The sequence below is a fragment of the Magnetovibrio sp. PR-2 genome (genome assembly GCF_036689815.1).
GTDB lineage: Bacteria > Pseudomonadota > Alphaproteobacteria > Rhodospirillales > Magnetovibrionaceae > Magnetovibrio.
In genome coordinates this window covers 229,426-342,391 of the sequence record NZ_JBAHUR010000003.1, presented here as the reverse complement: position 1 = coordinate 342,391, position 112,966 = coordinate 229,426, and the positions used below count along the sequence as shown (strand labels likewise).

At 54.5% G+C, this 112,966-nt stretch carries 117 protein-coding genes, 5 tRNA genes and 1 riboswitch (2 of these 123 running past the window's edge); of the genes, 46 read left to right on the top strand and 76 right to left on the bottom strand.

Annotation, left to right across the window (positions count from 1 at the left end):
* Nucleotides 1-764, bottom strand: partial view of a nitrite/sulfite reductase gene (locus V5T82_RS06525; protein WP_332894804.1) — the start only. It extends 1,315 nt beyond the left edge of the window; 764 of the gene's 2,079 nt are visible here — the first part of the coding sequence; it begins with the start codon at nt 762-764; the stop codon falls past the left edge of the window.
* Nucleotides 765-1,001: 237 nt separating this feature from the next.
* A riboswitch (SAM riboswitch) is annotated at nt 1,002-1,081 on the bottom strand.
* A gap of 128 nt (nt 1,082-1,209) precedes the next feature.
* Complete coding sequence (locus V5T82_RS06520) at nt 1,210-1,524, bottom strand: hypothetical protein (RefSeq protein ID WP_332894803.1); 315 nt, start codon at nt 1,522-1,524, stop codon at nt 1,210-1,212.
* Nucleotides 1,525-1,728: 204 nt separating this feature from the next.
* Between V5T82_RS06520 and V5T82_RS06515 the strand changes: the two genes are divergently transcribed.
* Nucleotides 1,729-1,902: a hypothetical protein gene (locus V5T82_RS06515; RefSeq protein ID WP_332894802.1), complete on the top strand. Its 174-nt coding sequence runs from the start codon at nt 1,729-1,731 to the stop codon at nt 1,900-1,902.
* Here V5T82_RS06515 and mobB read toward each other — a convergent pair.
* On the bottom strand, nt 1,899-2,414 hold the full coding sequence (gene mobB / locus V5T82_RS06510; protein ID WP_332894801.1) for a molybdopterin-guanine dinucleotide biosynthesis protein B: 516 nt from the start codon (nt 2,412-2,414) through the stop codon (nt 1,899-1,901). The two genes, V5T82_RS06515 and mobB, sit on opposite strands and share 4 nt — an antisense overlap.
* Before the next feature lie 60 nt (nt 2,415-2,474).
* Between mobB and V5T82_RS06505 the strand changes: the two genes are divergently transcribed.
* The 7 genes from V5T82_RS06505 to V5T82_RS06475 all read left to right on the top strand — a co-directional run bounded on the left by V5T82_RS06505 (nt 2,475) and on the right by V5T82_RS06475 (nt 10,000).
* Complete coding sequence (locus V5T82_RS06505; RefSeq protein WP_332894800.1) at nt 2,475-2,972, top strand: HyaD/HybD family hydrogenase maturation endopeptidase; 498 nt, start codon at nt 2,475-2,477, stop codon at nt 2,970-2,972.
* A 141-nt stretch (nt 2,973-3,113) separates the two neighbouring features.
* Nucleotides 3,114-3,548, top strand: a complete 435-nt coding sequence (locus tag V5T82_RS06500) for a hydrogenase expression/formation C-terminal domain-containing protein (protein WP_332894799.1) — start codon at nt 3,114-3,116, stop codon at nt 3,546-3,548.
* A gap of 16 nt (nt 3,549-3,564) precedes the next feature.
* Nucleotides 3,565-4,653 carry a hydrogenase small subunit gene (locus V5T82_RS06495; protein WP_332894798.1) on the top strand — a complete coding sequence of 363 codons (1,089 nt, stop codon included), beginning with the start codon at nt 3,565-3,567 and terminating at the stop codon, nt 4,651-4,653.
* The gene (locus tag V5T82_RS06490; protein WP_332894797.1) at nt 4,650-5,315 is read left to right on the top strand and encodes a hypothetical protein; all 666 of its coding nucleotides are present in this window, start codon (nt 4,650-4,652) and stop codon (nt 5,313-5,315) included. The genes V5T82_RS06495 and V5T82_RS06490 overlap by 4 nt, the downstream gene beginning before the upstream one ends.
* On the top strand, nt 5,312-6,577 hold the full coding sequence (locus V5T82_RS06485; RefSeq protein ID WP_332894796.1) for a (Fe-S)-binding protein: 1,266 nt from the start codon (nt 5,312-5,314) through the stop codon (nt 6,575-6,577). Before V5T82_RS06490 ends, V5T82_RS06485 begins: the two co-directional genes overlap by 4 nt.
* 18 nt (nt 6,578-6,595) lie before the next feature.
* Nucleotides 6,596-8,320, top strand: coding sequence for a nickel-dependent hydrogenase large subunit (locus V5T82_RS06480; protein WP_332894795.1), 1,725 nt, complete (start codon nt 6,596-6,598; stop codon nt 8,318-8,320).
* Nucleotides 8,321-8,434: 114 nt separating this feature from the next.
* Nucleotides 8,435-10,000: a sensor histidine kinase gene (locus tag V5T82_RS06475; protein WP_332894794.1), complete on the top strand. Its 1,566-nt coding sequence runs from the start codon at nt 8,435-8,437 to the stop codon at nt 9,998-10,000.
* A gap of 37 nt (nt 10,001-10,037) precedes the next feature.
* Here V5T82_RS06475 and V5T82_RS06470 read toward each other — a convergent pair whose 3' ends face one another.
* Entirely contained in the window at nt 10,038-10,913 is an 876-nt protein-coding gene (locus V5T82_RS06470; RefSeq protein ID WP_332894793.1) for a diguanylate cyclase domain-containing protein, read from the bottom strand.
* A 51-nt stretch (nt 10,914-10,964) separates the two neighbouring features.
* Nucleotides 10,965-11,597 (bottom strand): molybdenum cofactor guanylyltransferase MobA, encoded by a 633-nt coding sequence (mobA, locus tag V5T82_RS06465; RefSeq protein ID WP_332894792.1) that lies wholly within the window; start codon nt 11,595-11,597, stop codon nt 10,965-10,967.
* Nucleotides 11,598-11,829: 232 nt separating this feature from the next.
* Here mobA and V5T82_RS06460 point away from each other — a divergent pair, with 232 nt between their 5' ends.
* Nucleotides 11,830-12,705: an AsmA family protein gene (locus tag V5T82_RS06460; protein WP_332894791.1), complete on the top strand. Its 876-nt coding sequence runs from the start codon at nt 11,830-11,832 to the stop codon at nt 12,703-12,705.
* A gap of 78 nt (nt 12,706-12,783) precedes the next feature.
* On the opposite strand, the gene V5T82_RS06455 is transcribed toward V5T82_RS06460, so the two are convergent.
* The 3 genes from V5T82_RS06455 to V5T82_RS06445 form a co-directional block, all read right to left on the bottom strand.
* Nucleotides 12,784-13,071 carry a hypothetical protein gene (locus V5T82_RS06455; protein ID WP_332894790.1) on the bottom strand — a complete coding sequence of 96 codons (288 nt, stop codon included), beginning with the start codon at nt 13,069-13,071 and terminating at the stop codon, nt 12,784-12,786.
* Nucleotides 13,072-13,175: 104 nt separating this feature from the next.
* Nucleotides 13,176-14,357: an MFS transporter gene (locus tag V5T82_RS06450; protein WP_332894789.1), complete on the bottom strand. Its 1,182-nt coding sequence runs from the start codon at nt 14,355-14,357 to the stop codon at nt 13,176-13,178.
* A 4-nt stretch (nt 14,358-14,361) separates the two neighbouring features.
* On the bottom strand, nt 14,362-15,303 hold the full coding sequence (locus V5T82_RS06445) for a DMT family transporter (protein WP_332894788.1): 942 nt from the start codon (nt 15,301-15,303) through the stop codon (nt 14,362-14,364).
* Between the two features lie 238 nt (nt 15,304-15,541).
* Here V5T82_RS06445 and V5T82_RS06440 point away from each other — a divergent pair, with 238 nt between their 5' ends.
* The gene (locus V5T82_RS06440) at nt 15,542-15,742 is read left to right on the top strand and encodes a hypothetical protein (protein ID WP_332894787.1); all 201 of its coding nucleotides are present in this window, start codon (nt 15,542-15,544) and stop codon (nt 15,740-15,742) included.
* Here the strand turns inward: V5T82_RS06440 and V5T82_RS06435 are convergent.
* Together V5T82_RS06435 and V5T82_RS06430 are read right to left on the bottom strand one after the other, a co-directional pair.
* On the bottom strand, nt 15,739-16,167 hold the full coding sequence (locus tag V5T82_RS06435; protein WP_332894786.1) for a VOC family protein: 429 nt from the start codon (nt 16,165-16,167) through the stop codon (nt 15,739-15,741). The two genes, V5T82_RS06440 and V5T82_RS06435, sit on opposite strands and share 4 nt — an antisense overlap.
* A gap of 15 nt (nt 16,168-16,182) precedes the next feature.
* Nucleotides 16,183-16,590 carry an acyl-CoA thioesterase gene (locus V5T82_RS06430; RefSeq protein WP_332894785.1) on the bottom strand — a complete coding sequence of 136 codons (408 nt, stop codon included), beginning with the start codon at nt 16,588-16,590 and terminating at the stop codon, nt 16,183-16,185.
* Nucleotides 16,591-16,756: 166 nt separating this feature from the next.
* Here V5T82_RS06430 and parE point away from each other — a divergent pair, with 166 nt between their 5' ends.
* Complete coding sequence (gene parE / locus V5T82_RS06425; protein ID WP_332894784.1) at nt 16,757-18,826, top strand: DNA topoisomerase IV subunit B; 2,070 nt, start codon at nt 16,757-16,759, stop codon at nt 18,824-18,826.
* A gap of 19 nt (nt 18,827-18,845) precedes the next feature.
* Complete coding sequence (locus V5T82_RS06420; RefSeq protein ID WP_332894783.1) at nt 18,846-19,406, top strand: DUF502 domain-containing protein; 561 nt, start codon at nt 18,846-18,848, stop codon at nt 19,404-19,406.
* On the opposite strand, the gene V5T82_RS06415 is transcribed toward V5T82_RS06420, so the two are convergent.
* Both V5T82_RS06415 and V5T82_RS06410 read right to left on the bottom strand, forming a co-directional pair.
* A complete protein-coding gene (locus tag V5T82_RS06415) occupies nt 19,403-20,338 on the bottom strand; it encodes a DMT family transporter (protein ID WP_332894782.1) in 936 nt (311 codons plus the stop codon). The two genes, V5T82_RS06420 and V5T82_RS06415, sit on opposite strands and share 4 nt — an antisense overlap.
* On the bottom strand, nt 20,305-21,483 hold the full coding sequence (locus V5T82_RS06410) for a sensor histidine kinase (RefSeq protein ID WP_332894781.1): 1,179 nt from the start codon (nt 21,481-21,483) through the stop codon (nt 20,305-20,307). The genes V5T82_RS06415 and V5T82_RS06410 overlap by 34 nt, the downstream gene beginning before the upstream one ends.
* A gap of 97 nt (nt 21,484-21,580) precedes the next feature.
* On the opposite strand from V5T82_RS06410, the gene V5T82_RS06405 reads away from it, so the two are divergent.
* Entirely contained in the window at nt 21,581-21,907 is a 327-nt protein-coding gene (locus V5T82_RS06405; RefSeq protein WP_332894780.1) for an ArsR/SmtB family transcription factor, read from the top strand.
* On the opposite strand, the gene argC is transcribed toward V5T82_RS06405, so the two are convergent.
* The gene (gene argC / locus V5T82_RS06400; RefSeq protein ID WP_332894779.1) at nt 21,904-22,851 is read right to left on the bottom strand and encodes an N-acetyl-gamma-glutamyl-phosphate reductase; all 948 of its coding nucleotides are present in this window, start codon (nt 22,849-22,851) and stop codon (nt 21,904-21,906) included. The genes V5T82_RS06405 and argC overlap by 4 nt on opposite strands.
* Nucleotides 22,852-23,119: 268 nt before the next feature.
* On the opposite strand from argC, the gene V5T82_RS06395 reads away from it, so the two are divergent.
* Both V5T82_RS06395 and V5T82_RS06390 read left to right on the top strand, forming a co-directional pair.
* Nucleotides 23,120-24,151, top strand: coding sequence for a substrate-binding domain-containing protein (locus tag V5T82_RS06395; RefSeq protein ID WP_332894778.1), 1,032 nt, complete (start codon nt 23,120-23,122; stop codon nt 24,149-24,151).
* Between the two features lie 17 nt (nt 24,152-24,168).
* Nucleotides 24,169-27,186, top strand: a complete 3,018-nt coding sequence (locus V5T82_RS06390) for an ATP-binding protein (RefSeq protein WP_332894777.1) — start codon at nt 24,169-24,171, stop codon at nt 27,184-27,186.
* 22 nt (nt 27,187-27,208) lie between these two features.
* Here the strand turns inward: V5T82_RS06390 and dnaE are convergent, their stop codons facing one another.
* Nucleotides 27,209-30,682: a DNA polymerase III subunit alpha gene (gene dnaE / locus V5T82_RS06385; protein ID WP_332894776.1), complete on the bottom strand. Its 3,474-nt coding sequence runs from the start codon at nt 30,680-30,682 to the stop codon at nt 27,209-27,211.
* Between the two features lie 299 nt (nt 30,683-30,981).
* Between dnaE and V5T82_RS06380 the strand changes: the two genes are divergently transcribed.
* Entirely contained in the window at nt 30,982-32,208 is a 1,227-nt protein-coding gene (locus tag V5T82_RS06380) for a hypothetical protein (RefSeq protein WP_332894775.1), read from the top strand.
* Here the strand turns inward: V5T82_RS06380 and V5T82_RS06375 are convergent.
* From V5T82_RS06375 to V5T82_RS06230, 30 genes are all read right to left on the bottom strand, one after another.
* Complete coding sequence (locus tag V5T82_RS06375; protein ID WP_332894774.1) at nt 32,205-33,209, bottom strand: aryl-sulfate sulfotransferase; 1,005 nt, start codon at nt 33,207-33,209, stop codon at nt 32,205-32,207. The genes V5T82_RS06380 and V5T82_RS06375 overlap by 4 nt on opposite strands.
* Nucleotides 33,210-33,222: 13 nt before the next feature.
* The gene (gene bluB, locus V5T82_RS06370; RefSeq protein ID WP_332894773.1) at nt 33,223-33,963 is read right to left on the bottom strand and encodes a 5,6-dimethylbenzimidazole synthase; all 741 of its coding nucleotides are present in this window, start codon (nt 33,961-33,963) and stop codon (nt 33,223-33,225) included.
* Nucleotides 33,964-34,053: 90 nt separating this feature from the next.
* On the bottom strand, nt 34,054-35,043 hold the full coding sequence (locus tag V5T82_RS06365) for an SLAC1 anion channel family protein (protein WP_332894772.1): 990 nt from the start codon (nt 35,041-35,043) through the stop codon (nt 34,054-34,056).
* A 115-nt stretch (nt 35,044-35,158) separates the two neighbouring features.
* On the bottom strand, nt 35,159-35,845 hold the full coding sequence (locus tag V5T82_RS06360; protein ID WP_332894771.1) for an ABC transporter ATP-binding protein: 687 nt from the start codon (nt 35,843-35,845) through the stop codon (nt 35,159-35,161).
* On the bottom strand, nt 35,838-37,082 hold the full coding sequence (locus V5T82_RS06355; RefSeq protein ID WP_332894770.1) for a lipoprotein-releasing ABC transporter permease subunit: 1,245 nt from the start codon (nt 37,080-37,082) through the stop codon (nt 35,838-35,840). The genes V5T82_RS06360 and V5T82_RS06355 overlap by 8 nt, the downstream gene beginning before the upstream one ends.
* A gap of 107 nt (nt 37,083-37,189) precedes the next feature.
* Nucleotides 37,190-37,600 (bottom strand): hypothetical protein, encoded by a 411-nt coding sequence (locus V5T82_RS06350; protein ID WP_332894769.1) that lies wholly within the window; start codon nt 37,598-37,600, stop codon nt 37,190-37,192.
* A 10-nt stretch (nt 37,601-37,610) separates the two neighbouring features.
* Nucleotides 37,611-38,150 (bottom strand): DNA-3-methyladenine glycosylase I, encoded by a 540-nt coding sequence (locus V5T82_RS06345; protein WP_332894768.1) that lies wholly within the window; start codon nt 38,148-38,150, stop codon nt 37,611-37,613.
* Nucleotides 38,151-38,311: 161 nt separating this feature from the next.
* The gene (locus V5T82_RS06340) at nt 38,312-38,482 is read right to left on the bottom strand and encodes a hypothetical protein (protein WP_332894767.1); all 171 of its coding nucleotides are present in this window, start codon (nt 38,480-38,482) and stop codon (nt 38,312-38,314) included.
* A gap of 169 nt (nt 38,483-38,651) precedes the next feature.
* A complete protein-coding gene (mce, locus tag V5T82_RS06335; RefSeq protein WP_332894766.1) occupies nt 38,652-39,056 on the bottom strand; it encodes a methylmalonyl-CoA epimerase in 405 nt (134 codons plus the stop codon).
* A gap of 27 nt (nt 39,057-39,083) precedes the next feature.
* Nucleotides 39,084-40,742: a ribonuclease J gene (locus tag V5T82_RS06330; protein WP_332894765.1), complete on the bottom strand. Its 1,659-nt coding sequence runs from the start codon at nt 40,740-40,742 to the stop codon at nt 39,084-39,086.
* Nucleotides 40,743-40,745: 3 nt separating this feature from the next.
* On the bottom strand, nt 40,746-41,543 hold the full coding sequence (locus V5T82_RS06325; protein WP_332894764.1) for a type III pantothenate kinase: 798 nt from the start codon (nt 41,541-41,543) through the stop codon (nt 40,746-40,748).
* A gap of 58 nt (nt 41,544-41,601) precedes the next feature.
* Complete coding sequence (locus V5T82_RS06320; protein ID WP_332894763.1) at nt 41,602-42,699, bottom strand: HD domain-containing phosphohydrolase; 1,098 nt, start codon at nt 42,697-42,699, stop codon at nt 41,602-41,604.
* A gap of 194 nt (nt 42,700-42,893) precedes the next feature.
* Entirely contained in the window at nt 42,894-43,625 is a 732-nt protein-coding gene (locus V5T82_RS06315) for an HD-GYP domain-containing protein (RefSeq protein ID WP_332894762.1), read from the bottom strand.
* Complete coding sequence (locus V5T82_RS06310) at nt 43,622-43,753, bottom strand: hypothetical protein (protein ID WP_332894761.1); 132 nt, start codon at nt 43,751-43,753, stop codon at nt 43,622-43,624. The genes V5T82_RS06315 and V5T82_RS06310 overlap by 4 nt, the downstream gene beginning before the upstream one ends.
* 154 nt (nt 43,754-43,907) lie before the next feature.
* The gene (locus V5T82_RS06305; protein WP_332894760.1) at nt 43,908-44,675 is read right to left on the bottom strand and encodes a biotin--[acetyl-CoA-carboxylase] ligase; all 768 of its coding nucleotides are present in this window, start codon (nt 44,673-44,675) and stop codon (nt 43,908-43,910) included.
* Between the two features lie 13 nt (nt 44,676-44,688).
* Nucleotides 44,689-46,149, bottom strand: a complete 1,461-nt coding sequence (gene nuoN, locus V5T82_RS06300) for an NADH-quinone oxidoreductase subunit NuoN (protein WP_332894759.1) — start codon at nt 46,147-46,149, stop codon at nt 44,689-44,691.
* Nucleotides 46,150-46,162: 13 nt separating this feature from the next.
* The gene (locus V5T82_RS06295) at nt 46,163-47,677 is read right to left on the bottom strand and encodes an NADH-quinone oxidoreductase subunit M (protein ID WP_332894758.1); all 1,515 of its coding nucleotides are present in this window, start codon (nt 47,675-47,677) and stop codon (nt 46,163-46,165) included.
* A 7-nt stretch (nt 47,678-47,684) separates the two neighbouring features.
* The gene (nuoL, locus tag V5T82_RS06290) at nt 47,685-49,643 is read right to left on the bottom strand and encodes an NADH-quinone oxidoreductase subunit L (RefSeq protein WP_332894844.1); all 1,959 of its coding nucleotides are present in this window, start codon (nt 49,641-49,643) and stop codon (nt 47,685-47,687) included.
* Nucleotides 49,644-49,663: 20 nt separating this feature from the next.
* The gene (gene nuoK, locus V5T82_RS06285) at nt 49,664-49,972 is read right to left on the bottom strand and encodes an NADH-quinone oxidoreductase subunit NuoK (protein WP_332894757.1); all 309 of its coding nucleotides are present in this window, start codon (nt 49,970-49,972) and stop codon (nt 49,664-49,666) included.
* Nucleotides 49,972-50,577, bottom strand: a complete 606-nt coding sequence (locus V5T82_RS06280) for an NADH-quinone oxidoreductase subunit J (RefSeq protein ID WP_332894756.1) — start codon at nt 50,575-50,577, stop codon at nt 49,972-49,974. The genes nuoK and V5T82_RS06280 overlap by 1 nt, the downstream gene beginning before the upstream one ends.
* 13 nt (nt 50,578-50,590) lie before the next feature.
* A complete protein-coding gene (gene nuoI, locus V5T82_RS06275; protein ID WP_332894755.1) occupies nt 50,591-51,079 on the bottom strand; it encodes an NADH-quinone oxidoreductase subunit NuoI in 489 nt (162 codons plus the stop codon).
* A 16-nt stretch (nt 51,080-51,095) separates the two neighbouring features.
* Nucleotides 51,096-52,112, bottom strand: coding sequence for an NADH-quinone oxidoreductase subunit NuoH (gene nuoH / locus V5T82_RS06270; protein ID WP_332894754.1), 1,017 nt, complete (start codon nt 52,110-52,112; stop codon nt 51,096-51,098).
* A complete protein-coding gene (nuoG, locus tag V5T82_RS06265) occupies nt 52,105-54,174 on the bottom strand; it encodes an NADH-quinone oxidoreductase subunit NuoG (protein WP_332894753.1) in 2,070 nt (689 codons plus the stop codon). Before nuoG ends, nuoH begins: the two co-directional genes overlap by 8 nt.
* A gap of 72 nt (nt 54,175-54,246) precedes the next feature.
* Nucleotides 54,247-55,494 carry an NADH-quinone oxidoreductase subunit NuoF gene (gene nuoF / locus V5T82_RS06260; protein ID WP_332894752.1) on the bottom strand — a complete coding sequence of 416 codons (1,248 nt, stop codon included), beginning with the start codon at nt 55,492-55,494 and terminating at the stop codon, nt 54,247-54,249.
* Between the two features lie 3 nt (nt 55,495-55,497).
* Nucleotides 55,498-56,100, bottom strand: a complete 603-nt coding sequence (nuoE, locus tag V5T82_RS06255; RefSeq protein WP_332894751.1) for an NADH-quinone oxidoreductase subunit NuoE — start codon at nt 56,098-56,100, stop codon at nt 55,498-55,500.
* Entirely contained in the window at nt 56,097-57,275 is a 1,179-nt protein-coding gene (locus tag V5T82_RS06250) for an NADH-quinone oxidoreductase subunit D (protein ID WP_332894750.1), read from the bottom strand. Before V5T82_RS06250 ends, nuoE begins: the two co-directional genes overlap by 4 nt.
* Nucleotides 57,276-57,278: 3 nt before the next feature.
* On the bottom strand, nt 57,279-57,899 hold the full coding sequence (locus V5T82_RS06245; protein ID WP_332894749.1) for an NADH-quinone oxidoreductase subunit C: 621 nt from the start codon (nt 57,897-57,899) through the stop codon (nt 57,279-57,281).
* Nucleotides 57,900-57,939: 40 nt separating this feature from the next.
* Nucleotides 57,940-58,503, bottom strand: coding sequence for a NuoB/complex I 20 kDa subunit family protein (locus V5T82_RS06240; protein WP_332894748.1), 564 nt, complete (start codon nt 58,501-58,503; stop codon nt 57,940-57,942).
* Nucleotides 58,494-58,862, bottom strand: coding sequence for an NADH-quinone oxidoreductase subunit A (locus tag V5T82_RS06235; RefSeq protein WP_332894747.1), 369 nt, complete (start codon nt 58,860-58,862; stop codon nt 58,494-58,496). Before V5T82_RS06235 ends, V5T82_RS06240 begins: the two co-directional genes overlap by 10 nt.
* A 435-nt stretch (nt 58,863-59,297) precedes the next feature.
* Nucleotides 59,298-59,374, bottom strand: a tRNA-Asp gene (locus tag V5T82_RS06230).
* Nucleotides 59,375-59,604: 230 nt separating this feature from the next.
* Here V5T82_RS06230 and V5T82_RS06225 point away from each other — a divergent pair.
* Entirely contained in the window at nt 59,605-60,216 is a 612-nt protein-coding gene (locus V5T82_RS06225) for a D-sedoheptulose-7-phosphate isomerase (protein ID WP_332894746.1), read from the top strand.
* Here the strand turns inward: V5T82_RS06225 and V5T82_RS06220 are convergent.
* The 12 genes from V5T82_RS06220 to V5T82_RS06165 form a co-directional block, all read right to left on the bottom strand.
* Nucleotides 60,213-62,411 (bottom strand): ATP-binding protein, encoded by a 2,199-nt coding sequence (locus V5T82_RS06220; RefSeq protein WP_332894745.1) that lies wholly within the window; start codon nt 62,409-62,411, stop codon nt 60,213-60,215. The two genes, V5T82_RS06225 and V5T82_RS06220, sit on opposite strands and share 4 nt — an antisense overlap.
* Before the next feature lie 106 nt (nt 62,412-62,517).
* Nucleotides 62,518-63,918: an L-serine ammonia-lyase gene (locus V5T82_RS06215; RefSeq protein WP_332894744.1), complete on the bottom strand. Its 1,401-nt coding sequence runs from the start codon at nt 63,916-63,918 to the stop codon at nt 62,518-62,520.
* A gap of 9 nt (nt 63,919-63,927) precedes the next feature.
* Complete coding sequence (locus tag V5T82_RS06210; protein ID WP_332894743.1) at nt 63,928-64,641, bottom strand: sensor histidine kinase; 714 nt, start codon at nt 64,639-64,641, stop codon at nt 63,928-63,930.
* A 104-nt stretch (nt 64,642-64,745) separates the two neighbouring features.
* Nucleotides 64,746-65,585, bottom strand: coding sequence for a hypothetical protein (locus tag V5T82_RS06205; RefSeq protein WP_332894742.1), 840 nt, complete (start codon nt 65,583-65,585; stop codon nt 64,746-64,748).
* A gap of 149 nt (nt 65,586-65,734) precedes the next feature.
* Nucleotides 65,735-65,810: transfer RNA gene (locus tag V5T82_RS06200), tRNA-Val, on the bottom strand.
* Nucleotides 65,811-65,932: 122 nt separating this feature from the next.
* A complete protein-coding gene (hbs, locus tag V5T82_RS06195) occupies nt 65,933-66,205 on the bottom strand; it encodes a non-specific DNA-binding protein Hbs (protein ID WP_332894741.1) in 273 nt (90 codons plus the stop codon).
* A gap of 278 nt (nt 66,206-66,483) precedes the next feature.
* A complete protein-coding gene (lon, locus tag V5T82_RS06190) occupies nt 66,484-68,898 on the bottom strand; it encodes an endopeptidase La (RefSeq protein ID WP_332894740.1) in 2,415 nt (804 codons plus the stop codon).
* Nucleotides 68,899-69,184: 286 nt separating this feature from the next.
* The gene (gene clpX, locus V5T82_RS06185; RefSeq protein WP_332894739.1) at nt 69,185-70,450 is read right to left on the bottom strand and encodes an ATP-dependent Clp protease ATP-binding subunit ClpX; all 1,266 of its coding nucleotides are present in this window, start codon (nt 70,448-70,450) and stop codon (nt 69,185-69,187) included.
* A gap of 400 nt (nt 70,451-70,850) precedes the next feature.
* Nucleotides 70,851-71,510 carry an ATP-dependent Clp endopeptidase proteolytic subunit ClpP gene (clpP, locus tag V5T82_RS06180; protein WP_332894738.1) on the bottom strand — a complete coding sequence of 220 codons (660 nt, stop codon included), beginning with the start codon at nt 71,508-71,510 and terminating at the stop codon, nt 70,851-70,853.
* 199 nt (nt 71,511-71,709) lie between these two features.
* Nucleotides 71,710-73,140: a trigger factor gene (tig, locus tag V5T82_RS06175; RefSeq protein ID WP_332894737.1), complete on the bottom strand. Its 1,431-nt coding sequence runs from the start codon at nt 73,138-73,140 to the stop codon at nt 71,710-71,712.
* Between the two features lie 155 nt (nt 73,141-73,295).
* Nucleotides 73,296-73,380 (bottom strand) — tRNA-Leu (locus V5T82_RS06170).
* A gap of 63 nt (nt 73,381-73,443) precedes the next feature.
* Nucleotides 73,444-75,033 carry an NAD(P)H-hydrate dehydratase gene (locus V5T82_RS06165; RefSeq protein ID WP_332894736.1) on the bottom strand — a complete coding sequence of 530 codons (1,590 nt, stop codon included), beginning with the start codon at nt 75,031-75,033 and terminating at the stop codon, nt 73,444-73,446.
* Between the two features lie 152 nt (nt 75,034-75,185).
* Between V5T82_RS06165 and V5T82_RS06160 the strand changes: the two genes are divergently transcribed.
* The 6 genes from V5T82_RS06160 (at nt 75,186) to sseA (ending at nt 80,758) form a co-directional block, all read left to right on the top strand.
* Nucleotides 75,186-76,436, top strand: coding sequence for a D-amino acid dehydrogenase (locus V5T82_RS06160; RefSeq protein ID WP_332894735.1), 1,251 nt, complete (start codon nt 75,186-75,188; stop codon nt 76,434-76,436).
* A 41-nt stretch (nt 76,437-76,477) separates the two neighbouring features.
* A complete protein-coding gene (locus V5T82_RS06155) occupies nt 76,478-76,954 on the top strand; it encodes a CopD family protein (protein WP_332894734.1) in 477 nt (158 codons plus the stop codon).
* Nucleotides 76,955-76,956: 2 nt separating this feature from the next.
* Nucleotides 76,957-78,060, top strand: a complete 1,104-nt coding sequence (locus V5T82_RS06150; RefSeq protein ID WP_332894733.1) for a peptidoglycan DD-metalloendopeptidase family protein — start codon at nt 76,957-76,959, stop codon at nt 78,058-78,060.
* Nucleotides 78,061-78,068: 8 nt separating this feature from the next.
* Nucleotides 78,069-78,722, top strand: a complete 654-nt coding sequence (locus V5T82_RS06145) for an NUDIX domain-containing protein (RefSeq protein WP_332894732.1) — start codon at nt 78,069-78,071, stop codon at nt 78,720-78,722.
* A 101-nt stretch (nt 78,723-78,823) separates the two neighbouring features.
* Nucleotides 78,824-79,825, top strand: coding sequence for a cysteine synthase A (locus V5T82_RS06140; protein WP_332894731.1), 1,002 nt, complete (start codon nt 78,824-78,826; stop codon nt 79,823-79,825).
* 75 nt (nt 79,826-79,900) lie between these two features.
* Nucleotides 79,901-80,758 (top strand): 3-mercaptopyruvate sulfurtransferase, encoded by an 858-nt coding sequence (sseA, locus tag V5T82_RS06135; RefSeq protein ID WP_332894730.1) that lies wholly within the window; start codon nt 79,901-79,903, stop codon nt 80,756-80,758.
* Between the two features lie 82 nt (nt 80,759-80,840).
* Here the strand turns inward: sseA and V5T82_RS06130 are convergent, their stop codons facing one another.
* The 6 genes from V5T82_RS06130 to V5T82_RS06105 form a co-directional block, all read right to left on the bottom strand.
* Nucleotides 80,841-81,029: a hypothetical protein gene (locus tag V5T82_RS06130; RefSeq protein WP_332894729.1), complete on the bottom strand. Its 189-nt coding sequence runs from the start codon at nt 81,027-81,029 to the stop codon at nt 80,841-80,843.
* A gap of 76 nt (nt 81,030-81,105) precedes the next feature.
* Nucleotides 81,106-81,381: a hypothetical protein gene (locus V5T82_RS06125; protein ID WP_332894728.1), complete on the bottom strand. Its 276-nt coding sequence runs from the start codon at nt 81,379-81,381 to the stop codon at nt 81,106-81,108.
* 16 nt (nt 81,382-81,397) lie between these two features.
* Nucleotides 81,398-82,153, bottom strand: coding sequence for an amino acid ABC transporter ATP-binding protein (locus tag V5T82_RS06120; RefSeq protein ID WP_332894727.1), 756 nt, complete (start codon nt 82,151-82,153; stop codon nt 81,398-81,400).
* Between the two features lie 18 nt (nt 82,154-82,171).
* On the bottom strand, nt 82,172-83,269 hold the full coding sequence (locus V5T82_RS06115) for an amino acid ABC transporter permease (protein WP_332894726.1): 1,098 nt from the start codon (nt 83,267-83,269) through the stop codon (nt 82,172-82,174).
* 15 nt (nt 83,270-83,284) lie between these two features.
* Nucleotides 83,285-84,472, bottom strand: a complete 1,188-nt coding sequence (locus tag V5T82_RS06110; RefSeq protein ID WP_332894725.1) for an amino acid ABC transporter permease — start codon at nt 84,470-84,472, stop codon at nt 83,285-83,287.
* A gap of 126 nt (nt 84,473-84,598) precedes the next feature.
* Complete coding sequence (locus V5T82_RS06105; RefSeq protein WP_332894724.1) at nt 84,599-85,615, bottom strand: amino acid ABC transporter substrate-binding protein; 1,017 nt, start codon at nt 85,613-85,615, stop codon at nt 84,599-84,601.
* Nucleotides 85,616-85,994: 379 nt separating this feature from the next.
* On the opposite strand from V5T82_RS06105, the gene metC reads away from it, so the two are divergent.
* Nucleotides 85,995-87,185 carry a cystathionine beta-lyase gene (gene metC / locus V5T82_RS06100; protein WP_332894723.1) on the top strand — a complete coding sequence of 397 codons (1,191 nt, stop codon included), beginning with the start codon at nt 85,995-85,997 and terminating at the stop codon, nt 87,183-87,185.
* Nucleotides 87,186-87,283: 98 nt separating this feature from the next.
* The gene (locus V5T82_RS06095; RefSeq protein ID WP_332894722.1) at nt 87,284-87,595 is read left to right on the top strand and encodes a hypothetical protein; all 312 of its coding nucleotides are present in this window, start codon (nt 87,284-87,286) and stop codon (nt 87,593-87,595) included.
* Here the strand turns inward: V5T82_RS06095 and V5T82_RS06090 are convergent.
* Genes V5T82_RS06090 through V5T82_RS06080 form a run of 3 tightly spaced genes read right to left on the bottom strand, consistent with a single transcriptional unit; the run spans nt 87,576 to nt 89,624 of the window.
* A complete protein-coding gene (locus V5T82_RS06090) occupies nt 87,576-88,376 on the bottom strand; it encodes a metal ABC transporter permease (protein ID WP_332894721.1) in 801 nt (266 codons plus the stop codon). The two genes, V5T82_RS06095 and V5T82_RS06090, sit on opposite strands and share 20 nt — an antisense overlap.
* A complete protein-coding gene (znuC, locus tag V5T82_RS06085; protein WP_332894720.1) occupies nt 88,369-89,133 on the bottom strand; it encodes a zinc ABC transporter ATP-binding protein ZnuC in 765 nt (254 codons plus the stop codon). The genes V5T82_RS06090 and znuC overlap by 8 nt, the downstream gene beginning before the upstream one ends.
* Nucleotides 89,130-89,624: a Fur family transcriptional regulator gene (locus V5T82_RS06080; protein ID WP_332894719.1), complete on the bottom strand. Its 495-nt coding sequence runs from the start codon at nt 89,622-89,624 to the stop codon at nt 89,130-89,132. The genes znuC and V5T82_RS06080 overlap by 4 nt, the downstream gene beginning before the upstream one ends.
* Nucleotides 89,625-89,714: 90 nt before the next feature.
* Here V5T82_RS06080 and V5T82_RS06075 point away from each other — a divergent pair, with 90 nt between their 5' ends.
* From V5T82_RS06075 to V5T82_RS06065, 3 genes are read left to right on the top strand one after another with little or no spacing between them, the layout of a single operon-like run.
* The gene (locus V5T82_RS06075; protein WP_332894718.1) at nt 89,715-90,689 is read left to right on the top strand and encodes a zinc ABC transporter substrate-binding protein; all 975 of its coding nucleotides are present in this window, start codon (nt 89,715-89,717) and stop codon (nt 90,687-90,689) included.
* Between the two features lie 9 nt (nt 90,690-90,698).
* A complete protein-coding gene (gene hisI / locus V5T82_RS06070; RefSeq protein WP_332894717.1) occupies nt 90,699-91,133 on the top strand; it encodes a phosphoribosyl-AMP cyclohydrolase in 435 nt (144 codons plus the stop codon).
* The gene (locus V5T82_RS06065; RefSeq protein WP_332894716.1) at nt 91,123-92,145 is read left to right on the top strand and encodes a CobW family GTP-binding protein; all 1,023 of its coding nucleotides are present in this window, start codon (nt 91,123-91,125) and stop codon (nt 92,143-92,145) included. The genes hisI and V5T82_RS06065 overlap by 11 nt, the downstream gene beginning before the upstream one ends.
* A 53-nt stretch (nt 92,146-92,198) precedes the next feature.
* On the opposite strand, the gene V5T82_RS06060 is transcribed toward V5T82_RS06065, so the two are convergent.
* Nucleotides 92,199-92,543 carry a hypothetical protein gene (locus V5T82_RS06060; protein ID WP_332894847.1) on the bottom strand — a complete coding sequence of 115 codons (345 nt, stop codon included), beginning with the start codon at nt 92,541-92,543 and terminating at the stop codon, nt 92,199-92,201.
* Here V5T82_RS06060 and modA point away from each other — a divergent pair.
* The 4 genes from modA (at nt 92,491) to V5T82_RS06040 (ending at nt 96,828) form a co-directional block, all read left to right on the top strand.
* On the top strand, nt 92,491-93,474 hold the full coding sequence (gene modA / locus V5T82_RS06055; RefSeq protein ID WP_332894715.1) for a molybdate ABC transporter substrate-binding protein: 984 nt from the start codon (nt 92,491-92,493) through the stop codon (nt 93,472-93,474). The genes V5T82_RS06060 and modA overlap by 53 nt on opposite strands.
* Nucleotides 93,471-94,172, top strand: a complete 702-nt coding sequence (gene modB, locus V5T82_RS06050; protein ID WP_332894714.1) for a molybdate ABC transporter permease subunit — start codon at nt 93,471-93,473, stop codon at nt 94,170-94,172. Before modA ends, modB begins: the two co-directional genes overlap by 4 nt.
* The gene (gene modC / locus V5T82_RS06045; protein WP_332894713.1) at nt 94,169-95,314 is read left to right on the top strand and encodes a molybdenum ABC transporter ATP-binding protein; all 1,146 of its coding nucleotides are present in this window, start codon (nt 94,169-94,171) and stop codon (nt 95,312-95,314) included. Before modB ends, modC begins: the two co-directional genes overlap by 4 nt.
* A gap of 167 nt (nt 95,315-95,481) precedes the next feature.
* On the top strand, nt 95,482-96,828 hold the full coding sequence (locus tag V5T82_RS06040) for a S8 family serine peptidase (RefSeq protein WP_332894712.1): 1,347 nt from the start codon (nt 95,482-95,484) through the stop codon (nt 96,826-96,828).
* A gap of 31 nt (nt 96,829-96,859) precedes the next feature.
* Here V5T82_RS06040 and V5T82_RS06035 read toward each other — a convergent pair whose 3' ends face one another.
* From V5T82_RS06035 to V5T82_RS06015, 5 genes are all read right to left on the bottom strand, one after another.
* Nucleotides 96,860-97,252 carry a response regulator gene (locus V5T82_RS06035; protein ID WP_332894711.1) on the bottom strand — a complete coding sequence of 131 codons (393 nt, stop codon included), beginning with the start codon at nt 97,250-97,252 and terminating at the stop codon, nt 96,860-96,862.
* A 181-nt stretch (nt 97,253-97,433) separates the two neighbouring features.
* Nucleotides 97,434-97,511, bottom strand: a tRNA-Arg gene (locus V5T82_RS06030).
* Between the two features lie 38 nt (nt 97,512-97,549).
* Entirely contained in the window at nt 97,550-97,846 is a 297-nt protein-coding gene (locus tag V5T82_RS06025) for an ETC complex I subunit (RefSeq protein ID WP_332894710.1), read from the bottom strand.
* Between the two features lie 30 nt (nt 97,847-97,876).
* Nucleotides 97,877-97,953, bottom strand: a tRNA-Pro gene (locus V5T82_RS06020).
* A gap of 42 nt (nt 97,954-97,995) precedes the next feature.
* Complete coding sequence (locus V5T82_RS06015) at nt 97,996-98,445, bottom strand: DUF192 domain-containing protein (RefSeq protein ID WP_332894709.1); 450 nt, start codon at nt 98,443-98,445, stop codon at nt 97,996-97,998.
* A gap of 215 nt (nt 98,446-98,660) precedes the next feature.
* Between V5T82_RS06015 and V5T82_RS06010 the strand changes: the two genes are divergently transcribed.
* From V5T82_RS06010 to V5T82_RS05955, 12 genes are read left to right on the top strand one after another with little or no spacing between them, the layout of a single operon-like run.
* Nucleotides 98,661-99,218, top strand: a complete 558-nt coding sequence (locus V5T82_RS06010; RefSeq protein ID WP_332894708.1) for a Na+/H+ antiporter subunit E — start codon at nt 98,661-98,663, stop codon at nt 99,216-99,218.
* The gene (locus V5T82_RS06005; RefSeq protein WP_332894707.1) at nt 99,215-99,514 is read left to right on the top strand and encodes an MrpF/PhaF family protein; all 300 of its coding nucleotides are present in this window, start codon (nt 99,215-99,217) and stop codon (nt 99,512-99,514) included. Before V5T82_RS06010 ends, V5T82_RS06005 begins: the two co-directional genes overlap by 4 nt.
* Nucleotides 99,514-99,909: a monovalent cation/H(+) antiporter subunit G gene (gene mnhG, locus V5T82_RS06000; RefSeq protein ID WP_332894706.1), complete on the top strand. Its 396-nt coding sequence runs from the start codon at nt 99,514-99,516 to the stop codon at nt 99,907-99,909. Before V5T82_RS06005 ends, mnhG begins: the two co-directional genes overlap by 1 nt.
* 23 nt (nt 99,910-99,932) lie before the next feature.
* Nucleotides 99,933-100,514, top strand: coding sequence for a DUF4040 domain-containing protein (locus V5T82_RS05995; protein ID WP_332894705.1), 582 nt, complete (start codon nt 99,933-99,935; stop codon nt 100,512-100,514).
* Complete coding sequence (locus tag V5T82_RS05990) at nt 100,511-101,008, top strand: Na(+)/H(+) antiporter subunit B (protein ID WP_332894704.1); 498 nt, start codon at nt 100,511-100,513, stop codon at nt 101,006-101,008. The genes V5T82_RS05995 and V5T82_RS05990 overlap by 4 nt, the downstream gene beginning before the upstream one ends.
* Entirely contained in the window at nt 101,008-101,391 is a 384-nt protein-coding gene (locus tag V5T82_RS05985; protein ID WP_332894703.1) for a cation:proton antiporter subunit C, read from the top strand. Before V5T82_RS05990 ends, V5T82_RS05985 begins: the two co-directional genes overlap by 1 nt.
* Nucleotides 101,388-102,875 (top strand): monovalent cation/H+ antiporter subunit D family protein, encoded by a 1,488-nt coding sequence (locus tag V5T82_RS05980; RefSeq protein ID WP_332894702.1) that lies wholly within the window; start codon nt 101,388-101,390, stop codon nt 102,873-102,875. The genes V5T82_RS05985 and V5T82_RS05980 overlap by 4 nt, the downstream gene beginning before the upstream one ends.
* A complete protein-coding gene (locus V5T82_RS05975) occupies nt 102,875-104,377 on the top strand; it encodes a monovalent cation/H+ antiporter subunit D family protein (protein ID WP_332894701.1) in 1,503 nt (500 codons plus the stop codon). The genes V5T82_RS05980 and V5T82_RS05975 overlap by 1 nt, the downstream gene beginning before the upstream one ends.
* Nucleotide 104,378: 1 nt before the next feature.
* A complete protein-coding gene (locus V5T82_RS05970) occupies nt 104,379-104,735 on the top strand; it encodes a hypothetical protein (protein ID WP_332894700.1) in 357 nt (118 codons plus the stop codon).
* Nucleotides 104,725-106,419, top strand: coding sequence for a Na(+)/H(+) antiporter subunit D (locus V5T82_RS05965; protein WP_332894699.1), 1,695 nt, complete (start codon nt 104,725-104,727; stop codon nt 106,417-106,419). The genes V5T82_RS05970 and V5T82_RS05965 overlap by 11 nt, the downstream gene beginning before the upstream one ends.
* Before the next feature lie 60 nt (nt 106,420-106,479).
* On the top strand, nt 106,480-106,884 hold the full coding sequence (locus tag V5T82_RS05960) for a hypothetical protein (protein WP_332894698.1): 405 nt from the start codon (nt 106,480-106,482) through the stop codon (nt 106,882-106,884).
* A 3-nt stretch (nt 106,885-106,887) separates the two neighbouring features.
* Nucleotides 106,888-107,106 carry a superinfection immunity protein gene (locus V5T82_RS05955; protein WP_332894697.1) on the top strand — a complete coding sequence of 73 codons (219 nt, stop codon included), beginning with the start codon at nt 106,888-106,890 and terminating at the stop codon, nt 107,104-107,106.
* On the opposite strand, the gene V5T82_RS05950 is transcribed toward V5T82_RS05955, so the two are convergent.
* The 5 genes from V5T82_RS05950 to V5T82_RS05930 form a co-directional block, all read right to left on the bottom strand.
* Nucleotides 107,091-108,662: a calcium-binding protein gene (locus tag V5T82_RS05950; RefSeq protein ID WP_332894696.1), complete on the bottom strand. Its 1,572-nt coding sequence runs from the start codon at nt 108,660-108,662 to the stop codon at nt 107,091-107,093. The genes V5T82_RS05955 and V5T82_RS05950 overlap by 16 nt on opposite strands.
* Before the next feature lie 186 nt (nt 108,663-108,848).
* Complete coding sequence (locus tag V5T82_RS05945) at nt 108,849-109,397, bottom strand: Panacea domain-containing protein (protein WP_332894695.1); 549 nt, start codon at nt 109,395-109,397, stop codon at nt 108,849-108,851.
* 72 nt (nt 109,398-109,469) lie between these two features.
* Nucleotides 109,470-110,276, bottom strand: coding sequence for a flagellar hook basal-body protein (locus V5T82_RS05940; RefSeq protein ID WP_332894694.1), 807 nt, complete (start codon nt 110,274-110,276; stop codon nt 109,470-109,472).
* Between the two features lie 91 nt (nt 110,277-110,367).
* The gene (locus V5T82_RS05935; protein WP_332894693.1) at nt 110,368-110,799 is read right to left on the bottom strand and encodes a hypothetical protein; all 432 of its coding nucleotides are present in this window, start codon (nt 110,797-110,799) and stop codon (nt 110,368-110,370) included.
* Between the two features lie 367 nt (nt 110,800-111,166).
* A complete protein-coding gene (locus V5T82_RS05930; RefSeq protein ID WP_332894692.1) occupies nt 111,167-111,988 on the bottom strand; it encodes an alpha/beta hydrolase in 822 nt (273 codons plus the stop codon).
* A gap of 110 nt (nt 111,989-112,098) precedes the next feature.
* Here V5T82_RS05930 and V5T82_RS05925 point away from each other — a divergent pair, with 110 nt between their 5' ends.
* Both V5T82_RS05925 and V5T82_RS05920 read left to right on the top strand, forming a co-directional pair.
* A complete protein-coding gene (locus tag V5T82_RS05925) occupies nt 112,099-112,680 on the top strand; it encodes a UbiX family flavin prenyltransferase (RefSeq protein ID WP_332894691.1) in 582 nt (193 codons plus the stop codon).
* A gap of 35 nt (nt 112,681-112,715) precedes the next feature.
* A protein-coding gene (locus V5T82_RS05920; RefSeq protein ID WP_332894690.1) for a bacteriohemerythrin crosses the window boundary here: on the top strand, nt 112,716-112,966 show its 5' portion. Its footprint extends 145 nt past the window's final position; 251 of the gene's 396 nt are visible here — the first part of the coding sequence; its start codon is at nt 112,716-112,718; its stop codon lies off the right edge, out of view.

Sequence of the window (112,966 nt, the reverse complement as noted above, 5' to 3'; positions counted from 1 at the left end):
CTGGAATGGGCCACATGCACGCGCGCCACGGCTTCTTGAACCGCAGGCAGTGCGTCTTCGGTGACGAAGTCGAACACGTCTATAGACTTGGTTGGATGGGTGCCCAACCCGCCGCCGACGGTGACACGGAAACCTTGTTCACTGTCCCTATCCGTCGCAATAAAACCCAAATCGTCAATGGTGCTGAGACCGCAATCTTGCTCGCAGCCCGAAACCGTCGTTTTGAACTTGCGCGGCATGTGCTGGGTCAATGGATGGCGCAACCAGGCACGCGCCAACTGATCGGCCGCAGTTGCAGCGTCGGTTAACTCTGCCCCGCAAAACCCGGCTTTGGGGCAGGCCGTGACGGCGCGGAACGTATTGCCGGACGCTTCACGTGTGCTGACACCGCCTAAGTTGAGCCCCTCAATCAGCGGGGTCAGATTCTTCAACGCAATGAAATACAGCTGGATACCTTGGCGCGTGGTGATGTGCACGTCGCCACCCCCATGGGCTGCGTTGGCCCGGGCAATGGTGCGCGCTTGGGCAAAGCTTAAGCGTCCACCCGGCTGCTTGATGCGCATCATATGCTCACCCGCTTGGCGCTGCTCATAAATGCCAAAGCGCAGACGGAACGTCTTCCACCGGTCGTCATGCCAATCGCCTGCAATGTAGCTGGAAATGCCTTTGCGAAACTCTGAAATATCGTCGACGGAGGACAGGGTTTGTTCCGAGAAATCCGCCCAATCCGTGCTCTGGGCTGTATTGGCGCGTTGGTGTGTCATGGTCTTACATCCTTGATTTAAGGGCACAGAAACCCTTCTCGTCAGGCCTTGAAGCCTGCGAAATGCTGTGAATTTGTGATTGGTCGCGATTTAAAGCGTGCGGTTACGCTGCGCTGCACATCGACGGTAAGGATGAAGACAGAAAGTTCATCGGATGCTCCTTGATGTCCCCCTGGGGCATTTGGAAAGGTGTACGTGTGTTCAACATCTCAACCGCCTTTGATCATTTTGGACCCGCGGTGCCTTTCCGCGGCGCTTTAGCTTTGATTTGTTCACGCGGTCGCAAGCTGCCCCCTCAAATCACCGCGGATCAATTCGACACATATAAATGCACCCAGGGATGATCATCCTGTGACACCCATAAAACACACAAGAAGTATGGCTGTCAATTTATAAAAACACATTTTTTTGTTATTTAAATATAATACACACAAACTTAAGTGTGTTAATAACTTTTAGCCCGCACCCTCTCCATCGCCGGACCCATTGCGCGATAGCGTAAGATGGCACCGGTCACGATTAAAATGACACCGAAGATACCCCAAAAAAAAGGATGCACGGCGATTTCGAAGGGGGTGACAAAAAAGCCTCTTGGAGGTTCAAGAACATTGTAAAGAACAAGATAGGCAGCCGTAAACAAAGCCAGATATATCCCCGCCTTAAGCAATAGATTGAAGAGGACAAATGCATTTGGGTCGGTGTTGCGCATCTCGCGTTCAACGCGATTCCAAAATTCTGGGCTGTCTGTATCCAACTTCATGACCACGCTCCTTTCCGTGCGAATGAAGAGTATGAAGGCCTAAGCGTAAAGAATTTGTATGTGATGACCGTCACTGCAGATTCGCTCAGACCGTCTAGACTTGAGATATTGAAGATAACCTTAATAACCTGGAAAGGTTTGACTGTTAACATATGCCCGTATCGATCAAGAATGATCGGGGCACTGGACGAAGGAGACCTGAGAATGAGGTACTACCTGAAACATGTGGACGATGTCGCCAATCAGCTAACCGCTCTGGCCGACAACTTGGTTCAACACTTAGGCGTCGATGGCGCGTTGGAGGCCTGCCGCGAAAATTCGTGGTATGGCGTTCTCAACGAAATCGAAAATCGCCTGAATATGGGTGTTTGGAGCTAAGCGTCCAAAGAAATGTGCGCGATGATGAAGTCGGCCACCTGCCCGACGTCATTTAAATCGATTTGCGGTGTGGCCAACCCATCAATCTGCTCATCCGTCGCAACGCCGATGATCGTGTCGTCTTTGGACGCCAAGAGCGCTTTGCCTGTAGAAGGCCTGTGAACTTCCAGCTTGGCATAAGGATGTGACTTGAACCCCTCGATCAACAAGATATCCACCGATGACATCTTGGCGATCAACGTTTCCATATCAAATGCAGGGTCTTCACGCAGTTCATGCAACAATACCCAACGGTTGTTTGAGGTCAGCAGAACTTCCTTCGCCCCGGCCTCTCTGTGGCGATAACTGTCCTTGCCTGGTTTATCCATGTCAAATTTATGATGCGTGTGCTTCATCGTCGACACCGTCTTTCCGCGCTTAATCAGCTCGGGAATCAGATTGCTCAGCAGTGTGGTTTTGCCGTTTCCGCTAAAACCAATCACGCCGAGGATATGTTTGGGACCTGAAGTCATCGTTTGGGTGTCACATCGTTTTCACTGGTTTTGGAGATCGAACTATGTATGCTTCGCCATATGGATACAAGTCACGACTCCACCAATTCAGAAATTTTGGTCTTAGGCCTGGGCAACATCTTGTTGACGGATGAAGCCGTCGGTGTGCGGGCGCTCGAAACCCTCAAAACCCACCCTGAATTCCCGACCCAAGACGTCAAGCTTATGGACGGTGGCACCATGGGTATGACCTTGATGGTGGATATGGAAGACGCAGGCGCTCTGATCATCATCGACGCCGCACAGCTTCAACAGCCCGTTGGCACCGTGCAAGTCTTTGAAGGCAACGAAATGGATCATTTCCTGCGCACCCGTGGGCGTAGCCCGCATGACATCGGCTTGGACGACATCATGGACGGGCTGCGCTTGCGCTCTGCTGTGCCACAAAAACGTGCCCTGATTGGCATCCAGCCCAAAGACCTGCGGGTCGGCGAAACCCTGACCCCAGCTGTGGAAGCTGCCCTTCCCCAAGTGGCGGACTCTATTATTTCACTTATAAGTCGCTGGAATAAAAAATAAATTAGCATATTAGTGTTGTACTAATTTGTGCAACGCGGTATAATTTACGTTACAAAATTGTTAAACCTTGTAACATTAGATAGCTTCGTTTATCGTGTTATAAATTTGAAGGTTTCTAATCGGTTGAGGGGGAATTCGCCGATGGATTGCAAAATACCGCAATCAAATACGTCTGCTGAGATGGATGAGATCCTATCGTTTGTAGAAACGGGGAACGCTCCGCCTCTTTTAAATGAAATTCTACACGCTTTAACCGCGCTGATCGAAACGGGGCAAGAAACCACCATCGATCTGGGCGCGATGCCGTTTGCGACGGGTGACGAGCGCATCTTTAACGACATTCTGGGCACGGGCGAAGTCAGCTGTGTGCTCACTGTTTTGGGCGAAAGCCGCATTCACGAAACCGCCATACCGGGTGTGTGGCGGATCGAACATTTTGATGAAAACGGCGAATATCAATCCCGTTTCATCGAAATCACGTTTATTCCGCAGATTTTGAAAACGCAGCCCGAAGACGCCGAACGTGGCGTTCGCGAGTTGGCGGAACGCATTTCTGAATTGAACACAAAAGACTGAAGGGAGAACCCGACTAATGGAGACCACCCCTAAGTTGGCAGACATGATGAAGACCCACGGCATCAGCCGTCGCGCATTTATGAAGTACTGCGCGTCACTGACGTCTTTAATGGCTTTATCCCCTGCCCTGGCCCCGCGCGTTGCAGAAGCACTGGAAAGTGCAGCGCGCCCGTCCGTCATCTGGCTTTCCTTTCAAGAATGTACCGGGTGTACGGAATCCATCACCCGCTCTCATTCTCCCAGCATTGAAGATCTCATCTTCAATGCGGTATCGCTGGACTACCACCACACCTTGCAAGCCGCATCCGGCCATGCTGCCGAAGAGGCACGCGAGCATGCGATGAAAGAGCACTGGGGCAAGTACCTGGTCGTGGTCGACGGGTCGATCCCGATCAAAGATCCCGGGTTTTCGTGTATCGCAGGCATCTCGAACTTAGACATGCTCAAGCAAACCGCTGAAGGTGCTGCCGCCATCGTGTCCATGGGCACGTGCGCGGCCTACGGCGGTGTCGGCCATGCCAAACCGAACCCCACGGGTGCGGTTGCTGTCACCGACATTATTAAGGACAAGCCGATCATCAACGTGCCCGGCTGCCCGCCTATCCCGGTGGTCATGACTGGTGTGTTGGCGCACTTCTTGTCCTTCGGTATTCCTGAACTCGATGAATTGGGCCGTCCCAAAGCGTTCTTCGGCAATGCCATCCACGATCGCTGCTATCGCCGACCGTTTTACGACAAAGGTCTGTTCGCAGAAGGCTTTGACGACGAAGGTGCCAAAGAAGGCTGGTGCTTGTACAAGCTCGGCTGCAAAGGCCCGACCACCAAAAGTGCGTGTGCAACGGTCAAGTGGAACAACGGCGTCAGCTTCCCCATCGAAGCCGGCCACCCGTGTTTGGGCTGCACAGAGCCGGACTTTTGGGACAACGGCGGCTTCTACAAACCGCTGTCCGTTCCGTCAGGCGATTATCGCAAAGCCGGTGTCGCTGCCGTCGCAGGTGGTGCGGCTCTTGGTGCGGCAAGCGCCATGCTGGCCAAATCCGGCAAGGCCAAAGCAGCCAAAGCCCACGAAACTGTGGATGCTCATGATCTGGAGAAATCGTCATGAACAACGAAGCATTTGATCTCTTGATGTGGGCGCGCGGACCTGGGTTCGACATCGCGCTTATCATCTTCCTCGGTGGCGTTGTGTTGCGCCTTGTGGAAATCATTATCTTGGGCCGCAAAAAAGATTTGGCTGCACCAAAAGGCCAGCCCGTCGCCCAAGGTATCAAAACCATCTTCACCCGCACCTTCCCACGTGAAGGCTTGGTGAAGTATGCGCCGATCACATACATCGGCGGCTACATTTTCCACTTGGGATTTTTCATCGCGTTCTTCTTCTTCGCCCCGCACATCGCTCTATTTACGGATGCGTTCGGCATCTCTTGGCCGGGCGCAGGTCGTGTGATCGTGGAAAGCTCGACGGCTTTAGCCTTGCTAGCCATCATCGCGCTGTTTTATTCACGCATGACCGATCCTGTGCGCAAAGCCATCACCACGTTCGATGACTATGTTGTGCTGATCTTGAGCGCCCTGCCCTTGATCACGGGATATGTGGCCGTCAACAAACTGTTCGGCGATCCGACCTTGATGATGGCGCTGCACGTTCTCAGTGTTGATCTTCTGCTGGTCGCCTTCCCGTTTACCAAGTTGATGCATGCCTTCACGTTCGTGATGGCACGGTATTACAACGGCACCATCCAAGGCCGCAAAGGAGCTGAATCATGACCGCAACATTGACCCGCGGCCTCAATGCGCTGCGCGAACAAATCGATGCCCCGGTTGCCAGCTTCTTTTCCAGCTGTGTGAGCTGTGGCTTGTGCGCGGAATCGTGCATCTTCTACCGCGCCACCGAAGATCCGAAATACACGCCGATCAAAAAGCTCGACTTGATGCGCCGCATCTGGTCGCGTGAATTCACCCTGCTGGGCCGCTTGGCCGGTATGGTGGGCTTGGTCAAACCGGTGACGGATGATGATCTGAAAGGCTGGGAAACCTTGGTCTATGACAGCTGCACCATGTGCGGACGCTGTTCCATGGTTTGTCCGGTCGGCAACGACATCACCATGATGATCCGCAAAATGCGCGAAGGCATGTCGGCTGCAGGCCACGCCCCGGTCGAACTGATCGGTGCGGCGGAACGTCATACCGACGGCAACAGCCCCATGGGTGATTTGTCGAAAGCCTTGGAAGCTCAAGTCAAAGCCGCTGTGGCCGAAACGGGCATTCCCATTGAATTCGACAAAGAAGGTGCGGACTACATGGCGATCTTCTCGGCCCAAGAAATTGCCGAGTTCCCGGAAGTCATCGGCTCCATGGCGCGCATTTTCAAAAAAGCGGGGGTGACTTGGACCATTTCCATGTCTGCCTTCGAAGCCACAAACGTCGGCATCCAACTGGGCAACCGCGACGTGGCACGTAACTTGGTCTTGCGTGTGGTCGAAGCTGCCGAACGCCTGAAAGTCAAAGGCGTCATCAGCCCCGAATGCGGCCATGCCTATCAAGCTTTGCGTTGGGAAGGTCCGAACCTGATCGGTCGCACCTATGGTTTCGAGGTGATCCACATCATCGAGCTGTTGGACAACCTGCGTGCCCAAGGCAAGCTGAAAACCAAGGGCAAGGACGATCGCCGTCTCACCTTCCACGATCCGTGTCAGATCAACCGTCGTGGCGGCATCAATAAAGAGCCGCGCAACCTGATGAACATGGTCACAAGCAACTTCGTCGAATGCGAAGACGCAGGCACCATGAACTGGTGTTGTGGCGGTGGCGGCGGTGTCGGTTCGAACGAACGTGCCGAACAGCTTCGCCACGCGGCGTTCAAGTTCAAGAAGGCGCAGTTCGACAAGGTCGAGCCCGACGCCATCGTGACCATGTGCGCCTATTGCCACCACACATTGGACAACGTGTTCGAAGAATTCGACATCGAAGAAGAGGTCATTCAACTGACCGACTTGGTTGCCGAATATCTCGATGACGCAGATGCTTAGAGCTAGGGGAATTGAACAATGAATAAACGACTGGTCGTTGACCCGATTACCCGCATCGAAGGGCACTTGCGTATCGAGGCCCAGATGCAGGACAACACAATCGCCGAAGCGTACTCTTCGGGCACCATGGTGCGCGGGATCGAACTGATCTTGCAAGGCCGTGACCCGCGTGATGCTTGGGCCTTTGCGCAACGTATCTGTGGTGTGTGCACCCTGGTGCACGGCATGGCGTCCGTGCGCGCGGTTGAAGATGCGTTGGGCTATAAAATCCCGCCCAATGCACAGCTGATCCGCAACCTGATGATCGCGGCTCAATACGTGCACGATCACGTGATGCACTTCTATCACTTGCATGCGCTGGACTGGGTGGACGTGGTGTCTGCGCTGAGCGCTGATCCCAAAGCCACCGCGGACTTGGCGTCGAGCTTGTCCAACTATCCAAAATCATCGCCGGGGTATTTCTCGGATGTGAAGAAAAAGCTCAAAACCTTCGTTGAACAGGGTCAGCTGGGTATCTTCGCCAACGGATATTGGGGACACCCTGAATACAAGCTTCCGCCCGAAGCTAACTTAATGGCGGTGGCCCACTATCTCGATGCACTTGAATGGCAGCGTGATGTGGTGCAACTGCACACCATCTTCGGCGGCAAAAACCCACACCCGAACTTCCTCGTCGGTGGTGTGGCCAGCCCGCTGGATCCGAACTCCGACAGTGCCATCAACATGGAACAGCTGGCGAAGATTTCGGACGTCATCTCCAAAATGGAAGCCTTCGTCGATCAGGCCTACCTGCCCGACACGCTTGCCATCGCCAGCTTCTATAAAGACTGGGGTGCCAAAGGTGAAGGTGTCGGCAACTTCATGACCTATGGTGACTACCCGACTGGGGACACGTTCGATCCGTCCACATTCAAGGTGCCACGCGGTGTCATCTTGAACCGCGACCTGTCCACTATCCATGACGTGGATTTGGACAATGAAAGCGAAATCCAGGAATACGTCGATCACGCTTGGTACGATTATTCCGGCAAGGCTGAAGGCATCGGTCTTCACCCCTACAAAGGTGAAACCAACCTGAACTTCACCGGCCCCAACCCGCCCTACGATCAGCTGAATGTGGAGCAGAAATATTCCTGGCTGAAGTCTCCGCGTTGGAACGGCAAGCCCATGGAAGTGGGGCCCCTGTCACGCATGCTGATGATGTACGGAACCGGTAATGCACACGCCAAGGAACTGGTGGACATGACGCTCAACAAACTGGACGTTCCAGTGACGGCCTTGTTCTCGACCTTGGGTCGTACGGCCGCACGCACATTGGAAACCAAGATCTACTTGGACTTCATGCGCGGTTGGTACAAGGAACTGCTCGCCAACATTCAAAGTGGCGACACCAAAACCCACAACGAAGAACTGTGGGATCCCAAAACCTGGCCGAAAAAATGCCAAGGTGCGGGTTACATGGAAGCTCCGCGTGGGGCCTTGGGTCACTGGATTGTTATCGAAGACCAAAAGATCGCCAACTACCAAGCCATCGTTCCCACCACCTGGAACGCCGGTCCGCGCGATCACCACGGTCAATCCGGCCCTTACGAAGCCGCCCTGCAAGGCCACAACTTGGCGGTTCCGGATCAACCCTTGGAAATCCTGCGCACCATTCACAGTTTCGATCCGTGCATCGCGTGTGCTGTACACTTGAGCGGTGAAGACGGCGAAGAAATGTTGAAAATCAACATCGATCGCTAAGCGGTCGAGCAAAAACGGCAAAGGGCGGCTCTTGAGGCCGCCCTTTTTGCTTTCCGTTCATTATGATCGTATACTTCAGTTTCATTAATTCTTATCTAGGGATCCCTTCGGGCAATGTCTCCCAACATTCGGGCCGTTATTCAATACGCAGCTCCACTTGCATTGTTTTTAGTGTTGGGTTCGTTTTTGTGGGTCGCAGATCGCTACGTCACACAAACTCAGGCAGAACAGCAATTCGAAAAAACACGCGTCATTGCCGAACAAGCTGCGTTGCGGCTGGAAGAGTTTTTTGAGAACCGGTTTCGGGTCGTCGAATTGGTTTCCCAAAAATGGGATTCTCAAACCACGTACACCCAAGAAAACTTCACCTCTGAAGTTTTGAGTTTTCAAAACCTCTTTAAGGGCTTTCAAGCCACCAATTATGTCGCGCCGTCTGGGGTGATTGAATGGGTCGTGCCCGAACAAACCAATCCCAACACCAAGGGCAAAAACGTCCTGAGCATCCCGCCTGCGGCGAAAGTGTTTCAACAAGTTTCCGAAAGCCTGGAGCCATTGGTGACGCCGCCCTTGAAGTTGTTTCAAGGTTTCACCGGCTTTGTCGGCTATTTCCCCGTAAAAAAGGACGGTCAATTCGATGGCGTGGTAACAGCGGTCTTTCGCACATCCATTGTGATTGAGGATGCCGTTTCCGACACCTTAAACAATATTGGGCCGTTTCAAGTGTCATCCGGCGATCAAAGTGTTTACCTCAGCCAAGATGCAACGGACCAAACCGACTACACCGTTCGCCAAACTTTCAAAGTTTGGGACCGCACCTGGACGCTATCGCTCGCCCCGACACCGTTCGCCCCGTCCGCAGGTCTTGGATTGAACTGGGGGGTGTCCATTTTAACATTGCTCGTCTCAGCGATGCTGTCCGTGTTGTTGTGGATGTACCTCAGACGCCAAGAAGACTTGTATAATGCGAAGATCCAGGCCGAAGCCGCCAATCAAGCCAAATCAGAATTTTTAGCCAATATGAGCCACGAGCTCAGAACGCCGCTGAATTCCGTTATCGGCTTTTCCGAAATGATCAACCTGGAAACCTTCGGCCCGCTGCCCGACCAGTATAAGGAATATTCCGGACTGGTGATGTCCAGCGGCATGCATTTGTTGGAAACCATCAATCAAATCCTCGACATGTCGAAAATTGAAGCGGGCGAAATGGTGCTTGAGATTGAAGAGGTTCCCATCAAGACCCTCTTGGATGACGTTTTGCTGACCTTGAAATCTCATCTGGTCGGCAAAGACATCGAGATCATCAACGATTCACACCATACTCATACCTTGCGCATTGACCCTTTGCGCGTCAAACAAGCGCTCTTCAACATCATCGGCAATAGCATCAAATTCACCGACAAAGGCCACATCCGTATCTACAACGATTGTGATGATGCAGGACATACATTGGTCATCGAGGATACAGGCATCGGCATGAGCCATGCAGAAGTCCAACTGGCACAAAAACCGTTTGGCCAAGTTGATGGCACGGCCTACACCCGCCAAACAAAAGGCACGGGGCTTGGTCTCAATTTGACACGCAAGATTATGGAACTGCACGGCGGCGAGATGTTGATCCGCTCGCAGCCGGATTTGGGAACCAGCGTGCGTCTAAGCTTCCCGCCCGAAAGCGCCGTCTAAAACGGCACGACGCGGATCAACACAACCTGCCTGTTGCTTAAGACGTGCGCTTTTCTTGATCTGCGCGCATGGATTTGTAGGCCAGTTTGATGGCGTCGTCCAAATTATCGGTATCGCCGGGGATCATCGCACTGCCGATGGAGCACCCGATCTTGACCCGGCTGTCTTTATAGACAATGTTCCCCGTCAACTTGGCGCGCAGTTTCGACATCAAGTCTTCGACGTGTTCCATGCGGGTGATGCCGGGCGAAACGGCGATAAATTCATCCCCGCCCGCACGCACCGTCGTATCGGTTTTGCGCAAGATTTGCTGAATGCGGTCCCCAAAAACTTTCAGGACTTGATCGCCGCATTCCGTGCCGTGGGCTTTGTTGATGCCGTCCAAGTCATCAACGTCGATATAGAACACCCCAACGAACCGCCCGACACGCGTCGAGATGTGGATGGACTTCTCAGTGTATTCGGTTAGATACTGACGATTGGGCAGCGTGGACACGCGGTCATAAAACGCCATCTTGCTCAGCGACGACATTTTGTCTTTGCGGTACGTTGCAAAGGTAATGGCGCGCTTTAAGTCCTTGGCCGTGAAGTGGCCTTTGAGCAAATAATCATCTGCGCCATAGCGCAAGGCTTCGACATCGAAGTCTAAAGCATCCAATGCACTGATGACAATGAACGGAACGTTTAAGTTGGCGGCATCGACGTCTCGCAGGACTTCCGTCGCGTCGTGCCCGTCGGACAAGTCATAGTCCAACAGCACCAAGTCGTATTCATTGCCTTGTTGAATGGCGCGGACACCAAAATCAAAGGTGTCCGCCCAATGCATGTCGAGTTTTGAACCATAAATCTCAGCCAAGAGCCGTTTGGTATGCTCATGGTGAGCATGTTCGTCCTCGATATGGAGCACGCGCATCACTATTCCTATTACGATTCCCTATTATAAGAGAGTAGGAATGTATGCGCTCTAAATCAAGCTTGCGGCTTGGCTTAAATCATCTGCGGTATTGATGTTGAAAAACGGGTCCTTGCCTTCGGTTTCAAAGTCGACCTTTGCGACTTTGAATTGGCCCGTCCAGGCGTCAACTTTGCGCACACCTTGGTCCAACATAGCCTTGCGCAGTTCATAGCGCATTTCGACCGGCCACACACCGATCACCGGATGCATTTGCCCATTGGACGACACGGTACCCATTTCAGCACCTTCACGCGTAATGGCGGCACGAACGCGAGCAACCCAGTTGGGCGGCAAGAACGGCGTGTCGGTGGCGAACGTCGCGATCCAACGGGCTTGCGGGGCGTGGTTGACGACACATTCCATGGCGCTCAAAACACCGGCCAAGGGGCCTGCATGGCCTGGGATGTTGTCACTGATGATGGGAAGTCCCATTTCCGGGAAGCGGTCCGGATCTCCATTGATGTTGAGCATCAACGAACCCACTTGCGGTGCCGCGTTCAAGGCAGCACGCTCCAATAGGGTTTTGCCGTCGAGCTCTTGAAGACATTTGTCACCGTCGCCAAAACGGTTGGATTGGCCACCGGCCAACAAAACGCCCGCAATTTCACGGTCGCCAGTGGGATTAAAGGCTCGGGTATTCATGGGGAGGTCACCTTTTCTTACGAATCTAACTTAACAAGTGTCACATAAAGACGTTAAATTTTCGAGACGCCCCACCAATTTTTTGCGTCTCATTTGCATAAATCAGATATGGTGTGCAGTGCAGAAAAATTCAAGAATTTGATCATTGCAACGCACTGTTATTGCAGCCATATACCAACGGGTGCATACTCTCCACTAAGCGTCATTCTTGTGGTCTGAAAGGGTCATTTATATGTTGAAGAAAATTTTAATCGGCATCGCTGTTTTGATCGTTGCCGTCGTCGGCGGCGTTGTATACGTGGCCTCCAATGCCGGTGATTTGGTAAAAGCCGCCGTTGAAGAACACGGTTCGCGCGCAACCCAGGTGAACGTCACCTTGGATGCTGTCGACATCGAACTGGGTGAAAAAAGCGCCGGTATGCGCGGACTTACGGTCGGCAACCCCGCAGGTTTTAAAACCGACAGCGCCATCAAACTGGGCGAAATCAGCGTCAAACTTCATGAAGATTGGTCCCCAGATGTGGTCGTGGTTGAAGAAATCATGGTCAACGGTCCGGAAGTGACTTACGAAATCGGCTCTGGTGGGTCGAACATTTCGAAAATCCAAGAAAACGTCGATAACTTCGTCAAAGCCATGAGCGGTCCAGAAGACAAAGGGGCCTCTGAAGAGAAAGCCGAAGCTTCCGGCGCAGCTGGTGAAGAAGAAGGCCCGAAGGTCATCATCAACAACTTCTACATCAAAAACGGCAAAGTGAACGTTTCCGCCACCTTGTTCGAGGGCAAAACGTTGACCACGCCGCTGCCTGACATTCACCTGACCGACATCGGCAAAGACGATCCCGACGGTGGCGCAAGCCCCGCAGAAGTGGTCGAACAGCTGATCAGCGCCATCACCGACAAAGCCGGCGGGGCTGCCAGCGGTGTGGACCTGTCGCAACTGGGCTTGTCCGATATCTCCGGCAAAGCGGCTGAAGTTGGCAAAGCGGCCACCGACGCGGTCAAAGGGGCTGCTGAAAACCTCGGCGATGCTGGCGGTGAAGTCGGCAAAAAGCTTGAAGGGGCCGGCGATTCCATCGGCGGTGCTGTTAAAGGGCTGTTTGGCAACTAAGCCCCCCCCCTCACCTAACCAAGATAAAAGCCCAGCTGTGAAAGCTGGGCTTTTTCTTTGGTCGCGTCTTATACCAAATTACTGCAAAGGATGGCGTTTGTTGTGCGCAGTCAATTTTTCAATGGGCAAAGACAACGAATGCCCAAAGGGAGAGTGATTGTCTTCGTACAGATTTAGGGTGCGCAATTTTGTTTCCAAACACATGCAGCAGTCTTCAAATCCGCGCATTTGTTTGTACAGGCAGTTTTCACAGGCGTTGTGTTCAACTTGGTTATAAGACGACCACAAATGATAAGCCCGCAGAAACTGACCATTGTGAATGCAGTCCACAATGGTGTCTAAAACCTCATTGTTTGTGGGATACATTTTACAGCCTCTCCATACAAGCATTCAGACATACAGAGTATAGCCACGACTGAACATGCAATCAAAACAAGAATACGTCACGGCCCGGCTTGCCCATGATTGCCTCACGCTTCCTTGCGTTTTGTGTAAGCATACCAAAGCGTTGCCGTGAACGTCAGGACCAAAAACGGCGCCATGCCGTAGTTGACCGCATCCCAACCCGACACGTTAAACAGTCCGCCGGACGAAAAAGACCCGGTCGCGGCGGAGGCAAAAACAATGAATTCGTTCACGCCTTGGGTCTTGGCTTTTTCGGAAGGTTTATAGGCTTCGGTCAGCAACGTCGTGCCGCCGACGAACAGGAAGTTCCACGCCACACCCAGCAAGACAAGCGCACCTGTGAAGTTCAAGAACCCGATGCCCGACACCGCGAACATCGCGCTCAAGATGAACAACGCCATGCCTGTGAACAATATGGTCAGCAACCCAAAGCGGTGTATGAGGCTGCCCGTAAAGAATGACGGCACAAACATCGCCAACACGTGCCACTGAATAACAGATCCGGTTTCGTGCATTTCAAAGCCGCACGCCGTCATCGCCAAAGGCGTCGCGGTCATCACCAACACCATCAGACCGTAACTGGTGGCCGCATTGAGCACGGCGGCAATGAACACGGGCTGGCGCATAATGACGCGCAAAGGCCGCGCCCCTTCGTGGTTGGCCTCTTCCATGGGGCGCGGAATGCGCACGAACGAAAGCGGTATCATGGCGAGAATACTGACCCCCGCCGCCATGGCGAAACCACCGGCAAAGGGGACGGGATCCAACAGATCGCGGCTAAAGACCGCCACACTGGGCCCAACTAAGGCCGAGAGCACGCCACCCAACAGCACAAACGAGGCCGCCCGGCTGACATAGGTCATGGGCGCACTTTCAATGGCAGCAAAGCGATAATACTGGGTGCAGGCCTGATAAATCCCCATGATCAATGTGGCGGCACAAAACAGGACAAAATCACCGATCCACACGGCATACGCCCCCATCAGGCCGCTCACCACGCCAGCTGAAGCCCCGATCAAAAATCCAAACCTGCGCCCGACGCGGCGCATCAACATGGACATGGGGATGGTGCTCGACGCCGTGCCGATGGTCATGATGGCCACAGGCAGCGTGGCCAACAGCTTGTTGTCGGCCAACATCTGACCCACAAGGCCTGCAAACATGATGTACGTGACCCCAGACACCAGATAAAAGCCCTGGGCCGTCGCCAGCATGAAGATGTTCATTTTGTAGTGTGGAACGGACATGGTGTCAGGCGTCTTTCACGGGCTGTGCGGCGGTTGTTTTTGCCGTCGTCGTCAGCAATATTCCGGCGATAATCGGCGCAATGCCGATGAAATGATAGGTCTCTAAGCTTTCGCCCAAGAAGATGATGGAAAAGATGGACGCAAACAGCGGGATCAAATGAATAAACAGCCCGGCCTTATTCGCCCCCACCTGCAAAACACCTGCGTTCCAACACACAAAGGCGGCGATGGAGGCGAAAATGGCGACGTAAGCAATCACCAAGGCACTCGAAGGATTCAGTTCAAATCCGCCAATCTCTCTAAATTCCCACAAATACAACGGCAACAGCACCAAAATTGCGATCCACATGCTAGCGCCCAACATGACCATGGGCGCAATGGCTTGGCCTTTCCCCTTGGGCAGGCGGCGCAGCAACACAGAATACACCGACCACGCAACGACCGAAGCCAAAACCCACAAATCTCCCGGTGCAAAGCTTAAATTGACCAAGACGTCCCATGAGCCGCGCGACACGATCACGACCACGCCCAGAACCGAAATGACGATGCCAAGGGCTTGTCGAGCGCTGAGGCGTTCATCGCTGATGAAAACCGACACCACAGGGATAACGATGGGCATGCTCGCCAAAACGACGGCGGCATTGATCGCGGTCGTGGTGTTCAGCGCGATATAGGTGAAGCTGTGAAACATGACCATGCCCGTCACGGCCAAGACGATCAGTAACAAAAGATGCTTTTGCAAAAGGGCCCGGTTGCGCCAAATGGGCACAGCCACAAACGGCAACAAAATGAGCCCCGCCACCAGCCACCGCCAAAAGGTCAGGTTCAGCGGCGGGATGTCCGTGCTCGCCCAACGGCCAACGACAAAATTGCCGCCCCAAAACAAGGCGGACAAGGTTAAAAGCACAGCCGGGTGTACGTTTTTAAACATGATCCACTTAAGCATGGAGCCCTTTGATCGGTACACACATTTATTGTTCCCCAAAGGTTCTGGGACAAGTGTTCTGTTTTTGTTCTTTTTTGCTTGACGGGTATGTTTGTTCTCTTTATGTTCTCTACCAGAAGAACACGGAACGGAGTACTCGTTATGAACAGCATGAACCAATTCGAACGCATCCTGGGTGAAATCACGGCAGTAACCGCACTGTTTGCGGCTGCATATGTTTTGTTGATGGTGGCCTAAAATGACGTATTCACATCGCCCCTTTAGCCGTTGCACCCAACCTGACGCTTTGGGTCTGCATACCGCATCGCAGCCCCATGACAACGCGCGCACATCGGCGCAGAACGCCGTCATGGGCACGCACCCGACCCTGCCCCAGCACTGCACCTGGCAGTTTGCATTGAGCCAAGCCCACGCACGCTATTGGTCTGAAGGCTCTTAAGCGTCAAGGCTTTCGGGCAAAATGACGGCGCCATCCGCATTTGGGATCAGTGTAGGCACATAGCTGAACTCCCACGGATGACCGTCCGGATCGGCCCCATATGCGACGTAGCCCCAAGGCATGTCTTTAGGCTCGGCGAGAATGCTTCCCCCGGCATTGACCAACTTGGCCAGCATCTCATTGACGTCTTCGCGGCAAGTTTGGTTGATCGCCAAGGTGATCCCGCCCGGCTTGGCACCAGATAACCCTGTATCGGCGTCGAGCATATCTTGCAGATAAAGGCCCAAAACTTGGGCACCGGCTTGATAAAAGCTCACTTCATCTAAGTCATAAGGCGCACGCTCCCACCCAAGCGCTTCATAGAAAGCCCGGGAGCGGGCCATGTCGCTAACCCCTAAGGTGATCAAATGGACACGGTTGGACATGAGAAACCTCCCCCTTTAGGGTTTCGGGACTTGGCGTTTCGATCCGTCTTCGTTCAGCGCGACAAACACAAAGTCACCCTCGGTCACCTTCAATTGTTCCAATTTAGAGCCCGTGCGTCGATGGACCCACGCCTGAACATGAATGGTCAGGGACGTATTGCCTTTGTCCGTGACGTCGGCATAACAGCACAACACGTCCCCCGACAACACTGGCAAATGGAACTCCATGGCCGTGATGGCAACCGTTGCGACCCGGCCCTGAGCATGGTCGTTGGCCGTAATGCCGCCCGCCAAATCCATTTGGGCCAAAATCCACCCGCCGAAGACATTGCCGCCGGAATTCAAATTCGCCGGCATGGCAACTTGGCGGATGGCAAGCTCACCACGCGGTTGTTCAGAAGAAGAAACAGTCGATTCGGTCATAGCGGCCTACGCAATATTGATGGAAAGAGCTATATTTTGTGCTTTGATTGATGAAAAACTACCCTATGATGCAGCTAAAGCCATACCAAAGGTTTTAGGATAGATTTAGGATAACACTGCTATCCCATCTCCAAACACATAATTTTCTCAAAGATACCGACCAAAGATGAGCGACTTGTTCGAAGCCAAATCCAAAACCAAATCCGCTGCCAAATCCAAACCGGCGGCCAAAAAAGCTGCCAAGAAAAAAGTGGAGCTTGCTGCGTCCGTAAGCGGGAATGCTTATACAGCCGCCGACATCGAGGTTCTGGAAGGCTTGGAGCCCGTCCGCAAGCGCCCCGGCATGTACATCGGCGGCACGGATGAGCGCGCATATCATCACTTGGCGGCGGAAATCCTGGACAACTCCATGGACGAAGCGGTCGCAGGCCACGCGTCGGTCATTGAAGTCGCGTTAGAACCCGGCAACCGTCTGGTGGTCAAAGACAACGGCCGCGGCATTCCCGTCGACGCCCACCCCAAATTCAAAGACAAGTCCGCCTTGGAAGTCATCTTCACCACCTTGCACGCCGGCGGCAAGTTCGGCGGCGGCGCGTATGAGACATCTGGTGGTCTGCACGGTGTGGGCTCTTCCGTCGTCAATGCGTTGTCGAGCGAGCTCATCGTCGAAGTCGCCAAAGACAAAACGCTCTACCGTCAAACCTATTCGCGCGGGCTGCCCACCTCCAAACTGGAAGATTTGGGCCCGGTCAATAACCGGCGCGGCACCACGGTGAGCTTCGTTCCCGACACCGACATCTTCGGCACCCGCAACCATTTTCGCCCACATACATTGTTTCGTATGGTTCGCTCCAAGGCGTATCTGTACCGCGGCGTCAAAATCCGCTGGACCTGTGAAGAAAGCCTGCTCAAGGACAAAGAGGACAAGGACGTCCCGCAAAAGGCTGAGCTGCACTTCCCGGGCGGCCTGGGCGACTATGTGGCAAGCTTGCTCAAAGAACGGCGCACCGTCACCCCCTTGCCGTTCGACGGCCAAGCCAACTTCCCCGAAGGCCCCGGCCGCGTCGAATGGGCCGTCGCGTGGCCGACCGACGAAGATGGGTTCTTAAACTCATACTGTAATACCGTGCCCACCCCCCAAGGCGGCACCCATGAATCGGGCCTGCGTTCGGCGTTGACCAAGGGCATCAAAGCTTATGCTGAATTGGTCGGTGATAAGCGTGCCGGCAAAATCACAGCGGACGATATGATCGGCGGAGCCACGGTAATGCTCTCGGCCTTCATTTCTGACCCGCAATTCCAAGGCCAAACCAAAGATAAGCTGGCAACTGCAGAGGCAGCTCGCCTAGTCGAAAATGCGGTGCGCGACCGATTTGATCACTGGCTTTCGTCCGATCCGAAGATTGCGAAAATCTTGTTGGACAACGCGGTGGAACGCGCCAACATCCGCACGCGCCGCCGCCTGGAACAAGAAACCAAACGCAAGTCCGCAACGAAGAAACTGCGCCTGCCCGGCAAACTGGCCGACTGTAGCCAAAACACATCTGCGGGTACCGAGCTGTTTATTGTTGAGGGTGACAGCGCTGGCGGCTCCGCCAAACAAGCGCGCAATCGCAAAACCCAGGCCATTCTTCCCTTGCGCGGCAAAATCCTCAACGTGGCCTCTGCGACGCTGGATAAGCTCAAAGCCAACCAAGAGCTTAACGATTTGACCGAAGCCCTGGGCTGCGGCACGCGCAAGGTTTATGACCAAGACGCCCTGCGTTACGAAAAGATCATCATCATGACCGATGCCGACGTAGACGGCGCTCACATCGCGTCTTTATTGATGACGTTCTTCTTTAAAGAAATGCCAAAACTTATTGAAAATGGTAGTCTTTTTATCGCCATGCCCCCGCTGTACCGTATTTCTCAGGGGGCCAAATCCTTGTACGCCATGGATGACGAACACAAAGACGAATTGATGAAAACCGAGTTCAAGGGCCGCGGCAAAATCGACATTTCCCGCTTTAAGGGTTTGGGTGAGATGCCCCCTGCGCAATTGAAGGAAACAACCATGAACCCGGACAAGCGCACCCTATTGCGCGTCACCGTGCCGTCCGGCCACGGCGGAGAAGATTGGGACGACCTGCACGACACCGAAAGTCTGGTGGAAAGTCTGATGGGCAAGAAGCCAGAATTGCGCTATGCCTACATCCAAGAACACGCCCAATTCGTGGAAGACATCGACGTATAGTAGGGTCAGGACCTAATCCATGTCCAGCTTCACCGACGCTGTTTTCAAAACCATCATCAACCGCGCGGAACCATTTGCTCTTGATCTTGATCGTGAACCATTGGCCGTCACCGTGCGGGCCCAGGTGATCCTGAGTTTTGTGGCGTTTGCCTTGGGCAAAGGCGGCTTGTTCATTTCCAGCTTTCTACTAGCCATGGCTTGGCTGGACCGCGCTTATCTGCCCTATGGCATTGGATTATTGGTGATTACTATTTTGGTCATGGTGGTCGGTTACATCGGCGCTTTCGGCCGTCTCTATGCCCGCATCGACCAAGACCGGTCCGAAGTCCAGCTGACCAAAAAAATACCATTTTACCGCTCCCAATCCGTGGTCAAGCTGTCCGCTTACACGGGGATCATTATGGGCCAAGCCAAAGACGGCATGCAGACCCTGGTTCTGACACATACGGATGAAACTTTAAACGTCCCCCTGCTGCACCGACGCATGGCGGAGCCCCCGGAGCAGCAGGCCATTGCCTATGCCCAAGTGCTGGGGGTGAGCGTTTTAAAGCCTGTTGAGATGAAACTCTCCACCTCTTAGGTTGGCCCACTTCTCGGTTGCCTAAAAACCAAGGGCAACAGCTCAACAGCCAAGACCCCGGACAAAATCAACGCCCCGCCGCTCCATTGAAGAACGCCTAAGCTCTCGCCTAAGATGATGGCTCCAGCTAAAGCGGCGAACACGGTTTCGGCACTTAAGATGACGGCTGCATCTGCCGGCGGGGTGTGCTTTTGCGCCACCACTTGCAACGTGAAGCCCATGCCCACCGACAATAGGCCGGAAAAGGCGATCATGGGGGCTGCGTTAACGATGGCTTGCACAGTAATGTCTTCTACCATTGCGCCGACCAACAGCCCCAATCCCCCGACAACAGAAAACTGCACACAGGCCACGTGGAACGGTGCACCCGTGCGCGGCGTGATGTAGCCCACCAACAAAATGTGGATGGCCCAAAACAGCGCACCGAGAACCACCCACACATCCCCCACATTCAAGGCATCCAATGTACTGCCCGACATCATGTATGCCCCAACTAAGCAGGCTAAAGCAGCCGCCCAAATGGTTGGGTGTGGGTGTTGGCGGAGAATGAAAAATGCGATGATCGGCGTTAGGGGTACATAAAGTGCTGTCAAAAACCCGGCATTGGCGACCGTGGTATGTTCAATCCCATATTGCTGAAACAGCGCCCCCAGAAACAACGCCCCACCGGTCGCAACCATCCAAGGCCAAGCACCACGGTCCAGTGTCCAGCTTTCTCGAACGCTTTTGATGTGCCGTTCTCGCAACGCCAACGGCAGAACCACCAAAGCCCCCAGCACAAACCGGATCCCGGTAAACCAGCTCGGTGGTATATGTTCCATAGCCAGCTGTTGAATGGAAAAGGTCACCCCCCAGATCAATGCTGCACACAGCATCAAGAGGTTGGCATGGATGCGCCTCATTTGTGCGGGGCGACGGGCAGCTTCACCCAAAAGGTCGAGCCTTTGCCCAATTCGGACTTCACGCCGATTTCCCCGCCCATTAGACACACTAAGTCCTGGGTAATGACCAGGCCGATGCCGGTGCCTTCGATGTCCGTGTTTTCCTGACCCAAGCGCGAAAACGGCGTAAACAGGGTTTGCAGGCCTTCTGGCGACATACCAATACCCGTGTCTGTAACCGTGATCGTTACGAAATCACCTTCGCGTTCGCTGTCCAAGGTGACCGAGCCCCCTTCAACATTGTATTTCACCGCATTGGTCAACAGGTTCAGCAGCACCTGTTTTGCGCGTTTCAAGTCGACCATCACCTTCGGCACATCGCGCCCAACGGCGGGGAGCTTCAGTTCGACAGACTTCTTTTCCGCCTCCCCTTGCACCAAAGGTAAGGTTTCGTAGAGGATCTCTACCAAGTCCAGAGCCTCCGGCTTCAGGTTTAAATGTCCGGCTTCGATTTTCGCGAGCTCCAAAATTTCGGTAATGAGCTCCATCAGATGACGACCGCCCGTGATGATATGCCCTGCACTTTCCAGCTGGTCGGCATTGAGTGGGTTATGAGGATCACCTTCCAAATGTTGAGCAAAGCCCAAGATGGCGTTCAGAGGTGTGCGCAGTTCGTGGCTCATGGACGAGAGGAACTGAGACTTCGCCATATTCGCATTTTCGGCCTGAACCTTGGCGTTTGTCAGGGCATTTTCGGCTTGTTTGCGCTTGGTGACGTCCTCGTAAATACCCAAGACACCGATGATGTCTCCATGTTCGTCACGCAATGGGCTTTTGGACTTTCGCAGCCAGGTCTCTTGACCGTCTTTGTTGAGGTACGGCTCCTCATACCCCAGCTTTGGCTGACCAGACGTGATGATCTCTTCGTTTGTCGCAAGGTATTGATCCGCCCGCGCGCGCCAGCTCATGTCTTGATCCCGAAGCCCAATGACTTCACGCGGATGCTCAAAACCGGCGTCAATGGCGTACAGCCGGTTGCACCCGATCACCCGGCCTTCTAGGTCTTTCCAAAACACACGCACGGGTATGGTGTCTAGCACGGTGTGAAAGAGAGCATCGTCGCGCCGGCCCAACTGCTGTCTCAGCAAGGCATTTTCTTCACGTAGCGCGTTTAATTCGTCTTCTATTGTCGTCATATTTCAAGGCTCTATAGGCAGCGTAGCGTTACACTATCACAGGGCAGACACGAATGTAACTTGACTTCAAACCACCATAAAACTAGTTACTTATGACATGACTGAAAGCCACAGCCTAGCCATAGCCGCCGATATCTTGGGCGCGCTCGGAAACGAAACCCGCCTGCACGTGTTTCGTTTATTGGTGCGCGCCGGGCCAGAAGGTCTGAACATTGGTCAAATCCAAGATCATCTGGGCACCGCGCCGTCAACCTTGGCGCATCACATCCAAACCTTGGTCCACGCCAACTTGGTCAACCAAACCAAAAACGGGCGTGCGGTTCAGTGCACGGCCAATTTCGACACCATGGAAGCGGTTGTGGCGTATCTCACCGATGAATGCTGCAGTGGCGTTTGCGTCGAAGCCCAAGCCCCAAAAGCTTAAAGCCCCGCCCCTTCGTCAAAACCGAACATAATGTTCAAATTCTGCACGCACGAGCCCGACGCCCCCTTGCCCAGGTTATCCAGCTGCGCCATCACCACGGCCTGACCGTCGTCTTCATTCGCGAATACGAACAAGCGCAGATCATTGGTGGCGTTGGCGTCTTGAGGATCAATCCGGGCCATGGCGGCCGTATCGCCTAAGTCGGCAACTTTCACGAATGGGCGCCCAGCATAGTGGTCCGCTAACACGCCGTGCACGTCTTTTGCGCTCGGTTTCGTCGGCAGGTCCCAAAGCTGCAACGGCAACTGAACCAGCATACCCTGGGCAAAGCGGCCCACAGACGGCACGAACAGCGGAGGGTTACTCAACCCACCGTGCTTTTGAATTTCCGGCACGTGCTTGTGCTTCAAGGTCAGACCGTAAGCAAAAAACGCTGATTCGGTATAGCCGTCGGAGGATGTATCCTCGAAGTTAGCAATCAGTTGTTTACCGCCGCCGCTGTAGCCAGAGATGGCATTGATCGTCACCGCATGATCAGCGGGCAACAGGCCGCTTGAAACCAATGGATTGAGCATGGAGATGCTTGAGACCGCATAACAACCCGGGTTGCTCACCCGTTTTGCATTGGCAATCACAGAAGTTTGATCGCCATTGAGTTCCGCAAATCCATAGGCCCAATCTTCGTCCACGCGATAAGCGGTCGACGCGTCGATAACCTTCACATGGTCGTTTTCGATCATGGAGACGGCTTCACGCGCGGCGTCATCGGGCAGGCACAAGATTGCCAAATCGACGCTGTTGAGCATGTCACGGCGCGCGCTGGCATCCTTACGGGTTTCTTCCGTCAGGCTGACGATTTCGATATCGGTCCGGTCTTTCAAACGGTTACGGATTTGCAGGCCCGTCGTGCCAGCTTCACCGTCAATAAATATCTGCGCGCTCATGTCATCAATTCCGTTTTGTTTTCTGCACTGTTGTGCACTTGGGGCCTTGATTAAAGGACCTTTTCCGTTTTCGCAATGCCTACTTTTAAAAGTTCACAAACGCCGATTTGTATACCGTCGGGGCTCACGAACGCGTTGCACCTTATAATTGTTACACAAAAATGACCGTCGCCGCTGGTTAGTAAGTTGCCATTGTATTCATACGATAAAGGCGAGTATGTTGAAGGTTCGGGATCGCAAAGACAGACAATAAAGATTTGAGGGGGCGATGATCACCAAATTCGGCTTACGCTATACCTATGCGTTGCTCACAACTCTAAGCTTGACGCTTGTGTGCCTAACGAATGCAAAAGCAAACCATGATCACCTCTTGGGTGGGCGCGCATTTTCGCCGCCAACCGAAATCATCCCCATGGGCGCGGAATGGGAATCCCAAGGCGTTACCCATAAGATCAACACGGACCAAAAGGTCAATTTGGCCATTGCTTTGGATCAACAGCTCTACCCGTCGTTGGGCCCGATGATCCAAGCGTTTGCGAAATCGCGCGGTATTAAAGTCGCTGTGCAAAACGGAACCTGCGGCGTTTCTGCCGGTCTATTGTCTGACAAAGCCGCCGATATTGGGGGCTTTTGCTGCCCACCGGGGCTCACGGACCGATTGCCTGGACTGACATACCACACCATCGGCATTGGTGCTTTGGCCTTGCTGACGCATGCCGACAACGCGCACACGAACGTGTCCGCCGAGCAAGCCAGAAGTTTATTCGCCAACGACATACGTGACTGGTCGGAACTGCCCATGAGCGGCTTTAAACCCGGCCCCGACACACAAGTGCGCGCTTTCGCCCGCTTGCATTGCAAGGCGCGTCCAGGCCATTGGCGTTTGATCTTGGACAATGAACAGGAATTCGGCTGGAACATCACCGAAGTTTCAGCCATCAAAGATATGGTCAAACAGGTTTCTGTGACGCCGGGCTCGTTGGGATATGAAACCTTGTGGCATATCGGGCGCCAAGCTCAGTTGGAAAACACAAACGTCAAAGTTTTGAACGTTGACGGACATTCGCCTGCGGACCGTGCAGCTTTGGCGCAAGGAAAGTACCCGCTGTATCGCGTTTTTAATGTCACGACATGGGCCAAAGAGACGCCGGCCCATTCGCGCTTGGCGGACGAGCTTGTGGATCACTTGATTGAAAATGCATCAAAGATTTCGCAAGAGTTCGCCATCGTTCCGGCATCGGCCTTGCGCAAGAACAATTGGAAGTTTGAGGAAAACGAGTTGATAGGAGCCCCGGACTAAGCCGGGTTTAATGGGGTGTGATCGAGGCATTCAAAAAAACCACACTGACGTTTCGCCTGCTGCTGGTGGCATTCACCACAGCGGTGGTCTTGTGGTACGTCATGGATCGCTACCAAACCGCGACACTCACACATATTTATGAAGCCGAATTCACCGCACGCCTGCACGACAAGGCGCAGCGTGACCGCATGCGGTTCAACGACGCCCTGCGTCAACAGTTTCAATCCGTTCACTTGATCGCAGGCCAAGGCAAAACGCAACACGCTGTTGACGTGTTGCGGGCACAGGACGGCAATTGGGACAGTGGTGACATCTCCGTCCCCTTCCCCACGGACAATGCCCCGACATGGCTGCCGGACCGGGCCGTGTTGCGCAACCAACAACCGCCCGACCATTTGCTGTTGATTGACCCACAACTGCGTGTGCGCAAACACTTCAGCCCCCACAGTGATCCGTTGCCCGAGCTTTACGCCATGCCGCAACGTCTGACCATCGAAAAAAGCCTGCGTCAAGCGCTGATCACCGAGTATGAAGGCAAGCCGCATATCATTTCATCAGCCATCATATATGATGACGACAATCAGCTGATCGCTTATGTCATAGGCGTTTCCAACATCAATTCCCAATTTTTGATTTCTTCGCAACGCACGTTTTTGGGCTCGGACAACATCGTTGTTTTGGGTGCGCAAACAACGGATCGCATTCTCGCTAGTTCCAACGAAGCCTTGCTGCCTGTCGGCACCCGTTTGTCGGACCTGTCCACCGGCTTCATCACCACCGGCAAAGCCTTCTTCGATTATGGGTCGAGCGAGATCCAAGCCAATTTTCTCAGCCTCATCCCCCGAGCGCGGGTGCATGAATTGATGGAACCGCTGCTCAATCAGGACCGCAAGCAACGCACCATTTTGGCCCTGGTTCTGATCACATTGTTGATGGGCTCATTGGCCTTTTTGATGCGCCGCATTGGGGACTTAACGGCCAGGGTTGCTCATTTTTCCGAACGCTTGTACGGCAGCTCTGCCCCCGTAGCGCTTTACCAGGGTGATGAGCTGCGCAACATGGAATTGCAATTCAATCACTTGACCGAAGAAATCCTGTCCAAGCGCGAAGCTTTGGATGTGGAGACACGTCACAAGTTGGATGCCATAAAAGAACGCGCCGCCGCGCAGTCGGAGCTCGAACGTCTGCACACGTTGATCAGCATTACCGACGCTTTGGACATCGGCGTGCTGCACTTGGGCCAAGACCGTCCACAAGCAAAAACCCTCGCCATGAAACGCTTCATTGATGACTGCGGTCTGGATGAATTTTTATCGGCCCAGCCGGGAAGCGATCTGATCGTCACAGATCAACTCGGCGAACAGCGCATTTTTGAGGTGGTGCAACCCGAAGACATCGAAGACGATATCCGTCTGTTCGCCGACATCACGGAACGGCGCATGCATGAGCGCAACATTGAGCAGCTTGCCCTCTATCCACAACAAAACCCCAATCCGGTTATACGCATCTCCAAGGACGGGATATTGCTCAACGCCAACCCGGCCAGCAGCGAATTGCTGAAGGACTGGGGCATCATCGTGAAAGAAACCGTGCCGTCCGATGTTGTGCGTGTGGTGGGGGATGTGATCCGTCTCAAAGACGAACGCTTCATGTATGCGGTGGTGGGGGAAACCATCTTCACCATCACCTTCAGCCCCGCCCCGGATGGGGAATACGCCAACGGCTACGGTATGGACATCACCAGCCTGAAGGTGGCGGAGATGGCGCTCAAAGACGCCAACGATGCCCTGGAAGAACGCGTCGCAGAACGCACCCGCGCGGTGCAGCGTTCCGAACGCAACTTGAAAGCGGCTCAACAGATCGCTCACCTGGGCAGTTGGTCGCACAATTTCAAAACAGGCGTATCCTTATGGTCGGACGAATACTACCGCATACTCGGCCTGGAACCCGGCTCCCTCGCTCCGTCGTTCAACGCGTTTTATGACTCCGTTCATCCCGAAGACCTGCCCACCGTTGAAAAGTCCATTCAATACTGCATGGACAACAACGAAAACTACACCATTGAATATCGGGTCATGCACCCTGACGGCGCCATTCGCACCATTGAAGAAATTGGGCGCGTCAACGGTGACGGTATCGGTAACTTGATCTCAATGGAAGGCTCGATCCTCGACATCACCGAGCGCAAAAAAGTTGAGACCGAACTGCGTCAAGCCAAAGAACAAGCCGAGCTGGCCAACCGCGCCAAAAGTGCGTTCCTCGCCAACATGTCCCACGAGTTGCGCACTCCCTTGAACGCGATTATTGGGTTTTCAGATTTAATGTCCAATCAAGTTTTGGGTCCCGTCGACAATCCCAATTATCTGTCCTACCTGGGCGACATTCATGAAAGCGGGCAACACTTGCTCAGCGTCATTAACGATGTCTTGGACGTGTCTAAAATCGAAGCGGGTAAATCGTCCGTCGATTTGCAAAAAACCGACATCAATGCGTTGTTGGAAAAAGCCTATCGCTTTACGTCTGGTCAGGCACAAACGGCTGGTGTTCGGTTGAGCATGAACTACGACACGCCCTTCCCACCCATTATGGCCGACCCCCGCAAAGCTTTGCAGCTGTTGTTGAACATCTTGTCGAACGCGGTGAAATTCACCCCAGAAAATGGCAAGATAACCGTTGAAAGCACTTTGGAAATTGGACGCGTCCGTGTGATTGTCAAAGACACGGGCATCGGCATGAGCAATCAGGACATCCAAAAAGCTCTGCGCCCATTCGAACAAGTCGACACACGTTTGGAACGCCGCTATGACGGCACGGGATTGGGGCTATATCTGGCCAAAAGTTTTGCCGAAGAATGCCGTGGTTCGCTCAGCATCTCTTCCATCAAAGGCAAAGGCACGCGCGTGTCCATCACATTCCCCTTGGCACAAATGACAATCCCCAGCCCTGAACAAGACCCCGAACAAGCCCCCGAAGCCGCCCAGATTGCCGCAAGACAGCACCAAGACGAAGTCGAAGACGACAACGCCATTTCTTAACCCAGGCACTTGCTGTCCCTGTTTAGATTTCCTGAACTTCGACCAGCCCGGCGATGGAATAAATGCTGTGTAGCAATTCCGGGGTGACGGACACCGGGTTTTTCTTCAGATCGATTTTGGTTTCGCGTTCTGGCGTGCGCACGACGACGCGCACCTGTCCACGACCGTACTTCGCCGCACCCAAAGCTTCTTTCAGGGCCTCAAGAGGTTTGTCGCTATTCAAGGTCACCTCCAAGCCGGCCGAGGTTTGAGACGCCATTTGATCGAGCGAGCGAATGGACTGCGCCGTAAGCTTGGCTGTTTCACCTTCAAACTGCGCGGTGCACTTAATCAAGACCGCCGTCCCTGCTTCCAAAAGCTCCGCCGCTGCCGACAGGGTTTCAGAAAACAGCGTGGCTTCGTAGGACCCGGATGCATCGGAGAACGTCACAAAGGCATAACGGTTGCCCTTTTGCGATATGCGTTCTTTTTTACTGACCACGGTTCCTGCCAAGGTGTAATTCCCAGCGGCGCCCTTCTCCAACACGTCGCCGTAGGGCACAACTTCCAGGCGCTGCAAGCTTTTGCCATAGCTGTCCAACGGGTGGGCAGACAGATAAAAGCCGATGGCGTCGAATTCTTCGCGCAGGCGTTCCATGGGGGGCCAGTCGGCCACGTCGGGCACGCGGATGGTTTGCTTGGGCTGGTCTTCGCCACCGAACAAGCCGATCTGATTGCTTTCGCGTTCCGACTGTTGGGCGGAGGCTTCACCCATGATGGCTTCAATGCCATGATACAGTTGTTTGCGGTTCGGATTGAGGGAATCGAACGTTCCCGATCGCACCATGTTTTCCATTTGGCGTTTGTTGACTTGATGCGTGTCCAAGCGGCCTGCAAAATCTTCCAAGTCTTTGAACGGGCCGTTTTGGGTGCGCTCGTCAATGATGCTTTCCATGGCCGCTTCACCGACGTTTTTCAACGCCGCCAAAGCATAGCGAATGGCCGTCGGTTTTTTGTCCACATCCCGTTCGACTTTAAAATACGTTTCCGACGCATTGATGTCGGGCGACAAAAGCTTGATGCCCATGCGGTCCAGCTCTTGACGATAGGCGTTCAACTTATCGGTATTACCCAAATCCAAGGTCATGGAAGCGGCCATGAATTCAAACGGGAAGTTGGCCTTCATATACGCCGTGTGGTACGCCACCAAAGCATAAGCCGCCGCGTGGGATTTGTTGAAACCGTAGCCTGCGAATTTGTTCACTTGATCGAAGATTTCATCGGCTTTTTGGCCGGGCACACCACGGCTTTCCGCACCTTCGACAAACAGCTTGCGCTGGGCGTCCATTTCCGCCTGGATCTTTTTACCCATGGCGCGACGCAGCAAATCAGCACCGCCGAGGGTATAGCCCGACAGCTCCTGCGCGATCTGCATGACCTGTTCTTGGTAGATCATGATGCCGAAGGTTTCTTTGAGAATAGGCTCCAACGTCGGGTAGAGATAATCCGGCTTTTCATCACCGTGCTTACGCCGAATGTAGCTGGGGATATTTTCCATAGGACCCGGACGGTACAACGCCACAATAGCGATGATGTCTTCGAACGTCGTCGGCTTCATCTGGCGCAGCTGGTCTTTCATGCCGGCTGATTCCAACTGGAACACGCCTTGGGTTTCGGCGCGCGCCAACAAATCAAAAGACGCCTGGTCTTCCAACGACACCGTGGTTAGGTCAACCGCGTGACCGCCTTCGGATGCAAACTTCACTGCCGTGGACAGCACCGTCAAAGTCTTCAGGCCCAAAAAGTCAAACTTCACCAGCCCCGCTTGTTCCACGAACTTCATGTTGAAGCCCGTCACCGGCATGTCGGAGCGCGGGTCGCGGTACAGCGGCACCAGCTTGTCCAACGGACGGTCACCGATCACCACGCCCGCCGCGTGGGTGGATGCGTGACGGTAGAGGCCTTCCAACGGCTTGGCGATGTCGATCAGCTGCGCGACTTCGTGCTCCTCTTTGATCATTCGGCGCAGTTCGGGCTCGGCCTCGACGGCTTCGGGCACCGTCATGGCTTTGCCGGGATCGTTGGGCACCATTTTGCAAATGCGGTCCACCTGACCGTAAGGCATTTCCAACACGCGACCGACGTCGCGCAACACCGCGCGGGCTTGCAGCTTACCGAACGTGATGATCTGGGCGACGTGATCGCGACCGTATTTGTCTTGGACGTACTTGATGACTTCGTCGCGACGGTCTTGGCAAAAATCGATGTCGAAGTCAGGCATGGACACACGTTCGGGGTTCAAGAACCGTTCGAACAGCAAGCCGAAGCGCAGCGGGTCCAAGTCCGTAATGGTCAGCACCCACGCCACGACCGAACCCGCACCCGAACCACGGCCCGGACCGACGGGAATGTCGTGGTCCTTGGCCCATTGAATAAAGTCCGCAACGATCAGGAAGTACCCCGGAAAGCCCATTTGAATGATCACGCCGAGCTCGAACTCCAGGCGTTCTTTATAGGGCTTGGCGGTTGCGGCTTTTTCTTCGTCGCTCATGCCGTCCGTGAAGACTTGGGTTTCTAAGCGCATGTCGAGCCCATCGTGGGCTTGTTTGCGCAATTCGGTTTCTTCGTCACGCCCTTCCCCACAATCGAACGGCGGCAAGATGGGATTGACGCGTTCGACTTTGTACGCACATCGTTTGGCAATAACCAAGGTGTTGGCGATGGCTTCGGGCACATCGGCGAACAAGGCCTTCATTTCGTCCGCCGATTTGAAATAGTGTTCCGGCGTCAAGCGACGGCGTTCGTCTTGGCTGATGTAGGCACTTTCGGCAATACAGATCAGCGCATCATGGGCTTGGAACATTTCGCGGTTGGGATAGAACGCTTCGTTGGTGGCAACCAGCGGGATGTTCAGCTCATACGCCCAGTCGATCAGCTGGTCTTCAATCTGGCGTTCTTGTTTCAGGCCATGACGTTGAAGTTCGATGTACAAACGGCCTTCATAGGCCTTGTTGAGGCGCTCCAGCGTGGCGCGGGCTTCGTCCACCTGGCCGTCCACCAAGGCACGCCCCACAGGGCCCAAAATGCCGCCTGTGAGCAAGATTAAGCCGCCTGAATACTTTTCCAGAGCCTCCAGCGAGATTTGCGGATCTTCGACGTTGTCGCTTTCCATATAGGCCGTGGACAACATCTTGAGAATGTTGCGATAGCCCTCATCATTTTGCACCAAAAGCACGACCTGGTCGGGGTCGATGTTCGACACGGTGCGGCCCATGGACGGATTGTCGCCGCCTTCACGGGTGATGGAAATTTGACCGCCAATGATGGGCTGCACACCACTGTCTGTTGATGTTAGGGAAAATTCCAAAGCACCGAACAGGTTGTTGGTGTCCGTCACCGCGACGGCGGGCATGTCGAAATTTTTGCACAATCCGCTTAAGTCTTTGACGCGAATAGCACCTTCGGACAAGGAATAAGCGCTGTGGACGCGCAGATGAACAAAATCGGCATGAGACATGGTTTAAATCAAACCATAAACGGATCGATTCTGACCACCACTATTTATCCCCAAATGCACTCACAAGCGTTGCATTTCTGCGTCTTAGCCTCAGATGAGGAGACATAGCCATGAACGATGTAGCGCCACCTCAGGCCCAAGCCCCCGTGGCTCCGCCTGCCCCAGCTTCGCCACCAGTGTCGCCGACAGAAAATCCTCCGGCTCCACTCTCCTCAACATCACCGAAAACAGGGCCAGAGCAACCTCAACAAAAACCAAAGCCTCCCTCGGCGCGCACAGCCACTACGCCCAAGGATGAAATGTTAAATGCATCCGTTGGTGATGCCTATGTCTTGTTGGACTTTGCCTCTCGGCGCGGCATGCCCGTTCCCCCTCACATCACCACCACCCTTGTGAATGCCAACGACAAAATCTTAGTGGGGCAAAAATTATCCACCCAAGACCAAACCACGTTTTGGGCCGCATTTTGTGAATTAACCGAAATGGTCAAGCCCGTGACCGTTGAAAGCATCTTGTTTTCCGCCCCAAAGCCAGAGCCTGGTGCAAAAACCTATTGGGCGAAATGGCTGCCCAACCATGTCTCCCCGGCTGATCGTGTGTTGAAGCGATATCTGGCTCTATCCGTTGTGTCTTTGCTGCTTTTGCTTTTGCTGCAAGTCGAATGGGCCATTGGGACAAGCACATACAACGATGCCTATAAAGTGCATACCTACTTGATCAATACGACGGACCTATTGGAGGACGAGTACATAGACGGCATCCCCTCCTCAACAGAAACAAAAGATGGCGCAACGTCGTTGTCCCTCAATCTATCGCCGGAAAGAGAGCGCACCGTTTTAAAACTGCAAAGCAAGCTAGCCAGGGATCAATCCTGGGACGATGTTTCGTTTGTGCGTTTGTGGTGGTGGAACCGACAAATAGCATCCTTGATTCCGCCTTGGGACATGACACTGTCAAACGACAGTGACCACTATACTGCGGGCGCAGTGGCGTTGGACGATGAAGGTAAGCGGCGTCTTGAGTTCAACCGTGCGGAACTGACATTGGAGGTCATCTCCAACTACGTGCTTGTGCCGCTGTTTGCTTTGCTGGGCGCCATGACACAGGCCCTGCGCTCCTTGGCCGAGGAAATCCGAACGGTCTCGCTCACCAAAACAAAGCTCTACACCATTCGCACACGCATCATCTTAGGTGTCATTTCCGGAGCCTGCATGGCGTGGCTGTTGCTCAACACCTCCACCCCCAATGGCGGAACGGATATGCTCAACACCACCCCATTGAACGCCATCAGCTTCTTAGGCGCGTTCACACCCTGGGCGCTGGCGTTCATCTCAGGCTATAGCGTTGAGATTTTCTTCAGCGCGCTGGAACGCACCATCAACATCATCACGGGTTATATCTCTTCAACGAAACCAGGAACGGCGCAACAGCCTGCACCGGTTACCAGCCAAACGCCTTCAATACCGCCTCAAGACAAACCTAACCCGCAGCCCAAGACGCAGGCCCCGCCCCCGACAAACTCTTAGCCGCCGTAGGCCGTGCCGTCCGGGGCAATGCGCACGGCTTTGTGGAATTTTCGGTGGTTTTTGCCGCCGCGCGGCGCATGGATTTGCCAAACGATGGTGCCATCGGGGGCGACTTCGACCAGTTTATTGCCGGCACTGCCCAAGGTGTTGCCGTTGGGGAGCCTGTTGGCTTCGCGGTTGGTTGAAAGTTCTTTGTCACCGCCCGGATGCGACCAGCTCCAAACTTCTTCTTGGGTTTTGGTGTCGAATTCCAAATAGCGGTGCGGTTTGCGCAAGGCCAGAAGCATATTGCCGTTGGCTAGCATTTCCGGCTCGTGATTGGCCCGGCCTTTGATCCGCCCCTTGGTCTTCAAACCGGTTTTTTTATCTTTGCCCTTAAACGTCCAATCGCGCACCACCCGTCCGTTGGGACCAACTTCTGCAACCGTGTTGAAATTGCGCATGCTCACCAAGGTGTTGCCGTTGGCCAGACGCGATACGGAATTCACGTGCATCCAACCTTCGTTCGAAAGGTTTGCAAAGGGTTCTCGGTCATAATCCGCGACCCCTGTCCAAGACCAAACAAGTGTGCCGTTCGGGTCAACCTCACGAACCACGTCTTCGCCTTTGTTTTGCCAACCAAGATTGTAAAGGGTATTGCCGTTGGGCAGGCGGTCGGCGTCGTGGGAGGCTTCGGGGTCTTCGTGCTTCCACACGATTTTGCCGGAACGGTCCAGCTCGTAAATCCCGCGCCCACTGACCGTAATCAAGACATTGTTGCCATTGACGATCGAGGCGTCTAAAGCCGCCTTGCTGCTGCTCGGCTGGTAGGACCATATGACATTGCCTTCGAAGTCCACTTCAACGACTTTGGATTGTCTGGGATTGGAATTGTCCGTCATCAAGGTGGTGCCTTGAAATACTTTATCCGGTTGAAGAACAGAGACTTTGTAATCCGCTCCATTCGCCAGAGATACACACCCCAGCACAGCCAACACAGTTCCGGCAAAAACCAATTTCATGTGTCCCTCCCTCTTAACGCTCTCCCTTTAGGGCCTGTTGTTGCGTTTTCATATGCGCCAACAGGCTTTGGGCAAAATCATCTCCCGGCGCGGCGGATTTGTCAAAGCCGTCAAAAACGGTCAACTCAGCCAAATCTAGGCGTTTGCGCCAGCCTTTCTTTTGCAGCTCGGGCTCATCATTAAAATGTGACACATGTCCTAAGCACAAATACGCCACCGTCTGCACGCGTTCGGGAATGTCTAAAACGTCTTTGAGCTTGTTGGGGTCCAAGATGCTGACCCAGCCCATGCCCAGACCCTCGGCACGTGCCGCCAACCACAGGTTCTGCACGGCACAAACGGTGGAATAGAGATCCATTTCCGGCATGTGTGTGCGCCCCAAGACTACCGGCCCGGCCCGGTCCTTGTCGCACGTCACGCAGATGTTAATGGGCGCATCCAAGATGCCCTCAAGCTTTAAGTTCTTATAGGTTTCGCGCCGCTCACCTTCGAACATTTGGGCCGCTTCTTCGTCGGCCTGTTTGAACAGGCTGTGGACTTGGCGTTTGACGTCGGTAGAGCGCACGATGATGAAGCTCCAGGGCTGCATAAAGCCGACGCTGGGCGCGTGGTGGGCAGCCATTAAGACGCGGCTTAAGACGTCCGGGTCGATCGGGTCCGGCAAAAACTGGCCGCGCACATCCCGTCGATTGTAGATGGTGCGATACAGGGCATCGCGCTCGGATGGAAAGAAGCTGTGGTCGGGCGAAGTCATAAGGTGTCCTCTACAGAAAAAAGCAGCGCCAACCGTGGGGCTGGCGCTGCTTAAGCTTAGTATTTCGCAGGCGCGAAGATCAATCCCTCATTATTTGCCTTGAGGAACCTCTGTGATGCAAATGCGGTTGTTGAACATCGCTTCGATGGTGCGCACTGTGAGATACGCCAAAACCATATTCAGCACCACAAACAAGCCCATGGCGGAAACAAAGTACCAATCTTTACCGGTCTGTTCCGCCATCAAGAAACAAGCAACCGTCATGGCTGCTAAGGGGAACGAATAAGCCCACCAGGACAAAAAGAATTGCAGCTTCATAAAGCGCACGAACTGAGAGGCTTGCATCAACGTCAGGAACAACGCTGTGTTGAACAAGACGGTCGCAAAGGCATCCACCTCTCCCGTCAGTGAAACGTAAGAAATAAAGCCAACCGCAGGCGGGGCAATCAAAATGAAGAAGGTCGGAACCAGACGCTCGCCAATGGGATTGTGGAAGATGATGCGATAAAACACGATCACCATCAAAATCAACCAAAACACGATGCCGATGGAATAAAAGAACCACGACACATCGACCAGTCCGTGCTGCATCCCGCCAATGGGGGCAATGATGTTGCCCACCACCGGAATGAACCAAGCCGGATTTAAGTGTTGAATTTCATAATGCCCCCGGCTCATCCACGCCGACAGGACATAGTAGGTCATGAACAAGTGCGTCGCGGCACCCACCAGCCAGATGTACTTCGACATCTGCGGATCAAATTCAAACGCCAACACCGACACCAACAACAAGCTGATGGTGATGGTCGGAAAAAAGGTGAGGTGAACTGGATGGTTGAGCTCCGCCTTCACATGGCCGCGGTGCAAAAAGTACTTCGCAACATAAAAGCCCAGCAAAACCATAAAGACCGCCGCCGTGATCAAGGCGTGATACGGGCTCGCATTAAACGGCATGATCGTGGCACGTTCGGCCATATCCCAGGCCATGGTCAAGCCCGAAAGGCCCATGACAACGGCAAAAAACGAGACCGGCATATTGGCTAAGCGTGTCGGCTGCTGCTCTTGATCGGCTTCTGTCATAACGTCTAACCTTCCCCATGTTTGGCGTATGAATAAAATTGCTCAATAGATTGAAAGATTGGAACTTTTTTGCTTATTGATCAAGGGGAAATTAGAACGATCCTAGGATTTCGATCTACACGTCAATCAAATGACCGTCTTGCATGCGCACGATGCGGTCCATACGTTTGGCAAGTTCTGGGTTATGGGTCGCGATCAGCGCTGTGAGGCCTGCTTTGCGGGTTAAGCTCAGCAACATATTGAACACGTCTTCCGCCGTTTCCGGGTCCAGGTTCCCGGTGGGCTCATCAGCCAGCAAAAGGTCTGGTGCGTTGGCCAAAGCCCGGCCGATGGCGACGCGCTGTTGTTCGCCGCCAGACAGCTTCGCCGGGCGGTGTGTGGCGCGGTCTTTGAGCCCCAGCATGTCCAGAAGTTGCGCCGCACGTTCGCCTGCCACGGTCTTGCCCAGTCCGGCGATGATTTGCGGAATGGCAATGTTTTCATGTGCTGAAAACTCTGGCAGCAGGTGATGGTATTGATAAACGAACCCTAAGTGTTTGCGACGAATTTGGGTGCGGCGGTCGTCGCCCAGTTTGGAACACGCCTCACCACAAATCACGATCTCACCGTCGTCGGGTTTTTCCAACAAACCCGCGATGTGCAGCAAAGTCGACTTACCCGCCCCGCTGGGTCCGACAAGGGCGACAATCTCTCCGGCTTTGATGGAGAGGTCCGCACCTTTTAAAACGCTCAAACGCGTTTCGCCAGTTCCGAAATGGCGCTCAATACCTTTGAGCTCAAGGACAGGGGTTTGGCTATTCATAACGAAGCGCCTCCGCCGGGTCCATGCGCGCGGCGCGCCACGCCGGATAGATGGTCGCCAACAACGACAAGCCCAACCCCATCAAGACCGTCGTGACGACCTCCATGGGATCGACCTTGGACGGCAGCTGGCTCAAGAAATAGATTTCGGCGGAAAACAGCTCGGTCCCCGTCAAGGACTGGATCCATTGGCGAATGGTTTCGATGTTCATGGAGAACCAAAGCCCCAGCAAGAAGCCCGAGAACGTGCCGATCACACCGATGCTTGCCCCGGCCAGGAAAAACACCCGCATAATCATGCCGCGTGTGGCGCCCATGGTGCGTAAAATGGCAATGTCGCGACCCTTGTCCTTCACCAACATGATGAGGCTAGAAATGATGTTGAACGCCGCGACCAAGATGATCAGCGTTAAGATCAAGAACATCACATTACGTTCCACCTGAATGGCATTGAAGAAGCTGGAGTTGCTTTTTTGCCAATCGAATACCCGCACGCCGCCATTGAATTGCTGTTTAATCGCCCAGCCGATTTCGCGGGTCTTATCGGGGTTTTCGACGAAGACTTCCAGGTTGTGCACTTTGTCCGGCATCTGGAAATAAATCTGTGCGGCACGAAGGGGAATGAAGGCAAAGCCGCTGTCATATTCATGCATCCCAACAGAAAACGTCGCGACGATGTTGAACGCCCGCATGCGCGGCACCGTGCCGAACGCGGTTGCACGGCCTTTGGGTGAGATGATGGTGACTTTGTCCCCCACCCCAACACCCAAACGGCGCGCCATGACGGTGCCGATAACGATGCTGTCGTCCGGGCCAAAGGCCTCCAGATCGCCCATAATGATATTGTCTGCGATCATTTTGCGCTTCAGCATATCGGTGGACTTAATGCCCCGCATGACCAGACCGCGGGCTTGACCGTTGTAGGTCGCCATCACCTGGCCTTCGATCAAGGGGGTCGCGCTGAGCACGCCTGGAACTTCCAAAGCGATCGCAGCTTTTTCATCATAGGCCGTCATCGGTCCAACGTCGGCGTAGACATTGACGTGACCGTTGAGGCCCAAAATACGGTCCATGAGCTCTGCCCGAAAGCCGTTCATGACGCTCATAACGATGATTAAGGTCGCCACGCCAATGGCGATGCCCAACAGCGAAAACCACGCGATCACAGACACAAAACCTTCCTGCCGCCGGGCACGGAGGTAACGCATGGCCATCATCCATTCAAATGCGGAAAACATGAGTTGGGGCGAATCCTTTAAACACAAAAGTTGTGCGACTGTAGGCGAACACGCGGGTGCGTGCAACAACCGGAAATAAACGGAAAATAAGGCTTAATCGTGACTTGTTAGCGCGCAGCTTTGGCGCAAGCCTTCGACACAGCAGCTTGTCCGGATTTGCTCAACGGTTTGCCGTTGAACGTCAATTGGCCCGATCCCAGGTCATACTTCACTTTGCCTACTGACAGGCTTGGGTCGTAGTTTTTATCGTCCGCAATGCCGTATTTGCCCGCCAAGCTGAGATCGAAATCAAACGCGATGGTTTTGGGCAGTTGAATGGGGCTATCACCGTCCAAGTTGGCACCTTTAACCGTCTTGCCGCGCACATCCACGCCCGCTTGATACGCTGCTCCAACTTGGGCGTTTTTGAGCAGGCGTTTGCAGTCTTTACCAGACACTTGGGCTTTGGCTTTATCGACTGCACAGGCAGGCGCTGCGACCAAGGCGGCGAGAACGGCCATTGCCATCAACGATTTCATGGGGCTTCCCCTATTTTGCCTTCAACCAAGGCGGATTGGATTTCAGAACCTTCTTTTGCACGGGGCAGTCATCACTGTGCGCCCCCGCAAGATAGCCTGTGCTCATCAAAAACTCGTTAACCACCTCGGGTCCGGTGAATTTGAAGGTCTTTTTGAACAGCTTGACCCAAGCGCCGAGCTCTTGCGGGTGGTGATCATCTAGCCACTTTACAAAGCCGCCATGGCTTTCGCGCAGGCCCACCAAAACGCCTGCGTTGTGGATGATGGAATTGACCTTGAGCTTGTTGCGGATGATTTCGGGATTGTCAAGCAAGCGGGCCACGTCTTTGTCGCCATAAGCCGCGACCGTGTCCACATCGAACTGATCGAACGCCTTCACCGTACCGGCGCGTTTCTTTAAGACCAGCTCCCACGACAAACCAGCTTGAAAGATTTCAAGGGCCAGCAGCTCGAACAGAGCCTGCTCTCCCTTCCCGGGAAAGCCGTATTCTGTGTCGTGATAGTCTTTGTGCACCGGATGGGAGTGGGCCACGTCGCAATACCAGTTCATGTCCACCACCCTGTCTGATAGCCAAATTGCACAATCATCAACGAAAACATCACGACCGCCATCACTGCAACGCAGAGGCCAATCCATGTCGCGACCTTTGGATTAATCTTCGCCGTTCGGGTTTGTGGAAGGCGTTGTTTCGTGTGCACGTCCTTCATTGACTAATAACCACCTGTGTGAACCGTGGCCGGTCGTGCGGTGGCCGTGACTTGATACATCCAGCCGACCCCACCCACGAACAAACACACGCCCACGACGACAATCGCCACCCACGTTTTGTTGATGGAGATCTGGCTTTCGCCGGTGGAAATATGCTTTGGCTCTTCAGACATAAAAAAGCGGCCTCCGTTGTGTCGGAGGCCGCTTTGATACCGTTCCCTTCCAACTTGTTCATGGCTTCCATGTTCAAGTTGGCAAGCGCGACTGCGCGTCGGCGCTTATGCGCCGTAAGCCAAGGGTTTTGCAAAAACCCGCCCGGCGCCTGAGGGGCAAACAAATGACTTAAGCGTCCTCCAGCTCGATCAGAGTAGCGCAAAAATCTTTCGGATGCAGGAAAATTACAGGCTTGCCATGGGCACCGATTTTGGATTTGCCGCCACCCAGCACGCGCACGCCGTCGTCTTGCAGCTTAGCGCTGGCTTTTTCAACGTCGTCGGTTTCAAAGCACAAGTGGTGAATGCCGCCTTCGGGGTTCTTGTCCAAAAACGCCTGGATCGGCGAGTTTTCGCCAAACGGGGTCAACAGTTCGATCTTGGTATTGGGCAGTTCAACGAACACCACGGTGACGCCGTGATCCGGCTCGTCTTGGGGTTCGGATACTTTTGCACCCAGTTGGTCGCGATATTTTGCGGTGGCCGCATCCAAGTCGGGCACGGCGATGGCGACGTGATTGAGATTACCGATCATAGGGAGGTCTCCTTGTTAGCTTCGTAATTATACCCGGACCAAGTGGACCGAGGTGACTGCATTTTTATCAAACGTATTGCGGAAATACCGCCGCACGGCAATGCGCACGGCTTCCGAAACAATGTCGTCTTTGCGCAGGTCTTTTTTGGACAAACGCTCGATGGCCATTTCGGCTTCGTCCAGGACATCGTCTTCAACATCGACGTCGTTGGGTTCCAACAATCCAGACGTGGTCAGGATCGGATCGCCTAAGATGTTGCCGACCTTGTCGATGACAATGGTGATGGTGGCTGAACCGTTAAACAGTGCACGCACGCGACCACGCACCAACTCACCATCCAAGGGCACAACTCGCCCACCTTCAAGCGCCAAGCGCCCAGACGGAACTTGTTCGATGATGCTGGCCGGACCCGGCGCAATGCGGATCATGCCGCCGTTCTCATTTACAATGGCGTGCGGCACTTGAGCCGACTTGGCGAGCTTCGCGTGCTCCGTCAAATGGCGAAGCTCGCCATGCACGGGAATGGACAATTCCGGCTTCACAGCCTGATACATTTCCAGCAATTCATCGCGAGCCGGGTGTCCGGACACATGGATGAAGTGGTCGCTGTCCGTAATCACCTCAACCCCTCGGCGCACCAAGCGGTTTTGCAAGCGCCCTATAGACACTTCATTGCCGGGAATTTGGCGCGAGGAAAAGATAACCGTGTCGCCTTCGCTGACATACAGGCGCGGATGATCGTCCGCAGCAATGCGCGACAACGCCGCGCGGGGCTCACCTTGCGATCCGGTGCAGATCAGCATGACGTTTTCTTTGGGAATATCGCCGAAATGATCTTCATCCAAAATCGGCGGGATGTCTTTGAGGTAACCGTTTTCGCGTGCAGCATCGACCATGCGGCCAAAGGACCGCCCAGCCAAAGCCACCGAACGCCCGCAGGCTTGGGCAACACGGAACAGCGTGTCCAAACGCGCCACGTTGGAGGCAAAACACGTCACCACCACACGCCCCGTGCAGCCAGACACCAGCTCACGCATGCTTTCAAAAATAGCACCTTCCGACCCGCTGGTGCCTTCGGTGAAGACGTTGGTGCTGTCGCACACAATCGCCAGCACCCCCTCGTCGCCCAAACGGCGCAGGGCGGGCATGTCCGACGGCTCGCCAATCACGGGGTCCGGGTCCAGCTTCCAATCGCCCGTGTGCAAGACCGTACCCAATGGGGTCTTAATAGCAATGCCGTTGGGTTCGGGTATGGAGTGCGTGAGCGTGATCAAATCCAACTCAAACGGCCCCACTTCGAACGAGCCGTTCAGGGGAATTTCAACAATAGGCACAATGTCCAACAGCCCCACTTCGGCGAGTTTGCGCTGCACGATAGAGACCGTGAACGGCGTCGCGTAAATCGGCACGCCAAAGCGTTCCCACAGATACGGAACCGCGCCCAAATGGTCTTCGTGCGCGTGGGTGAGAACGATGCCTGCCAGCTGGTCTTTGTGCTGTTCGATATAAGCAGGGTCCGGCATGATCACATCCACGCCTGGGTGCGTACCGTCACCGAACGAAATGCCCAGATCAATCATCATCCACGTCGCATGCCCCGGCTCCCCATACCCATAGAGGTTGAGGTTCATGCCGATTTCCCCGGCACCGCCTAAGGGCAGGAAAAGAAGTTCTTCGTTTGCCATGGATCAGTTCCCAGCCTGAGCAAGGTTGTTTTGAGCAATCAAGTAAAGGCCGCGCAGCGTCAGATCGCTGTCGGTCCAATCGATCAAGCGGGTTGCTTTGGAAAACATCGGAGCTAAGCCGCCAGTGGCGACCACGTCCATGTCGGCGCGGAACTCTTCGCGAATGCGCGCAACCATGCCTTCGATCATGGAGACATAGCCCCAATAGATGCCAGACTGCATGGCCGTCACCGTGCCCTGCCCGATCACCTTGTCCGGGCGCTCAATGGCAACCCGGGGCAGTTTCGCTGCGGCCATGTGCAAAGCTTCCAGAGACAAATTGATGCCCGGTGCAATGACACCGCCGGCGTAGTTGCCGTCTTTGTCGATGATGTCGAACGTTGTCGCTGTGCCAAAATCGATACAAATCAAAGGCCCACCGTATTTGGCCTGAGCCGCAACGGCATTGACCAACCGGTCCGCCCCCACTTCGTGAGCGTTTTCAATGACGACTTCGACACCCAAATCCACACCGTCTTCACCGATGACCATGGGTTGGGTTTTGAAGTAGTCTTCGCACAGTACTTTGAGGCTGCGCAGCGTTGCGGGGACCACAGACGCGATAATGGCGCCCGTGATATCATTTGGGGTAATCCCTTCCAACTCCATCAAGCGCAAAAGCCACACACCGTGTTCGTCGGATGTGCGGTTGGCCGTGGTCGACGCACGCCATTGGGCCCGGACCTTGCCCGCGTCTTGTCCCTGGTCGTCGAAGACGGAAAAAACAGTGTTGGTATTACCTGTGTCGATGGCTAAAAGCATGGCCCATACCTAGCATGGCAAGCCCACCCGGGACAATCGGCTTTTCGCGGGTGCAAAATCACGATTCCGGCACGCTGTCCAAGAGCATTTGCTTAAACACCGATAACAGCGAGCTATCCAGTCCGCCCATATCATTCATCCACGTCAGAGCGCGTTCCGCGGCCATGGGCGGTTTGTAGGCGCGCCTGTCCGTGAGCGCGCTGAAAACGTCGATAATGGCAGCCATCCGGGCCAACTGATTCAATTCCTTGCCCATCAGCCCATTTGGATACCCCGAACCGTTAATGCGTTCGTGGTGCTGGTGGGCGATGATGATGACGCCTTTGGGAATATTATGGGTCAATTGCAAATAGCCGACTGAATGGGGCACGTGTTGTTTCATTTGCTCGAATTCGTGCTGGTCCAGCTTGCCGGGCTTATTCAAGATTTGCAGGGGGATTTTCATTTTGCCGACATCGTGCAGCAATCCGCCTGTGGTCAGCGTTTCGTGATCCCCGCCCTGAATGCCGATGGCCGCACCAAACATGCTGAGCAACGTCGCCACCCGCAAGGAATGAACGTAAGAATAATTATCGTGGCCGCGCACCGCGCGCAGCATGTCCTGAAAGGCGTTGTTTTTGACGGCCTGGATCAAAGGCTCGCAGCTCTTGGTTACGTCGGAATAGTTCAGTGTGCGCCCTTCGGCAATGGAATCGGCAATGGAGTTATAGGAGTTCAGCGTGTTTTCCAATGCAGCACGCTGTACCGGCTCGATCTTTTTCCAGGATGCTTCGATACCTTTGTTGACCTGATGGGAAATCAGCTCCAACAGTTGTGAGCGCCGGTAAGGCTTTTCCAACACCGGGATTTTGACATAACCGCGCATGGCAGCGGCGCGCGTAACCGACGCGGTGAGAACGACGGGGATCTGGCGATGGCCGTGACGTACTTTGAATTTTTCGATAAACCCGAGACTGTCCCCACCGTTAATCACCTCATCCACAATAACGGCTGAGGGCTGAACGTTTTCAATCTGATCAAGCAACTTATTGGGGGCTTGATAGACACCAACGTTGTAAAACGATAGCAACGCTTCAGAAATCTGAGTCTGATACGTGCTGCTTCCACCCAAAACATAAAGCGTATGGTCGGAGGTGCTGTTGTGGATGAAGGACATAAATGGGGCTCATACACGAATCTGTTAAAGGTCTTCAACGCGTGCCACCCGTATATATCCACCCCTCATGAATTGTAGCACAGACAATGCTTTTTTTATCACTGCTATGCTTAGTCAGCACAACCAGGATGCTACTCCCTCGCCTAAGAAAAGGGAATAAAAAAACACCAATAATCAATGTGATTTAAATGAGCTTAACTGACCGACACGCTGTCGAGCAGCATCTCCCGAAAAACCATCAGCAAAGTACCGTCTAGGTGCCCGTCCATGTCCTTCATAATCGACAAGGCTTTTTCCGGCTCCATCGGTGGCTTATAAACCCGACGGTCGGTGAGCGCGCTGAACACATCGATAATGGCAGCCATACGCGCCAGCTGGTTTAAGCCTTTGCCCCCAACACCGTTCGGATAACCAGAACCGTCTATGCGTTCATGATGTTGGCTGGCGATGATGCTCACACCTTTGGGAATGGTGGTGTTGAGGTCCAAAAATGCCACGCCATGCTTCACATGGTTTTTCATCTGCTGGAATTCGTCATCATCCAGCTTTCCGGCTTTGTTCAGGACTTCGTGCGGGATTTTCATCTTGCCGACGTCATGCAGCAAGCCCCCCGTGGTGAGCGTCACATGATCCTCGCCTTGAATCCCAATGGCAGCCCCAAATAAACTCAACAGCGTCGCCACACGCATGGAATGGACATAAGAATAATTGTCGTGCCCGCGCACCCCCTTCAACATGTCTTGAAACGTGTTGTTTTTGACAGCCTTCATCAACGGCTCGCAGCTTTGGGTGACATCTTGATAGTTGATCGGTTGACCTTCTGTGATCAAGTCTGCGATGGTGTTGAATTCTTCCAACGTGTTGACCAATGCCGCGCGCTGCACTCGTTCGATCTCGTCCCAACTTGCTTCAACGCCCTTGTTCACTTGACCGGATCGCGGAACGGCACGACGTTGTAAAATGACAACAACGCCTGCGAAATTTGATTTTGGTAAGTACTGCTGCCGCCAACCACATACAAGGTATGGTCGCCAGACTTCTGCGCGTTCGACATGTCGCCCTCACATATTCATCACACAATGTTTTATGTAAGAGCTTTTGAGATTTAAGAACATTCGCCCGATGGATTATGCAGGGCTATGAATTCAGATTAATCCAAACGAGGGGTGGTTAACCGCGTAACCGACTGTTTTACTTGATTAATTAAATCATGGGATGAAGACGTCACCGGCTGTAATGACGCGGTTTGGCTGACCGTCCAGATGCAACACCAGAGCGCCTGCTTCATCTAAGGCAGCAAAAACTCCATCAATGGTTTCGTTGGGTAAGCGCACCATGACGGGCCCGCCGAGCCCCTTTGCGCGTGCCAACCAGTGGCGGCGAATGGGACCGAAGCCCAAATTGCGCCACGTCGCCAAACCTGCCAGGAACCGTTTGGCAAGGGTGTCGAGCATCTTTTCAACGCGGAGCCCCTCACCCACTCCCCCTTCGGCAGCCAGCGACGTCGCCGGATAGACGCCGTCTTCGACCACCGGGTGCGTGGCGATGTTTACCCCGATGCCGACCACAAGGTATTTGAAGCAACCTGTATCCATGTCCGGCTCGCCCTCCAACAAAATGCCGGAGACCTTTTTGCCTTCCAACAACACATCGTTGGGCCATTTGACGTTGACGAAGCTGCCCCGGGGGGCCGCGACCGACACGGCGTCGGCGACGGCGTTGGCAGCCACAAAACTCAGCTGCGTCATGTCCGCCATGGGATACGGCATACGCAAAAGGATGGAGAAATAGAGATTACCGCAATCCGAGACCCATTCACGCCCGCGCCGGCCCCGTCCACAGGTCTGGCGCTTGGCCCAGACGATGGTGCAGTCGGGTGCCCCTGCTTCGCCAAGGCGTTTGGCTTCGGCGTTGGTACTGTCAACGCAATCGAGCTCCACAAGCTGGTATGGGCTTGGGAGCTCGAGCGTAGACATGGTCAAAGGATGCTTAGAACAGCGAGGCCGCTGCGCTCTCCGCCCAAGAAACCAGGGGCGAAGGCATCAAGATGAACAGCAAAATCAGACCCGTGCACAGCGCCAATATGGCGGACAGGGATGCGGGCAGTGGACGATCCAAAGGCTCGATACCCGGTTCGTCAAAGAACATAATCTTGATGATACGGATGTAGTAGTACGCGGAAATCACGCTCGACAACACACCAATCACGGCCAAGGTGTAAAGCTTCGCGTCCACTGCGGCCATGAAGATATAGAACTTGCCAATGAAGCCTGCCAACGGCGGGATGCCCGCCATGGAGAACATGAAGATCGCAAGGGCTGCGGCAACCGGCAAATTGGTTTTCGCCAAACCGCCCAGTTCATGGATATGTTCAACCGAACGCCCGCCGCGACGCATGGCGATGATGCAGGCGAACGTACCGATGTTCATCACCACATAAATTGCCAAATAGATCAGAACGGCGGTCACACCGGCTTCGTTGCCGACGGCCAAACCGATCAAAGCGTAACCCACATGACCGATGGAGCTATACGCCATCATGCGTTTGATGTTGGACTGAGCCATTGCAGCCAGTGCGCCCAAGACCATGGACAGGATGGAGATCAGCACAACCACGTTTTGCCACTGGGCCGCCATGTCACCAAACGGGCCGACCATGACACGCAGGAACAAGGCCAAGGCAGCCACTTTCGGTGCCACGGCAAAGAACGCCGTCACGGGGGTCGGAGCCCCTTCGTAAACATCCGGGGTCCACATGTGGAACGGAACAGCGCTGACTTTAAAGGCCAGACCGGCCATCATGAACACCAAACCCACGACCAAGCCGTGGTTGGTGTGCTCTTGCGCGCCGACGGTTTTGGCGATGGTGGCAAAATCTGTGGTACCGGAGAAGCCGTAAACCAGCGAAATACCGTAAAGCAACAAACCCGACGCCAAAGCGCCCAGCACGAAGTACTTCAGGCCCGCTTCGGTGGCACGCGTGTCGTCACGGTGGAACGCCGCCAGAACGTAAAGCGACAGGGATTGCAGCTCGAGCCCCATGTACAGTGAAAGCATGTTGCCGCTGGACACCATCATCATCATGCCAAGCGACGCAAAGATCACCACGATGGCATATTCAAAGCGATGCGCGCCCTGTTTTTCCAACCAGTCTTGCGACATGACCAAGGTCAACGCAGCCGCCACCAAAATCAACATTTTGGCAAACACAGCAAACGGATCGGAAATGAACAGGCCTTCGAAGACCGAATACGTGTCGCCGGAAATGGCGAACACCAGACCTAAGGCCAAGACCAGGGTCATGACCCCCAAACGCGACGTCAGGCGCGAAGCCCCTGTCACGCCTTGGGGCGTTGTGGTGTTTTGGAAAACGCCCAACATCAACAGCGTCATTCCGGCCAGAGCCAGAAAGAGTTCTGCCATCATCGGGGCAAGGTTCATATCAACCATTTATCAATCTCCCTTACTGACCAGCCACAACGGAAGCCGCACTGGCTTCGAGAGCCGTTTGGACTTGGCCGAGTAAGTTATCGACAGAAACGTGCATCACATCCAAGAACGAAATCGGATAGACACCCATCCACAACGTCAAGACAATCAGCGGCAAGAACACCGCCCATTCGCGCGGGCTCATATCCAGCATCTTCTTGACCGTATCTTTTTCAAGGGCGCCAAACACAACGCGACGGTAGAGATACAGCATGTAAGCCGCACCCAACACCACACCGGTGGCCGTCAATGCGGCGACCCAGGTGTTGACTTGGAACAAGCCCAGCAGCACCAAGAACTCGCCAACAAAACCGCCGGTGCCCGGAAGTCCGACAGACGCCATCATGAATAGCATGAAGACCAAAGCATAGCCCGGCATCTTGTGCACCAAGCCGCCGTAAGCATCAATTTCGCGCGTATGCAGACGATCGTAAATCACACCGACACACAGGAACAGTGCGGCGGACACCACACCGTGGCTGAGCATCTGATAGATAGCCCCTTCCACGCCATTGATGGTCATGGTGAACGTACCCGCCGTCACAAAGCCCATGTGCGCGATGGACGAATAAGCGATGAGCTTTTTCATGTCATGTTGCACAAGCGCCACCAGCGAGGTGTAGATCACCGCAATGATGGACAGCGTAAAGACGAACGGTGTGAATTCCACAGAGGCATCGGGGAACATCGGCAGTGAGAAACGCAAGAAGCCGTAGCCACCAAACTTCAACAACACGCCAGCCAGGATCACGGAGCCCGCTGTCGGAGCTTGAACGTGCGCGTCCGGCAACCAGGTGTGCACCGGCCACATGGGCACTTTCACCGCAAATGACGCGAAGAACGCCAGCCACAACCACATTTGCAATTGCGGATCGAAGCGTGTCGCCATCAAGGTCGGTATGTCGGTGGTGCCGGCTTGGGAATACATCACCAAAATCGCCACCAACATCAACACGGAACCAGCCAAGGTGTACAAGAACAGCTTATACGAGGCATACACACGGTTCTGGCCACCCCACACACCAATGATCAAGAACATCGGGATCAAGACCGCTTCGAAGAAGATGTAGAAGATCACAATGTCGAGCGCGACAAACATGCCGATCATCATGGTTTCTAAGATCAAAAACGCGATCATGTATTCTTTGACGCGCTCTTTGATGCTGTCCCAGCTGGCCAACACACAAATCGGCGTCAGCAACGTGGTCAACAACACAAACAGCACGGAAATGCCGTCCACACCTAAGTGGTAATTAATGTTGTAGGCCGGGATCCAATCTTTCTTTTCGACGAATTGGAACGCAGCGGTAGAACTGTCGAAGCCAAACCACAGCCACAAGGACATCACGAACGTCACAATTGACGTCCACAGCGCGACGTTGCGTGCGTTGCGCGCACCAACCTCATCGTCCCCTTTGATGGCGAGGATAAAGCCGGCCCCGGCCAACGGCAGGAAGATCAGAACCGATAAAATAGGTATATCTAGCATTATCTCATCACCCCGCGATGTACAGATACCAACCCACCATGAAGACGACGCCGATCAACATGGCGAAGGCATAGTGGTAGAGGTAACCCGACTGCAAGCCGCTGGTTTTTTCAGCTGTCTCTTGCGTTGTGTGTGCGACACCGTTGGGGCCGAGACCGTCGATAATGGTCACGTCACCGACTTTCCAGAGACCTTGTCCAATACGGAACGCAGGTTTCACGAAAATCTTGTCGTACAGTTCGTCGAAGAACCACTTATTGAAAACAAACGTGTGAATAGGCTTGATCGCCTTCACAAAGGCACCCGGCAAGCCCGGTGCAAACATATACATGACATACGCCAAAGCAATCCCGCCAACGCCGACCACCAGCGGGGCCAATTTCACCCAGCTGGGAACATGGTGTGCGTTTTCAAGCGCCGGGTGACTGTCCAGAACCAAGATCGCATTGCCCCAGAAGGCCTGTGCGTCATGGCCGACGAACCACTCATAAGCGCCCTTACCGGCGACGATGGCACCTGCGGCCAACAGCAACAGCGGCAAGATCATGACTTTCGGGCTTTCGTGCACGTGCGCCATGACGTGTTCGTCAGCGCGCGGCTTGCCGTGGAAGGTCATGATGATCAGACGCCAGCTGTAGAACGCCGTCAGGAATGCAGCCAAAATGCCCATCCAGAACGCGTAGTTGCCGACAGCGCTATGCGCACCCCAGGCAGCTTCCAAAACGATGTCTTTGGAATAGAAGCCTGCAAACGGCGGGATGCCAGCCAAGGCCAAAGAGCCCACCCACATCAAACCGTAGGTTATCGGGATCGATTTCCAAATGCCGCCCATCTTGCGCATGTCCTGTTCGTCGGACATGGCGTGAATGACGGAACCAGCCCCTAAGAACAGCAGCGCTTTGAAGAACGCGTGGGTCATCAGGTGGAAGATCGCCGCTTGATATGCGGAAACGCCGATGGCGAAGAACATGTAGCCCAGCTGCGAACAGGTGGAATATGCAATGACGCGTTTGATGTCGAACTGGGTGCAGCCGATGGTCGCGGCAAAGATTGCGGTCGACGCACCGACGATGGTCACGACGGCCAAGGCAACATCTGAATATTCAAACAGCGGCGACATGCGCGACACCATGAACACGCCCGCCGTCACCATGGTGGCCGCGTGGATCAAGGCAGACACCGGCGTCGGGCCTTCCATGGCGTCCGGCAACCAGGTGTGAAGACCCAGCTGAGCCGATTTACCCATGGCGCCAACAAACAGCAACAAACACATCACCGTGATGGCGTGGAATTCATAACCGAAGATTTCCATGTTGGCTTCGGTCATCCCACCCGCTTGGGCAAAGATTGCATCCAAGTTCACGGTGCCGAACATCACAAACACGGCAAAGATGCCAAGCGCAAAGCCGAAGTCACCAACACGGTTGACGACGAAGGCCTTGATGGCGGCAGCGTTGGCCGACGGCTTTTTGTACCAAAACCCGATCAGCAAGTAGGACGCCAAACCAACGCCTTCCCAACCGAAGAACATTTGCACCAAGTTGTCCGCCGTCACCAGCATCAACATGGCGAACGTGAACAGGCTCAGATAGCTTTGAAAGCGCGGCACGTTCGGGTCGTGGTGCATGTACCCGATGGAGTACACGTGCACCATGGCCGAAACCGTGCATACCACCACCAACATAACGGCGGTCAGCGTGTCGACTTTCAAAGCCCAGTTTAGGTTCAAGTCACCGGACTGGATCCATTCCAACACCGTCACGGTGTAGGCTTGGCCCTGCAATCCGACCTGATAGAACACCATCCACGACATGACCATACACACCAGCAAGAAGCCGGCGGTGATCCACTGCGCGAGCGTGTCCATCTTGTGTTTTTTGTCTTTGTCTTCGCCGCAATCGATGAATGCAACGATGCCCGCAAGCATCGAGGCAATCAGAGGCAGGAAGACAATGGCTTTAATCATGCTCATTTCAATACGTCCCCTCAGCCCTTCATGGAGTTGATGTCATCAACCGCGATGGAGCCACGGTTGCGGAAGAACACCACCAAGATGGCGAGACCGATGGCGGCTTCAGCGGCAGCGACGGTCAGGATGAACAAGGTAAACACCTGCCCCACCATGTCGCCGAGTTCCACGGAAAACGCCACGAAGTTAATGTTGACCGCAAGCAGCAACAGTTCGACCGACATCAAGATGACGATCACGTTCTTGCGGTTGAGGAAAATTCCAAACATGCCGGTTGCGAATAAGATCGCGCCGACTGCCAGATAATGTGCCAGACCGATATCCATCAGATGCCCCTCCCGCTTTCGACTTTCTTCAGCTCAACAGACTGGTTGGGGTCGCGCGCCAACTGTGCGGCGATGACCTGTTTCTTGCTGTCGGGGCGCTTGCGGTGCGTCAAAACGATGGCACCGATCATAGCGACCAACAGGACAAGACCTGCGGCTTGGAACAGATAGATGTATTTGGTGTAGATCAACAAACCCAGCGACGTCGTGTTGTCCACGCCTGTGGGTATGGCGTCTTGAACGTTGGCGGCGGCTTCGGGTGCAAAGTGCCACGCTAAGCTGGACGCCAGCAATTCACCGGTGAAGATCGCAACCACCAGCAAACCCAGCGGCAAGTAGCCCGCAAGCTTTTGCTTCATTTCCACCACGGCCACGTCCAGCATCATGACGACGAACATGAACAAGACCGCAACGGCGCCGACGTAGACGACAATCAACAGCATGGCGATGAATTCCGCCCCGGCCAGCACGAACAGTGCGCCTGCGTTGAAAAACGCCAAGATGAGGAACAACACCGAATGAACCGGGTTGCGTCGCGTGACCACCAAAACGCCGGAAACGACGCAGATGGTTGCGAACATGTAAAAAACGAGTGCTTCAATCATATCTTCTGGCTCCTCAGCGATATGGCGCATCGGCACGCAGGCGAAGGTCCAACTCGACCTCCCAACGTGCACCATTGGCCAGAAGTTTGTCTTTGTCGTACATCAACTCTTCCCGAGTTTCCGTGGCGTATTCGAAGTTCGGACCTTCGACAATGGCGTCCACCGGACAGGCTTCTTCGCAGAAACCACAGTAGATGCACTTGGTCATGTCGATGTCGTAGCGCGTGGTGCGACGGGACCCGTCGTCACGCGGCTCGGCTTCGATGGTGATGGCTTGCGCCGGGCAGACCGCTTCGCACAGTTTACACGCGATGCAGCGCTCTTCCCCATTGGGGTAGCGGCGCAGCGCGTGCTCACCGCGAAAACGCGGGCTCAGCGGGCCTTTTTCATATGGATAGTTCAGCGTCACTTTCGGACGGAACATATAACGCAGCGTCAGCATCATGCCTTGCAGCAGTTCCACCAGCAAAAATGCCTGAATGTGTCGGTTGATGAAGCTCATTTTATCATTCCCCTCCTCAACCTGCGTTCGGCAGCAAATCGAAGGTGACCAGCACGCCCGACACGATCACTACAGCCGCCAGCGACAACGGCAGGAACACTTTCCAGCCCAGACGCATCAGTTGGTCATAGCGATAACGCGGGAAGCTTGCACGCACCCAGATGAAGATAAACAACAAGGCCGCAATCTTGATCACGAACCAAACCGGTCCAGGGATCAGGTTGAACGGCGCAATGTCGAACGGCGGCAGCCAGCCGCCCAAGAACAAGACGGTGGTCATGCCACACATCAAGATCATGTTGGCGTATTCGCCCAAGAAGAACAGAGCGAACGTCATGGCTGAATATTCGACGTTGTAACCGGCCACAAGTTCCGCTTCCGCTTCGGGAAGGTCAAACGGGTGACGGTTGGTTTCCGCCAAGGTCGAGATGAAAAACACCACAGCCATGGGCAGCAACGGAATGACGAACCACATGTCGCGCTGGGCCTCGACGATGTCGGTGAGGTTCAACGAACCCACACACACCAAGACCGAGATGATCACAAAGCCCATGGAGACTTCGTAAGAAACCATCTGCGCGGCCGAGCGTAGCGCGCCCAAAAATGCGTATTTGGAGTTCGACGCCCAGCCTGCCATCAACACGCCATACACGCCCAAGGAGCTAATGGCGAACAGATACAAGATGCCGACGTTGATGTCCGCCAAAACCAAACCTTCACCGAACGGAATAACCGCCCAAGCCACAAGGGCTAAGAAGAAGGTCAGCATGGGGGCGACCAAGAACACCGCGCGGTTGGCGGATGAAGGAATAATCGTTTCCTTCAAAAACAGCTTCGCACCGTCGGCCATGGGTTGCAGCAACCCAAAGGGCCCCACAACGTTCGGGCCACGGCGCAACTGCATGGCGCCAATAACTTTGCGTTCAGCGTAGGTCAGATACGCCACGGCCAAAAGGAGAGGCACGACGATGACAAGGATCTTTATCACGATCCAAATCAGCGGCCACAGGTAGTTGTCCCAAAGTTCAACCATCGGTGCCGGTCCTTTCCGTCTCGCTTCCCTCACCCAACAGCTCTGCCGTGCAGGCCGCCATGGTTTCAGAAGCGCGTGAAATCGGGTCGGTCATGTAATAGTTCCGAATATGCGATGTCAGCGGTTTCGAATTGAGCTCACCCGCCGTGCCGAAATCAGCCCAGTCTGCGACCAGGATTTCGTCGGTGGTGGCGAACACAGAGTTCAGTGCAGCCATACGTGCGCGCACATCGGCGAGCGTGTTGTAGGACAAGGTTTTGCCCAGCTCACCCGACAAGGCGCGAACGATGGCCCAGTCTTCTTTGGCCGCGCCCGGCGGGAACACGGCCAGGCTGGTGCGTTGCACGCGGCCTTCGGTGTTGACGAAGGTTGCGTTTTTCTCGGTATAGGCGGCACCCGGCAAGATGACGTCGGCCAAGTGTGCGCCGCTGTCGCCGTGGTGGCCTTGGTAGATGATGAAGGTGTCCGAAAGCTTCGCCGCTTCCATACCGTCAGCACCCAACAGATACAGCACTTCGACTTTGCCGTCGCCGCAAGCATCCAAGATGCCTTGGGTGTCCAGACCGCCTTCGCCCGGCACAAAGCCGATGTCCAATCCGCCGACGCGCGATGCTGCGGTTTGCAACACGTTAAAGCCGTTCCAGCCGTCTTTGACCATGCCCGTCGCGTCCGCGATGGACTTAGCAGCAGCCAAAAGGGCTGCACCGTCGGCGCGCATCAAAGCGCCTGCGCCGACGATGATCATCGGTTTCTCGGCACCCTTCAGGACTTCTGCAAAGGCATGCTTGCCCGAAGCGATGTCGTTCAAGACGTTGGCATCGCCACCAAAGTGTTCGGTTTTGTAGGTCAGATCCGCATCCGGGCCAACCACACCGACGCTTAAGCCGCCTTCGAGGTAACGTTTGCGGATGCGGGCGTTCAAGACCGGGCTTTCGATGCGCGTGTTGGAGCCCACGATCAAAATGGCGTCGGCCTCTTCAATCCCGGCAATGCTGGAGTTGAAGATGTAGCTGGCGCGAACGGTTGGGGCCATGGCGCTGCCTTCTTGGCGGCAATCCATATTTTTGGAGCCCAAACTTTCCAGCAAGTCTTTCAATGCCGTCATGGCTTCGACGTCCACCAAGTCACCGGCGAGTGCGGCGATTTTGGAACCGTCCAAGCCGTCGACTTTGGCTTTGATGGCCGCAAAAGCGTCGTCCCAGTTGACCGGGGTCAGTTTGCCGTCTTTTTTGACGTACGGACGATCCAAACGCTGACGGTTCAGACCGTCACAAGCAAAGCGCGATTTATCGCCCAGCCATTCTTCGTTCACATCGTCGTTCAAGCGCGGAATAACGCGCAGCACTTCGCCGCCGCGTGCATCAACGCGGATCGCCGCGCCCAAACCGTCCAGCACATCGATGCTTTCGGTCTTTTTCAGCTCCCAAGAGCGGGCTTTGTAAGCATACGGCAAGTTGGTCAGCGCACCGACGGGGCACAAATCGATCATGTTGCCTGAAAGCTCAGACTTGATCGTGTTTCCGACGTAGGTGCCGATTTCTAAGTGTTCACCCCGGAAGGTGCCGCCCAGCTCCGACGTGCCCGCGATGGAGGACGAGAACCGCACACAGCGCGTACAGTGAATGCAGCGCGTCATTTGCGTGCGGATCAGCGGTCCGTAGTAGCTGTCTTTGACCGCGCGTTTTTCTTCGTCGTAGCGGCTTTCGCCACAACCGTAGCCTACCGCTTGGTCTTGCAGGTCGCATTCGCCGCCTTGATCGCAGATCGGGCAGTCCAGCGGGTGATTGATGAGCAAGAACTCCATCACCGCTTCGCGCATCTTTTTGACTTTTTCCGTGTTGGTGTGGATCACCATACCGTCGCCCACAGGCATACAGCATGACGCGACCGGCTTCGGTGCGCGTTCCATTTCCACCAGACACATACGGCAGTTGCCGGACAGTGGCAGTCGTTCGTGATAACAGAAACGCGGGATTTCAATCCCGGCCTGTTCGCAAGCCTGCAGCACAGTCATGCTGGCGTCGACTTCGATTTCCTGTCCATCAATGGTGAGCTTTGGCATGGCTCCCCTTCCTCTAACTAATCTTATTCGGCCGCGTCGGCAGCAGGTTTGGTTCCGGCTTTCGCCAAGATCTTAATCTTCCATTTCATGACGGAAATGTTTGATCAGACCTTGGATCGGCCAAGCGGCCGCGTCGCCAAGGGCACAAATGGTGTGACCCTCGATCCGGCGGGTGACGTCTTCCAACAAATCGATTTCGTCGATGGTGGCGTTGCCTTCGTTAATGCGTTCCATCATGCGCCACATCCAGCCCGTACCTTCACGGCACGGGGTGCATTGGCCGCAGCTTTCATGCATGTAAAAACGGCTGAGGCGCGTAATCGCGCGCACCATATCGACGGATTGGTCCATAACGATGACCGCAGCCGTGCCCAAAGACGAGCCGTGCTCCTTCAAACCGTCATAGTCCATCAAAGCACTATCGCATTGGCCTTTGGTCATGACCGGAACCGAAGAGCCGCCGGGAATGACGCCTTTTAAGTTGTTCCAGCCGCCAACAATGCCGCCGCAGTGCTTTTCGAGCATTTCCTTCATGGGAACGCCCATTTCTTCTTCGAAGGTGCACGGGTTGTTGACGTGGCCGGACACACAGAACAATTTCACGCCCGTGTTATTTTCCCGGCCCAAGCCCGCAAACCAAGCCCCGCCCCGGCGCAGGATATCCGGCACCACAGCGATGGATTCCACGTTGTTCACCGTCGTCGGGCAACCATACAAGCCACAGTTCGCGGGGAACGGCGGTTTTAAGCGCGGCTGACCTTTTTTGCCTTCGATACTTTCAATCAAGGCACTTTCTTCGCCGCAGATGTATGCGCCGGCGCCTAAGTGAATGTAGATGTCGAAGTCATAGCCGGATTTGCAGGCGTTTTTGCCAACAAGGCCTTCGGCATAGGCTTCGTCGATGGCTTTTTGTAAAGCTTCGGCTTCGCGATAGAACTCACCGCGCACGTAGATGTAACACGCATGTGCGCCAATACCGACGGACGCCAGCAAAGCGCCTTCGATCAGTTTGTGCGGCTCAGCACGCAGGATTTCGCGGTCTTTACACGTCCCCGGTTCGCCTTCGTCAGCGTTGATGACCAGATAGTGCGGACGACCGTCGCTTTCTTTGGGCATGAAGGACCACTTCATACCCGTGCCAAAGCCAGCACCGCCGCGACCACGCAGGCCGGACGTCTTCATTTCGTCGACGATCCATTCGCGCCCCTTAGCGATCAGGTCCTTGGTGTTGTCCCAGTCGCCGCGCGACATGGCGCCTTTGACGCCGGTGTCGTGGATGCCATAGATGTTGGTGAAGATGCGATCACGATCATGAAGCATGGCTCATTCCTCCCCAGTCAGGGTGGTCAAGCCACCAGCCGGTTGACAGCCAACACGCAGACCGGACTGAACACCCGTTGTCGGCTGCTCGCCCTTTGCCAACGCGTCCAAGACCTTTTCCGTAGTTTCCCCGGTCAGGTCTTCGTAATAGTCGTCGTTGATCTGCATCATCGGTGCGTTGACGCAGGCACCTAAGCATTCGACTTCCAAAAGCGTGAACGCGCCGTCCTCGGTGGTTTCGCCATTGCCGACGCCGAGTTTCTTCTTGCACGCCTTGAACACATCGTCGGAGCCTTTGATGAGGCAAGAGATGTTGGTGCAGACCTGAACGAAGTTTTTGCCCACGGGTTTTAAGTTGTACATGGTGTAGAAGGTCGCGACCTCATACACGCGGATCGGGGCTAAGCCCACCATATCCGCCACCACGTCCATGGCTTCGCGCGGCAACCAGTTGTCGTTTTGGCGCTGAGCCAGGGTCAACAACGGCATGGTCGCGCTCGCTTCGCGGCCTTCGGGGTATTTCGCCAGAATGGCTTTCGCCGCTTCTAGGTTTTCGGGGCTAAAGGCGAAGTCTACGCCACCCTCTGTAATTGGAGTCTCACTCATCGATCGATCTCACCAAACACAATATCAATAGAACCGATCACAGCGACCGCGTCGGCCAGCATGTGACCTTTGCACATGAAGTCCATGGCTTGCAGGTGCGCAAACCCAGGGGCGCGGATTTTACAGCGATACGGTTTGTTGGAGCCGTCAGACACCAAAAAGACGGCAAATTCGCCCTTGGGTGCTTCGACAGCGGTATAGGTTTCACCTTCGGGCACGTGCATGCCTTCGGTCATCAGTTTGAAGTGGTGGATCAGCTGTTCCATCGACTTCTTCATCTCTGCGCGCGGCGGGGATGCGACCTTACGGTCTTCAGTGATAACAGGGCCTTCGGGCATTTCGTTAATGGCTTGCTTGATGATTTTCAAGCTTTCGCGCATTTCCAGCATGCGGATGTAATAGCGATCATAACAGTCGCCGTGCTTGCCCACCGGAATGTCGAAATCCATCTTCTCATACGCGTCGTAGGGCTGCGATTTACGCAAGTCCCAAGCAACGCCCGATGCCCGCAGGTTCGGGCCGGTAAAGCCCCAATCCAACGCTTCGGCTTCGGAAACGATGGCCACGTCAACGGTCCGCTGTTTGAAGATACGGTTGTTGGTCAGCAACGTTTCCATGTCGTCGATCATCTGCGGGAACTGATCGGCCCACGCCAGGATGTCTTCGGCCAGGCCTTCGGGCATGTCACGGGCCACACCGCCGACGCGGAAGTAGTTCATGTGCATGCGCGCGCCACAGACGCGTTCGCAAAATTCCATCAAACGTTCACGATCTTCAAACGCCCAAAGCATGGGCGTCATGGCACCGACGTCCATGGCGTAAGACGAAACGTTCAAGATGTGGTTCAAGATGCGGCCGATTTCGCAGTACAGCACGCGAATATATTGGGCGCGTTCCGGAACCTCGATGCCCAAAAGCTTTTCGGCTGCCAAGACAAATGCATGTTCTTGGTTTTGCGGCGCCACATAGTCCAAGCGATCAAAATACGGCGTCGCTTGTTGGTAGGTTTTGTTTTCAATCAGCTTTTCGGTGCCACGGTGCAGCAAACCGATGTGCGGGTCGGCACGGTCGACGATTTCGCCGTCCATTTCCAACACCATGCGCAAAACGCCGTGTGCCGCCGGGTGTTGCGGGCCGAAGTTCAGCGTCATGTTTTTAATTTGGTTTTGCGACATAGCTTAAGCCTCCCCTTCTTCCGCTTGCTGTTCGGCTTTCTCGTCACCCGGCAGCGTGCGCGGCACGCCTTCCCACGGGCTTTGGAAATCGAACGAGCGGAATTCCTGGGTCATTTTCACCGGCTCATAGACAACACGTTTTTTCTCATCGTCGTAGCGCATTTCAACAAAACCCGTCAGCGGGAAGTCTTTGCGCAGCGGATGGCCTTGGAAACCGTAATCCGTCAGGATGCGGCGCAGATCCGGATTGCCTTCGAACGGCACACCGAACAAATCCCAGCATTCACGCTCAAACCAGCCAGCGGTGGAAAACACACCGACAACGCTTGGCACAGGCTGACCTGCTGTGCGCACCTTCACACGGATGCGGAAGTTGTGCGTCATGGACAGCAAGTTGTAGACCACCTCAAAACGTTCTTCACGTTCGGGGTAATCAACACCGCAAAGGTCCAGCAACTGCTTAAATTGGCAGTTCACATTGTCACGCAAGAAGGTCAAAACACGTTCGATATCGTCGCGCATGACTTCGATGGATAGCTCACCACGGCTCTCGGACGTGTCCAGAACGGACTCCTTGAGCGATAAGGTGATGACTTCTTTTAGTTCTTCAAGGGCTGGATCCATAGGTCCAAAAACTCCCAGTTTGTCTTTTCAGACGAAAGCCTTAGCGAAACAGCGTCCCGGTCCGCTTAATCTTCTTTTGCAGCTGCAAGATGCCGTAAATCAGCGCTTCAGCCGTGGGCGGGCAGCCCGGCACGTAGATGTCTACCGGAACCACACGGTCACAACCGCGCACCACCGAATAGGAATAGTGATAGTACCCACCACCGTTCGCGCACGAGCCCATGGAGATCACCCACCGGGGCTCTGACATTTGGTCGTAAACTTTGCGAAAGGCCGGGGCCATTTTGTTGGTAAGCGTACCGGCGACGATGATCACGTCCGACTGGCGCGGGCTCGGGCGCGGTACGACGCCCATGCGGTCCAGATCGTAACGGCTCATATACGCGTGGATCATTTCCACAGCGCAGCACGCCAGACCAAAGGTCATGGGCCAAAGCGAACCGGTGCGCGCCCAGTTGACCAACTTGTCAACATTAGCGACGACAAAGCCACGCTCGTTCAGCTCGTCTTGAACTTGGGCCAAGATGGCGTCTTGTTCCAATCCCGGGGGGATGGGCTGAAGCTCAGCGCTCTGTGCTTGGCTGGGTTTGGTGTCTACTCCCATTCCAGAGCTCCCTTCTTCCATTCATAAATAAAGCCGATGGTGAGAACACCCAAAAAGATCATCATGGACCAAAAGCCCAACAGGCCTATGGCGCCCAAGTTCGCCGCCCAGGGGAACAAGAACGCGACTTCAAGGTCGAAGATGATGAACAAGATGGCCACAAGATAAAAACGCACATCAAACTTGATGCGCGCGTCTTCGAACGCTTCAAAGCCGCATTCGTAGGCCGAATCTTTTTCGGGGTCCGGTTTTTGGCGGCCGATAATCCAGCTGGCCGCGATCATAAAGACCGCCATGACACCAGCGATGCCGATAAATACCAAAACCGGGAAATAATCAGATAAGAGCGCTTCGCTCATAATGGGGCTCCCGCCGAGACGTTAGCTGGGGAGGCCTAAAACGAATACCACGTTGTGCTTGTTTATCAAAAGAGATTTCAGGGCGCTAAGCGCTTTTTTACATCTCAGAGCACAAGCAGGCTGTAGCCGCTTTAGTTCTTCGGAACTCCCCAGGCCGTTCCGTTGCTGTTCTTTGTCTAAAAGAGTTCGTGCACCGTTGTTGTATTAGCATTTGGTGCGACTCACTCCCCTTTCGAGGTTCGGATTATATAGAGTATTTCCCTCAAAACACCTATCCCCGATTGGGTAGGCACACACTACCCAGTTTTACGGTTCATTCAAGTCCAGAATGAGAATTCCACACAGATTATTTGTGCGGCGCAATATTTGAGTCATTTTTAGGGGTGATAAAGCAAAAAACCGCAACCCAAGGGCTGCGGTTTTTTAGGCTTGGAATGGCGGGAGTGACGGGACTCGAACCCGCGGCCTCCGGCGTGACAGGCCGGCGCTCTAACCAACTGAGCTACACCCCCATGCCTTTCCGAGGCTTCGAAGTTTGGAACATGTCCGCCGTTCGAAGTGGCGTTTATGTAAAGCAGCCCCGGGTGGGCGTCAAGCGATGATATGGCGTTTTTTTCAAAAAAAATTCACATCGCCTGGAACAACCAGGAAACTCCCCGTTTCAAAGCCTTGCCAAGGGGATCGGAAGCATGCAATGTCAGGGCCTTGAGCCCCCTTACAGAGTAAAAGTTCGGAAAACATCGTGAGCCAAACCGATTTACATGCCAGTTCCCATGCCCGCATCAAAGCCGTCTTTCGCGAATCAGCCGACGTGAAAAGCCAAATCGCCGACAGCGACGCCCCTGAAATCCTCGCGCGCATGGCACAAATTGCCGGAAATTGCGTCAAAAACGGCGGTAAAATCATGTTTTGCGGCAACGGTGGCTCTGCGGCTGACGCTCAGCACATTGCCGCTGAGCTTTTGGTGCGTTTGCGCTCCGACCGCGATCGTGGCGCCCTGCCCGCGCTGACGCTGGCCCAAGACCCGTCCACCATGACCGCCTGCGGCAATGATTACGGCTATGACTATATTTTTGAACGCACCCTGCGCGGTCTCGGCCAAAAAGGCGACGTTTTGGTGGGCATCACCACGTCGGGCAACTCCGGCAATGTGATTAAGGCCATGGAAGCGGCCAAAGAAATGGGCATCACCGTATTTGGCTTCTTAGGCGGCACAGGCGGCAAAGCCGTGCCCTTGTGCGACGAAGCCTTCATCGTCCCCGCCAAAGACACCGGTCGCATCCAAGAAGCCCACATCACCGCAGGTCATGTGTTGGTGGAGTTGATTGAAGATGTGTCAGGCGCTGTCAGCTAATCCGCCAACGGCACGTCAAAGTAAAACGTTGTGCCTTGATCTGGTAGGGTTTCGAAGGCGATGTTGCCTTCGTGCTTGTCGATGATGGTTTTGCAAATACTCAGCCCCAGTCCCGTTCCGGTTTGAGCCCGCTGGTCGGACCCATCTTCTTGTGAAAACCTGTCGAACACGTGGTCTTGGAAGGCTTCGGGGATACCGAGCCCCTTGTCTTTCACACTCACGCGGCCATGCGTTCCCGTGTTTGTGATGGAAATCACCACCTCTTCCCCTTTGGGCGAAAACTTGGCTGCATTGGACAACAGGTTGGACAGCACCTGGATCAGGCGGATTTTATCACCTGAGACGTAAGCCTGGTCCAATGGCTCGTCCAATTTAAACAGCACGCCATATTCTTGGGCGTACCCTTCGTTCACGGCAACGCCCTTTTGCACCAGCTCAGACAGCTCAAACGTTTCCATGTGGAATTCCATGGTGTCGGACTGAAGCTTTTCCAAATCCAAGATGTCGTCAATCAAGGTGGCCAGCTGGTGCACATTGCGCTCGGCAAGGCCCAACAGCTCGGTAGCTTTGGGCTCCAGCTGCCCTGCGACGCCACCCAGAACAAGTTCAAGCGAGCCTTTGATGGAGGTCAGCGGCGTGCGCAGTTCGTGGCTGACGGTCGAGATCAGTTCCGACTTGGTGCGCTCGATATGCTCGCGCTCTGTTATGTCTTGAACAATGGACCAGATGTAATCCTCTCCATCCGCTCCGCGGGTGACGGCACCGTTGAGCATGACGGGAACCTTTTGGCCGTTTTTGTGAATGTAGTGCTTTTCATAAGGCCCGTAAGCGCCGGTTTGTTCCATGGAGTTAAGCTGTTCCATCTCCTGAGGCTCGAACGAGCGCGGCGTTAAGTCCCAATAGGTCAGGCTCTTGGCTTCGGAGTGGGTGTAACCGATAATGTCTAAATAGGCCTGGTTGGCCTCTACCAAGGACCCATCCATGCGGCACAGCGCAAAACCCACGCGTGAGGCCTCAAAGATCGAACGGTATTTTTCTTCACTTTCTGTCAAGTCCCGCGTGCGCTGCTCCACCCGGTCAGCCAACAGCGCGCGTTCGCGCTGAAGCTCTTGCACCGCCTGGCGTCGGGTGGTGTTGGAATGAACCAAACTGGCCAACAAGACGGCAATCAACAGCATGACAATGGCAAACGCCAGGATCTCGCGTTTGTACATCTCCCCAAAGGACGGTTCGTAATTGTGGATATGCGCCTGTAGGGGCAATTGATCGCGTTCTACCCCCCACTTATCCATGGCTGCGTAGTCGTAATAGATCCCAAAGGGGGATACGTTCGAACCTTCTACGTTCAAAATGGTGTCCACGACCCGTTTCCCAACCCGTTCGCCCGACAACAGATAACCACCCAGCGTACCGCTACCCAACAACACCCGCCAATGGCTGAACATGGGCACGTTGGCTCTGTCGGCAATCAAGCGGGCCGCCTGATAAGGCTTCATGCGGTTGCCGTTTCCGTCGGAAAACACCAAAGCATAAAAAATTGCGCTGTCTTCAGGCAGAAAGGCGACACGCTCCAACAGCTCATCCATGGGCAGGCTCAGCAGAAATTCGGTTTTAAAGCCAACATTGATGTCAGCAAGGGCTTCGCGAACCTTGCCGACACGGGCTTTTTCCCACTCAGAATTGGCATCCGCGACCACGTACACGGTTTTGGGCTTCACCAACCGGTCCACTTCCAAAAGGGCATTGGAGAAGTCCAGGCCGATGGACAAGCTGTTCACATTTGGCAGTTTAAAGCCCCGCTCAACGATCAGCCGCTCAGCCGTTTGCAACAGGTTGGGACGATCATGAAGAAACTGGGCGGCGTGATAGCCTTCGGTCACAATGAGATCAATGGATTTGTCGGCATATTTCGCTTCTAAAAACGCTGCGAACGCAGGGTGAAAGCTTTTCCCCCGAAACCGCTGAGCATCCAAACTTTCCATGAAGATTTGCAGACGGTTCCCCGTTCTGCGGTTTTCATCTTCCAGACCTTTTCGGATATGTTGCTGCCAAGGCATGCCGTCATGAAGCGTGGAAAGCACCAATACACGCTTTTGCACATCGCGGGCCTCTGTAGAGCCCACAACACAGACACTCATCACAACCCAAAGGGCCGCAACAAGCCAAATCCCTACCTTTTGGTTGGTCGTGTCCATTCTCGTCAACGCCTGGGTTCCCGATTATTGTAGAAGCACCCGGGTTATTCCTCACATGAATATGTAAGGGATTGCGGAGCCCTTCACAACATGGAACGTCAAATCGCTAGCATTCCACCACATTGACGGCCAGACCACCCTGAGACGTCTCTTTGTATTTGGACTGCATATCCAGCCCGGTCTGGCGCATGGTTTCGATCACTTGGTCGAGGCTGACAAAGTGAGAGCCATCCCCCTTAAGTGCCAAGCGCGCGGCGTTGATGGCCTTAATCGCGCCCATGGCATTGCGTTCGATACACGGAATTTGCACCAAGCCGCCGATGGGATCGCAGGTCAGGCCCAAATTGTGCTCCATTCCGATTTCAGCGGCGTTTTCGATTTGTTCATTGGTGCCACCCAGGGCAGCCGTAAGCCCCGCTGCCGCCATGGAACACGCCACGCCAACTTCGCCCTGGCAGCCCACCTCAGCCCCCGAAATCGAAGCCCGGGTTTTATACAGCACACCTATGGCTGCAGCTGTGAGCAAGAAGTCCCGCACACCGCCGCGCGGACTGGGTGCGCGGTGCGGGCAGAAGCGTTCGTAGTAGCGAATAACGGCTGGAATAATACCTGCCGCCCCGTTTGTCGGCGCCGTGACCACTTGTCCGCCGGACGCGTTTTCTTCGTTCACCGCCAAAGCGTATAAATTCACCCAATCCATAATCGTCAGCGGGTCAGTCAGGGCCCCTTCGGACTTGGCTTGCAAATCGTCAAACAAGCTTTTGGCGCGCCTGGGCACGTCCAAACCACCCGGCAAACGGCCCTCTGCTTTCAGCCCCCGGTCGATGCAGCCGTCCATGACCGTGTGGATTTGATCTAAAAAAGCCAAGGTTTCATGTTCGTCACGCCACGCCGTTTCGTTGGCCAACATGATTTCAGCGATGGATAGGTTTTCTTCCACGCACAGCTCCAACAGCTCTGCGGCGGACGAAAATGGATAGCGCAGCCGGATGTTGTCGGCGGAAGAATAGGTGTCGGTGTGGCTGTCGCCCTCCTCCACCACAAAGCCGCCGCCGATGGAATAAAACACGCCTGAGCGCAACAATTGTCCGTCACCATCGAAGGCTTCCAAGCGCATGGCGTTGGTGTGACGCTGCAACACTTCCGTGCCCAAAAAAATGATGTCGGCTTCCATATCGAAAGCTATGGATTTCTCGCCACCAAGCCTGAGGGATTTGTTTGTTTGAACATCTTCGACGATGGCCGGAACGTCGCATGCCTCAATGGATCGGGGGCGTTTGCCCGACAGGCCCAACACGACGGCCTTATCCGTGTGGTGGCCGCGCCCGGTCAGCGCCAACGAACCGAACAGTGTGACGCTCAAACTTGCCGTCGACGAAAGTTGGCCGACCGCACCCAATTCGGAGACAAAACGGTAGGCTGCCCGCATCGGCCCAACCGTATGCGAGCTCGACGGGCCGATGCCGATGGAAAACAAGTCGACGACGCTGAGGTTCGCTTGAGCCATAGTTTGTACTTAGTCTTTGGGCAGGCGGATACAAGCCACAGTTCCGCCCTGAGGGGCATTTTCAATTTCCAAGCGCCCGCCCAAAAGCTTGGCTTTTTGACGGACCAAGTGCACACCTTGGCCCCAGCAGCGTTGCTCTGACGTTGAGGACAGGTTGGGCGCGTCTTCAACCTGCATCATGCGCATCAAAATCGAGGCCGGAATACCTTTACCGGTGTCTTGGATCACCAAGATGATGCCTTCGTTGTGAATGTCGACTTCCCCCTTGATCTTCACCTTTCCGCCCCGTGGCGTGAACTTCAAAGCGTTTGCGATCAAGTTGGTCATCATTTCATAAAGCAAGACCGGATCGGTCACCAATGTGGGGAACTTTTTGGAGACATCCAGCACCAGTTCAACCCCGCGTTCCAGAGCCAAACCTTCGAAGGTTTGCAGCAATTCATCGGCAAACGGCTCGAACTTAAATTTTTGTTTTATCACCCGGGGCTCGCCGCGCACGGCTTCGTCCAGCACACGCTCGGTAATTTCCAAAAGGCGTTTGGTGGAGGCATGCAAACGCTGGGCATAGTCCTGAGCCTGCTCTTCGGACAATTTGACCTTGTCGGATTTGCGCAAAAACGAGGTATAGCCAATCATCGCCGTCAACGGCGTGCGGATTTCATGGGCGAATTCTCGCAAAAGTTCATGTTCAAGCTCGGGCTTGTCTAAAGGGTCTTGTGACATGCACTTTTCCACTCTCATACGCATTTGTTGCGTTTCAAGCACCATAGCCTACTTTGATGGTCGTTGGCACGCCTTGAAATTATGAATTGAATTTATCTTTTGTATTATTCAGCACCACGATCTTTGAAAAATTCGGACAAAAATCGCCCGGTTAACGGATAGTCAGATTTTGAATGCGCCAACATCAAATGCTTGAGGATTTTGTCACCTTCAATCAACGGATCGGTGAGTTTGTAGCAGTTTGCCAACAACGCCAAATCGACGTCTTTAGCATTTTGATACGTGTCGAAGGTGCGCCCCACGTTGTTACCTTGATTAACGATTTGACGGATCGCCGTGATTTGCTTGTTCAGCGCGTTCGCATTGATGCCGAAAAAGTTCCGCAGCAATATATTGTCATCCGCTGTCGGCGCGATGTAATCGTTAGAAGGTTTGAGCAAATGGGCAAAGTTCTGGGCACTTGCCTTATTCTTGGCTTTGATTTGCGTGGCCTTTTTGCGCCATTGTTCTTCACTCATCGCACCGGGGCCGAACTTCGGCGTGTCGTCACTTTTAAACATGGCCTTCAAACCTTTCGGTTTGGGCTTTGGTTTAGGCGGTATGGCCTTTTGCGCCATGGTGTCGTCCCAAGACGACTTCCACGATTCCCATAGATGTGTGCGGCCATTATCGGTGTCTAAAAACGCCCGGAGGAAATTCGCACGTTCTTCCGGTTCTTGGTCGTCCATACGATGGTAAACAGCCCGCATACGGTCCGACATGTTGGGTATAACAATCTTTCGCGCGACAGCTTCATAAAGCGCGGCAAAGTCTTTGGACAAAACGAACGGCGGCTTGCGCTCTTCTGGCAAAGTTTTTGGAATTCCGTTGATCAGCACCAACAGTCGTTTGTGAATCCACTGCCACATTTCATCGGCAAAGATCTCTTCGTTTGATTTGTCCAATTTTCCCTCGAGCAGGTCTTGTTTCGCACGTTTAAAGCATCTGATCAGGATAAGAACAGGCTGTATAAAATGGAACAGCAAAAGTGTGATAAAATGCTTTTTTTCATGAAAAAAGGCCTGACGGAATTCATCGTCAGGCCTTTTGAATATGGTGGGCGATGACGGGCTCGAACCGCCGACCCTCTCGGTGTAAACGAGATGCTCTCCCAACTGAGCTAATCGCCCTTAAGTGCTTTTGAGGGGCGCACACTACTGTGCCCGGGACTGGATGACAACCCCTCTCTTTCACAGAACGAAAAACGGCCGTCTCAATTCAGAGACGACCGTTAAATCGTTCAAACGCTGTCTTAGTTGACGGCGTCTTTCAAAGCTTTACCAGCTTTGAATTTCGGCTGTTTAGAGGCCGGAATTTGGATGGTTTCACCGGTGCGCGGGTTGCGACCCGTGGAAGCAGCGCGGTTTGCGACGCTGAACGTGCCGAAGCCGACCAGGCGAACTTCGTTGCCGTCTTTCAGAGAGCCGGTGATGGCTTCGAGAACACCGTCGACAGCTTTGGTAGCGTCTGCTTTGGAAAGCTCGGTGCTGGTAGCGACAGCGGCAATCAGATCATTCTTGTTCAACTTAAGGCCCCCTTTATAAATCAAGGATTGGTGGTTTAGAAAAGCGCCGCGTGGGCGCTGTGATTCGTTGATGACGGATTTAAGGCCGAAAAGCGTTTTTCGTCAATCGCACATATAGACTTTTCCCCAGTTTTTTGCGGGTTTCAGCGCTTTTTTTAGCTTTTTCCACACCAGCCCCAATATTCCTGACAAAATCCTGACAAAAAAGCCCCCGGCGAAGTTAGTTTTTCGCCGGGGGCCGTTTGTTTTGTAAAGGATTCTGCGGTTTTTCAGCACGATTAGTGCGTGATGACGTCGCCCGTATCCGAATCGGTCGAGCCAGAGGCCACAGCCGCGTCGACTTCGTCCTCATTCCACTCAATGGGCTCGAGTTTTTCAGCCAAGGCGTGTTCCAAAACTTCCGCAACGTAGGACACCGGAATGATTTCCAGCCCCTTCTTCACGTTGTCGGGAATTTCAGCCAAGTCCTTTTCATTGTCTTGCGGAATCAGCACCGTTTTGATGCCAGAACGCAGCGCCGCCAACAGCTTTTCTTTCAAGCCGCCGATGGGCAGAACGCGCCCGCGCAAGGTAATCTCGCCGGTCATGGCCACATCTTTGCGAACGGCTACGCCTGTCAGCACGGACACGATCGACGTCACCATACCAACACCTGCGCTTGGTCCGTCTTTCGGCGTCGCCCCTTCGGGAACGTGAACGTGGATGTCGCGTTTGTGGAACACGGGCGGTTCGACCCCAAATTCGGTGGCTTGGGACTGAACATAGGATTTGGCCGCTTGGATGGATTCCGTCATCACATCACCCAGTTTACCGGTGATGGTCATGCGGCCTTTTCCTGGAACCATGAGTGCTTCGATCTGCAAGATCTCGCCGCCCACTTCAGTCCAAGCCAAGCCCGTGGTGATGCCGACTTTGTCTTCTTCTTCCAATTCGCCATAGCGGAAGCGTTTAACGCCGGAATATTTTTCCAGATTGCGCGACGTGACCTTGATGTGATCAACGTCTGCTTCCATCAAAATCTCTTTGGTGGCTTTACGCGCCAGTTTAGCGATTTCACGTTCCAAGTTCCGCACACCGGCTTCGCGGGTGTAGTAACGGATCAAGTCACGCAGCGCACCGTCGGAAATGGACCACTCGCCCTCTTTCAGGCCGTGGGCATCCAACTGCTTGCGCAGCAAGTGGCGCTTGGCGATTTCGACCTTTTCGTCTTCGGTGTAACCCGACAGACGGATGATCTCCATACGATCCAGGAGCGGTCCCGGCATATTCATGGTGTTGGCAGTGGTGACGAACATGACGTCCGACAAATCGTAGTCCACTTCCAAGTAATGATCGTTGAACGTCGAGTTTTGCTCGGGGTCCAAGACCTCCAACAGCGCAGATGCCGGATCGCCGCGCCAGTCCGAGCCCATCTTGTCGATTTCATCCAACAAGAACAGTGGGTTCGAAACTTTGGCTTTTTTCATGCCGTGGATGACTTTACCGGGCATGGAGCCGATGTAGGTGCGACGGTGACCGCGGATTTCGCTCTCATCACGTACGCCGCCCAAGGACATGCGCACAAATTTGCGGCCTGTGGAGTGGGCAATGGATTTACCCAAGGACGTCTTACCGACACCCGGCGGGCCCACCAAGCACAAGATCGGACCTTTGAGCTTTTTGGTGCGGGCCTGAACGGCCAAGTATTCCAAGATGCGTTCTTTGACTTTTTCCAAGCCGTAGTGATCGGCGTCCAGAACGTCTTGGGCTTTGTTGAGGTCCTTTTTGACCGGAGACTTTTTCTTCCAAGGAATGCCCAGCATCCAGTCCAAATAGTTACGCACCACCGTGGCTTCCGCCGACATGGGCGACATGGCTTTGAGCTTCTTCAGCTCGGCCATACATTTTTCACGCGCTTCTTTGGACAAGCGGGTTTTCTTGATCTTTTCTTCCAGCTCGGCGTTTTCGTCCTTGCCTTCTTCGCCCTCGCCAAGTTCTTTTTGAATGGCTTTGAGCTGTTCGTTCAAATAGTACTCGCGCTGGGTTTTTTCCATCTGGCGTTTGACGCGGGAGCGGATTTTCTTTTCAACCTGCAGGACGCCGATTTCGCCTTCCATATAGGAATAGACGCGCTCTAAGCGCTCACCTGTAGTTTGGATTTCCAGCAATTCCTGCTTTTCGGAAATCTTCAACGCCAAGTGCGACGCCACCGTGTCGGCAAGCTTCGACGCGTCTTCGATTTGGTTGATGGACACCAGGGCTTCAGGCGGGATTTTTTTGTTGAGCTTGATGTATTGCTCAAATTCCGTCACCACCGAGCGCGACAGAGCTTCCAGCTCTTTTTCGTTGCCTTCTTCTTCGTCGATGAATTCGACTTCGGCTTGGAAAAAGTCTTCGTTCTCGCCGTATTTCTGGATTTTGGCGCGACGACCACCTTCAACCAAGACCTTAACCGTCCCGTCGGGCAATTTCAGCAATTGCAAAACCGTCGAAACGGTGCCGACTTCGTAGATGTCTTCCGGTTGCGGCTCGTCTTGCGCGGCGTTCTTTTGCGCGACCAGCAAAATCTGCTTGTCTTCGCGCATGACGTCTTCCAGCGCTTTAACCGATTTTTCGCGGCCCACAAACAGGGGGACGATCATGTGCGGGAACACCACAATGTCGCGCAACGGCAAAACGGGGAGCATATCGTTTTGAGATATAATGTCGCTCATATCGATACGAAGTCCTTTAACAAAAAAGTGGATGCGGCCTTGTTGAGTATGTATTGGCCTTTTCGGGGGGGGGTGTTCTTCAAAAGATGGACCCGATTAGCACCTTCTGCAAGGGCTCACGGGGCAAAATTTCGTGTTTTGAGGCAAATAATGGGGATAAAGGGCCGAAAACAGGCCTTTCATGAAGAAAAAAAGACGAAACCGCCGAGAATTTTAGCTCTCGGCGGTCGTTTAAGGGGCTGAAGTGCCCGATTCTTGTGTCAATCGAGTATCTAGTAGACGCAGCCTAAGCGCTAGATTCGACTTCTTCGCTGCGATCGGCGTAGATAAACAGCGGTTTGGCGCCTTCGTTGACGACTTCGCGGTTGATGACAACCTCTTCCACACCATCGAGACCCGGCAGTTCAAACATGGTGTCCAGCAAGATGCCTTCCATGATGGAGCGCAAGCCACGGGCGCCGGTTTTGCGTTCGACCGCTTTTTCGGCGATGCTCATCAACGCACCCTCGGTAAACGTCAGCGAGACGTCTTCCATTTCAAACAAACGCTGGTATTGCTTGACCAAAGCGTTTTTCGGTTCGGTTAGGATGGTGACCAGAGCCTCTTTGTCCAAATCTTCCAAAGTCGCCAAGACCGGAACACGGCCGACGAATTCAGGGATCAGGCCGAATTTCAACAGATCTTCGGGCTCCAGTTCGCGCAGGACCTCGCCAACACCACGTGCGTCCGGTGCTTTCACATCGGCGCCAAAGCCGATGGACGAGCCTTTGCCACGCATGGAGATGATTTTGTCCAAGCCCGCAAACGCGCCGCCACAGATGAACAAGATGTTCGTCGTGTCCACTTGCAAGAATTCTTGCTGCGGGTGCTTGCGTCCACCTTGAGGCGGAACGGAGGCCACGGTGCCTTCCATGATTTTCAACAAAGCTTGCTGCACACCTTCGCCCGAAACGTCGCGGGTGATGGAGGGGTTGTCGGATTTGCGGCTGACTTTATCGACTTCATCAATGTAGACGATGCCGCGCTGGGCACGCTCGACATTGTAGTCGGCGGACTGCAACAGCTTCAAAATGATGTTTTCAACGTCTTCACCCACGTAACCGGCTTCGGTCAGGGTTGTGGCGTCGGCCATGGTGAACGGAACGTCCAAAATGCGCGCCAACGTTTGCGCCAGGAGCGTTTTACCGCTACCCGTCGGGCCCAACAGCAAGATGTTGGACTTCGCCAATTCGACGTCGTTGTTTTTACCGGAATGGCCCAAACGTTTGTAGTGATTGTGAACCGCGACAGACAGGACGCGCTTGGCATAGGTCTGACCGATGACGTAATCGTCCAGAACGTCGCAAATTTCTTTCGGTGTGGGAACGCCTTCGCCGGATTTCACCAAAGAGCTTTTGTGCTCTTCGCGGATGATGTCCATGCACAGCTCAACACATTCGTCGCAGATGAAAACCGTCGGGCCGGCAATAAGCTTGCGGACCTCGTGCTGGCTTTTACCGCAAAACGAGCAATACAGCGTGTTTTTGGAATCACCGTTCGTGGACTTGGTCATGTGTTCTCCGTTTTTTTTAGCCCCCACCCATTACGGGCCACAGCGGGGTTGCAGGCTTTATCTTAGCCACTGGCAGTGCCTAGGGACAATCCCCTTGTCACTTAAAATTCAAATTCTCTTTGCCCTTCGCGGGGGCAAATCGCGAACGTTTGTTGCCGCTTTGTTGAGCCATGTCCCCCGAATATGGGGGGTTTATCAGTCAAAACAAGGCTTTGGATAGCCCCGGGCTCGAACTTATCGCCGCATTACTGAACAATTCTGTGTTCGTCTACGCCCTTTGATTAAGACCTCAATTCTTTGCGAATTTGTTAAAACAAGCGCGCAAATCACTTTAGAATCGACAAAAACAAAGCCCCTGCCCGCCGCAAATCGGCTTGGGCAGGGGCTCAGCTTTGTTTATTTAGTCGTCGGACTTGCCCGCGTCGTCATCGGCGTCAGCCTCGTCGGGACGGGTGTCGACCACTTCGTCAATCAGGCCGAAGTCTTTGGCCTCTTGCGGGCTCAAGAACTTATCGCGTTCCATGGCATCTTCGATGTCGGAGAGCTTTTGCCCCGTGTGCTTGACGTAGATGTCGTTCAAGCGCGCCCGCAAAGACAGGATTTCTTTGGCTTGGATTTCGATATCGGTCGCTTGACCTTGGGCACCGCCTGAGGGCTGGTGAATCATCACACGTGCATTGGGCAGCGCATAACGCATGCCCTCTTCACCGGCAGCCAGCAACAAAGAGCCCATGGAGGCGGCTTGACCGATACACACGGTCGAAACCTTGGGGCGGATGTATTGCATGGTGTCATAAATGGCGAGACCGGACGTCACCACGCCGCCGGGCGAGTTGATGTAAAACGAAATATCCTTGGTGGGGTTTTCGCTTTCCAAAAACAGCAGCTGTGCGCAGATCAGGCTGGAGACATGATCTTCCACGCCGCCAGTCAGAAAAATGATGCGCTCTTTGAGCAGTCGGGAATAGATGTCGTACGCCCGTTCGCCGCGGTTGGTGGTTTCGACCACCATGGGCACCAGGCTGTTCATGTAAAAATCAATGGGATCGCGATCACGCATGGTTTGAACTGGTCCTTAAATGAATATCTTCGAGGAAAGGCGGAATCGAAAGCATCCGATAATGAGAGTATGGGGCCGCTTTTTAAAAAGAAAAGGGTTTATGCGCCTTTTTTTGGGTTTTTCGCAGAGCTGCATACAAATAAAAACACCCCGCAAGCCTAGGCTCACGGGGTGTTTTGTCAAATGACAGCGTTCAGACTTAGTCGTCTTTCTTCGCAGCCGCTTTTTTCTTAGCCGGAGCTTTTTTCTTCGCTGCAGCCTTTTTCTTGGCCGGAGCTTTTTTCTTCGCAGCCGCTTTTTTCTTGGCCGGTTTGGCGGGCTCTTCGTCTTCGGCCATCAGCTCATCAACGCTGACGGTTTTTTCGGTGACGTTGGCCAGTTCCAAGATGAAGTCGGTGACTTTGTCTTCAAACACCGGACCGGACAGGTTTTGCATGGCCTGCGGGTTTTCTTGGTAATACTTGAAGACCATTTGTTCTTGGCCCGGGTAGTTTTGGGCTTCGACCAAGATGGCTTTTTGCAAGTCGTCCTGGGTGATTTCGATGTTGTTTTCACGGCCGACTTCGGCAAACAACAGACCCAGCTTGACGCGGCGCGCGGCGATATCGCGGAAGTCCGCTTCACGGTCTTCGTCGCTCATCTCTTCGACTTCTTGGCCTTGCTCTTTGGCTTCTTCGAACGCTTTGACAATGCCTTCGTATTCGGCGTCCACCAAGCCTTGCGGCAAGTCGTAGTCATAGTGGTCGTTCAACGCGTCCAACAAAGCACGCTTGGCTTTTTCGCGCGAAATGCGGGTGAAGCCCTGGTTGTGCTGGTCGCGGATGGCGGCTTTCAGGGCTTCCAAGTCTTCCAAACCGGCTTTTTTGGCCAATTCGTCGTCGATTTCAGCCGGCTTGGCTTCTTTAAGCTCGTTGATCTTCACTTCGAACACGGCGTCTTTGCCAGCCAGGTTCTCGGCGCCATACTCTTCGGGGAACTGAACGTTGACGTCCAGCTCATCACCCGGGTTTTGGCCGATCAGTTGGTCTTCGAAGCCGGGAATGAAGCTACCGGAACCCAGTTCCAAGTCGTAGCCTTTGGCTTCGCCGCCCGGGAACGCTTCGCCTTCGACTTTGCCCAAGAAGTCGATGTTCACAACATCACCCGCTTTGGCTTTGCGTTTTTTGGCAACCGGCTCAGAGGTTTTGTAGCTATCGGCCATGCGCTCCAAAGTTTTGTCGACTTCGGTTTCGTCCGGCTCAACCACTTGGGTTTCGATGGAAATTTTGGAGAAATCACCCAAATCGATTTGTGGGATCACGTCCACAGCCATGGTGAATTCCAGGTCTTTGCCTTCGTCGAAGCTGGTCACTTCGATTTTCGGCTGCATGGCGGGGCGCAGGTCGTTGTCGGTGATGACCTTTTGCGAACCGTCTTGAACGGCTTTTTCGAGCGCTTCACCCATGACGTTTTGGCCGTATTTTTTACGCAACAAGCTGACCGGCACTTTACCTTTGCGGAAGCCCGGCATTTGCACGGTTTTGGACAGCTCGTTCAAACGGCTGGTGACCTGTTCTTCGAATTCACCAGCTTCAACAACAATGGTGTATTCGCGGCGAAGACCTTCGTTTTTGGTTTCGGTAACCTGCATGGACGTACCCTAAGCAATCTCTATCAATAAAAACGGGGCGCACGCCCTTCCGTCTTAGGACTTGGTCCGTGACGGGGCGAGCACCTGCTCAATTCATGTCGGCTTCCCAGTTGGCTGGACCAGAAAAACGTTTGTTTTCCATGGCTGTGGAGAGTTGGTACGGGCGGAGGGACTTGAACCCCCACGGCTTGCGCCACCAGAACCTAAATCTGGCGTGTCTACCAATTCCACCACGCCCGCCGACTATCCCGGGAACCGGGCGTGGCGCGCACTTTATACAAAAAGGATGCCCTGTCAACGGCTCTAAACAACCGTTTCGGCTAGCTCTTCCAAAAGTACATCCAGTTGACGCGGCAGTTCGTCGGAAATGTCTTCGGCAATGAGCCCCGGACCGAAGGCGTTTGCCGCTTCACCATGCAGCCACACGGCGGCGTTGGCGGCTTCAAACGCGGGCATATCTTGGCCCATCAGGGCGCCGATCATGCCGGCCAACACATCCCCTGCCCCGGCAGTTGCAAGGGTTGCGGGCGCATTGACGGAAATGCTGGCGCGACCATCAGGGGCGGCGATGACTGTGTCTGGACCTTTCAGCAAAACCACGCATCCTGAGCGTTTTGCCGATTCACGAACGATGGACAGCTTACTGTCTTCGCTCGACACCTTGGGCCGGGCCAGGCGTTTGGCGAGATTGGGGAATAAGCGCTGGAATTCACCACCGTGGGGGGTGAGCACCACACTTTCGTTGTTCTGGTCGGCTTTGCGCTGAGCCTTGGCGAGTTTGAACAAAGCTTTGCGGTCATTTTCAAACACGGAGAGCGCGTCCGCGTCCAACACACAGGCTTTGCCAGCCTTCACAGCCGCCAAAACAATGTCGCGCGTTTCTGTGCTGAGCCCCGCGCCAGGACCAATGACGCACGCGTTTTTGCGCGAATCCGCAATGATCTTCTTAAAGTCTTTCACGCCCTTAATCGGGGCAACCAAGGTTCCCGGATCAAGGGCGGCGGCGTAAATGGGAAACGCGGCTTTAGGAACGGCCACCGTACACAGCCCGGCCCCCGCACGGCGCACAGCCAAAGACGCCAAGCGCGCAGCACCTGTCATGGTCTCCCCACCCAGCACGACCACATGACCACGGGCGTATTTATGGATGTCTTCTTCATAGACCGGAAAGCTATCGGCCCACAGAGCCGGTGTGTTCAAATACGTTTCCCCATGAACGTCAGCCACCACACTGTCTTCGACACCGATGTCGGCGATGACGATGTCACCACACACGCCACGCCCGGGCATCAAGGCATGGGCGGGCTTTGGACGGCAGAATGTGACGGTGAGGTCTGCGTGAAAACAAATGCCACCCCGCCTGCGACCGCCAAGCGCACGGCCCGTATCCCCATTGAGGCCACTGGGAATGTCCACAGCCACCAAAATGGGCGCGGTGCCCTGGGCTTGGCCGACGGTGATCAGTTCCGCCAAAATCTTCGCCGCACCGTCCAATGGACGGGTGAGGCCCGTTCCAAACAAAGCATCGACCACCAACAATTCATCCGGACCGTCTTGGGAAGCAATCACGTCGAGCGCGGCCTCTAGCGGCTGAATTTTATTGCGCCAACGTTTGACGTTTTTGGCCGCATCACCGAAATAATCGCTGCGCGCGCACGGGGAATAGACGGTGACCGTCCAGCCCAGCTTTTTGAGCAGCCGGGCAATGACATAGCCGTCCCCGCCGTTGTTGCCCGGCCCGGCCAAGACGGCAACGGGGCGCTTTTCCCAACGAAAGACAATGGCGTCAACCACCGCGCGGCCCGCATTTTCCATCAAGGCTTCACCTAGAACGCCTGACGCAATGGCTGTGCGGTCTGCCGCTTGCATTTGTGTAACGCTCAGAATTTCCATAGGTTTGGGCCCCTTCTCCAGATCATTGGCGCTGTGTCCGCAGTATAGCAGCCATGGCTGTTTTTGCTAAGCTTGCCATAGACTTCTGGAACTTAAGTGCGTACTAATTAAAGGGGTGATGTGAGACAGTTTTAAGAAGATTTACGAAACCGATGAAAGTAATTGTCCTTGGCGCAGGTGTCATTGGGGTGAGCACGGCCTATGAGTTGGCGTGTGACGGCCATGACGTGACGGTTGTGGACCGCCAAGATGCGGTCGCGCAGGAAACCAGTTTTGCCAATGGCGGCCAGCTTTCGTTCAATCATGGCCCCTTGGCACAGCCCGGCACCGTGCGAAAAGCGATTAAATGGCTCGGTAAAAAAGACGCACCGCTGCTGTATCGCTTGCGCATGGACCCCCAACTGTGGAGCTGGACGCTCAAGTTCATGGCCTGCTGTAGCGAGCCGCAATACTTCAACAACATCGAACACATGCTGCGCTTGTCGCTGTATGCCCGTGAGCGTCTGCACCAGACGTTGGAACGCGAAGAGATTGCCTTTTCACACATGCGCACCGGCATCATGACACTTTATGGTGACGACAGAGATTTTGGGCTTGCCCGCGAACACGCCGTTGCCTTGCGTGAGCTGGGATCGGAACGCCAAATCATGGACCGCGCCGGATGCCTGGAAACAGAACCGGCCCTTCAACACAGCGCAAGCCCCATCGTTGGCGCGACATTATCGGCGTCGGACGAAAGCGGAGATTGCCGGGCCTTCACCGAAGCCTTGGCCGAGAGCTGCAAAAAGCGTGGCGCCCAGTTCCAACTGGGCACGGACATCACAGGCCTGAAACGCGAAGACTGGCAAATCAAATGTGTGCAAACGGATCAAGGCGACATCGAAGGCGATGTCTATGTCATGGCCTTAGGCAGTTACAGCCCGTTATTCCTGCACAGCTTAGGCCTAAACGTTCCGATCTATCCAGCCAAAGGCTATTCCGTGACCGTGCCCGTCAAAGACGATGAAGGTGCGCCGAAAATGTCGCTCACCAGCTATGATCACAAGTTGGTGTTTTCGCGCTTGGGCAACAAACTGCGCATTGCGGGTATGTTGGAATTTGGCGGCTATGACACCGAATTGGATGAAGAGCGCGCACGCGTGGTGTTGAACAATGTCATGAAATTGTTCCCCCGCGGACTTGAAACTGGCCATGCAGAGTTTTGGACCGGTCTGCGTCCGCAAACGCCGGACAGCATTCCCGTCGTCGGACGCGGTGCGCAGGAAAATCTGGTGATCAACACCGGACACGGTATGCTGGGTTGGACCATGGCCTTAGGCACGGCGCGCATTGCGGCTGACTTGGCCGGACACAAAGCACCTGAAATCGATATCAACGCCTTGGGCTGGGAGCGGTTCGCTTAATCTGACCGCCCCAACCAAAAGAAAAACACGAGGGCTGAACCATGGATGTCACTGAATACCTGTTTCCCATTTCCAGCACACTGCACACTTTGGCGGCGGTGATTTGGGTCGGCGGCATGTTCTTCGCCCACATGGCCATGCGCCCGGCGTTGCAAGAACAAGACCCGCCAGTGCGCCTCGCCATCTTGAGCCGCGTGTTCCCACGCTTCTTTGCCTGGGTGTGGCTATCGGTCATCATCATCCCGCTGACCGGATACATCATGGTGTTTTACGACTTCGGTGGCTTCGAAGCCGCAGGATATCATGTCACCGTTATGCATGCCGTTGGCTGGGTCATGGTCTTTATATACCTGTTTATCTATTTCCGGCCTTATTTGAAGTTTCAAAACGCCGTCCGTGCAGAAAATCTTCCCGAGGCCGGACAGCACTTCGCCTTGATCCGCAGGCTCATCACCACGAACCTAGTACTGGGTTTGATTGTCATATCAGCAGGCGTCTCTGGACGCTTTTGGGGGTAATCATGAACGCGCGTTTCGCTTTTCTTTCCGTACTCATTGTCGCCTTGATAACGCCGCAGGTGTCCTTTGCCAAAGGTGGCGGCGGTGGTGGCAAAAAAATGAAAAAGGATCGCGTGGCGCGCGACTTTCGCCATGCAGACACCAACGGCGATTTTAAGCTCAGCCGTGAAGAATGGAACCGGCGCGGCAACTTCGACAATCTTGATCGCAATGGGGATGGCCAACTCAGTCTCAAAGAAGTGCGCATCATGTACCAAGGCCATACCGACAAAAGCTACAGCTGGCCACCAGAAACATCTGTATTCACCTTTCCCGGATTGGAAACGGACGCAAGCGTCAAAGACGACCGTGTTGCCAAAGACATGTTGGACCAAGAAACCTTGTGCGGTATCGGACGTTCCAAACGGTGTGGCATTCAGCACCAACTTAAACGGGGATTGATCGAAACCGGAACGGGACCTGTGTTTCCCGACGGTGCAAACTGCTTTGGCATGGACGATTATTGGGCCATGGATTATGCATCGAAACGCAACAAACAATCGTACCATGGCGGCATTGATATCCCCGTCGCCTGGGGCACTCCGATGTTGGCGATTGCAGATGGCTCCGTCATTGCCACCTACAAAGCGCACCAATCCAAACGCGGCAATGAAGTCATCGTCCGTCACAGCCCGGACGACACCGGACTGAACATTTGGGTCTATTCCGGCTATGGACACTTGGACAAGCTTCCTGACCTCAAAATCGGACAGCGTGTCAAAATGGGGGACATCATTGGCCCCACAGGGAATTCCGGCATTGCTGCGCGCGGATCGAAGACTGGCAATGCAACACAATCATCCTCTCGACGTCCAGCCATTCACTTGGCAACGTGGTTTGCCCCTGGGCCGAAATATTCTGAATCCCAAGACGTTATCATCCCCTTAGATGGGCGCTGGCTAGATCCCTTTGCACTCTACCGTCAACAGCCGCCTTATGTGTCTCAAGACGTCAAAGCCCTGCCTGACGACAACAAGGTCGTTCGTGTGCCCGTCATGTTTGACGATGGCACAAAGTCCCCAGCTTCAACCAAACTGATCTGGCCTTACGCCTGCGCGCACAAATAGGATTGCACATGAGTTCGAACGATGAGCCTGAGTTCAACGGCGACGATGTCGAGGTGATCGAGAAAATCCGCGATCACGACGGGTATTTTAAAATTGACCGATACATCCTTAAACACCGCAAACATGAAGGGGGCTGGACCGAACCCATCAGTCGTGAAATCTTCGAGCGCGGTCATGCCACGTGCGTCTTGATGTTTGACCCGGACTTGGACAAGTTGGTGTTCATCGAACAGTTCCGCCCGGGTGCGTATGCGGCACTTGCGTCCCCTTGGTTTGAATGCGACAGCCACTCGCCTTGGCTGTTGGAATGTGTCGCCGGAATCATCGATGAAGGCGAAACACCCGAAGGCGTTGCCAAACGCGAAGCCCTGGAAGAAGCCAATTGTGAAATCCTCGACCTGCAACCCATCACCCACTACCTCGCCAGTCCGGGCGGCACCACGGAAAGCGTTTTTCTGTTCTGCGCGCGCGTGGATGCTTCCAACGCAGGCGGCGTTTATGGGTTGGAGCACGAAGGCGAAGACATTCGTGTGGTTGTCTGCGACGCTGAAAAAGCCCTGTCCTGGCTCGACACAGGGCGCTTCAAAGATGCCTCGGCCCATATTGCCATGCAGTGGTTTGCCCTGAACCATGAGAAACTCAAAACCCGCTGGCAAGCATAACATTGTAGGACACGTTAACCCTTGAACAGTTCCAGAGTGGCGCGTATATTTACACATAATTTAAAACAATTACTCCTATTTACAGCAATGAGTATGTAATAATGAATTTGCGCAAAGACTTTGCCGACGCCGTTGGCAACACTCCCCTGATCCGTCTGAACGCAGCCTCCGAAGAAACGGGCTGTGATATTTATGGCAAAGCTGAATTCCTAAACCCCGGCGGTTCGGTCAAAGACCGTGCGGCTTTGTTCATCGTGCGTGATGCCGAAGAGCGCGGCGCCCTTAAGCCCGGCGGCACCATTGTCGAGGGCACGGCCGGCAACACGGGCATTGGCCTGACGCTCGTGGGCAACTCTTTGGGCTATAAGTCGGTGATCATCATCCCCGAAACCCAAAGTCAGGAGAAAAAAGACACCCTGCGCCTGTGCGGCGCAGAACTCATCGAAGTCCCCGCTGTGCCCTACTCCAACCCTGAAAACTATGTGCATGTGTCAGAGCGTAAAGCCAAGGAGCTCAACGACGCTGAGCCCGGCTCCGCCATTTGGGCGCAGCAGTTCGACAATACAGCCAATCGCCGCTCTCACATTAAAGGCACCGCGCCTGAAATCTGGGACCAGTTGGATGGCGCCATTGACGGCTTCACCTGCGCCGTCGGCACCGGCGGCACGCTTGCAGGTGTAGCCATGGGCCTCAAAGACCGCAACACCGACATCGTCACCGCCTTGTCCGACCCCATGGGCTCGGCCCTGTTTGGGCATTACAAAAACGGTGAACTGAAATCCGAAGGCGGATCCATCACAGAAGGCATCGGCCAGGGCCGCATCACCGCAAATCTAGAAGGTGCACCCATTGACGATGCCTTCCAAGTCACCGACGCAGAAGCCCTGCCCATCATCTTCGATCTGTTGAAACACGAAGGCCTGTGCCTGGGCGGGTCCAGCGGCATCAACATCGCAGGCGCTATGAAGCTCGCCAAGCAAATGGGCCCAGGGCACACCATTGTCACCATCCTGTGCGACTACGGTACACGTTATCAGTCGAAGCTGTTCAATCCCGACTTCTTGCGCGCCAAAGACCTGCCAGTGCCCGATTGGATGGCCTAAAGGGGTGGAAAGCTGATTTAGGGTTTGCTAATGTTGAAGCAATAATAACTCTAAAATGAACAGAAGGCTCCCCCAATGCATTACAAAAACCCCGAAGCCTTGGTGAGCGGCGAGTGGTTGGAACAACACCTGGACGCCCCGGATGTGCGCATTGTCGACGCCACCTGGCACATGCCAGACACCGACAACGATGCATACGAAGAATGGACCTACCGCCATATTCCGGGCTCGGTCCACTTTGACATCGACAAAGTTGCCGACACGGACACCGACCTGCCCCACATGCTGCCCAGTGCGGAAAAGTTTTCGTCCATGGTGCGCAAAATGGGTCTGGGTGACGGCTCTAAGATCGTGATTTACGACAGCCACGGGGGGTTTATGGCCGCGTGCCGCGTGTGGTGGATGTTCCGCCTGTTCGGCCATCGGGATATTTCCATCCTGGACGGCGGCTTGATCCGTTGGGGCAAGGAACGCCGCCCATTGGAGTTCGACGAACCCCGCATACAAGAACGCCACTTCACCGCACGTCAAAACAACGGCTTGGTGAAAAGCAAAGCGCAAATTCTTAAGAACGTTGATGAGCAAACCTTTCAGCTGATTGACGCGCGTAACGAGGGGCGCTTTGCCGGCATCGACCACGAACCCCGCCCGTCTGAGCGCCGTGGCCATATTCCGGGATCAATCAACATTCCGTTCACGCATATCACGCCCCCGTCCCAAGACTTTACCTTCAAAACCGCGACGGAGATTTGCGAGATTTTGAACGGTGCAGGCGTGGACATGAACAAGCCCGCCGCCGTGTCGTGCGGTTCGGGCGTAACAGCCTGCGTCATCGCGTTTGCCATGTATCTCATGGGCAAAGAAGACGTCGCAGTCTACGACGGGTCCTGGGCCGAATGGGGTGACGATTTAGAGATGCCGATTAACGCTTAAGCTGAGTTGGCAAAACCACACGCACGGTGGTCCCCTCGCCCATTGAGCTGTCGATGCTCAGCTCAATGAGCCGCCATTTGCGTCAACAAGCAGTTTGCCAAGAGGAAGCATCGTGAAATGTGCGAACTTCACGCGCCTTGTAGGTTTCTCCCCGGTCCATTCTGCCGACAAGCATATACATGAGTAAATGCCCCTCAGCCCGCTTGGCATAGCTGCTGGTGGCATTGGAAATTTTAATGACGCGAATTTGCTGATTCGTGTTCTCAATCAAGGATAAAACACCGTCGATTTGGGCATAAAAAAAGCCCTCGGATCAAACCGAGGGCTTTTTGTTCAACTCAGAAAATTTAGCGTAGGCTATCCAAGTTCGCGACCAAGGCGGTGCGGATGCGTTTGATTTCATCTGCAACCTTGTGCGCCATATCACGGTCTTCAGCACAACAATGATCGTAAGCCACCGTGGCACAGCGCTCGCGTTCTTCCAAAAGCGCCTCAATGATAATCGCCTCAATTGCTTTGACCATTTCCTCGTCGTGGGAGTGGTCGTCGACCCCTAAGATGTCGAGCACCTTGGCCTTGGCTTCTTCTGCGCGTTCACGCAGACTTTTGTGGGCTAAAGACATAGCCTCCCCTCCCGGTTTAGTGGTTCAAGATTTGGCTCAAGAACAGCTTGGTGCGATCGTTTTGCGGATTGTCGAAGAATTCATGCGGTTCGTTTTCTTCAACCACTTGGCCCGCATCCATGAAGATCACCCGGTTGGCAACCAGTTTTGCGAAGCCCATTTCGTGGGTCACGCACAACATGGTCATGCCTTCTTCGGCCAGTTCCACCATGACGTCCAACACCTCTTTGATCATTTCCGGATCAAGTGCTGAGGTCGGTTCGTCAAACAGCATGATCTTCGGTGCCATGCAGAGCGAGCGCGCGATGGCAACACGTTGCTGCTGACCGCCGGACAGTTGGCCCGGAAACTTATCGGCTTGCTCAGGAATCTTCACACGTTCCAGATAATGCATCGCCATCTCTTCGGCTTCAGCCTTGGGCGTTTTGCGCACCCAAATTGGAGCCAACGTGCAGTTTTCCTTCACCGTTAAATGCGGGAACAAGTTGAAGTGCTGGAAGCACATGCCGACTTCGCGGCGCACTTCGTCAATGCGCTTCAAGTCTTCCGTGAGCTCAATGCCGTTAACGATGATTTGCCCCTTCTGGTGTTCTTCCAGCCGGTTGATGCAGCGGATCATCGTTGATTTGCCCGAACCGGACGGGCCGCAAATGACAATGCGTTCACCCGGTGTGACGTTAAGGTTGATGTCCCGAAGGACGTGAAAATCACCGTACCACTTGTTGACGCCAACCAGTTGGACGGCCAGTTCATTTGAAGTTGCGTTATCCATTGTCTTAACTTTCACTGATTAGCGTTTATGACCGGTGTGGAGTTTTTCTTCGAGCTTGATCGAGTAGCGCGACATGCCGAAACAGAAAATCCAGAAGCATGCCGAGGCAAAGACATAACCTTCGATCCGCACATTGCCCCAAGCCGGGTCCAAGATGGCCAACTGCACCGTTGCCAAGACGTCCAACAGACCGATGATCAACACCAGCGTCGTGTCTTTGAACAATGCAATGAACGTGTTCACAATGCCTGGGATCACCAGCTTCATAGCTTGCGGCAAAATGATCAGCCCCATGCTTTTCCAGTAGCTCAACCCCAAGGCTTTTGCGGCTTCATATTGACCGCGCGGAATGGCTTGCAAACCACCCCGGATGACTTCCGCCATGTAGGCCGATTGGAACATGGTGATGCCGATCAGTGCACGCAGCAACTTGTCGAAGTTCATGCCTTCGGGCAAGAACAGCGGCAACATCACCGATGACATGAACAGCACCGAAATCAGCGGCACACCGCGCCACAATTCAATAAAGCCGATACAGAATGTGCGAATAACGGGCATTTCGGAGCGTCGGCCCAAGGCCAGCACCACACCGATGGGCAAGGCCGCGACGATGCCGACGTAGGCAATCACCAACGTCAATGCCAAGCCGCCCCAGCTTTCCGTTTCCACATGGGGCAATCCCATGCCACCGGCGATCAAGAAGTAAGCGATCAACGGGAAGCCTGTGAGCGAAAACACGCCCAGCGCCATTTTGTACGGGAACTTCTCAAAGAACTGTGGACCGAAACTGAGGACCAACAGTAAGAAGGTTAAGTCCAAACGCCACCGTTCGGCATCCGGATAGGTGCCGTAGATGAAGACACCCAAACGGTTATCGACAAACGCCCAACACGCGCCTTCGATGCCTTCACAAGCCGATTTATCATCGCCCGTAAACACAGCTGAGAAAATCGCCCAATCCAACGCCGGAATCAACGTGATGTAAATCAAGTAAAACGTCGCAAGCGACAACACAGCGTTCATCGGTGAAGAGAACAAATTCTGCTTAAACCAGCCGACAACACCCGTGGTGCTCCCAGGTGGCGGCAGTGCGGGAAGTTGTTTAAAATCTGACATATCTCATCCCTCCCCTTATCTCTCGACCAGTGCCATTTTGTTGTTGAACCAGTTCATGAAACCGGAGATCAACAAACTCATGGTCAGATAGACCGCCATAGTCATGGCGACGATTTCAACCGCTTGGCCGGTTTGGTTCAAGGTCGTGCCCATGAACACACCCACCAAATCGGGATACCCGATAGCGGTCGCGAGCGACGAGTTCTTCGCCAAGTTCAAATACTGAGACGTCAGCGGCGGAATGATGATGCGCATGGCCTGGGGAACAACCACCAGGCGCAACGTTGGGGCGTTGCGAACACCCAACGCATGCGCGGCTTCCGATTGACCGTGGGCAACCCCTTGAATACCGGCGCGCACGATCTCGGCGATAAAGGCTGCGGTATAGAGCGACAAAGCCCACCACAGTGCCATGAACTCAGGAATGATGGACACACCACCTTGGAAGTTAAAGCCCTTCAACGCCGGATAATCCAAGCCGAGCGGCATGCCAAGCACAAAAAACGCCACCAGCGGGATGCCGAAGATCATGCCCAGACTCGCCCAAAACGTGGGGAACTGCTCACCTGTTAAGTCTTGGCGTTTATCCGCCCAGCGCTTCACAAAGTACGATGCAACGATGCCCAAGAAAAACAGCACCATGACAATGCTAAAGCCGCTTTCAGGAACGGGGCCAGGAACGTAGAGGCCGCGACCGTTCAAGAAAATGCTGTCCATGAAGTTCATGCTTTGTCGCGGGTGCGGCAAAGCTTGCAACACAGCGAAGTACCAAAAGAAGATTTGCAGCAACAGCGGAATGTTGCGCAAGGTCTCGACATAAACAGCTGAAATTTTGGAAATCAGCCAGTTGTTCGACAGACGCGCGACACCAATGATAAAGCCCAATATGGTCGCGGTCACGATACCGACAAACGATATCAAAGCTGTGTTCAGCAGACCGACCAAGAACGTCCGCCCATACGTGTGGGTTTCGTCATACTCGATCAAGGTCATTAAGATCCCAAAGCCGGCGGTGTTATCAAGGAACTGAAAACCTGTGGTGATGCCACGGCGTTCCATATTCGTCAGCGTATTGGAAAAAATTGTATAGAAAAACCAACCCAGAACCAGCACAGCCAGAATCTGAAAGGCAATGGAGCGGAACGTGGGGTCGTTCCAAATCGCTGTTTTGGATGGTTGAGGTCGTGATGTTTGGTCAGACATCGTCCCGCTTCTCCTTCGGCAGATGCACAAGGATTGCCCTAAACGGATTTCACGTTATGGCAAAGACGTTAAGCCAAAAACCATTTCGGCCATGCCCGAAAGGACATGGCCGAAGGTTTTTGTCGCTTAACGCAGCGGCGGTGCGTACATGATGCCGCCTTTAGACCACAGGGCGTTCACGCCACGCGGAATTTGCAGCGGCGTTTTCATGCCGACGTTCGCTTCAAACATTTCAGCATAGTTACCGACTTGTTTGACAGCGTTGTATGCCCAGTCGTCACCGATGCCCAACTTGGTGGAACCCAAGGAGCCTTCGGTACCGACAAGACGTTTGATGTTCGGGTTATCGGAACCCTTCATTTCGTCAATGTTTGCAGACGTCACGCCCATTTCTTCAGCGTTGACTTGTGCGAACAGAACCCATTTGACGATGTTGAACCAGGCGTCGTCACCTTGAGCAACAACCGGACCCAGCGGTTCTTTGGAAATGACTTCCGGCAAAATCATTGCGCTGGAGGGATCTTTCAGTTTGGAGCGCAGAGCTGCCAGCTGAGACGTGTCAGACGTCAAAACGTCGCAACGGCCAGCTTCCAGGCCTTCGCGGGTTTGGTCGGACGTGTCGAAAACGACAGAAGTGTACTTCATGCCATGTTCACGGAACATGTCAGCCAAGTTCAGCTCGGTCGTGGTACCTGCTTGGATACAGAACGTAGCGCCGTCCAGTTCCATAGCGCTTTTCACGCCCAAGTCTTTCTTCGCCAAGAAACCTTGACCGTCGTAGAAGTTAACACCAGCAAAGTTAACACCCAAGGAGCTGTCACGGGTCAGCGTCCAGGTGGAGTTGCGCGACAACATTTGGATTTCGCCCGATTGCAGCGCGGTCCAACGTTCTTTCGCGGTCAGCGGAATGAACTTGATTTTGTTGGCATCGCCCAAAACGGCTGCAGCAACAGCGCGGCAGGTATCAACGTCAATACCCGTCCAGTTGCCTTTTTCATCTTGCAAGGAGAAACCCGGCAGGCCGGTGCTCACGCCACAAGACAGGACACCGTTCGTTTGAACAGTTTCCAAGGTACCAGCGGACGCAGACGTCGCAATCATTGCAGCGGCTACAGCGCCTAGAGCGGTAATCGATTTTTTCACGGTAGTTTCCTCCGAAATTTCTCAATTCAGTTATTATACATACACAAAGCGCATGCTCCCCACGCGCTTGCGTTATTTTGAAGACAGCCCCCCGGTTCCCCAACCGTTTGCGCATTCACGCGGGATGCCATCTCGCATCAGATGATTCAAGGCGTAACACAATTGTTTCATCCACCTCAACAGTGAATTGTAACGAAACAATCCACAAGATCATTACGCCATATGAACTAGTTCTGTGAAAAAATCCCAATTCCAGGCCTAAGACTGGAATTCAAAATCGTTTCACGCCACACTCTGTTGATCTAAATGGGGTTTGAGCAAACCCGAAACGAGCAAAAAATGCACTTCAGCACCATTTTTTTTACATGTGAGACGCCGAATGGACACCAACGATAAGTCGTACAAACCTGATACCCGCCTCACCACGGCTGGACGCGACCCAAAAAACAATTACGGCATTGTGAACCCGCCTGTGTATCACGCCTCAACTGTGACGTTTGAAACCATGGCCGACCTCCACGAGGCTGAGCAGAATCGTTTCGATCAGGTCTATTACGGGCGCTACGGAACACCGACGACTTTTGCCTTTGAAGAAGCCGTTGCGGATTTGGAAGGTGGCGATCACTGCATTTCCGTTCCCAGCGGCATGGCATCCATTGCCGTGGCTTTGGCTGCGACCCTTCATCAAGGTGAGCATGCGTTAATCACGGACAGTGCCTACTTCCCCACCGTGAAGTTCTGCGACACCTTTTTGAAAAAGTTTGGCGTCGAGGTCACATATTACGACCCCATGGCAACGGCGGACGAAATCAAAGCCTTGATGCGCCCCAACACCAAGGTGGTGTTTACCGAAGCCCCCGGCTCCATCACGTTCGAGGTCCAAGACATTCCCATGATCGCCCAAATCGCCCACGACGGCGGTGCTTTGGTGGTGATGGACAACACATGGTCGGCTGGCTACTACTACAAGCCGTTTGAACACGGCGTCGATATCTCTCTACAAGCTGCCACCAAATACATCGTCGGTCATTCAGACGCCATGTTGGGCACCGTGACCATGAAAGACCGTGCCCTTTATGAACACATCAAAACCGTCGCCGTGGGCATGGGCTATTCCACCGCCCCGGACGATGCCTATTTGGGGCTGCGCGGCATTCGCTCACTGGCTGCCCGCATGCCCCGCCACCAAGACACAGGGCTGGAGCTCGCCAACTGGCTGGTCACAAGGCCAGAGGTCGAAACCGTGTTGCACCCTGCCCTACCCAGCTGTCCGGGACACGACATTTGGAAGCGCGATTTCACCGGCGCATCGGGCCTGTTTGGCTTTGTTCTCAAAGGCGGCCCCACCAAAGACGACATGGCACGTATGTTGGACAACATGAAACTGTTTGCCATGGGCTACAGCTGGGGGGGCTTTGAAAGCCTGATCATCCCGTCGGACCCTCGCACCATGCGAACCACCTATACATGGCCCTATAACCAACCGGTCTTGCGCATCCAATCGGGTATGGAAGACCCCCAAGACCTACGCACGGATCTGCAAACAGGTCTCGACAACTTGAAGGCATAGGGGACACAAAACTGTCTCAATACTGTCATGGGGAATCGCTAGGTTTGCATACAGAGGCATGTTTCAAATGCCCAAAAAAACCTCCGAAAGGGAACGTTATGATTACGTTCAGCAAAGATTGCACCCAGTTTATGTGGGTGATTGCCGATTCCGTTTTGAAAGATGGTGCACCAAGCGGGCTTGCGCTGTGGCGACAACGCATGAACCCCAAGCGCGGATGTGCGCAAGGCTGCTTGTTTGGCGCCTCAATGACGACCGAAAGCTGTGCTCATTGCCTTGAAGGGCGTCTTCGCACCTTGAACCTCTACCGCCAAACGCCACTGAACACCGATTGCATATACTTACGCGCGGCAGACGTTTTAAAAGACTGGACGGGTGCCACAGACAAGGTTAGCCCCGCCGCAGCTTGATTTGCCCCAACAAGAACATGACCGTTGAAGCCATCACAATGGACGGTCCCGCAGGGGTATCCCATTCATAGGAGCCCCAAAGCCCCGCACAGACCGCAATCACGCCGACGATAACGGAATAGATTGCCATGCCCTCGGGCGTTTTGGCGATCCTGCGCACGCTTGAAGCGGGAATGATCAGCATGGCCGTGACCAGCAAAATTCCCACCACTTGCATCGCCAAAGCCACCACCAAGGCCAAGATGACCATAAACACGGTGTCCATCAAACGGACATTGGTGCCTTCGACCTGGGCGAGATCCGCATGCACCGTTGCGTTCAGCAATCCGTGCCAAACTTTTGACAACGCGACCAAGATCAAGATGGACGTCCCCCACACCCAAACCACGTCGGCCCAGCCGACAGCCAAAATATCGCCGAAAAGATAGCCCATCAAATCAATGCGCACGCTGTCTAAGGTCGAGGCAATGATCAACCCCAAGGCCAAGCCCGCATGTGCCACAACGCCCAATAAGGTATCCAAAGATATTCCGTGAATGCGCTGCACCCTGCCCAGCATCAAGGCCATGACCACCACCACGCAAACCACGCCGACGGCAGGCTCTAGCCCCAGCAAAAACCCCAGCGCCACCCCCAATAAGGCCGTGTGCGACAAGGCCCCGCCAAAATAGGCCATACGCCGCCACACCACGAACGCCCCCAAAGGTCCGGCCACAAGGGCGACCGCCACACCAGCCAAGGCAGCGCGGATCAGAAAGTCATCCATGCCCCAATCACTCATGATCGCAGTGCTCCCCATGAACGTGTCCATCAAGCCCGTGTTCGTGATCGTGATTGTGGGCATAAACCGCCAAGGTCGAAGCCACGTCTTCGCCGAACATGGCGACGAATTCCGGATGGCGGCTGACTTGGCTGGGGTGCCCTGCACAGCACACATGGCCGTTGAGGCACAACACATGGTCGGTTTGGGCCATCACCACGTGAAGATCGTGGGACACCATCACCACGCCGACGTTGCGGGTTTTGCGAATGCCTTGAATCAATCGATAGAGATCGGCCTGCCCGGTGATATCCACGCCTTGAACCGGTTCATCCAAAACCAGCAATTCTGGATCGCGCAACAAAGCGCGGGCCAAAAGCACGCGTTGCATCTCGCCCCCCGAAATGGATTGCATGGGGTGGCCCAAAACATCAATGGCGCCGACCTCTTCCATGACAGAGCGGCAATCTTCATCCGGAACTTTGCCCTGAAGGCCCATGCGCAAAAAGCGCTCCACCGTGATGGGCATGGCTGGATCAATGCTCAAGCGCTGGGGCATATAACCGATATGCAATTTGGGTTTACGTTGAACCGTGCCCCTTTGGGGTTGGATCAAGCCCAACATAACCTTAACCAAAGTGGTTTTGCCCGCGCCGTTGGGACCGATAATGGTGACGATTTCACCCGGCTTAACCGACACGTTCGCACCGCTCAGCACAGAGACATCACCGAAAGCGACTTCCAGTCCTTTCGCTTCGATCAAACTTTGATCGTTCATGCTGTGTTGCCCTTGTGACCGATGCGGCACTTTGCACAGGTGCCCTCCAGCTCCACCGTCGGGTGTTCGACGCGAAAGCCCATATCGTTTGCCCCTTTGGATATCGCATCGTCAATACGCGCATCCACCAATTCCGCCGTCGCCCCACAATCGCGACAGATCAAAAACTGCCCGACATGGTCATGTTCTGGATCGGAGCACCCAATGTACGCATTTTGGCTTTCAATGCGATGGATCAGGCCTTGTTCCAACAAAAAGTCCAAAGCCCGGTAGACAGTCGGCGGCTGGGCCTTTTTGCCCTGGGTCTTGAGTTGATCCAACAGATCATAAGCCCCAACCGGCACGTGGGATTTCCACACCAGTTCCAAGACTTGGCGGCGAATGTCCGTCAGGCGCACGCCGCGTTCAGCACACAAGCCTTCAGCACGTTTCAGCGCTTGGGCTTCACAGTGGGTATGATCGTGGCTCTCGCTGGGGAAATGTTCTTTCATAGTGTTATGTTATAACATCTGCACTTGACCTTCAATTGTCCAAGTCGCACATTGGCAACAACTATCATCTTGCACACAAAGGACTTTCGCATGAGCCGTTTCAAGCCTTCCGCCCTGTTTCAGACCTTGAGTATCCTCTTGGTCTTAGCCGCAGGCTTGATCTGGTCCGAACGCGCCCTTGCAGCACCGCCGAAAGTCGCAGCCTCAATCAAGCCGGTGCAGGCCTTGGTCAAAATGGTGATGGGCAGCTTAGGCACGCCGGATGTGATCATTCCCGCCACCGCTTCGCCGCATGTGTTTTCTCTGAAACCGTCCCAAGCCAAGATGTTGGAGCATGCCGATGTGGTTTTTTGGATTGGACCGAATCTGGAAAACACCCTGAACGGCCCACTGGCTAAGTTGTCCAAGAACGCCACCGTTGTGGCTTTGATGTCCGCTGAAGGCATTGACTTCATCAACACTAACGAGCGCCACATTGAAGACTATGACGACCATCAAGACGACAAAGAGGATGCCCATGACCACGGCTCAATGGATCCCCACATTTGGCTATCGCCTAACAATGCCATAGCCATGTTGGCTCATATCGAACACGTGCTCAGCCAAGTCGACCCGGCCAATGCGCAGGAGTACGCCGCCAACGCCAAAAAGTCCCAGCGCCGTGTGTCGATCTTGATCAACCAGACCAAGAAGTTCACGACAAACATGCAGACCATTCCCTATTTGGTGCAGCACAACGCATTTGGTTATTTGGCGCGCGAATTCGGATTTAAAGAAGCGGGCTATCTGCAAACCGTTCCCGGACGAGAACCGGGTGCGAAGCACATCGCCGGATTGATCAAGCTGATCGAAGGGGAAAACCTGAAATGCCTGTTTCATGAACCGCAATTCACGCCCAAGCTTGCCAAACGTTTGAGCCAAGAGCACGGCGTATCTTTGCGCGAAATTGATCCCTTAGGTGCTGATTTGTCCTTGTCCGATACGACGTATGTGCGCATCATCCAAGGTATCATCGTGTCCATGCAATCGTGCTTGACCCCACAAGCCAAGCAACCTGCACAATAAGAAAGTTCAATGATGAGCACTGACAACTACCCCACCACGCCTGAGCTGGCGGCTGAGATTGCCGCGCAGTTGAGCTTCAACGCCGACGGCCTGATCCCTGCCATTGCTCAAGACGACACACCCGACGGCAAAGGCGGTGAGATTTTGATGATGGCCTGGATGAACCGCGACGCCGTTATAGAAACCCTGACCACGGGGCGGGCGTGTTATTATTCCCGTTCGCGCCAAAAGCTGTGGCGCAAGGGGGAAAGCTCCGGCCAAGAACAACAGCTCAAGGATTTTCGCTGGGATTGCGACAACGACACGGTGGTGATGCTGGTCACGCAAAAAGGTGTGGCGTGCCACACCGGGCGGCGCAATTGCTTCTTCAAGTCTGTGCGCGGCGGTCAGATCAAAACCATTGCAGACGTCGAGATCTCTCCGGAAGAGCTCTATGGAAAATGAACTGCCGACAGCCGTAGCCGTCACCGTTCTGACGGGCTTTTTGGGCAGCGGCAAGACCACCCTTCTCAATCATCTTGTGCAAGATCAGGACTTGGGCCAAAGCGCCATCTTGATCAATGAATTCGGCGATGTGTCCATCGACCATTTGCTGGTCGAACACGTGGATGAAACCACGGTATTGCTGGAAAGTGGTTGTGTGTGCTGTTCGGTGCGTTCCGATCTGGTGAACGCCATGAAAGAGCTCATCGCCAAACGGGCTGACGGCAAAGTCCCCCCGTTTGAACGCTTGATCATCGAAACCACGGGCCTTGCCGACCCGGCGCCAATCCTGCACACCTTAATGACTGACCCTTTGATTGCCGGACAGTTCCGTCTGGACGGCTTGGTCACGGTGGTTGATGGCGCGTTGGGGCTGCAGACCCTGGAAAACCATCCCGAAGCCGTCAAGCAGGCCGCCATTGCCGACCGTCTGGTGATTTCAAAAGTCGATATCGCCTCAGATTTGGAAGCCTTGATCGCGCGGCTCCAAGACTTAAACCCCGCCGCCCCCCAAATCCAAGCTCAACACGGGCAAGTCCCGGTCACAGACATCATTGATGCAGGATTGTTCGATGCCGACTTCACCCCGCATGTGGAACGCTGGCTGGGCGATGACGTGATCAAAGATCACCACCATCATCACCACAATCACGATGCCGGCATCGACAGTTTTGTGCTGGAGGCCGACACGCCAATCGACTTTATGGCGTTTCAAGACTGGCTCGGCATGGTCTTGGCGACCCAAGGCGAAGGCGTGTTGCGCATGAAGGGCATCATGGATGTCAAAGACGTGGACCGCCCCATCGCCATCCATGGCGTTCAGCACTTGATCCACCCCCCTGCAGCCCTAGAGAATTGGGAAGGCCTGGACAAACGCAGCCGACTGGTGTTTATCACCAAGAACCTTTCCAAGCAGGCCATCCGCGACACCTTTGCGGCATATCTGCCCGGAACCCTGACAGACGACACATAAGGCGCGTTTATGCTGCTGGCGACGGTTCGTTTTGTGAAAGAAGAGGTGTAAGCCTAAGCTTGCGCTAGCGAGCGCATTTCCCCGCATTGGTTCAAGGCGTCCACCAAGAACTCATAAGCCGTCGCATCGAGCCCTAAATAGTTGATCGCAACGGTCGTGGCGTCCATACGCACCACTCGGGCGGGCAATTCGACTTGATGCATTGTGGTTGCGCTGCAGCCAATACCTTTGACCGTGACCAACGCCCCGGTGGACAGCTTACCGTCATAATTTTCAAGCAAAAATCCGCCCAAGCTCCAATTGCCAACTTCAAACTCTTGACCGCACACACGCACCAACAGGCCCATGCGGCCATGGCGTTCATGTTTACGACGGTCTATGTTCAATGCGGCTTCCATAAATGGGATCCTGTCTGGCGGACGGGTGAGGCAAACTAGCGCTATGATTCTCTTACGGAAAACTTCTGGTACGTATTTTGGGCTATATTGTCACATAATTTCCCAAAAAGCTAAGTTTTCTTACGATTCGCGCCCTGGATGCCTTTCTATGCTCAAACGTTCTCACACCGTGTTCTTGGTTTACGCTTTGTGCCTGCTCTGCTCATTTAGCAGCCTCTCCGCCCACGCAGAGGAACGGGTCACCTTGTTCGCTGCCGCCAGCACGCAAGCTGCAATGCACACCATAACGACCTCCCTAAAGGAACAGGGCATTGATATTATAGTTATTTATGGGTCCAGCTCGTCCCTTGCCCGCCAAGTTGAACATGGTGCACCTGCCGATATTTTCCTATCCGCAAACACAAACTGGACAGATTATTTACGAAATATTAATAAAATCGAACCAGACCAATTGCGAATCGTGGCCAAAAACGCCCTCGTGATGGTTTCCGGTGCCGCTCCCTTCCCCGCCCCCCGCATGGCCGTAGGTCCGGGCTATCCCTTAGGCAGCATCTTACAAAATTCCCGCTTTGCCATCGGTGATCCGGCCCATGTCCCTGCCGGTCAATATGCCAAAGAGGCTCTTCAGAACTGGGAATTATGGGACGCCGTCAAAGACCGCTTGGCGCCAGCCCGCGACGCGACCGGAGCGTTGATGTTTGTCGCCCGTGGAGATGCCCGGCTGGGGATTGTGTATGCCTCGGACCTCAAACGCTCTGAGCGGGTGCGGCCCTTTGCGCAAATCCCGCCCCAGCTTCATGCGCCGATTGTTTACCCGGCTGCCATTGTCCAAGGCCAAATGCGCCCAAGCGTGTTAAAAGTTATGAGGTACTTAACCAGCCCAGAAGGTCAAGACGCCTTTCGGGCGGCCGGATTTGGATCTGTCGATTGAACTGGAACCTCACCCCTTTGGAACTGGATGCCTTGGTCTTAAGCCTCAAAGTCGGGGTGTGGACCAGCGTTGCATCTGTGCCGTTTGCCATCGCCGTGGCATGGGTTTTGGCACGCAAGCGGTTTTGGGGGCATGGGCTGCTCAATGCCTTCGTGCACCTGCCCTTGGTCGTGCCGCCCGTGGTGGTTGGTTATGTCTTGTTGGTGACATTTGGACGCACGGGCGCTGTTGGGGCATGGCTGTATGAAACGCTGGGCATCACCTTGGCGTTTGATTGGAAAGGCGCGGTTGTTGCCGCCGCGGTTATGGCTTTTCCCTTGATGGTGCGCGCCATGCGTTTGAGCCTGGAAGCCATTGATCCCGGTCTTGAAAAAGCCGCCCGCACCTTGGGCGCCAAGCCTGCACGCGTGTTTGTGACCATCACACTGCCCTTGATGCTTCCCGGCATTGTCACCGGGGTGGTCCTGGCTTTTGCCCGCGCCCTGGGTGAGTTCGGCGCGACCATCACGTTTGTGTCCAATATCCCCGGGCAAACCCAAACTCTGCCCTTAGCCCTGTACAACTTCACCCAAGTGCCGGGCGGTGAAGCGAACGCTATGCGTTTGGCCGTTTTGTCTATTGTGGTGGCTCTGGGCGCCCTTTTGGCCAGTGAAATCCTCGCCCGCCGGGTCCAGCGCATGACGGGAGGCTCCGCATGACTGCTCCCTCCCTAAGCGTTCACGTTCAACACCGCCAAGGCACCTTCGAGATCAAAGCCGCCTTCACCGCTGAGCCGGGCATCACCACACTGTTTGGCAAGTCGGGGGCTGGGAAAAGTTCGCTGATCTCCATGATCGCAGGACTGACGAGACCGGACTACGGCACTATCCGTCTGGGTGAGCGCACCTTGTTCGACAGCGACACCCAAGTTCACATGCCGCCAGAAGACCGGCAAGTGGGCTACGTATTCCAAGACGCGCGACTGTTCCCGCATATGAGCGTTTTGCGCAACCTACGCTATGGCTGGGGGCGCATTGCCCCCGAAAACCGCACCGATCAGTTCCACAAAGTGGTCGAATTGTTGGGCCTTAGTAGCCTTCTTAACCGAAACCCAGTTCATTTATCGGGCGGAGAGAAACAACGGGTCGCCATTGGCCGGGCGTTGCTGAGCAATCCCGACATTTTGCTGATGGATGAGCCATTGGCGTCCCTCGACGCGGCGCGCAAAAGTGAGATTTTGCCCTATATTGAAACCCTGGCCCAAGACTTCGCTCTTCCTGTCGTTTACGTGTCGCATGCCATCGAAGAAGTTGTGCGACTGACGAACAGCTTGGTTTTGATGTCCAATGGTGCAACGCTTGCCCAAGGTCCGGTAGAAGACTTGATGAGCCGCCTAGACCTGGGCCCCGTCACCGGTCGCTACGAAGCGGGTGCCGTCTTGTTGCCAACGGTTTTTCAGCACTTAGAAGACGTGCAGCTCACAAAGCTTGACCTCCTGGGGCACGACATCTTCGTGCCGGGCCTCGATTTGGCGCCCGGCACACCTTTGCGTCTGCGGGTGAGGGCCCGCGATATCTCCGTTGCTTTGAATAAGCCTCAGCAAACATCCCTGTTAAACATGCTACCCGGAACCGTTTGCGAAATTGAACAGTGCAGCGGTCCTCAGCTCACCATCGCCATAGAGATCACCCCAAAAGAAGCCGCCGCGTCTTCCCATCGTTTGCTCGCGCGTATTACCCAAAAATCCCTGAAAGATTTAGGGATCGTCGTCGGGACCCCCGTTTGGGCCATGATCAAATCCGTCGCCATAGACCGGCACAGCTTAGGCGGGCATGGGCGCGGCAATGAACGTACTGAATAACTCGAGCCTTAGACCCATTTAAGCCCCTTTATGCCTATACAGTCCAATCTGAGGATACCCATCCGTTGGGAATCCTGATATGTAAACCAGAACGTTATCTCGGTTTTTACAGTGATTAAATCCGACGTTTTACCTCCCCTGAACCCGTCATCCAGCCGGGAACCACTATGGCGACAAAAAAATCCCCAAAGCCCCAGCCATCGAGAATGGGCAAAGGCACCAAAGCACTGGTCACAATCTTAATTGGCTTGGCGGCGACCTTGGCGGTCATGGTGAGCGGCATCGTGCTTTTATCCGTCTTGGAAGACGCGGACAAGACGGCCAAACCCATCTCTCAAGAGACACCTATCGTCACGTCTCACAACATCGATCAGCCCCCTTCAAGCCCGCGAGCGCTCCCCCCCGATCAGGTGGATGCACTCAAGCGCTATGAGGGCGAACGCTCCACATTTCAGCCAGAACTCGCGTTTGAACCCAACGAAGTCATTTTGGCTGCACCGCCCAAAGGCTTTGAAGACAGAATCCGTTCCGCAGGCTTTCGCATCAAAGAATACGTCAACTTAGGCGCTATTGATCTACAGATTGTGCGTATTGAAACGCCAAAAGGCATGTCCCTGGACGCGGCTTTGCGCAAACTTGCCACGTTACTCCCCGGCGTCACCATCGACGCTAATCATCATTTCGAAGCCAGCGCTGTTCCAGGCACCAACGCCCGTGAAATGGCGGGATGGGGCCAATTGTCCCCCGCTTGTGGCAAAGGATTGAAAATCGGCCAAATCGACAGTGGTGTGGATGTCAGCCATCCCGCCCTGGACGGTCAAAACGTTCATTATCAAATTTTTGCGCAATCTGGACGCAAAGCGGGACCGGCCAACCACGGTACCGCCGTCGCGGCGATGCTGGTGGGCAAAGCGTCCTGGGGCGGTTTACTGCCGGGTGCCGAGCTTTTTGCAGCAAACATGTTTGAAATCAATGAGAAAGGCAAAAAAGTCGGGTCGTCCATGGGGCTTTTGAAGGCCATAAACTGGCTATCCAAACACAAGGTCCACGCGATTAATATGTCCATTGCCGGAGGCGATAACAAAGTCATCCGCAAAGCCTTGCGCAAGGCGACCAGCAGAAACTTATTGATGATTGCAGCTGCCGGAAACTGGGGCAGCGTGAGCAAACGGGCCTACCCGGCCGCTTATTCAGAAGTGGTCGCCGTCACCGCCACACGCGGGACCGAACTGATCTACTCTCATGCAAACCAAGGCGACTACATCGACTTTGCCGCGCCGGGTGTCGGGATCTACACCGCTCAACCCGGTGGTGGCGGCAAACCGCAAAGTGGAACATCCTTTGCGGTCCCCTACATCACCGCCATGGCCGCAATTCTATACAAAGCGGGACGCACGCCCAACGCCGCGTCTCTGCGCAAGGCACTCAGCAGAGCCACCCGCGACCTGGGCAAGCCCGGCAAAGACCAAGTCTTTGGCTTCGGCTATGTCAAAGCACGTCCCGTGTGCAAATAATGTGTGCAAATAAGTCTTGAGAATGATTGAGTTAGGCCGCGTTGGTGCTGCCATTGTCCTGTGACAGCAGGGTTGAAATGGTCTTCAACAGATCATCACCGCCAAAGGGCTTTTCCAGGGTCGCCCCCGCTCCGAACAATTGAGCAACTTCGATGAAGTTTTTGCGCACAATTTCTCCGCCCCCGGAAATCGCAATGATCGGCAAATCGGGGAAATCTGACTTAATTTCCCGGATGGTTTCCAGACCCTCTTTTTGCGGCATGATCAGATCGATGATCGCCAAATCATAGGGGTGTTCTTTTTGCAAAGATATCCCTGTATCCGCATCGCCGGTGTCTTGAACATCATACCCGGCACTTTCCAGCACCGCACAAATGGAGGTGCGCACGAATCTGTCGTCATCTATGATCAAAATGCGGCTCATATACAGCATCACTTTCTTACGGTCGCCCAGCCCGACAAATTACCCATATTTAGAATACTCATTTACAACAGGTGCAGGAATCACACAGATGGATGAGTTGCATAGGCTGTCTGTGCAAAATTTTAGGTTTAGCTTATATAAAAAGCTTTGCAACACATTCGGTTGCAAAGCTTTTTTAAAGTGGCGACCCCAGCAGGACTCGAACCTGCGACCTGCGGATTAGAAGTCCGCTGCTCTAATCCAGCTGAGCTATGGGGCCTTTTGCCCCAAGGTGTTTGCTGGGGCGAATGTGAGGCGTCAACGCACTCTGTCGAACGCGAATTTTGCAGCGTAAGAGCGGGTGATCAGCTTCGCTTCTTTGGTGGCGATGACTTGGAAGTCCAAGCCTTGGCGTTCGGCGTAGGCTTTGGCTTCGGCTTCGCTATCAAAGCGCAGTTTCACTTGAGCCTGCGTATCGCCAGAGCCCACCCAACCCATCAACGGGTCCAGGGTTTTGGCTTCACACGGGGCAAATTCGACGACCCATTTCATTTTGGCCGGATTCCCCGATTGCATGGCGTTGCGAGCCGGACGGTAGATACGAGCAGTTGCCATTGGACACACCTCGGTCATTTCTCAATTTAATGGTCGGGGAGACAGGATTTGAACCTGCGACCCTCTGTTCCCAAAACAGATGCGCTACCAGGCTGCGCCACTCCCCGACTAAGGGTGTTCTTAAGTCTTTGGAGGGCGTTAGGCAACCCCTAAAACGCCATGCGATCCCCAACCCCTAAACTGAGCCGCTTCACCGTCCCCGCCGGGACTTCTAAGATATAGCGCACCGCCATGGGTGTTCGGATGAGCTTTTGGGACAAGGGCACGGCGTTTTCATGGATGTGCACCACACGGCCCCGATTGTCCGCAAACAGCATATCCAAAGCCACATACGTGTTCTTCATCCACATGAGCGCAGACCGGGGCGGTTTGTGTTCGAACAACATTCCGCGATCCGCTGCCAAAGATTTGACGTACATCAGGCCATAGCGTTGCTGGTGAAGGGTGCGCGCAAGCTCGACAGTGAACAGGTGGCGTGGACCGTGTTGGGAAATGATTTCAACATTTGCCGTTAAAAAATTAGGCCGCGGCGGGATCAGTTTGTACGATTCCTGCGCTGTTGATGGCGTAACCACCACCACCGACAGCACAAGAGCCACCAGGACCGCAAATAAATGAAGGTTATTTCTTACAAAATTGCTGCACATGACGAAGGATCATAACTTTTCGGGTCTGCAAAGTCGTTAATCATTATCCGCGCCCCTAAAATCAGACAATAAATAACTTTTTAGTTCGATCTTGCTTGCCACGTTCGCACCTGCAACCTATTCTCAAAGCAATTTTGTCAGACTCGTTAACCAGGAGCTCGAACACCGTGTTGCATGCCATTTCCTTAGGTCTGGCGTTAGCCATTCTATGGGCATTGTTGTCCGGTATGTTTGAGCCCCTTTTGTTGGGGCTGGGGCTTGTTTCCATTGTCTTGACCATTTGGATTGCCCACCGCATGGACGTGGTCGACCACGAAGGCCACCCGATCCACTTAGGTCCGCGCGCCATCTTCTACTTCCCCTGGCTGATGAAAGAAATCGGCAAAGCCAACTGGGATGTGGCCAAGATTATCTTGAGCCCAAAGATGAACATCCAGCCGCACATCTTCAAGACCAAAGCCTCTCAACAAAGCGATGTCGGCCTGACGACATATGCGAATTCCATCACTTTGACCCCCGGCACCGTCACCATCACCATGGAAGAAGACGGCACGTTTGAAGTCCACGCGTTGACCGACGCCGCCCGCGAAGGCGTCGAAACACTGGATATGGACAAGCGCAGTACCGCTATGGAAGGCATGACGCAACCGGATCGCCTTGGTGCACCCAAGCCTGATGCGAAGACGAAACCACAGGCGAAACCACAGGCGGGGCCCAAAGCATGAGCACAGCAATGTTCGCCGTCGCCGCCATAGCGGTCTTGATCGCCATGGCTTTGAGCATGGTGCGCGCGTTTGTCGGACCGACGGTATTTGACCGCATTTTAGCTGTGAACGTATCGGGCACCCTGACGGTTGTGCTGATTTCGGTCTACGGCTTTTTGGACGGACGTCCCGATTTCTTAGATATCGCCCTTCTGTATGCGCTGATCAACTTCATCGGCACCATTGCCGTGAGCAAATACATGAAGTTCGGCAGCCTCGGCCATCCTCACGACAGCAATGACGAGGGGGACGTGTGATGTTGGAATTTCTTCACACCCCGGTTGGGCCGCTGGCGCTGAACGACTGGATCAGTTGGTTCTTTATTCTGGGCGGCGCATTTTTCTCCATTGTCGGCGCCCTTGGCATCGTGCGCTTACCTGATGTGTTTTCACGTATGCATGGTGCAGGCATGGTCGACACTGCAGGCATCGACATGATCTTGATCGGGTTGATGTTCCAAGCCACCGAATGGATCGTTGTGGTAAAGCTGGGGCTGATCTTACTGTTTTTGTTCTTCACCTCGCCCACGACGACGTTTGCCTTGGCACGGGCCGCGATTTCGGGTGGAGTGAACCCCGGACCCAAGCGCCGCGAACCGCATCAGCTCAAAGACCAAAAAGCACAAGAGGAGACGACATCATCGAACACGTAATCGTCATCTCTTTGTTGGTGTTCATGGCCGTCACCGCCCTTTGGCTGGTAAAGCTGCGCAATCTGTTCGCCGTGGTCATGCTGACGGGGATTTACTCCCTGTTTGCCGCTGCTCTTTACGTTGTGATGGACGCCGTCGACGTCGCCTTTACCGAGGCCGCAGTCGGTGCGGGCATCTCCACCGTGTTGATGCTGGGCACGCTGTCTTTAACGACCGAGCACGAAAAACCGCACAAGAAGCCGCCTTTGATGGCTCTGGTTTTGGTTTTGCTGACCGGTGGCATCTTGGTCTACGGCACGTTTGACATGCCGCGCTACGGCGATATAAACGCACCGATCCATCAGCACGTCGGCAATCGTTATGTCGAAAAATCCGGCGACGAAGTCGGCCCGCCCAACATCGTGACGTCCGTTCTGGCCAGCTATCGCGGCTATGACACGTTGGGCGAAACCGCCGTGGTCTTCACCGCCGCCGTTGGTGTGTTGGTCATCATTGGCCGGTCAAAGGGAAGCTGGCGCCCGACCTCAGAAAAAGTCCGCCGCCGTCGCGACGATGAAAAAGACGAAACCTCAAACGCGCAACAGCCGGAGGACACTTCGTCATGATGATCGAAAAGGTCCTTCTGCGCGTTATCGCCAAACTGCTGATCCCACTGATCTTGCTGTTTGGTCTCTATGTTCAATTTCACGGCGACTTCGGTCCGGGTGGCGGGTTCCAAGCCGGCGTTATTTTTGCCGTCGCGTTTATTCTTTATGCGCTGGTGTTCGGCATTGATATGGCGCGCGGCGTCATATCTGCTGGTTTCAGTCGCGCTTTGCTGGCCTCGGGCGTTTTGGTCTATGGCGGCACGGGTGTCGTCACCATGCTATTGGGTGGGGAGTACCTGTCCTACAACGTATTGGCCGAAACCGTGCACGGCGCACAGCACATTGGCATTTTTGTCGTTGAACTGGGTGTCGGCATGACGGTGGCTGGCGCAATGATCACGATTTTCTATACCTTCTCCGGTCACGCGCGCAACGCCTTGCCGTTCCGCCGCGGCAAAGGCAAGCATATCGACGCCCCTGCTCCGCCTCTCAAGATAGAGGAGGACCGCTGATGGCTTGGGCACAACTGCAAGACTGGCTGGGACTTTTAAATTATTGGGTCGCAATTGCCTTGATGATGTCAGGCTTTTACATCGTCATTGCGCAACACAACTTGGTGAAAAAGGTCGTCGGGCTGAACATCTTCCAAGTCGCCGTGTTTGTCTTCTACATTTCCATGGGCAAAATCGACGGTGGCTCCGCCCCGATTTTGAAAGACGGGATCGAAGTCTATTCCAACCCGCTGCCCCACGTGTTGATCCTCACCGCCATTGTGGTGGGTGTGGCGACGACTGCGCTGGCTTTGGCGTTGGTGGTGCGCATCCAACACAGCTACGGCACTGTTGAAGAAGATGAAATCCAAGACATTGAACACGAAGAGGAGGACATCGCATGAGCGGTGCTGAAGTGATGTCCGATCCGTGGCTGATTTTGTTGGTCGTGGTGCCGCTGATGGCGGCTCCGGTTTGCGTCCTGTTGCGCAACGGCCCTGCGGCTTGGTCCGTGGCGACCTTGGTGTCGTGGGCCGTGTTCGGCATTTCCATCAAGCTGTTGATGAGCGTCCTTGAATTCGGCGAAGTGGTTTACCGCATCGGCGGCTGGGACGCGCCGTGGGGGATTGAATACAAGCTCGACCCCGTAGGTGCCGTTGTTGTGCTGATCGTCGCCGGTATTGGCGCGTTGGTCATGCCGTATGCGAAGAAAAGCGTCGAAAAAGAAATCCGCGAAGACCGCATCTATTTGTTCTACACCATGATGTTGCTATGCCTTTGTGGCTTGCTGGGCATTACGGTGACGGGTGATGCGTTCAACCTGTTTGTCTTCTTGGAAGTTTCTTCGCTCTCGACTTACGTGCTGATCTCTCTCGGCCGGGATCGCCGGGCGCTGACGGCGGCGTTTCGCTACCTGATCATGGGCACCATCGGTGCGACGTTCTACATCATTGGTGTGGGCTTGATGTATCAGATGACCGGCACGCTCAACATTGCCGATCTCAGCACCATTATGCCCGCAGTGGTCGACACCCGCACGGTGCACGCCGCCTTGGCGTTCTTGACCGTGGGCGTCAGCTTGAAGCTCGCCCTGTTCCCTTTGCACATGTGGTTGCCCAACGCGTACACCTTCGCACCTTCGACCGTGACGGCGTTTTTGGCGGCGACCGCAACCAAGGTTTCCGCATACGTGTTGCTGCGCATCATTTTGACGGCGTTCGGCGGGGTCGATTTGTTCGCGAACTTCCCGCTGCAAGAAGTCCTGATCGCCATGGCACTGGCCGCCATGTTTTTGGCCAGCCTGTCAGCCATCTGGCAGCAAAACGTCAAGCGCATGTTGGCGTATTCTTCCGTGGCACAGATCGGCTACATCGTTTTAGGTATCGCCTTGGCCACCGAAGCGGGCATCGCGGGCGGCATCATTCACATGTTCAACCATGCGCTCATGAAAGGGGCTGCGTTCATGGCCATAGGTGCCGTGATTTATGCAACCGGGTCTGTGACGCTGAACGACCTCAAAGGCATTGGCAAAAAAATGCCGCTGACCATGGGGGCATTTGTCATTGCGGGGCTGGGGCTCATCGGCGTGCCGCTGACGCCGGGCTTCATCAGTAAGTGGCAGTTGATCTCTGCATCGCTGGAGCTCGACATGTGGCCGTTGGCCGCGCTCATTTTGCTATCGAGCCTTTTGGCCGTCATTTATGTCTGGCGGGTGTTCGAAGTCGCCTACCTAGCCAAGCCCAACGTCCAAGTGACCCATGAGGTGCCCATGTCCATGTTGGTGCCCACTTGGATCTTGGCTTTGATCGCGGTTTACTTCGGTGCCGATGCGACCTTCACGTTGCAGCTGGCCGACACGGCGGCGCAACATTTGATGGGGGGCATGTGATGATTTTCAGTCTCCTCACCGAAGCGCAAGTCATCAAGCTGGCGGTCCTATTGCCTTTGTTCGGTGCAGCGTTAATTGCCTTTGCCGGAGAGCGCAACCGCAACATCCGCGAAACCATTTCGCTGGCGACGGCTGTGCTTGAATTTGTGCTCGTCGCGAGCCTCACGCCGGAAATTTTAGAAGGCGCGCGCCCGTCCGTCGATCTGTTCGAAATGCTGCCAGGTCTTGCCATCACCATGACGGTCGAACCTTTGGGCCAACTGTTTGCCCTGATCGCCTCCGGCCTTTGGATCGTCAACACGGTCTATTCCATCGGCTACATGCGCGGCAATAAAGAAGGCAACCAGACACGGTTCTATGTTTGTTTTGCCATCGCCATTTCCGCTGCCGTCGGCATCGCCTATGCGGGCAATTTGTTGACGCTGTTCTTGTTCTACGAAGTGATGACCATCTCCACCTATCCATTGGTCACGCACGCGGGCAATGAAAACGCCGTTCGCGGTGGCCGCACGTATCTGGGCATCTTGATGGCGACAAGCATCGGCTTTTTGTTCTTAGCCATGCTGTGGACCTACAACCTCACCGGCACGTTGGACTTCGTCGAGGGTGGCATCTTGGCGGGCAAAGTCCAAGGACCTGAACTTGCCGTCCTGGTCTTTTTGTACATGTATGGCATCGGTAAAGCCGCCTTGATGCCCGTTCACCGTTGGCTACCGGCAGCGATGGTCGCGCCAACCCCGGTGTCGGCCCTGTTGCATGCCGTGGCTGTCGTGAAAGCGGGCGTGTTCTCCGTTGTGAAAGTCGTGGTCTATATCTTTGGCTTGGATTTGCTGACCACCTCCAAGGCTGACGATTGGCTGTTGTTCATGGCGGGCTTCACCATCATTGCCGCAAGCATCATTGCGCTGCGCCAAGACAACCTCAAACGCCGCTTGGCGTATTCGACCGTGTCGCAGCTGAGCTACGTCATTTTAGCAACCGCAATCCTGGCCCCCATTTCGGTGGCGGGTGCCGCCATGCACATTGCTGCACACGCGTTTGGCAAGATCACGTTGTTCTTTGCTGCAGGCTCCATCTACACCGCCGCACACAAGACCGAGATCAGCCAGCTGGACGGCATCGGCAAACGCATGCCGTTCACTATGATCGCCTTTGGCATCGGCGCGTTGTCGATGATCGGCATCCCACCAACCGCAGGCTTCATATCCAAATGGTTCATTTTATCGGGCGCATTGGAAACGGGTGAGGCCTTTGCCGTGTTGGTGATTGTTGCCTCCACCTTGCTGAACGCAGGTTATTTTCTTCCCATCATTTACGCCGCGTTCTTCAAAGAGCAAAAACCGCGCGCCGAAGACGACGCTTACGCCAAATACGACAACCACGGCGAAGCCCCCCTGCCCATCGTGTTGGCTTTGAGCTTCACGGCCTTGGGCACCATCGTTTTGTTCTTCTTCCCAGATGTGCCCTTGGCCCTGGGACGCGCGCTTGTGGGAGGTTGGTAAAATGACCGATACACCGCAACCCAATACGCCCGAAACCGAAGCACCCAAAAAAGCGACCGAGCCCGGCGTGCCAGACTCACGCCTTCAAGAAGGTGGCGAGTACTATGACGCCGTCGGCGCACCGCAACACTGGTTGGTGAAGCGCAAGACCATCCGTTTGATGTGGGTGTTGGGCATCGCCCTGCTCGCCTTTGTCACATGGTTGGGCACCACGGCGCACCCGCACGCGAAGTTCGGCATCGAAGGCACTTTGGCGTTTTATTCCTGGTATGGCTTCATCACCTGTGTCGCCATGGTGTTGTTTGCGAAATTCTTGGGCCTCTTTTTAAGCAAGAAGGACACGTATTATGACCAGTGATGTGCTGATCTCCCCGTCCTTCATCTTGATCCTCGGATCATTGTTGCTGCCCATGGTTTGGGGCTGGGCGCGCTCGGCTCTGATATTGGTTTTGCCGCTGTTGACGCTGGCTTGCATCTGGCAGGTTGGTGACGGCGTGCAGATGACTGTGCACTTCTTGGACTATCAGTTAGAGCTGGTCGAAGGCTCGAACCTGTCGCGCATCTTCGCCACCATCTTCGCCATTATGGCCTTTGCGGGCGGTTTGTTTGCCCTGAACCAAAACCGCGTGATTGAACTTGTTGCGGCCTTTGCATACGCGGGCAGCGCCATCGGTGTTGCGCTGGCAGGTGATCTGATCACCGTGTTCATGTATTGGGAACTGATGGCCGTGGGCTCGACCATTGTGTTGTGGTCCGCAGGAACCTTGTCGTCTGGGCGCGCGGCCATGCGTTATGCCCTGGTACACCTGTTCGGCGGTGTGGTGCTGATGGTGGGCGTGGTGGCTTATATCCAAGACACGGGCTCCATCGACTTCACCCTCATGGGCGCCAACAGTTTTGCCACCTGGATGATTTTGATCGGCTTCCTGATCAACACCGGTGCACCGCCCCTGTCCGCGTGGTTGCCCGACGCCTACCCCGAAGCCAGTTGGTCGGGCACGGTGTTCCTGTCGGCCTTCACCACCAAGACCGCCGTTTACGTGCTGCTGGTGGGCTTTGCAGGCGAAGAGATTTTGATCTGGATCGGCGTCTATATGATTTTCTACGGCATCGTCTATGCGCTGCTGGAAAACGATATGCGGCGCATCTTGTCCTATTCGATTGTGAACCAGGTGGGCTTTATGGTCGTGGGTGCTGGGATCGGCACGGAGATGGCCATCAATGGCGCCGCTTCGCACGCGTTCACCCACATCATCTACAAAGCCCTGCTGCTCATGAGCGCCGGTTCGGTCATGTACATGACCGGTGGCGTGAGGAAGTGTACCGAACTGGGCGGTTTGTTCCGCACCATGCCGCTGACCACAGTCGCGGGCATTATCGGTGCATTGGCAATTTCGTCCTTCCCGTGGACCAGCGGCTTTGTGTCCAAATCCATGACCAACCAAGCGTCCTATGACGAAGGTTACATGATCGTATGGTTCTGCCTGATGGCCGCCTCCGCAGGCGTGTTCTTGCACGCGGGCATCAAGTTCCCCTGGTTCGTGTTCTTCCAAAAAGATAATGGCCTGCGCCCGAAAGACCCGCCGTGGAACATGCGCTTGGCAATGGTGATCTTTTCCTTCCTGTGCATCTGGTTGGGCGTGCAGCCCGGCCCGCTTTATGAGCTGTTACCGTATCCGACGGACTACGAGCCCTACACCCCCGCCCACACGTACGAGATGCTGCAGCTGTTGCTGTTTGCCGGTTTGGCGTTCTTCGTGCTGTTGCCCTTGATGAAGCGCAAGCTCACCATCACGCTGGACTTTGACTGGTTTTACCGCAAATTCGCCGTAGATATCGCCGCCAGCTTGGCTGAAACCACGTCCAAGATCATCAGTGGCTTCGCTTGGCTGAAAGACAACTTGGTCAACGCCGCCATCGATCTGGTCACCCACCACCACAATCCGCGCGGCGTTCTGGCCCGCACCACACCCGCAGGCATCATGGTGTTTTGGGTGGTCGTGGTGCTGTTGGTCTATCTGGTGATGTATTTGTTCATCTAAGAGGCTGGTATTTGCCCCCAAACCACCCTATTTAGGGTCAAAGAAACTTGGGAGCTTCGCATGACCTTCGAAACCTACACGCCTGAACAGATTGACACCGCTTGGGAAACTGCGGATGAAATCGAAGGCTATGACCCAACCGAGACCCGCATTGTGTGGTGGGACGACAGCGGCTGCATCATTCACCGCGCTGAGCTCGACAACGAAAGCCTTTATGGCTGGTTGATCGATGACCAAGGCCGCGCGCGGGGCCGGGGCTATGAATCGCGCGAAATGCTGGCCGAAGAACGCAACAAGGACTTGCGCGCCGTCACCGGGGAAAAAACCGACGAAGCTTTCCAACAAGCCGTCGAAGCGGGCATCCCGCAGGCGTTCTCCTTGTTCCTGCGCGTCAAAGACCTCGAAGACATGGTCATGAAGCAGGCCGAAGAAATCCAAGACCTCAAGCTGATGCTGAACAAATAAGTTATGGGTGCGGCGCTCGACTTCCTCAACTTCGCGCTCACCACAACGCTGGTCCTCGGCCTCTATTTCGCCCCCACCCTCATCGCGCACAAACGCGTACCGCTCCAAGCCTTTCGCATTTTCAATTGGAACTTGTTTACGGGTTGGACGGGGATTGGGTGGCTCATTTCGTTATACATGGCCTTAACGGCCCGTCCTCACAGCGATCATCCTGAGCTCTGATTTTTGCTGGCCTGATAAGCCTTGGTGGCGTTGTACCAGTTTTGCATTACTTCACTTTTGGGGGTGAAAGCATCGACTTCGCCGATGAAATTTGAAATATCTTCGGACCTTAAAACCGTACCATCAGCGAAAGCCATTGAGGCAATGCCATGGCGCTGAACATCACGCAACACCAAGCTGTCATTCGCATCCTTGAAACCGATGGTCAGATCGTTCCCGGACGCTTGGAATGTCAAATCTTCAGCCTCTATGCCCTCGCCAAAGGAAAGGGTGGCACTGGAAATCCTATGGGTCTGGGCCAAGGCGGTCCCCCATCGTCCCCCTGCAATAATGTCATGGCCGTCACCGACGTTGAAATGAACCACCGCGTCTTTACCTTTTAGATAAATCTGATCATCACCTGCTCCGGCAGAAATTGTTGCGCCATCCCAAACTGTAATGCGGTCATTTCCGTCCCCTGTGAACACAGTGCCATCATTTTGAACAGTCACACTGTCGTCGCCATCTCCTGTGTACACCGTGGCATAGTCGTTAGCCTGAACCATGTTCGCCCCATCACCCGCATAAACGAATACCCGGTCATAGGCTTCAATCCAATCGTCACCGTCGCCGGTTTCAACCGTTGAGTGGTCTTGCACGCGAACAAAATTACTACCTTGTTTATCTTCAACAGTTGTATGGCGCTTTCCTTCCAAGCGATCATCCCCAGCCCCCCCGTCCAGAGTGGCCCGCATCTGTCCCGTGAGGTGGTCATCCCCTGAACCTCCATTCAACGTCGAACCTTGTCCGCCAAATAAGACATCATCGCCGCTATCGCCGTTTAAAGTGCTCCAATGACCACCCGTCATTGTGTCATCCCCTGAACCTCCATGCAGCGTTGAACCTTGGCCGCCGAATAAGACATCATCGCCGCTGTCGCCGTATAAAGTGCTCCAATGGCCACCCGTCAATGTATCGTTTCCTGAACCGCCATGGAGTGTACTGCTCTGGTTTGCGAGAAGCTCATCATCACCTGCCCCACCAAACAGCTCGCTGTTGTCTCCGCCGATCAGCACATCGTTCCCAGCAAGTCCCCATAATTGTGCGTTGTGGAGAACCTCCAAGTAATCGTCGTGGCTGGTCCCATAAAGAGAGCCCTCATGGCTCACCTCACGAACTATGCTTGCGTCATCAGTGCTCTGTCCGTCAGAAGCGCTCTTATGTCGTTGTGGCGGGGGCGTTTTCTGAGGGTGATCCGCCCCTGCAAGAATTACGTCAAACGTACGGCTCCCGTCAAAATCCTCAGGATGGGTCTTACGATAGGTCGCAAACATAGCTGCGCCCGCCTCCCCTCCCATTTCGGATGCCTGAATAGCGGCAATGATCGCCTGCGGGGAGTAATTCTCCATGCCTGTCATTTTGATCATCGGACCTTGCAGGGTAACGGAAGCTCCTTCCCCTAAGTCTGTGATGAGCTTTTCAAAGCTTTGCGCCTCATCAATCAGGTCTTTCATGCTCAATATTGGGACGTTCGGATCAATGCGAATCCCTGACGCTGGGGGATCAATCGTTGTCATGACGGGCTCCTTATGAATTGACATACAAAAATAACATTCAACGATGACGAGCAATATTTATGCCAAATCCAACGGCTAGGAAATCCGCCGTTTACGCAAGGATTTGATCCAATATAGGCTGCAAAACAGCAATATTTACCGAGTATAGAAGGCAAAAAGTGCCATCTATTTGTGTGAGTTATGGGATTATTTCGACCCAGGCGACCACGACTTCACCTTCACAGGTGCGCCCGTTTGCGTGCGCATGACGCGTTGGCCGTCTAGGTCTTTGAGTTGGCGAGACGTTTGGTAGTCTTTTTTCTGTTCCGTCTGCGCTTTAAAGGCCGCCACCATGGCTTCCAACTGGATTTCCGTGCGGTTGCCCTTGCGCAAGGCAATGGAATACGCCTGATTGCCGCTGATGAGCCTTGACAATTGGTCTGGTTTTTGATGCCCGAATCGGCGCCAAATACCAGACAGGAAGACTTCTACGTCCGTCGGCAGGAACAATTCCACGTCCACTTCCGGGCGACCGCGGGAAAAGGCGTGATAGACCGTGGGCTCCACCGGGCCTTGTTCATCGGCCACGAAAATGGCGGGCATGAGCTTTTTGCCTTCATACGCCATGGCGTAGAACGCCTGCGACAGATACAGCAAGCGGTGCAGCTTCATGGGCTGGAGATATTCGTTTTCGTTCAGGGCTTGGTCGGCGAACCAGAACGCAACATCTAAGGTGGATTTAACGGCGAACGTCATGCTTTTCGAACCCGGATTCGGAACTTTTAAGGTCTACAATTTATCAAAAGATGGGAACAAAAAGGTTAACGCTCAAGCCGTTTCGTCCAAAAGCGCTTGGGACATTTCGTCAGCGACCTTAATCACCGAAAGCGAAGCCTTATAAGCGTTTTTGGCCATCAGCATGTTGGAGAATTCGGTACCGATGTCGGTGGTGGACAGCTCCAACGCGCCGCTTTGAATAGCACCTGCGCCGTTACTGCCAGCCGTGAAGTAAGTTGGCGCACCGGAAAAGTCGGTTTCTTGAAACACCCCGCCCGTCTGCCCGGCCAAACCTGAGGAATTGGTGAAGACCGCAACGGGGATTGTGGCAATGCTGACTTGGTCGCCGCTTTCAAACAAGGCCGTGACTTCGCCGTCTTGGGCGATGTTGACGCCTTGCACCTCGCCAAAGCCGTCACCGCCGCCAACGCGCGACACGTTGATGGCACTGAGGCTTTCGGAGCTGTCCTCTTGGCCCAGCAAATAAAACCCGGAGGTGTTGACCAGATTGCCTTGTGCATCCGGTGCGAACGAACCGTTACGGGTGAACTGGACACCACCGGAGCCATCCGACGACGCTGAGACGGGAAAAAAGCCGTTGCCGGACAGGGCAATATCCGTATTCGACGCACTTGGCGCCAACAGCCCCTGGACATCGGCAAGCTGGCGGGGAATGGCCTGAACGCCACCCGGCGCGTATGCCGTAGAGGTTTGCGCGACCGAAACCGTTCTGGCTGCGATCTGCGTGTCTTTGTAGCCATTGGTGGAAACGTTAGCGATGTTGTCCGCAGCCGCGCCGATGCGCTGAGCGTTTAAGCTCAACCCCGATACTGCTGATTGCAACACATTGCCGACCATTGAAACCTCCTGATTAGGCCATAGAGAGATTATGCCACAGCCCGCACAGAGATGCTGTGACAAAGATCACACGATAATTTGTATTTAAAAATCAGAGGGTTGCAGAGTACTTCGAGCCCAAGTGATGCGGTGGGTTGGAAATCACGTGCGCGACGCCTTCATAGGTCTTGGCCACCTTGTCCACCACCATGTGATAGCCCGGCTGTTGCTTTTCATTGCCCAGTTCACCCGGCGAAGTGTCGCGCTGGTGTTGGGTCAACAGATGCAAGAACGTGGTCGAGTTGGTGTCGAAGTTGGACGTCGGGTTGGACGGCGGCTTGGGCAGTTCGGGCTGAGACGGCTGCCCCCACTGCGTGAAGCCTTGGAAATTATAATTGGGATCGGCGTAGACTTCGGCCTTGGGCGCGATTTCTTCGATGGCACCATAGGTCGCAGACGCAACATTGCGTCCCCCTGCCGGCATATGGGCAGAGGCAATGTTGGGCCCCGAAGGCGCACTCATGGGTCTGGCCGAAAGTGCCATGACCGGTCCTCAATCGTCCGCGCGCCACGAAAAGCAGCGCCGTTACACAATCCCAGCGGCAGTCACCAAGGCCATTTTGCGATCCAATGAAGCCGTCCGACAGCCACAACCCACGCGCGACAAGCGCCCGAAATCACGGCTAAAAACGCACTTCTAAGCCCTTGAAAACTCAAGAACTTAAACGCAAAAAAGCCTCGGTCATGACCAACCCCTTCTGGGCTCAAGACCGGGAGCTTCCTGTTCTAGGCTCGACGAAAACCTTATCATTCTGTAAGGCGTGTCGATTTACAGTTAAAATTATACTAAAAAATCAGGGGGTTGTGCCAGCTTTAATTTTGAGACCCAAATCTTGTGATACGAAGATCAATCAATTTCGCACAGCCATCTCATCCAAGAATTCGATCATGGCCTCCCCTGCGCCGAACTCATAAAGATCGTCATGTCCAGCCTCAGGCACCCAAAACCCGCGCTTGGGCTCGTTGGCGGCCTCAAACAGGCGCTGCGCAAACTTGAACCGAATAACAGCGTCCAATTCGCCGTGGGCGATGAACAATGGCGCAGAGATGGAACCAATGCGCACGATGCTTTCGTAGCGGTCTTTCATCAGCACGCTCACCGGCAGAAAGGGATAGCGGGCTTGTGCCACGTCAACCGTGGAGGTGAACGGCGCTTCCAACACCACGCCAGCCAAAGGGCCACCCTTGTTTTCAAACTCCGCAGCCATCTTCGTCGCCACGCCGGTGCCCAAGGATTCCCCGTAAACGACAATTTGGCTGTTGGACAGGCCTTGGGCCTTCAGATATTCGATCGCCGCACGGGCATCGGCGTAAATCCCCTGCTCGCTCAATTCGCCGGGGTTTTCGCTATAGCGGCGGTATTCCGCCAACATCACGCCATAGCCTGCATCCAAGAACCGCCGGGCCTTGTGGTCGCGATCGCCAATGGCGCCTGCGTTGCCGTGATACACAACGATGGTGGGCTTGGTGGGATCGCTGGGCTCTTTCAACCAAGCAAACAGGTCTAAGCCGTCTTCGGTGGTAAAAAAGACTTCTTTCATTTCCGGCACTAAGGTGTCGGCGATGCGCGAACGCGGCTCATTGGGGAAGTACATCATCGAGCGCTGCGCAAAGTACATGTACGCCGCAATCGCAACGTATGCGACGACAATGGCGATTAAAAAGCTGGTCATGACGTCGAGAATCCCTCTGCGCATATAGACTACCTCTCCCTCATGGCTATCGCACTCTAGAGCGTTGCGCAAGACTGGACACTGGGCCAGTGAAGCGTCATGATCCGGCCATGACACAGACAGACACGCAATCCCCGCTCATCGTTGGTATCAGCGGCGCAACCGGCGCCATGCTGGGCGTGGAAACCTTGCGGGCATGCAAGGCCTTAGACATCCCGGCCCACCTGATCATCACGGACGCCGGCGTGCGCACCTTGAACTACGAAACGGACTTGAGCCTGGACGACGTGAAGACATTGGCGGTGGAAACCTACGCCAACAAAGACATTGGTGCCGCAGTCGCCAGCGGATCGTTCAAGGCGCGTGCCATGATCATTGCGCCGTGTTCGATCAAAACCCTGTCCGGTGTGGCAAATTCGTTTTCCCACAACTTGATGATCCGCGCCGCCGATGTGTGCCTCAAAGAACGCCGCCCGGTGGTCTTGATGGTGCGCGAAACCCCACTGCACAAAGGCCATCTGCGCCTGATGGCACAAGCCATAGACATCGGCTGCCACATCGCGCCGCCCATGCCCGCGTTTTACGCCAGACCCGACAGCATCGAAGACATGGTGCGCCACAACGTCGGGCGCGTTTTGGACCTCGCCGACGTAAACCATGATTTGGTTGAACGCTGGCACGGCCAAGGCTGATAAACAATCACCCCGAAGATAAAGAAACGACAACCATGACCACCATTTCCTGGAGCGACGAGCTCAAACGCGGCTTAGGCTTTCAAGACGAAGACCACGAACAAGCCGTCAAAGTGATGAATGCCTTGCACGGCTGTTCCGACGCAGAGCTGCCTGCCCTGTTTGAGCAACTGTTCACCCACACCGCAGAACACTTGGCGCGCGAAAACGAGCTGATGGAACGCATCGGCTTTTTTGCCTATGGCATGCACAAGGGCGAACACGACCGGGTGTTGGCTGAATTGCA

Bases quoted from the DNA above. Each gene is read 5' to 3' on its own strand.
- V5T82_RS05985 (WP_332894703.1), top strand. From the start codon at position 101,008: ATGGCTTGGGCACAACTGCAAGACTGGCTGGGACTTTTAAATTATTGG.
- V5T82_RS06035 (WP_332894711.1), bottom strand. From the start codon at position 97,252: ATGAGCCGCATTTTGATCATAGATGACGACAGATTCGTGCGCACCTCC.
- mobB (WP_332894801.1), bottom strand. From the start codon at position 2,414: ATGACTTCAGGTCCCAAACATATCCTCGGCGTGATTGGTTTTAGCGGA.
- nuoN (WP_332894759.1), bottom strand. From the start codon at position 46,149: ATGGTTGATATGAACCTTGCCCCGATGATGGCAGAACTCTTTCTGGCT.
- V5T82_RS06505 (WP_332894800.1), top strand. From the start codon at position 2,475: ATGGATACAAGTCACGACTCCACCAATTCAGAAATTTTGGTCTTAGGC.
- V5T82_RS06395 (WP_332894778.1), top strand. From the start codon at position 23,120: ATGATCACCAAATTCGGCTTACGCTATACCTATGCGTTGCTCACAACT.
- lon (WP_332894740.1), bottom strand. From the start codon at position 68,898: ATGAGCGACATTATATCTCAAAACGATATGCTCCCCGTTTTGCCGTTG.
- V5T82_RS05960 (WP_332894698.1), top strand. From the start codon at position 106,480: ATGACCTTCGAAACCTACACGCCTGAACAGATTGACACCGCTTGGGAA.
- V5T82_RS06165 (WP_332894736.1), bottom strand. From the start codon at position 75,033: ATGGAAATTCTGAGCGTTACACAAATGCAAGCGGCAGACCGCACAGCC.
- mnhG (WP_332894706.1), top strand. From the start codon at position 99,514: ATGTTGGAATTTCTTCACACCCCGGTTGGGCCGCTGGCGCTGAACGAC.
- V5T82_RS06065 (WP_332894716.1), top strand. From the start codon at position 91,123: ATGGAAAATGAACTGCCGACAGCCGTAGCCGTCACCGTTCTGACGGGC.
- V5T82_RS06480 (WP_332894795.1), top strand. From the start codon at position 6,596: ATGAATAAACGACTGGTCGTTGACCCGATTACCCGCATCGAAGGGCAC.
- nuoH (WP_332894754.1), bottom strand. From the start codon at position 52,112: ATGGTTGAACTTTGGGACAACTACCTGTGGCCGCTGATTTGGATCGTG.
- V5T82_RS06360 (WP_332894771.1), bottom strand. From the start codon at position 35,845: ATGAATAGCCAAACCCCTGTCCTTGAGCTCAAAGGTATTGAGCGCCAT.
- V5T82_RS06485 (WP_332894796.1), top strand. From the start codon at position 5,312: ATGACCGCAACATTGACCCGCGGCCTCAATGCGCTGCGCGAACAAATC.
- V5T82_RS05930 (WP_332894692.1), bottom strand. From the start codon at position 111,988: ATGACCAGCTTTTTAATCGCCATTGTCGTCGCATACGTTGCGATTGCG.
- V5T82_RS06450 (WP_332894789.1), bottom strand. From the start codon at position 14,357: ATGTCCGTTCCACACTACAAAATGAACATCTTCATGCTGGCGACGGCC.
- V5T82_RS06145 (WP_332894732.1), top strand. From the start codon at position 78,069: ATGAGTTCGAACGATGAGCCTGAGTTCAACGGCGACGATGTCGAGGTG.
- modA (WP_332894715.1), top strand. From the start codon at position 92,491: ATGCGGCCATGGCGTTCATGTTTACGACGGTCTATGTTCAATGCGGCT.
- V5T82_RS06075 (WP_332894718.1), top strand. From the start codon at position 89,715: ATGAGCCGTTTCAAGCCTTCCGCCCTGTTTCAGACCTTGAGTATCCTC.
- V5T82_RS06430 (WP_332894785.1), bottom strand. From the start codon at position 16,590: ATGACCGAATCGACTGTTTCTTCTTCTGAACAACCGCGTGGTGAGCTT.
- mobA (WP_332894792.1), bottom strand. From the start codon at position 11,597: ATGAATACCCGAGCCTTTAATCCCACTGGCGACCGTGAAATTGCGGGC.
- V5T82_RS06095 (WP_332894722.1), top strand. From the start codon at position 87,284: ATGATTACGTTCAGCAAAGATTGCACCCAGTTTATGTGGGTGATTGCC.
- V5T82_RS06380 (WP_332894775.1), top strand. From the start codon at position 30,982: ATGTTAAATGCATCCGTTGGTGATGCCTATGTCTTGTTGGACTTTGCC.
- mce (WP_332894766.1), bottom strand. From the start codon at position 39,056: ATGATCGGTAATCTCAATCACGTCGCCATCGCCGTGCCCGACTTGGAT.
- V5T82_RS05980 (WP_332894702.1), top strand. From the start codon at position 101,388: ATGAGCGGTGCTGAAGTGATGTCCGATCCGTGGCTGATTTTGTTGGTC.
- V5T82_RS06375 (WP_332894774.1), bottom strand. From the start codon at position 33,209: ATGAAATTGGTTTTTGCCGGAACTGTGTTGGCTGTGCTGGGGTGTGTA.
- V5T82_RS06420 (WP_332894783.1), top strand. From the start codon at position 18,846: ATGTCCAGCTTCACCGACGCTGTTTTCAAAACCATCATCAACCGCGCG.
- V5T82_RS05940 (WP_332894694.1), bottom strand. From the start codon at position 110,276: ATGGTCGGCAATGTGTTGCAATCAGCAGTATCGGGGTTGAGCTTAAAC.
- V5T82_RS06080 (WP_332894719.1), bottom strand. From the start codon at position 89,624: ATGAAAGAACATTTCCCCAGCGAGAGCCACGATCATACCCACTGTGAA.
- nuoE (WP_332894751.1), bottom strand. From the start codon at position 56,100: ATGAGTGAGACTCCAATTACAGAGGGTGGCGTAGACTTCGCCTTTAGC.
- V5T82_RS06365 (WP_332894772.1), bottom strand. From the start codon at position 35,043: ATGACAGAAGCCGATCAAGAGCAGCAGCCGACACGCTTAGCCAATATG.
- V5T82_RS05995 (WP_332894705.1), top strand. From the start codon at position 99,933: ATGGCCGTCACCGCCCTTTGGCTGGTAAAGCTGCGCAATCTGTTCGCC.
- argC (WP_332894779.1), bottom strand. From the start codon at position 22,851: ATGAGCGCGCAGATATTTATTGACGGTGAAGCTGGCACGACGGGCCTG.
- dnaE (WP_332894776.1), bottom strand. From the start codon at position 30,682: ATGTCTCATGCCGATTTTGTTCATCTGCGCGTCCACAGCGCTTATTCC.
- V5T82_RS06475 (WP_332894794.1), top strand. From the start codon at position 8,435: ATGTCTCCCAACATTCGGGCCGTTATTCAATACGCAGCTCCACTTGCA.
- bluB (WP_332894773.1), bottom strand. From the start codon at position 33,963: ATGACTTCGCCCGACCACAGCTTCTTTCCATCCGAGCGCGATGCCCTG.
- V5T82_RS06340 (WP_332894767.1), bottom strand. From the start codon at position 38,482: ATGTCTGAAGAGCCAAAGCATATTTCCACCGGCGAAAGCCAGATCTCC.
- V5T82_RS06520 (WP_332894803.1), bottom strand. From the start codon at position 1,524: ATGAAGTTGGATACAGACAGCCCAGAATTTTGGAATCGCGTTGAACGC.
- V5T82_RS06280 (WP_332894756.1), bottom strand. From the start codon at position 50,577: ATGATTGAAGCACTCGTTTTTTACATGTTCGCAACCATCTGCGTCGTT.
- V5T82_RS06410 (WP_332894781.1), bottom strand. From the start codon at position 21,483: ATGACGACAATAGAAGACGAATTAAACGCGCTACGTGAAGAAAATGCC.
- V5T82_RS06250 (WP_332894750.1), bottom strand. From the start codon at position 57,275: ATGTCGCAAAACCAAATTAAAAACATGACGCTGAACTTCGGCCCGCAA.
- V5T82_RS06240 (WP_332894748.1), bottom strand. From the start codon at position 58,503: ATGGGAGTAGACACCAAACCCAGCCAAGCACAGAGCGCTGAGCTTCAG.
- V5T82_RS05945 (WP_332894695.1), bottom strand. From the start codon at position 109,397: ATGACGTTCGCCGTTAAATCCACCTTAGATGTTGCGTTCTGGTTCGCC.
- V5T82_RS06005 (WP_332894707.1), top strand. From the start codon at position 99,215: ATGAGCACAGCAATGTTCGCCGTCGCCGCCATAGCGGTCTTGATCGCC.
- clpX (WP_332894739.1), bottom strand. From the start codon at position 70,450: ATGACCAAGTCCACGAACGGTGATTCCAAAAACACGCTGTATTGCTCG.
- V5T82_RS06220 (WP_332894745.1), bottom strand. From the start codon at position 62,411: ATGGACACGACCAACCAAAAGGTAGGGATTTGGCTTGTTGCGGCCCTT.
- V5T82_RS06515 (WP_332894802.1), top strand. From the start codon at position 1,729: ATGAGGTACTACCTGAAACATGTGGACGATGTCGCCAATCAGCTAACC.
- V5T82_RS05975 (WP_332894701.1), top strand. From the start codon at position 102,875: ATGATTTTCAGTCTCCTCACCGAAGCGCAAGTCATCAAGCTGGCGGTC.
- znuC (WP_332894720.1), bottom strand. From the start codon at position 89,133: ATGAACGATCAAAGTTTGATCGAAGCGAAAGGACTGGAAGTCGCTTTC.
- V5T82_RS06210 (WP_332894743.1), bottom strand. From the start codon at position 64,641: ATGTCACAAGACCCTTTAGACAAGCCCGAGCTTGAACATGAACTTTTG.
- V5T82_RS05990 (WP_332894704.1), top strand. From the start codon at position 100,511: ATGATGATCGAAAAGGTCCTTCTGCGCGTTATCGCCAAACTGCTGATC.
- V5T82_RS06140 (WP_332894731.1), top strand. From the start codon at position 78,824: ATGAATTTGCGCAAAGACTTTGCCGACGCCGTTGGCAACACTCCCCTG.
- V5T82_RS06455 (WP_332894790.1), bottom strand. From the start codon at position 13,071: ATGTATCCCACAAACAATGAGGTTTTAGACACCATTGTGGACTGCATT.
- V5T82_RS06460 (WP_332894791.1), top strand. From the start codon at position 11,830: ATGTTGAAGAAAATTTTAATCGGCATCGCTGTTTTGATCGTTGCCGTC.
- sseA (WP_332894730.1), top strand. From the start codon at position 79,901: ATGCATTACAAAAACCCCGAAGCCTTGGTGAGCGGCGAGTGGTTGGAA.
- V5T82_RS06440 (WP_332894787.1), top strand. From the start codon at position 15,542: ATGACGTATTCACATCGCCCCTTTAGCCGTTGCACCCAACCTGACGCT.
- V5T82_RS06115 (WP_332894726.1), bottom strand. From the start codon at position 83,269: ATGTCAGATTTTAAACAACTTCCCGCACTGCCGCCACCTGGGAGCACC.
- V5T82_RS06125 (WP_332894728.1), bottom strand. From the start codon at position 81,381: ATGTCTTTAGCCCACAAAAGTCTGCGTGAACGCGCAGAAGAAGCCAAG.
- V5T82_RS06470 (WP_332894793.1), bottom strand. From the start codon at position 10,913: ATGCGCGTGCTCCATATCGAGGACGAACATGCTCACCATGAGCATACC.
- V5T82_RS06060 (WP_332894847.1), bottom strand. From the start codon at position 92,543: ATGGAAGCCGCATTGAACATAGACCGTCGTAAACATGAACGCCATGGC.
- V5T82_RS06445 (WP_332894788.1), bottom strand. From the start codon at position 15,303: ATGCTTAAGTGGATCATGTTTAAAAACGTACACCCGGCTGTGCTTTTA.
- V5T82_RS05925 (WP_332894691.1), top strand. From the start codon at position 112,099: ATGACACAGACAGACACGCAATCCCCGCTCATCGTTGGTATCAGCGGC.
- V5T82_RS05955 (WP_332894697.1), top strand. From the start codon at position 106,888: ATGGGTGCGGCGCTCGACTTCCTCAACTTCGCGCTCACCACAACGCTG.
- metC (WP_332894723.1), top strand. From the start codon at position 85,995: ATGGACACCAACGATAAGTCGTACAAACCTGATACCCGCCTCACCACG.
- V5T82_RS06330 (WP_332894765.1), bottom strand. From the start codon at position 40,742: ATGGCAAACGAAGAACTTCTTTTCCTGCCCTTAGGCGGTGCCGGGGAA.
- V5T82_RS06245 (WP_332894749.1), bottom strand. From the start codon at position 57,899: ATGGATCCAGCCCTTGAAGAACTAAAAGAAGTCATCACCTTATCGCTC.
- V5T82_RS06495 (WP_332894798.1), top strand. From the start codon at position 3,565: ATGGAGACCACCCCTAAGTTGGCAGACATGATGAAGACCCACGGCATC.
- V5T82_RS06345 (WP_332894768.1), bottom strand. From the start codon at position 38,150: ATGAACTGGTATTGCGACGTGGCCCACTCCCATCCGGTGCACAAAGAC.
- V5T82_RS05950 (WP_332894696.1), bottom strand. From the start codon at position 108,662: ATGACAACGATTGATCCCCCAGCGTCAGGGATTCGCATTGATCCGAAC.
- V5T82_RS06155 (WP_332894734.1), top strand. From the start codon at position 76,478: ATGGATGTCACTGAATACCTGTTTCCCATTTCCAGCACACTGCACACT.
- V5T82_RS06350 (WP_332894769.1), bottom strand. From the start codon at position 37,600: ATGAAATCGTTGATGGCAATGGCCGTTCTCGCCGCCTTGGTCGCAGCG.
- V5T82_RS06235 (WP_332894747.1), bottom strand. From the start codon at position 58,862: ATGAGCGAAGCGCTCTTATCTGATTATTTCCCGGTTTTGGTATTTATC.
- nuoG (WP_332894753.1), bottom strand. From the start codon at position 54,174: ATGCCAAAGCTCACCATTGATGGACAGGAAATCGAAGTCGACGCCAGC.
- V5T82_RS06215 (WP_332894744.1), bottom strand. From the start codon at position 63,918: ATGGCTCAAGCGAACCTCAGCGTCGTCGACTTGTTTTCCATCGGCATC.
- V5T82_RS05965 (WP_332894699.1), top strand. From the start codon at position 104,725: ATGACCAGTGATGTGCTGATCTCCCCGTCCTTCATCTTGATCCTCGGA.
- V5T82_RS06325 (WP_332894764.1), bottom strand. From the start codon at position 41,543: ATGCTTTTAGCCATCGACACAGGTAATACCAACACTGTTTTTTCCGTC.
- tig (WP_332894737.1), bottom strand. From the start codon at position 73,140: ATGCAGGTTACCGAAACCAAAAACGAAGGTCTTCGCCGCGAATACACC.
- V5T82_RS06025 (WP_332894710.1), bottom strand. From the start codon at position 97,846: ATGGCAACTGCTCGTATCTACCGTCCGGCTCGCAACGCCATGCAATCG.
- V5T82_RS06305 (WP_332894760.1), bottom strand. From the start codon at position 44,675: ATGTCTACGCTCGAGCTCCCAAGCCCATACCAGCTTGTGGAGCTCGAT.
- V5T82_RS06090 (WP_332894721.1), bottom strand. From the start codon at position 88,376: ATGAGTGATTGGGGCATGGATGACTTTCTGATCCGCGCTGCCTTGGCT.
- V5T82_RS06500 (WP_332894799.1), top strand. From the start codon at position 3,114: ATGGATTGCAAAATACCGCAATCAAATACGTCTGCTGAGATGGATGAG.
- V5T82_RS06040 (WP_332894712.1), top strand. From the start codon at position 95,482: ATGGCGACAAAAAAATCCCCAAAGCCCCAGCCATCGAGAATGGGCAAA.
- hisI (WP_332894717.1), top strand. From the start codon at position 90,699: ATGATGAGCACTGACAACTACCCCACCACGCCTGAGCTGGCGGCTGAG.
- V5T82_RS06405 (WP_332894780.1), top strand. From the start codon at position 21,581: ATGACTGAAAGCCACAGCCTAGCCATAGCCGCCGATATCTTGGGCGCG.
- modC (WP_332894713.1), top strand. From the start codon at position 94,169: ATGACTGCTCCCTCCCTAAGCGTTCACGTTCAACACCGCCAAGGCACC.
- V5T82_RS06295 (WP_332894758.1), bottom strand. From the start codon at position 47,677: ATGCTAGATATACCTATTTTATCGGTTCTGATCTTCCTGCCGTTGGCC.
- nuoL (WP_332894844.1), bottom strand. From the start codon at position 49,643: ATGATTAAAGCCATTGTCTTCCTGCCTCTGATTGCCTCGATGCTTGCG.
- nuoF (WP_332894752.1), bottom strand. From the start codon at position 55,494: ATGCTTCATGATCGTGATCGCATCTTCACCAACATCTATGGCATCCAC.
- nuoI (WP_332894755.1), bottom strand. From the start codon at position 51,079: ATGAGCTTCATCAACCGACACATTCAGGCATTTTTGCTGGTGGAACTG.
- V5T82_RS06490 (WP_332894797.1), top strand. From the start codon at position 4,650: ATGAACAACGAAGCATTTGATCTCTTGATGTGGGCGCGCGGACCTGGG.
- V5T82_RS06355 (WP_332894770.1), bottom strand. From the start codon at position 37,082: ATGTTTTCCGCATTTGAATGGATGATGGCCATGCGTTACCTCCGTGCC.
- V5T82_RS06160 (WP_332894735.1), top strand. From the start codon at position 75,186: ATGAAAGTAATTGTCCTTGGCGCAGGTGTCATTGGGGTGAGCACGGCC.
- V5T82_RS05970 (WP_332894700.1), top strand. From the start codon at position 104,379: ATGACCGATACACCGCAACCCAATACGCCCGAAACCGAAGCACCCAAA.
- V5T82_RS06310 (WP_332894761.1), bottom strand. From the start codon at position 43,753: ATGTCGAACGCGCAGAAGTCTGGCGACCATACCTTGTATGTGGTTGGC.
- clpP (WP_332894738.1), bottom strand. From the start codon at position 71,510: ATGCGTGATCGCGATCCCATTGATTTTTACATGAACAGCCTGGTGCCC.
- V5T82_RS05935 (WP_332894693.1), bottom strand. From the start codon at position 110,799: ATGGCACTTTCGGCCAGACCCATGAGTGCGCCTTCGGGGCCCAACATT.
- V5T82_RS06435 (WP_332894786.1), bottom strand. From the start codon at position 16,167: ATGTCCAACCGTGTCCATTTGATCACCTTAGGGGTTAGCGACATGGCC.
- V5T82_RS06320 (WP_332894763.1), bottom strand. From the start codon at position 42,699: ATGTCCTTCATCCACAACAGCACCTCCGACCATACGCTTTATGTTTTG.
- nuoK (WP_332894757.1), bottom strand. From the start codon at position 49,972: ATGGATATCGGTCTGGCACATTATCTGGCAGTCGGCGCGATCTTATTC.
- parE (WP_332894784.1), top strand. From the start codon at position 16,757: ATGAGCGACTTGTTCGAAGCCAAATCCAAAACCAAATCCGCTGCCAAA.
- V5T82_RS06110 (WP_332894725.1), bottom strand. From the start codon at position 84,472: ATGTCTGACCAAACATCACGACCTCAACCATCCAAAACAGCGATTTGG.
- V5T82_RS06150 (WP_332894733.1), top strand. From the start codon at position 76,957: ATGAACGCGCGTTTCGCTTTTCTTTCCGTACTCATTGTCGCCTTGATA.
- V5T82_RS06120 (WP_332894727.1), bottom strand. From the start codon at position 82,153: ATGGATAACGCAACTTCAAATGAACTGGCCGTCCAACTGGTTGGCGTC.